The organism is Robertmurraya kyonggiensis (assembly GCF_005116465.1).
GTDB lineage: Bacteria > Bacillota > Bacilli > Bacillales > Cytobacillaceae > Robertmurraya > Robertmurraya kyonggiensis.
The window spans coordinates 1,958,014-2,073,356 of sequence record NZ_SWBM01000001.1 but is presented as its reverse complement, the minus strand read 5'-3'; the positions used below and the strand labels follow the sequence as shown (position 1 = coordinate 2,073,356).

The following is a 115,343-nucleotide window of genomic DNA, read 5'->3' as shown; positions in this document are numbered from 1 at the left end:
GAAATAAGCGTTAAGTAAAGTAATGATTTGCATCAGGTCGAAAACGTGTCTCTACCCTGAACAGTATAAACTACTTCAATATTATAACGCTAAATATACATTAATTGTATCAGTGAAGGAATCAACTTGACAAGAAACTTACTGGTTGAATTGGATTATTCATGTAAATTGGCATAGTCTGGGAATTTATAGGTCTTTCCAATTTGGATCTTTTCAGCTGATATGCCTTTGTTTAGACTGTTGAAATCATGAATCACTTCTTGGATAGAAACAGGAATAGCCGCATCTAGCTGTGATTCAATGATAGAAAGTACCGTGTCTCCACTATTAACCTCTTTTTCAAAATAATCCATTTCAGCGGTTGCAACTTCTTGTTCTGTATTCTCCACTTGTGCTGCAGTAGTCGTTTCAATTGTAATTGGTAGAGTTCCTTTACTTAGATCATAGTAAATGATAAACAAGATTAGGGCAATGATTCCTAGTCCGAATAATCGTTTCATGGATACTACTCCTTAATTGGGATTTTTCCATTCATATGCTTGTCTAACTAAAAATAGAACCATTGATAGATAAAAAAGTGTATGATTGAATTGTTATTTTTATTTTTGAAAAAAGTTTTTTGTAAATGTATTGTAAATATCGTCAATATTTCATTTACAATGAATCTCCAGTTCCTCATAATAATAGAGGTTTTACAGAATGGTTTGATGGAGCATCGGAAATTAGGAGTTGAAAAATTTGGGGATAAATGTTCAGCAAATGCTTTTTGAGTTTCTAGGTGGACTGGGTTTCTTTCTATTCGGGATAAAATATATGGGAGAAGGACTTCAGAGAACTGCTGGTGATAAGCTAAGGGATATTCTTAACCGTTTTACAACTAACCCCTTTATTGGCGTGTTAGCAGGAATTATTGTAACAGGGTTAATTCAGAGTAGTTCTGGTACAACCGTGATTATTGTTGGGTTAGTCAGTGCAGGTTACATGACATTACGACAGGCAATTGGGGTAATAATGGGTGCGAACATTGGAACAACTGTGACCGCCTTTATCATTGGGATCAATATCGAAGAATATGCATTACCGCTTGTCGCTATCGGTTCAATCATTCTATTCTTTTTTAAGAATAAGAGAATCCACAGCCTAGGACAAATTCTATTTGGATTTGGTGGGCTTTTCTTTGGTCTGGAGCTTATAAGTAAGGGCCTAAGACCACTTGGAAATCTAGAAACATTTCATGAATTCACCATAAATATGAGTGATAATCCTATTTTAGGCGTATTGATTGGAACGGTATTTACGATCATCGTTCAAAGCTCGAGCGCTACCGTTGGTATTTTACAGGGTCTCTTTGCGGAAGGGTTATTAGATATCCACGCAGTGTTACCCATTTTGTTTGGAGATAACATCGGGACGACGATTACAGCGGTGCTAGCATCTATTGGTGCATCTATTGCGGCTAAAAGAGCTGCTGCTACACATGTGTTGTTCAATCTAATCGGTACCACGATATTTATGATATTTTTGAAACCATTTACGATGTTTATCACGTATGTACAAAATACCTTAAATCTGAATCCAGAAATGACTATCGCTGTGGCGCACGGTACTTTTAACGTTACAAATACGATTATTCAATTTCCGTTTATTGCATTATTGGCCATGCTAGTAACAAAATTGATTCCGGGTGAGGATACTTTCTTAGAGTTTAAAGCAAGACATCTGGAGCCAGTTTTTATTGAACAATCTCCTTCCCTTGCGCTCGGACAAGCTAAGGAAGAGGTTTTACGAATGGGGCAGTTTGCCATTTTAGGGCTATCCGAAGCTAACTATTATCTTCGTACCAAGGCACAAAAGCATGCAGATTCAGCTATTAAGCTTGAAGAAGCGATCAACAATTTAGATAGGAAAATAACGAACTATTTGATTGAATTATCGTCTAGCTCATTGTCGGAAAATGAATCTACGGAACATTCTATTTTAGTTAATACAATTAGGGATATTGAACGGGTCGGAGACCACTTTGAAAATATTCTGGAGCTGGTAGATTATCAACTAGCGAATAGGGTAGGAATAACTGAGTCAGCGATGGAAGAACTTGAGGAGATGTTTGAGTTAACGATTATGACAGTTAAAGATGCTGTTAATGCACTGGACCATAACGATAAAGAATTGGCTCGGAATGTGATGAAAAAAGAAGAGCTTATAGATAAAATGGAACGTAAATTACGTAAGCAGCATATTCTGCGCTTGAGTGCTGGTGAATGCAGTGCGCAAAGTGGGATTGTTTTTGTAGATATCATAAGTAATCTTGAGAGAATTAGTGATCATGCTGTGAATATCGCTGAAGCGGTTTTAGGGGAAAGACAATAAGGGCAATTCGAGACTCGCCATTTGGCGGGTTTTTAATAATGGTTTTTTCTGCTGGAGTATGATTACATAGTTTATAAGCATAACTAAGGAAAAGGAGGTCGTTTTATGGAAATCGTCTATTGGGTCATCATAATAGCACTTTTTGTTATTTCGTTCGTTGGATTAATTTACCCAATCATCCCGAGTGTCGTGTTTTTGCTCGGTGGCTTTTTATTGTATGGTATTTTCTTTAGCTTTGAACCATTCAATTGGTTTTTCTGGCTTGTACAAGGGTTACTGATTGTCTTATTGTTTGGAGCAGACTTTGTTACGAATATGATCGGAGTAAAAAAATATGGTGGCACAAAAGCAGGAGTGTGGGGAAGTACGATTGGCCTTTTAGTTGGCCCATTTGTCATCCCTTTCTTAGGTATTATCATTGGCCCATTCCTTGGAGCAATTTTAGCCGAGGTAATCGTAAATAAAAAAGACTTTAAGAGTGCGGTATCCATTGGTTTTGGTTCGGTCATCGGTTTTGTAAGTAGTGTGATTACGAAAGGCGTAATTCAAGCCTTACAGATTATCTATTTTTTTATTGTAATTTGACGGGCTATAAAAAAATAAAAGCTGTTCCAAATGGAGTAAGATGACATCCATTGGAACAGCTGCTTTCATTAATTTATCCCGCATATTTCATAAGGACAGTTTTGACAATCGACAGTGTCCTTTAGATAGCTAATATTTTTGACGACCAATCGTTGTTGATTATAAGCAATAACATCCTTTTCTCGCAGCTCTTTTAACATACGTTGTATGACTTCACGTGTTCCGTAAGTGAAATTCGCGAGCTCTTGGTGGGTCAGCGGAAGATCAATTAATATTCCTTCATCAGTCATAATTCCATAACTATTGCATAATCGTATTATGATGGAATAAAGTCCGCCTTTTTTTCCATTCATCATTAAATCCTGGCATTTCATTTGCGCTTTTAAATATCGCGTACTTAGCCAAGATGATAAAGCGTTTTGAGCTACCGGATCCTTTTGAACAAATCGTTCAAAATCAGTTCGTTTGATCATCAACATTTCACAATCTGAAAGTGTTTTTGCGTAAAAGTGGTATTTAGGCTGTTGTTTATAGAGTTGATATTCAATCAGTAGCTCTTCTCCGGAAAGGATTTTGAGAATGAACTCCTTTCCTTTTACATGAACACGTCCGAGCGAGACACTTCCACGCAATAGGATGAACATGTAGTCGACAGAATCACTTTCATTAAAAAGTATCGTTCCAGCTTTATATTTTTGAATTGTTTCTTTATCAACAAACTCTTGTATGAGTAAACTGTACAAAGATAGGGATAGCTCATTCATAAATACCACTCCTAATGAATTACGTATTTTTTTAAAACAGATTGTGATATTCTTCACTTACTTAAAATATCGCAACTATCGGCTCGACTGTCAATATCACCTAGTCCTTGAAAACCTCTATTGATACGGTATTTAATGCCTTAATCGTTGCTATATATGGGTTAGTAGATTCATGACAAATTATCGAACTTTATGCTGAAATTAAAAAGGAATTTGGCTTTAGGTGTGGAATACTAAATAAGTGGAATGGTTATTATAGTTATGGTTACGAAAAGACAAATTATTTGAAACAATAATTCAGTTTTGGTAATCTTAACTTAATCACATTAGAAACATTTTTAATTCATAATGAGTCTAAGAATGCTTCTAAAAAACTATAGGATACATAGGGAGGAAATGAATCATGGCTTTTGAATTACCACAATTACCTTACGCTTATGACGCATTAGAACCGCATATCGACAAAGAAACAATGAATATTCACCACACAAAACACCACAACACTTATGTGACTAATTTAAATGCTGCATTAGAAGGTAACGTTGAACTTCTTTCTAAATCAGTTGAAGAAGTTGTTGCTAATTTAGATGCTGTTCCAGAAGCTGCACGTACTGCTGTACGTAACAATGGTGGTGGACATGCTAACCATTCTTTATTCTGGACAATCCTTTCTCCAAATGGTGGCGGAGCTCCTACTGGAGAATTAGCTGACGCAATTAACAGCAAATTTGGAAGCTTAGATAACTTCAAAGCTGAATTCACAAAGGCTGCTACAACACGCTTTGGTTCTGGTTGGGCTTGGCTAGTAGTTAACAATGGTGAATTAGAAGTAACTAGCACTCCAAACCAAGACTCTCCATTAATGGAAGGTAAGACTCCAGTTCTTGGACTTGATGTTTGGGAGCATGCTTACTACCTAAATTATCAAAACCGTCGCCCAGACTACATCGGTGCTTTCTGGAATGTAGTAAATTGGGATGAAGTTGCTAAACTTTACAGTGCTGCAAAATAAGAAGATTTTTAAAAGCAGAGGGATTTATCCCTTTGCTTTTTTTATGTTTTCTTTCAAAATACTTTGGACGTTAAAAAAATCCACAAAACAATTAAAAGTGAATAACGAACTTGTTTTTGTTAGAAACTACCCCTAGATATAAAGGGGAGTTTTTTTATGCGTAAAATGCTTGGAGATGTAGAATTAACTAAAGATTTGACACTGTTACTGATCATTGGTGGTTTGTATTCGTTAAGTGTTGCGTTATCAAATACATTCGTAAATATTTATTTATGGAAGCAATCAGGTGAGTTTTCAGATTTGGGAATGTATAACTTAGCTGTCGTCATTATGCAACCGATTACCTTTATCCTAGCAGGTAGGTGGGCCAAAAAAATTGACAGAGTGATTGTATTTAGAATCGGTGTCATTTTTTTAGCCCTATTTTATTTGACAGTCCTTTTAATAGGAACGAGTGCTTCAAAATTTTTACTTCTTCTTGGTGGATTATTAGGAATCGGTTATGGATTCTACTGGCTTGCTTACAATGTGTTAACCTTCGAAATCACTGAACCAGAATCGAGAGATTTTTTTAACGGTTTTTTAGGAATCTTGTCCTCCGTTGGTGGGATGATAGGACCGATTGCTGCTGGATTTATCATTGCGAAAATGAATAAAATGGTGGGATATTCAATTGTCTTTGGTATTTCTCTTGTCTTATTTTCTCTTGCTGTATTTTTAAGCTTTTTTATCAAAAGAAGGCCAGCGAAGGGGAAATATTATTTTGTTCGTATCCTCAAAGAACGAAAAGAAAATCGAAACTGGAGTCTGATTACGAACGCTAATTTTTTCCAAGGGTTTCGTGAAGGTACCTTTGCCTTCATCATTTCTGTGTTTGTATTTATTTCGACAGGAAGTGAGCTCTCTCTGGGAACCTTTGGGTTAATTAATTCCGGAATATCTTTTATTGCATACTATGTGGTTTCAAAGATGGTCAAAAAAGACATGCGAAAAAAAGCGATTCTCATTGGCGGAATCATTCTATACTTATCGATATTCGTAATTGTCTTTGAACCAACTTACATGAAGCTACTTATTTACGCTGGAATTATTGCAGTTGCCTACCCCTTATTACTTGTCCCGTATATATCCATGACCTATGACGTCATCGGAAGTGGCTGGAAAGCTGCTGAAATGAGAATTGAGTATATTGTTGTAAGGGAAATATATTTAAACGCAGGAAGAGCTGCCTCCATAATTTTGTTCCTCATTGGCATAGCTTTTTTTGACCCAGAGAAAATCACCCCAATCATTTTACTAATTCTCGGTGCTGGACATACGTTGATTTACTTCTTTGTTCGAAAAATAGAATTCTCCCAATGAATGGAAAGGTTTTGCTGCCTTTCCTTTTCCTTTGGAAAAATCTTTTTGTTGTGTCACAATAGAAATTTAGGGACGTTTGCTATAAAATAAATAGTATTGTAAGAAAGCATCTGGGAAGTGGGTAAAAACATTGGTTAATAAGAGTGAAAAAAAGAAAAAGAGAATAATACCTGTTCGTTTAAATTTATTATTTTTTATTGTGTTTTTTCTTTTTTCTGTTTTAATCCTCCGTCTTGGGGTTGTACAAATTGTGTACGGAGATGATTATAAGCGAGAAATTGAAAGAACGGAGGATATCACGGTAAATAATCCTGTTCCAAGAGGGAAAATGTATGACCGTAATGGAAAGGTTATCGTTGATAATACACCGAAAAATGCGATTACATATACCAATTTTGGTGCTAGTCAGGATGAAATGCTGGATGTTGCGAAAAAATTAGCGAAACTAATCGAGTTGAAGCCAGATAAAGTTCAAGAACGGGACAAGAAGGACTATTGGATTCTTTTAAACCCTGAACGTGCCACAAAGAAGGTATCGGAAAAAGAGAAAGAAAAGCTAAAAGAAGAATTAGAAACAAAAGAATATGATAAAAAGATTTATAACCTGCAGCTAGAACGTATTACCGAAAAGGAATTAAGTGAACTAACTGCAGACGACTTAGAAATTCTAGCTATTTATCGTGCTTTTAATAGCGGCTATGCTTTAACCCCGCAAATTGTGAAAAATGAAGATGTTACGCAAAAAGAATTCGCGCTCGTTAGTGAAAATCTACAATATCTTCCTGGGGTTGATACTACAACCGATTGGGAGAGATCTTATGCATTTGGCAGTACATTGAAGACTGTTCTCGGAAAAGTAACAGATTCGGATGAAGGGATTCCGAAAGAACAACTCGATTACTATATGGCACGCGGGTATAACCGTAATGATCGTGTTGGAAAAAGTTATATCGAGAAGCAATATGAAGAGGTTCTTCATGGACAAAAAGCAAAAGTGAAGAATGTTACCGACAAGTCAGGAAAAGTAGTTGAAACAGAAGTTATCTCTGAAGGTGAAAGAGGAAAAGACCTCGTTCTAACTATTGATATGGATCTACAGCTTGAGGTTGAAAAAGTTGTTGAAGAGGAATTAAGAAATGCAAAATCATCTGGTAGAACAAGTTTATTGGATCGAGCATTTGTTGTCATGATGGACCCGAATTCGGGGGATGTCTTAACAATGGCTGGTAAACAGTTAGTGAAAGATAGTGAAACTGGAAAAACCGAAATGCAGGATTTTGCACTTGGAAATATTTCAACCTCTTATAACGTTGGATCAACGGTAAAAGGTGCAACTATTTTAACTGGTTATCAAACGGGTGTAATCAAGCCAGGAACTGTCTTTTACGACGAACCGTTACACATTGCGGGTTCCAAGGAAATAAGTTCTTGGAAAAACTTTGGAAATACAAGCGATATCCGTGCTCTTCGTGTTTCATCGAACGTTTACATGTTTAAAACGGCCATTGCAATCGGGGAAGGACATTATCGACCTAATAAAGCTTTACCAATTAACACAAAGGCTTTCGATACGATTCGGCAATCTTTTGCTCAATTTGGTTTAGGTTCCTCTACGGGTATTGACCTGCCAAATGAGTCGACTGGATACGTAGGACCGGAAAAAACGCCAGCCCAATTACTCTTCTTATCAATTGGTCAGTATGATACGTATACCCCAATGCAATTGGCTCAGTATGTATCGACTATTGCCAACGGTGGATATCGTATTCAGCCACGTATGGTAAAGGAAATCCATTCTCCATTGGAAGAAACGAATGAATTAGGACCTATAATCAAAGAAATTCAGCCGAAAGTATTAAACCGTATTAATCTTGAAGAAGGTTGGATGGAAAATATTCATGAAGGTTTCCGTCAAGTAGTACAGAACCCTGAAGGCACAGCTTACAGTAAATTCCGAGGTGCCGATTATTTAGCAGCTGGAAAATCAGGAACTGCACAAGGATTCTACGATGGACCTTTACGAAAGAATTTCAAGAATCCAGTAGAAGTAATGAATTTAAGCTTTATTGGCTATGCACCACATGATAATCCAGAAGTTGCTATCGCAGTTGTTGTACCATGGGCCTATGAAGGACATAGTGGACACACAGCCAACTACAATATAGCAAGAAGAGCTCTTGATGCTTATTTTGATTTGAAAAAGTCAAGAGAAGAAAGCAAATTAGCAAGTCCTTCAACTACGGATAATGGGGCAGCTGAAGGAACAGAAACAGGACAAGAAGAACAACAAGAACAACAAGAACAAACAGAAGAATAAAGAAAATAAAAAAGTCGTCTTTCAAAATTGAAAGTCGGCTTTTTTATTTTCTATTTAGGGACATATTAATAAATGTGTAGCCATTGAAATTAGCAAGGAAGTTGATCATTTCAATATTCGACGAATTTTATTCTTATTCGATGCATATTTACAAAACCTTTACAATTCATTAAAACGCTATTTACAGAGAAGCTTTATTATAAATCTTGTAGGACAAAACAACCACTCTTAGGGGGAAAAAGAAAAATGAAAAGTCTTAAGAAACTAGGTTTATTTTTTATCCTAGCAGCTCTAATGGTATTCGCTGCTGCTTGCGGTAACGATACTGAAGAGAATGAAGAAACAACAGATGGTGGAAATGGAAACACTGAAGAAGCAGCAGAATTAGAAGGCAGTGTAGTTATTGACGGATCAGGTACTGTATATCCATTCATGGCTAAAATGGCTGAAAACTATATGACAAACGCTCAAGAAAATGTTTCTGTTGAAGTTGGTCGTGCTGGTACTTCTGCAGGATTCAAAAAATTCTTAGTTGAAGAAGGCGGAACAGATTTCAATGACGCTTCTCGCTCAATTAAAGATGAAGAAAAGGCTTCTGCTGACGAATTAGGAATCGAAGTTCAAGAATTAAAAGTTGCATTAGATGGTTTAACATTTGTCATTAACCCAGAAAACGATTGGGCTAAAGAATTAACTGCTGAAGAAGTTAAAAACATCTTCTTAGACAGCAAAGGTCTTAAAAATTGGTCTGATGTTCGTCCTGAGTTTCCAAATGAGCCTATCACAAAATTAGGACCAAATGAAAACCACGGAACATATGAATTCTTCTGGGAAAACATTCTTGAAGAGCAAGATTTAGATGCTGATATCAACCTTCAACAAGAGTATTCAATCTTAGTTGACTTAGTATCAAAAGATAAAAATGCTATCGCATTCTTTGGATATGGATACTATGACAGTAACAAAGACAAGCTTGCAGCTGTAAGTGTTGACTTCGGAAATGGTCCAGTTGCTCCAGCTTTAGATACAATCGGTGAAAGTGAAGAATTCGGTTATAGCCCATTCACACGTCCAGTATTTACTTACCTTAATGTAAATATGGCGAAGGAGAAACCACAAGTTTTAGATTACGCTAAGTATGTAATTGAAAATGCTCAAGACGTAGCAGCTGAAACTGGATTTGCTCCTTTAACAGATGAAGAAATTCAAGCTTCACTTGATGCTTTAAACGGATTAAAATAATTGAATTTAGAAGATGAGAAGGGGTGAAACTCTTCTCGTCTTCTTACGCATTTATAAAAGTAGGCTCTTTTCTCCAAAAAAATTTCGCCAACTGAGCTGCGAAAATTTAATGCTGAGAAAAGAGCCCTGTATGCTTTGGTGTTATAGAAAGAATATTGCGATAAATATCATAAAAATAAGAAATACTTCTTCTCATTAAAAAGGGTCAGTTTCTGGAAGGAGAAAATGATTTTGGATAAAACAATTAGCAAAGATAGAGAAAAAAACGTTAGCATCAGAAAAATGATCGAAGAAAATAAACAATCTGTTTCTTTTTCAAATATTGTAGAAACACTTATTCCCAAAATATTATTGATTATTGCTGTTATCTCCATTCTAACGACAGCGGGTATTTTAATCACATTACTTGCTGAGACAATTGAGTTTTTTAAAGATGTACCTTTTATTGAATTTTTCACAGGGACGGTTCTAAAACCACTTGGGGAAAATGCTCAATTTGGTGTGTTGCCTCTTCTTATGGGGACATTCATGTCTTCAATTATAGCGATGATTGTTGCTATTCCAATTGGATTAATGACGGCGATTTATTTAAGTGAATATGCGTCGGAGAAGGTAAGAAGAATAGTTAAACCGATATTAGAAATACTTGCAGGTATTCCGACGATTGTTTATGGATTTTTTGCTTTAACTTTCGTTACTCCGATTTTAAGAGCAATAATTCCAGAATTAGATCCAACGAATATTCTTAGCCCCGGGATCGTGATGGGGATCATGATCATTCCGATGGTGGCATCTTTATCAGAAGATGCTCTTAGTGCTGTTCCAAATGCGATGAGAGAAGGAGCATTGGGACTCGGAGCGACAAAATTAGAAGTAACATGGAAGGTTGTTGTACCTGCAGCTATTTCTGGTATCGTTGCTTCCTTTGTACTTGGAATTTCACGGGCTATTGGTGAAACGATGATTGTTACTATTGCAAGTGGAAGCTCGAAAAACTTTACCTTTGATCTTACGCAATCGATGCAAACAATGACAGCCTATATCGTAGAAGTTACTGGTGGAGATGCTCCAGCTGGTTCCACTCTATACTACAGTCTCTATGCTGTAGCGATGACATTGTTTGTGTTTACTCTCATTATGAATTTAATTGCCCAGTATATTTCTCGTAAATTTAGGGAGGAGTACTAATTATGAAATACATTGATGCGGAACAAGTACAGAAAAAATTAGGCTCCCGATTAGTCCTAAATAACTTAGCAAAAAGATTGTTTTTTCTTGCTACATTAGTTGGTCTGGTAGTCCTTGTTATTCTCATTTATCGCGTTGTTACGGACAGTATAGGTTGGATTGATTTCGATTTTCTTACGAGTAAGTTGTCAACAGATGCAGAAAGAGCAGGAATTATGGGGGCCATTTCGGGTACTTTTTGGTTAATGCTCGTTGTTGCTCCAATAACCTTTATATTAGGTGTAGGAACTGCCATTTATTTAGAAGAGTATGCAAAGAAGGGCCGTTTCCAAGCTTTCATACAAATCAATATTTCTAATCTTGCTGGGGTACCTTCTATTGTTTTTGGTCTACTCGGATTGACGGTATTTGTCAGAGGTTTAGGGATGGGTGCAGTGGTATTGGCAGGTGGATTGACAATGGCACTCCTTGTGTTACCTGTCGTTGTTGTAAGTGCACAAGAGGCGATTCGTGCAGTACCACAATTCCTGAGAGATGCTTCTTATGGTATGGGGGCAACAAAATGGCAAACAATTAAAAATGTTGTCTTGCCTGCTGCTTTACCAGGTATTTTAACAGGAGTTATATTAGCTCTTTCACGTGCGATTGGAGAAACTGCACCATTAGTAGTGTTAGGAATACCAGCTTTATTGCTTCCATTACCAGATGGAATCTTCGATAAATTTACGGTTATGCCACTACAAATTTATTACTGGACAATCGACGCGGCACTCGTTGCTGAATACGCAAATCTTGCAGCAGCAACAATTGTTGTACTATTAGTACTTTTATTCTTGATGAATTCAGTTGCAATCATTATTCGAAATAAGTTTCAAAAGAGATATTAATGGAGGAATGAACAAATGACTGTGATTACACCTAATAAAAATAGTTTCGTAAGTGATGTATCGGGAACTTCATCAGTTCATAATCAATCTGATAAAAATACAGTTTTTCAGACGAAGGATTTAAACCTTTGGTACGGAGAAGATCAAGCTTTAAAGAGCATCAATCTTGAAATTTATGAAAATGAAGTTACTGCGATTATCGGACCTTCGGGCTGTGGTAAATCAACGTTTATTAAAACTTTAAATCGAATGGTTGAACTGATTCCAGTCGTCAAGGTTTCAGGTGAAATTTTGTATCGAGAAAAAAATATTTTAGAGAAATCCTACAAGGTTGAAAACTTAAGAACTCATGTAGGAATGGTGTTCCAAAAGCCGAATCCATTCCCAAAATCTATTTACGATAATATTGCCTATGGACCAAGAATTCATGGCATACGAAATAAAAAAATCCTGGATGAAATTGTGGAAAAGAGTCTACGAGGAGCAGCTATTTGGGATGAAGTAAAAGACAGACTTCATGAAAATGCCTATGGTCTTTCTGGTGGTCAGCAACAAAGAATTTGTCTTGCACGCTGCTTAGCGATTGAGCCGGATGTCATTTTAATGGATGAGCCAACATCGGCCCTTGATCCAATTTCAACATTGAAAATTGAAGAGCTTGTACAAGAGCTTAAAAAGGATTACAGTATCATTATCGTAACCCATAATATGCAACAGGCTGCTCGTATTTCAGATAAAACAGCCTTTTTCTTAAACGGAGAAGTGGTTGAATTCGACAATACGAATAAAATTTTCTCAAATCCTTCTGATAAGCGTACAGAGGATTATATTACAGGTCGTTTCGGATAATAATTTTAAATTGAATGGGAGATGTAACTATTGGTGGTACGTGAAAAATTTCAGCTAGACTTAGATGATCTACAATCCAAGCTGATAGAGCTTGGTCGTTTAGCAGATGTTGCACTTGGAAAATCCATAGAGGCGTTAGAAACAAAAAATATTGAGTTAGCGTTAGAAATTATGGATGGTGACACAGCGGTTGATGTCTTATATGAAGAAATTAACGACTTTGCGATCCTTCTCATTGCCAAGCAAGCACCTGTAGCAATTGATTTACGAAGAATCATTGTTGCTATTAAGATTGCCACTGATATTGAACGTATTGCTGATTTTGCCGTTAACGTTGCAAAATCGACCATTAGAATTGGCAAAGAAGAGCATGTAAAGCCAATCGTTCATGTAAAAGAAATGTATCAAATTACGTCTGAGATGCTACAAGAGTCTTTACGTGCGTTTCGTGAGGAAGACGTTGTCATTGCCAAAAATGTAGCAGCAATGGACGATAAAGTGGATGATTTATATGGTGAAACGATTCGTGAATTATTAGAAATCAACAGAAATCAACCAGATAGAATGGATCAGATCGTACAGCTATCATTTGTTTCTCGTTACTTAGAAAGAGCGGCTGACCATGTAACGAATATTGCCGAGAGCATCTTCTACCTTGTCAAAGGAAAACATTATGATTTAAATGACTAATAATAGAAAAGAGGAAGTCTCAATTGACTTCCTCTTTTCATTAGCTTTTAGTTATTATTTTTGCAATCTCTTCATGGTTCATCTCGCTATTCAGTTCGAATGTCCCGACCTGAACTTTGGTATGGTAGCCATTTTCAATAAGAAATTGCTCGAATTCTTTTTCATTATCTAAGACATTTGCTTGTTTTAATTTAGATGAAATCTCCCCGGTACTCATCCCGCTCGTTATCTCTAGAGCAAAATGGACAACCTTTACTTCTTCCTTTTCAGGAGCCTTTGTTTCTACTTTTTGTTCCTCGGTTTTTTCTGGAACTTCTTTCGTTTGAGCGGCTGAAAGCTTAGCGTAATCTTCTTTTGTAACAACAACATATCCTTCATCTTTAAGTACTTCTTTTGCTTTCTTCAGGCTTAAATCCGTTTCCTTTCCAAACCCACTAATAAAGATCAATAGTGCAGCGAATAGAATACCAATAGAAAATGAGCGTACACTTCTTTTATTCATAGCGTTCACCTGAAGTAAACTCGGTTATGATTGCTTGAACTTCGTCTGGTGATAACGAAGATTGTTTGGCGATCTGTTCAATCGTTAAGCCTTGCTTCGCTAATGACCATACTTGGTTTTTCAAAATCGCATGAATTTCCTTTTTATTTGAAGGGCTGAAGACAGGTGCTGTTTTAAACTCACTATCATCCATTAATAGCTCCTCCTCTAAAATCTTAATTTTTCTTTTTAATTGGTACATGTCCTGAATTTGCTGCATCGAAAATTGATCAAGTTCATTTTTTAATTCTTTGTATGGATCCTTTAGAAAAAAGGATAAGATCAACAGTAAAATGGCTAATACAATTAAGCCTGGAATTACATAGTCCATATTTTTTCACCTCTGTTTTTTTGCGAACCTTGTCGATACATGTTAGTATCATACGAAGAATATTTTATCATAAAACGACTTTTGACAAAGAATTTTATAAAAACAGGGACATTTGTGTCAGATGTTGCGCAATCGTTTAAAAACCTACTAGCATTTCCACTAAAAAGATGGTATTATAGAAAAGTCGTATGTGAAATAACAGTTAGATAGTAGTTTGGAGGGAAATTCATGCGTGTAAACATTACTTTAGCTTGCACAGAATGTGGAGAGCGTAACTATATTTCTAAGAAAAACAAACGCAACAATCCAGATCGTCTTGAGCTAAAAAAATATTGCCCAAGAGACAAAAAGAGTACTACACACCGCGAAACAAAGTAAACAGTGGGAATTTATTTCCTACTGTTTTTTTATGTAAAAAATAAGGTTGTACTTATAAAATGGGGGCATCCATATGAAAGAGAAAAAGCAGATACGTAAACAAATGCAGCAGCATTTAGCCGATTTCACGAAACCGGTTTATGAGCATAGTTCTTATCAAATTGCTCAGCGTTTATTCGCTGAATCTTTTTGGAAAGAAGCTAATACAATAAGTATCACAATATCGAGGATGCCTGAGGTCGATACATATCAAATCATTAGAAGGGCATGGGAAGAGAAAAAAACAGTTGTGGTACCGAAATGTTATCCAGCAGATAGAACGATGGTATTTAGAGCTTTAATGGCCTTTAATGAGCTAGAAAGTGTTTTTTATGGGCTATATGAGCCAATTGAAGAAATAACCGTCGCTGTGGAAAAAAAGGATATCGATTTAATGATAGTGCCAGGGCTTGCTTTTACAAAACGTGGGGAAAGACTAGGATTTGGTGGTGGGTATTATGACCGTTACTTGGAAGGGTATGGAGGGAAAAAAATCGCACTTGCCTTTCAACAACAAATCGTTCCATCACTTCCGGTAGAACGTCATGATATACTGCTCCAGAATATTATTACGGAGGAGGAGACCCTCGAAATAAATGGATAACTACATATATCTTCTCATTATCGTGATCACAGTAGTATTAGGCTATTCCTTTCGGTTTTTGACGATATCAGGGAGTATTGCTGCGGCAATGGTTGGAATACTAACTATGTTGGGTCTACATATCCAAGGCTTATTTTTACTAGGCGTTTTTTTTGTCACATCAAGCTGTTGGTCGAAGTATAAGAGAATGCAAAAGAATAAAGTGGAAGAAAGGCATGCGAAGGGTTCTCAAAGAGATTGGCAACAAGTGTTCGCGAACGGAGGGGGCGCTGCAGTCGTAAGTCTGCTTTACTACTTTTCCCCTGAACCAGTTTGGATTTACCTTTTCTCTATTTTTATCGCGAGTTCCAACTCGGATACATGGGCATCGGAAATTGGCACACTCAGCAAGAAAGCACCCATTAGTATTCGTACCCTTTCAATTGCTGAAAATGGTACATCAGGTGCTATAAGTATGTTAGGAACGTTCGCGGGAGTATCTGGTGCGCTCCTTATTGCGCTTCTAGCATTTTTCCTTTTTGAGCTCAGCTATGACTTGGCATTTCTAATTTTTATTTTCGGGTTTCTAGGGAATATCGTCGATACGTTTTTGGGTGCCTTTTTTCAAGCTTCTTATCAATGTACCCAGTGTCATTCAGAAACAGAGAAAACTGTTCACTGTGGTCATAAAACGAAAAAGACTAGAGGTTTCTCGTTCTTAAATAATGACTTCGTAAACTTTTTATCAAGTTTTATAGCAGCACTTGTAGGATTTGCTGTTTATACTTTACTATATGTGTAATTTGAAGGAGGAGATTCAATGAGTGATCGTGTCAATCGGGTGGTATTAGTCGGGACAGGTGCTGTCGGTTCAAGCTATGCTTTTGCATTATTAAATCAAGGAGTAACCGAAGAGCTTGTCTTAGTGGATTTAAATAAAGAGAAATCTGAAGGGGATGCGATGGATCTAAACCATGGTATTCCATTCGCGCCTTCTCCTACAAAAATCTGGTTCGGAGATTATTCAGATTGCAAAGATGCTGACTTGGTTGTCATCTGTGCTGGAGCTAATCAAAAGCCAGGAGAAACGAGATTGGACCTTGTCGAGAAAAACACTCGAATCTTTAAAGGAATAGTTGATGAAATCGTCGCTAGCGGATTTGAGGGGATATTTCTTGTCGCTACAAACCCAGTTGATATTTTAACTTATGTTGTGTGGAAGTTTTCAGGATTCCCGAAAGAGCGGGTTATCGGTTCAGGTACCATTTTAGATACGGCACGATTTAGATTTTTACTCGGTGAATATTTTGATATTGATACGCGCAATGTCCATGCTTATATTATTGGTGAGCATGGAGATACAGAGCTTCCTGTTTGGAGTCGCGCGGACGTGGCTGGGATAACTGTCGCCGAATGGCTTGAACAAAATGAGCAATATAAGCAAGAAGACTTGGACCAATTGTTCTTGAATGTCCGTGATGCGGCTTATCAAATTATTGAACGAAAAGGTGCAACCTATTATGGAATTGCGATGGGCTTAGTGAGACTGACGAAGGCGATTCTACAAAATGAGAATGCTGTTTTAACCGTTTCCGCATACTTAAATGGGGAATATGGACATGAAGATGTCTATATTGGTGTACCTGCTGTTGTTAATCGCAAAGGAATACGCGAAGTAGTTGAATTGAAGCTTGATGATGAAGAAAAAGCGAAGTTCAATCATTCGGTGAATGTTTTAAAAAGTACAATGGAGCCTGTGTTGGAGAAAGATTAGACGGTTGTCATATTTTTTCGGATAAAAAATGGAAAACATCTCAAACTATGGTTAAATAGGAGGGATGAAAAATGAGTCGGTTACTTTCTGTTATACTGCTTGCGCTAGGGGGCTATTGGATTCTCCAAAATCGCTTCCGAGTTTTAAATGCCATTTTAGGAATGAGGTTCCTAAGGAGATTTTTTGTATCTTCTTTTTTGAGCATTCCATTTGTGCAAAATAAGTTGATGAAGCTTGTTTTTTCAGGAGGACCAAGGAGTCAGAGTCAATATTAATTCAGTGCGGTAGTTAAATAAGCCAACAATGAAAGATCGCTATATGTGATCTTTTGTTGTTGGCTTTTGTTTTAGTAGAATGGGGGAGCGGCATGTTCGTATGCCGAGTTCATAAAGACATGAATGATAAGTAGCAAAGGAATAGTGTCCGCATGCCGGGTTCATGAAGACACTAATGATAAGTAGCGAAGAGATAGTGTCCACGTGCCGAGTTCATAAAGACACTAATGATAAGTAGTGAAGGGATAGTGTCCGCATGAAAGGTTCATAAAGACACTAATGATAAGTAGTAAAAGGATAGTGTTCTCATGAACGCTCTTCACCATAAATGACCACCTCACGAAATGGAAATAGACGACTTATTTTATAAAAACATATAGCTAACTTTTTTCTATTCGAAAAAAGTTGTATATAATCATAGAGACAAGTGTTATTTGGAGAAATGAAAGTAGGGGAAATGTTGAATACTGAGGACTATGTGTTTTGGAAGTTAGCGAACTTTTTCATTTCCGAACTGGATTATCGATATATTACATTATCGCAAGATCAGAAGGAATTATGGCTAGAAAAAAGGGAAAATAAAGAAGCACAAATCATTCGTATGCTTAATTATAATATCGATTGGAGCAATTGGTTACAGAAGGATATTGAAAGAACCGTTATAAATGGAGAGAATATTCGCAAGCAGATGACAAGAGGCGAACTAAATGTTCTTAATATCTATGTCACTTCTAATCCTCCAGTGGATGATTATGAATTTCGAATTAACAAACCGTTTGTTGAGCCAACTCGAAAGAAGACCATTGTCACTTCCGTGCTACTTGAGCGAGCTCAAGTAAATGAAAGAATAGAACATTTAGTTAAATTTCTTGGAACGAGTATTAATGTTCAAGACTATGAAGAGGTTCAGGAAGAAGTCATTGAAAGCTTAAAGAGAGATACATTAGATCTAGCTGTTAACAAGGTAAAAAAAGAAAGAGCGTTATTTGCTCAAGGTAAGCCTCTGTTCACATACGTTTTTATAGCAATTCAGGCTGTAATGTTTCTCCTGCTTGAACTATTCGGGGGAAGTACGACAACAAGTACACTTATCCAATTTGGAGCGAAGGTTAATCCGCTTATCCTTGAAGGTGAGTGGTGGCGATTTTTGACACCAATCTTTTTACATATTGGATTTCTCCATTTAGTGATGAATACAATTGGATTGTATTATATTGGGACCACTGTCGAAAGAATTTTTGGGAGAGTAAGGTTTCTTATCATTTATTTGATTGCAGGCTTCGGAGGATCTGTTGCTAGCTTTATCATGAGTCCCCACCTGTCAGCAGGAGCAAGTGGAGCTATCTTTGGTTGTTTTGGGGCCCTGCTTTATTTCGGGTTAATCCACCCAAAACTATTTTTTCGAACAATGGGATTAAATCTTTTTATGGTTCTAGCCATAAATCTAGCTTTTGGATTTACGGTTTCTAATGTCGATAATGCTGGACATATCGGTGGATTGATTGGCGGATTTTTAGCTGGAGGAATTGTTCACTTTCCACAAAAGAAAAAGTTACTTATGCAGATTGGCTTTTTACTCCTAACCTTGCTTCTATCAATTGGATTACTGCAATATGGTTTTACTCATCCGACAAAAGTGATGGGTGAAGTTGGTGTATGGGAAACGGCTCAAGGATATATTGAAGATGAGGATTATGAAAAGGCATATGATTTATTAGCGGAGTTCACCCAAGAGGAAAATGCATCCGAAGAGATTTATTTCCTTTTATCCTATTCTGAAATCAAATTAAATCATTTGGATGAAGCGGAAAAAACATTATTGAAGGTACTAGAGTTAGATCCAAAATTCCATGAGGCCCATTATAATTTGGCCCTCGTTTATCTTGAGCTACAGGATTATGAAAATGCTAAAATTCACGCTGAAAAGGCAGTAGAAATTAATCCAACTAACAATGATTATGTTGATTTACTAAATCAATTTTAACCATGAAGAGATGGCCTTGTCTGTTTAAGACGAGCCATCTCTTTTTCGAGCAGTAAGTATGTTTTTTTTTTCCAATGTCTAAGATGATGAGGAATGTAGGAAATATCATTTGAGGTGGACTATGGAGGAAAAAATAAAAAAGCCTGTACACGAACACATAGAAGAAAACGTAGATTACTTGAAGGATGCATTAGGTGTAGGAAAAAGCTTTGATGTACTTCAGCTAAATGTAGAATATGCAGAAAGAAAAATGGCTTTTTACTTTATTGATGGCTTTGTGAAGGACGACATTTTACACTTGTTAATGAAGTTTCTTGCCAAACTAAAGCCAGAAGAATTAGAGCCTGATGCTTTACATAGGCTTTTGAAAACAGATATTCCATATGTTGAAGTGGAGACTGTAGATGACTTAGATAAAGTAGTGGATATGGTGTTAGCTGGTCCGACGGCTCTAGTAGTCGATGGAATCGATAAGATCATTATGATTGATGCTCGAACATATCCAGCTAGAGGGCCAGAAGAACCTGATACGGAACGAGTTGTACGTGGTTCAAGGGATGGATTTGTCGAAACTCTTGTTTTTAATACAGCGTTAACGAGACGGAGAGTAAGGGACCGAACCCTACGAATGGAATATTTACAGGTGGGTAGACGGTCGAAAACGGACATTGTTGTTAGTTATATTGAAGATATTGCAGAAGCTAAAATGGTAGAGGAAGTAAAAGAGGCTATTTCAAAAATTGATACGGATGGCGTACCAATGGCTGAAAAAACGATCGAGGAGTATATTTCAGGTCGTCATTGGAATCCTTTTCCGGTTGTGCGATACACGGAGCGACCAGATACGGCAGCAAGTCATCTATATGAGGGGCATGTCTGTATTTTAGTGGATGGTTCACCTAGTGCGATTATTACCCCAGTCACCTATTGGCACCACATGCAGCATGCAGAGGAATATCGGAACAAGCCAGTCGTTGGCTCTTATTTGCGATTTGTTCGATTTGTAGCAGTCTGGGCATCGATATTTCTATTGCCTTTATGGTATTTGTTTGTCATGGATCCGCACTTGCTTCCGGACAATATGTCATTTTTAGGTCCAAATGAGGACGGAAGAATTCCCTTATTGCTCCAATTTTTATTCGTAGAAATTGGAATTGATATGCTGAGGATGGCTGCTATCCATACTCCTTCAGCCTTAGCAACAGCCTTGGGCTTGATTGCTGCTCTTATGATTGGACAAGTGGCAGTCGAGGTTGGTTTATTGACGAACGAAGTTATTTTGTATTTGTCGATAGCCGCTCTCGGAACATTTGCGACCCCAAGCTATGAGATGAGTCTTGCCAATCGGCTTGTGCGAATTGTATTGCTCTTATTAACTGCGGCATTTCACGCATATGGACTCGTCATTGGGATAACGTTGATTATTATTATGCTTGCCCGTATGCAGTCATTTGGTGTCCCATATTTGTGGCCATTTATTCCATTTAATTTCAGAGCAATCGTGGATGTTTTATTTCGAGCTCCCATGCCTCTTAAAAATCGAAGACCGAGGTTTTTACATCCGAAAGACCCAGATCGCTAGAGTTTTCTAATGAATTTTGTTGAGGACCTCATAATTTTGAATTATACTTGATTCGATGAAGAAATAATTTAAACATAATGAGGTCTTGTATGAAAAGCATATATGATATACAGCAATTTCTAAAAGGGTTTGGAACGATTATTTATATTGGCGATCGAGTCGCAACGCTCGAGCTTATGGAAGAAGAATTAAAAGATTTATACAAGGCTCAGCTTATTGAAACGAAAGACTTTCAGACAGCCATCCTGATCTTAAGACATGAAATTCAAATGTTGAAGGATAAGAAAGAGAGCTGAATTTAGTAACGACCTATCTCTTAACGTGCTACATTAATTAAAAGCGCTTACTTAAGATGAAGTAGATAAATTAAAAGTAAATGGAATTGAGGAGAATTACTATGACAGAGAAATGGGTAGTAGGAGTAGATCTTGGGGGAACAACAACGAAAATCGCTTTTTTAAATACAGCTGGAGACATTCTGCACAAATGGGAAATCCCAACTGATAATCGTGAAGAAGGAAAATATATCACTATTAATATTGGAGAAGCAATCGAACAAAAATTACAAGAACTTGGTCAATCAAAAGAGAATTTACTTGGGATTGGTATGGGTGCACCAGGTCCAGTCGATTATGCCTCTGGAATCATCTATAACGTAGTGAACTTAGCTTGGAAGGATAACTATCCATTAAAGGCCAAACTAGAACAAGTCACTTCGTTACCAGTGTATATTGATAATGATGCAAACTGTGCTGCTCTTGGTGAAATGTGGAGAGGTGCAGGAGAAGGTGCGAAGGATCTTATTTGTGTAACGCTTGGAACAGGCGTTGGCGGTGGAGTTATTGCAAATGGCAAAATCGTTCAAGGTATAAGTGGAGCAGCAGGGGAAATTGGGCATATTACTGTAATTCCTGATGGTGGTGCTCCTTGTAACTGTGGCAAAACAGGTTGCCTAGAGACAGTTGCTTCAGCTACTGGAATTGTTCGAGTTGCAACAGAGAAATTAAACAGTGAGATCGAATACCAAGGAAAGCTTAGGGACGTCTTTCAAAATAAAGGAAAAGTTGAGGCAAAAGACGTGTTCGATTGTGCGCGTGAAGGGGATTCTCTTAGCTTAGCCGTTATTGATGAAGTAGCCTTTCATTTAGGGCTCGTTCTCGCGAATTTGGGTAATACACTAAATCCTGAGAAAATTGTTTTAGGTGGCGGTGTGTCAAAAGCTAGAGCAATACTTTTAGACAAGTTTCAAGCTAATTTTGACAAATTTGCTTTTTCGCGTGTGAAAGACTCGACAAAAATCTCGATTGCTATACTAGGAAATGATGCCGGTGTTATTGGTGCTGCCTGTCTAGTGATGAATGAAAACTAAATCAGTTTAAAATAAATGCTTATCCCACAGTCGTTGATTGTTCTCTATTTATGGAGTGCAATTCTCTACTGTGGGATTTTTAATGTTTCCAAAGTGGAAATTATCACCAAAAATTGGACAATCTTGAAACCTTTTCTTTCTTCGATCGTCTTATACATGTGTAGGAAAGAAAATTAACATTACGTAATTTTGTAAATAATCATTTAATTTTGGTTTGATCTTTTGTAAAAAAAGTTTTAAGATAATCCTTGATTCTTTTAGATATACTAAAAAATGTAAAAAATATAGAACGTGTCCAAGCAACAAGGGGGGAAGTAGATGCGTAAATTTGTACCTTCAGCCATGTCATTTACAGCAGTGGCCATAGTGCTTCTTTGGCTTAAAACGTATATTGTCTATAAAACTAGTTTTGAAATAAATATTGAAAATTGGAAGCAGGAATTGATTTTATTTATAAATCCTTTAAGCTTTCTGATGTTTGTATTAGGGATTAGCTTACTTTTGAAAGAAAAAAACCGAAAACGTTATGTTGTCATAACGAGCCTTATCATTTCCATTGTTTTATTTGCAAACGTAGTATTTTATCGCTTTTTCAATGACTTCTTAACGGTTCCTGTTTTACTTCAAACAAGTAATATGTCTGACTTAGGAAGCAGTGCAGGTGAATTAATGCACCTTAAGGATTTAGTTTATTTTCTTGATTTCTTTCTCTTACTGGTCATTTTAAAATTCAAACCGATATTTGTGGTCGCTCCAAATTATGGGAAGGTTGGAAAAAGAATATATTTTCTTGTGGCCGTTGGTGTTTCCTTTTTGAATCTAGGTTTGGCCGAGACAGAAAGACCGCAATTATTGACTCGTACCTTTGATAGAGAGATGCTTGTAAAGAATATAGGTACATACAGTTATCACATTTATGATATTTTTCTTCAATCAAAATCCTCTGCTCAGAGAGCGTTAGCGGATGGAAGTGAGTTAGTCGACATAGGGAACTATATTCGAGTGAATTATAAAGAACCGAATGATGAGATGTTTGGAGCAGCTAAAGGGAAAAATATTATTTTGGCTTCCATGGAGTCGACGCAAAACTTTGTCATTAATAATACAGTCAATGGGGAAGAGATTACTCCTTTTTTGAATGAATTCATAAAGGACAGCTATTATTTTGATAACTTCTATCATCAAACCGGGCAAGGTAAGACTTCAGATTCAGAATTTTTAGTGGATAACTCATTATATCCTCTCGGAAGAGGCGCGGTATTTTTCACTCATTCGCGCAATGAGTTTAGGGCGACCCCTGAGATATTAAGCGAGAACGGATATTATACAGCCTCTCTTCATGCCAATAATAAAAGTTTTTGGAATCGTGACATTATGTATCAAGCTCTTGGTTATGAGCGGTTTTATGAGCTTGGTGATTATGAAGTGACTAAAGAAAATTCAGTGGGATGGGGCCTGAAGGATGCTGAATTCTTTCAGCAATCGATACAGCATTTAAAAGGAATGCCAGAGCCTTATTATGCGAAGTTTATCACTTTAACGAATCATTTTCCATTTGATTTGAATGAGGAAGATAAGATGATTGAACCTTATACATCAAATTCCAACACATTAAACGATTATTTTCCGACGGTTAGGTATCAAGACGAGGCTCTAAAGCAATTCATTCAAAGTCTTAAAGATGAAGGGCTATATGAGAACTCCGTGATTATTTTATACGGCGACCATTATGGAATTTCGGAAAACCATAATAAAGCGCTGGGGGAATATTTGGGGGAAGAGGTTACGCCTTTTGTCAGCACACAACTCCAAAGAGTTCCGTTAATTATTCATATTCCGGGTCAGAAAGGAAAGACGATTTCCACTGTTTCGGGGCAAATCGATTTAAAACCTACCATTCTTCATTTGTTAGGCATCGATACGAAAAGGGATATCAATTTCGGTACAGATTTATTTTCTAAGAATAAGCTCGAATTTACTGTGTTAAGAGATGGAAGCTTTATCACGAAGGATTACATTTATACACGGGATACTTGCTATGAGAAAGCAACAGGAGAGGTCACGGACGGCAGCGGCTGTGAGCCATATATCGAAAAAGCCAAATTTGAACTGGAATACTCGGACAAGATTGTATACGGTGATTTGCTCCGTTTCTACGAAAATATGAGAAATGGAGAAGCCATAACGAATTTAGAATTAAAGAATTAGATGGAAAACCTGCTTATATTGCAGGTTTTTTGTTGCTTACTTTATTGTCATCTTTTTGATACTTTCTCATAGTATGTATCGTATTAGGCTTCTACCTAGTTTTCGTTATTCATCGAAAAGAATTGATGGATAAATGAAAGTAAGGAGGCAAAAAGCATGCAGGTACGAACTCGTTCAGGAGATACGCTATGGTACTACAGTCAATTATTTCAGATTCCTTTTCATTTGCTCATTGATTCAAATCCAGAATTCAATCCGAATCAGTTAGCAGTCGGGCAGACTGTTCAGATTCCCGGTTTCACGACTCAAACATACACCGTAAAAGATGGAGATACATTTTGGCGGCTAGCAACAAGAAGAAATTTAACTGTAGATGCCCTTTTACTCTTGAACCAAAATCAAAATCCAACGCAATTAGTTATTGGTCAATCGGTTATTTTGCCACAAAGAGTGATTACACCAGTTATGAATAGGCAAACCCTGTACGATATTTCCACATTGACGAATGATTTGAATGTATTGAGGCAAGTGTATCCTTTTATCCGAATTGAAACGGTCGGTCAAAGTGTGTTAGGAAAGCCGATTCAAGAAATAAGGATAGGAAGGGGAGCAAAAAAAGTCCATCTCAATGCTTCTTTTCATGCGAACGAATGGATTACTTCAGCTATTTTAATGGCATGTCTAAATACTTTTCTCTTATCACTTACCAATGGAAACTCGATACGGGAACTATCGCCTTTACCTTTATACGAAGCAGCGGAGCTTTCCATCGTTCCAATGGTAGATCCGGATGGGGTCGATCTAGTACTAAAGGGTCCTCCTTCAAATATGCGCGAAGAGATTATTCGAATCAACAAAGGTAGTGCGAATTTTACCGGCTGGAAAGCGAATATCCGGGGAGTGGATTTGAATAATCAATTTCCAGCTAAATGGGAGCTCGAGAAGGAACGAACAAAGGAAAAAGCTCCAGCACCTCGTGATTATCCTGGTGAATCTCCATTATCTGAGCCAGAGACCATCGCTATGGCCAGATTGGCACAAGAGCGACAGTTTGACCGGCTCCTTGCAATTCATACCCAAGGGGAAGAATTCTATTGGGGATATGAAGGAATGGAGCCAAGCGAATCGAGCCTTCTTGCACAGGAATTTGAACGAATAAGTGGATATAAATCTGTGCGCTATATTGATAGCTATGCCGGCTATAAAGATTGGTTTATCCAAGAATTTCGCAGACCTGGATTTACGATTGAACTTGGGTTAGGCACGAATCCATTGCCACTCTCCCAATTTGATGAAATATATGAAGAATTTTTAGGGATATTTTTGGCATCAATATATATATAAGGAATTACTTTTTGAAAAAGCCGTTCTTGTGGCTTGTTTTTTTTTTTGCAATATAGGTCTCTTGGTTCATTTATTTCCGGGGTAATCTTGTTAATATACTTCTAAAGTAACAAAAAAGACATTTTTGAAATATTTTTGAAACATTTCTGTAAAATTGTCGTATTATTAGTATAGATGCTTTATGGACGGAGGTGGATGAGTGAGAGGGAGCAAAAAAAATGTAGTACGGGATGAAATGGCTAAATTCTTGTTTTTAGGTATTTTTACCCTATTATTGATATTGGCAGGTTGTCAAAAAGACGATAAGAATAAAAAAGATGAAACGAAAACTCCTGACTCGTCCCCAAAACAAGAGATAAGTGTAGAGAAGGAAGAGGAAGTTATAGCTACAGATAAGATCGTACCTATACAATTGGAAGACGGTGTTTTTCAAACCATTAGTGGTTGGGAAGATAATGAGAGCATTTTATACATATTAGAGGGCAGTGAGAGGTCCGATGTATATTCACATAATATACAAAATGGGGCAGATAAATTACTTTTTGAAAGTGTTTCTCCGATTGTGTCCGTTATGATAAGTCCATCAAAAGAATACTTCATCGTCCATGCAGCTACTTCCACGAATGAAGCTTTACTAACTGTTCTTAAATTAAATGGAGAACCTGTAATGGAAAAGAGCATTCCTTCTACAGAACTAAGTATCGAATGGAATTCGTTTGACGATTCTTCTGTTCTAATTACGTCTTTTACAGAGGATTGGGATTTTTCCGTTTGGGAAATGGATTTGAACCAATCATCCATGACCGAAGTGGCTATGCCACAACCTTTTGGATATTGGCTATCAAAAGAAGAACTTTTATATTTAGACTGGAATATCGAGGAACCTTCTCTGTATGCAAATGCAAAGAAATTTGATTTGGAAACAGGAGAGAGTCATGATTATTTAGGCAATATTTTTCAGGTGGATTCGTTTGGAAAGGTTTCTGTGTCGATAGGAGCTAATGAGGCAGATGAGAAAGTCGCCCTCTACACTTTTTATCAAGATACAGCTGAGATTTTTTCATTTGAAACTCCTCATCTATCGAGATATTCCGATTGGTTAGTTCCGTATTACGACTACAATGGAAAAACGAATACCTTTTTGACGTATCAGCCGCTGTATTCGACAGAGGCTGATGTTTACCAAGATGGCTTTCAATTGGTTTCTTATCAATTGGATAGCGGAGAAAATGAGGTTCTATTTGAAGGAATGGAGAATACGCCATTAAGCTGTTCTCCAGATGGACAAAAATGTTTAAGTGGCTATTACTTGGAGAAATTGATTGACCTAGATTCGAAAAAAATAACAACTCTTGTAAATGAAAAAAAGGACTGAGATTTCAGTCCTTTTTCACTTACATTTTAGTGTAAAGCAGGGTATCCGCTGTTAATTACAGTCATAACAGTAAACCATCCAAAAACAAGAAATGAACCTCCGCCAAACAGTATGCCAAGGACATTTTTGTTTTTTAATGCTGAAAATGTACCGTATCCAGCGAATAAGGTTACTAAAGCAAAAATGATTACTAATCCCATTTTATAGCCCCCTTTATGTCATAATCATCGGTTAATTTCGCATTCAGGCTTAACACCCGTATGTATGATTGATCAATAATGATTGCATTCGTTACTATTTTAAAGCTTTTCTGAATGTTTGTCGAGGTCTAAAAATGACACTTCTATGTCAATGAGCTTCTTAAGATATTAGAATTGTGATAAGGCATACATTTTGTGTAATATAGAATTAGTATTTCTTTTTTAGGAGGTGGGCATTCATGAACTGGGAACAAATCCCTTTAGGCCCGTTACAAACAAATTGTTACATAGTTGCAGATGATAAGAAAAATTGCTTGATCGTTGATCCAGGTGAGGAAGGCAAAAAATTGATTAATCGTCTTGAGCAAAGAAAACTTAAGCCACAGGCCGTCCTTTTGACGCATGCCCATTTTGATCATATTGGTGCAGTAGATGATATTCGAAATAAATACAACATCCCTGTTTATATTCATATAAATGAAAAGAATTGGTTGATGGATCCTTCACTTAATGGTTCACAATTCTTTATGATGGGACAAATTAAAGCGAAGCAAGCAGATCAATTGATCACTTCTGAGGGTGAAATGACAATAGGTGATTTTACTTTTGTAGTATTTGAAACACCTGGGCATTCACCAGGTAGTGTTTCTTTCTATTTTAAAAATGATGGATTTGTCGTTGCGGGTGATGCATTATTTCAAGGAAGTATTGGTAGAACGGATCTGCCTGGCGGAAATCATGATGTTTTGATCAACAGCATTCATAAAAAGTTGTTAGTTCTTCCAGAGGAAACGATTGTGTTATCTGGCCATGGAGACACAACCACGATTGAAAATGAGATGGATTCGAATCCGTTTTTGAATGGTTTTTAAAGGATACAAATAGAAAAGCCCTTCTCAAAAGAGAAGGGCTTTTCTGGGGGATGTTCTATTCATTCAATGGGAGGGGATAAGTTTTAGCTACTACTTTTAGGATAGTACAAAGTTTCCACTATGTCAACAGTGGAAACTAGAAAAGGAGAATTTATGAAAGCATATTTAAAGGAGAAAATCCTTTCTCAGCCTAGTAAAATGATTACTTATGCGACCTATATTAGCGAAGCTCTGTACCATCCAAAATGGGGCTATTATATAAAACAAGAGGAAAAAGTAGGAAGAGGCGGAGATTTTATTACGACAAGTAATATATCCGATATTTATGGTCGCATAATGGCCAAGTGGTTTTTGAATTTAATGAAAGAACACGACTTGCCAACAAAAGTTTGCGAAATTGGTGCGGGGAATGGTCGTTTTGCTGCAGCTTTCCTTGATGAATGGTCTAGAATTACAGGCGAGCCATTGCAATATTTTATCGTCGATGAAAGTCCATATCATCGAGAATTGCAGAAAGAAATACTTCCAATCGGCGAGCAAGTTTTTCAGGTTGAGAACCTTGAAGAGCTGAAACCTTTTATAGGCGTCGTCTTTTCCAATGAGTTGTTTGATGCACTTCCAGTTCATGTCGTGAATAAAAAGGACGGAACGATGATGGAGGTCATGGTTTCTGTAGAAAACGATCAGTTTGTAGAGAAACCTGTATTGTTGGAAAATAGTATGATTAAGCAGTTTTTGAAAGAAAGCAATCTAACCTTAGTCGACAATCAACGTATTGAGATCCCGTTAGCGATGGGAGAACTAGTTCAACGAATTTCGCAAATGTTAGAACGAGGATTCGTGATAACAGTAGATTATGGATATACAGATGAAGAGTGGATGGAGCCCATTCATCGAGATGGAAGCTTAAGAGGTTACTCGAAGCACGAACAAGTACATAATGTGTTACTGAATCCTGGTGAGATGGATATTACCAGCCATATACATTTTGACGGTTTGATTCGTTCAGGAGAAAAAGAAGGCTTACGATTTGTGAGCAAGCAACGACAAGATGAATTTTTCCTATCGATTGGACTATTACAGGAATTAGAGGACCATTATGACCCGAATCCTTTTTCCAAAGTGGGGCGTAGAAATCGCGCGATTAGAAGTCTGATTCTCCCTTCAGGAATGAGCTCGATGTTCCAAGTACTTATTCAGAAAAAAGGTATATAAAAAAGCGATGGAGTCCATCGCTTTTTTATATTAAGTATAGATAAGTTCTTATTAATGTCCTACTCCTGGAGTCATAAGGAATGTCGTATAGTATGTAAAACCTATGAAGAAGACAGTTAAATATGCTCCAAAAACATAAATATACATACGTTCAGTTAGCTTTAAGTAGCTAAGCAATACAAAAAATCCTGTTTGACCAAAGAAAACTAGAGACATCGCGTACATATCGCCTAGGTAGAACATTACAGCGAAAATACCAGTCCAGAATCCCATTACTCTGTACATACGATCCATATGTTTTCCCTCCTTTTTCCTGCGAGTCCATCACTTTCATATTATAAAGTAAACGGCAACAAAAAGTAAATAATAGTTTGAATTTCTACTTTGCAACTAATGCGTGATAAGAACAAGAACTGCATCCATCAAGCATATTTTCTTTTTCAACTAATTCAACCTTATCAAATAATGATTCAAACATTCCTTTTAAAAATTCATAATGAGTCGTACAAACTGTTTCTGTATGTTCATGTGCCAACTCTTTGAATGGGCAATTAAATATTTGAAAATAAATCTTTGAATGGTCTCCGTTTGTTTCAAATTCAGGATAAAAGCCTGCCATTGTCGCAGCATTTTTTAGAATAGTTAGTTTCTGATCAAAAGATAGATCCTCATGACTTTGATTTCTGGATATTTCTTGATTGATTAATTCAGCCCCGAATTTCTTTCCAGTTGTAAATAATGCTTGTTTGCCTTCATCACCTAAAGAAATAAATGTCTCAATGGCAATTTTGGAAAGCAATTGATAATCTCTGAACGGAAAATTTAATTGAATGACGTCATCGGAAAGTCGATACAGCCTGCTCGGTCTTCCGCCTTTGCCTGTTTTCTTTGTTTCAGAAATAAGCATATTGACATCTTCAAGCTTGGTTAGGTGTAATCTCGCTACGTTTGGATGGATCTCAAAGTGATCAGCAATCTCTTGAACGGTTACATCGTGATGTCTTTTAGTAATGTACTGATAAATATAGTAACGGGTTGGATCAGATAGTACGTTCGTTATTTTTAATGTCTTCTCCATTTTATTCACCTCAGGGCCGCATAATTTTATTCCATTATAATACAGGGGATAGAGGTTAACACTGTAATCACTATAAGTTTAGAAAATGTTCACATTTAAATGGCGAATTATTGAACATACTTAGGTTTTGAAGGTATTCAGAGGTTATGATAGGAAAAATGTGGGCAAATTTTGAACATTATTTGTCCAAGAAGGAAAAGAGGAAATTCTGTCGAAATAAATAAGTTAGAGAAAAGAAAAGGTGGTGTTACTATTTTTGAAATCAATCGAAGTCATAGCCGACCGAATTGTGAAAGATGCCATTCGAAATAATGCCTCAGATATCCACATTGTTCCTCGCAAAAAAGATACCCTCATCCAATTTTTACTATCTTACATTCTTTTTTTTATAAGTTAGTTCAGTGTAATCTCTTTCAAATTAATTTTATCTCAACTGTGTTGTTGAGTAGTAAATCTGTATAAAGTGAATAAAAATATTTATGATAAAAATATCTTATTAGGACGGTGGAAGGTTTGGAACAGAGAACGATAAAGGCAACAATAAATCTCAGTTGTGATGTAATTATAAATGATTTAATAAAGTCACTTGCAGAAAGTGAGTGTAGTTCAAGTCTATCTGATGAAGAAACGGCAAGAAAAATTCTATTTGCATTTTTGAATCCTAAAATTGAAAGCTTCAATGAAGAAGATGACATGTTAACTGGGCAGTGGGATACGGTCTGTGACTTTAAAGGAAGGTTAAATAACTTTATAATTTCTCATGAGTGAAACGAGGTGTAATTCTGCCTCGTTTTTTCATTTTTTTAATATTATAAAAAATAGTAATATGTTACAATTGTACTAGCAAAATGAATAAAGGGGATATCAATTTGACTAGTATTAAAATAAAAAAAATGATCGCTCATTATATAGATTTAGATCAATCAAAACCAACATTGGTGGATAGAATTATTGATATAGATAAAGAAGATTCAACGGTTATAGATTTTTTTTCAAAACATATAGAAAAAGCACTTACTACAAAACAAATAAAAACATGCATATTCCAAACAGAAAAAGCAACTGTGCTTACTGATTGTTTAGACATTTGTAAAGACTTGGAAGACAATGATTGTTTCATAGGTGCAACTGGTGATATGACAGCGCGTTTGTTCAATTTTATGAAATCTTCAACGAGTAAGAGTTCAGGTACAATGATTTATATGATTTACTTGAATGAAAACAATGGACGAAATTACCTAGGGATTCTCAAAATGGACCCTAATAAAGGTATTGAATTTGACCCGTCAAAATATTCATTTAAAGTTAGAGAGAATATGCTGCCAACTGTAAAGGAAAAACTACATAAGACAGCATTTGTCAAACTTGATGAGAATGTGTTCAGTGAAGAGTCTCATTTATTTGTATTAGATAAGCAGCAGGGTGGGGATGGAGTCTCTAAATTCTTTATGTCTAACTTTTTAGAAGCTGAAGAAGTTCTTAACCATAAAAAGATGACTAAATTAATTGATGAAACACTTATGGATTATGCCGTAGAAAACAAAATTGCTGAAAATATTAATCCTTTAGATTTTAAACAGCAAGTCGACAAATTATTATCAAGCGGTAAAAGTTTTGATTTCGATAATGATGTGGATAGCTTTTTGAAGTCTTATGTTCCTGGCGACGGAGATCGGGAGAATTTGATTGAAGAAATGAAACAATCAATTCGTGGTAAAAATGAAGATTCTTACTTCCAATTCACGGTCGTAAAGCCTTCAACTATTGCGTATGTCAGTAACGTTGAAAAGAGCATTCGGATCCAATTCCCTTTATCATTGAAAGACAAAAATGTGTTTATCGAAACCTTTATAGACGATGATGGCAAGAAAGTGACCAAAATACTAATAAAAGGAGAGGAAATGCATGAATCATTTAAATAAGTTCATGAGAAGCTGTGAGTAGTTTATTTGAAGAATTCTCATCCCTCCTTGTAGAGTTAAACGGAACTTTTATCAAGACATCATTGGAGGAGCAGTTTGATATACTATTTGTTACGTATGAAGGAAAGGCAGAAGACATTTTGCCCTTTTTTGCAAAAAAAGAAAACCAATTATTGATTAAGGGAACGGAAATAAGTTTTAAGTTTGTTATTGATGGCTCTTCATCGTTTTATGACGAAGATTTCATCAAAACCAGTCGTTATATTCAAAATGAACAAGATATTTTATTAACTGTCTCAGTTAACAAAAAAATCAGTTTCCCGCTAAATAATAATGAACTATTGTTTTTTGACATGGAAGCTTTTTTGTCCCATTTTAAAATTGAGAACGACAAATTCATTTCAACTCTTAAAGCGGTTGACTATGAAAAAACTATACATATATATCTTCCGATAGATCAGTTATTTCAAAATCATTTCGTGAAGGTTATTCCTATTAGCGACTTTGGAAATTATAATATTCAGACATTAGAAAATAAACAACTTCAAGAAATTTTACACATAAAAGAAACCAGAGAAGAATTAACAAGAGTTGAATCATGGTTTCCTTTGCCGCAAATTTTTTCAATTGAGACGAATCAGAAAATGGTAAACAAGCGACTTAATCAGAATTTATTCTTTGTCAGTTTGATGCATATTGCTAATAAGTATAAACAAAATGTCTTTACGATCAGGGGACAAAAAAACTTAGAATTAACTTATGACGAAACGTTTATTCCAGAAAACGCTTCTATACTCTATTCTATTTTTAAATTTTCATTTGGGGAAGAGCAAACACAAGATAAGTTAGAAATTACAAGAAATATTATCACCATATACTTGCATCAAGAAACGATAAGTCAATTAGATGAGCAATTGGATAAAATGAAGCAAACCATTGAAAGACATTTTTCTATGTATGTCCAAGACAAGATAAAAAAATTCTTTGACGACACAAAGGATGTAATTGATTTAGCACATAAATATGCTTTAGAAGCAAGAGAAGCGGCGGATAAAATAGCAACCAATATAAGCACTTCCATTGTAGCTCTTATTACAGCAGTGTTCTCTGGAATTGTCATTATGGCTAGAGGTAATTTTTTGTTCTTGGTTGTAGCGTTAGTATTACATATCCTATATTTTATATTATCCTATTCATTTAACCGTCACTTTGCTGTAAAAAAGAAAAAGGACATTCATTATATTTATGATTTAACGAGTGAAAACTTCTCAAATATTGCTCCTGATGAAAAAGAAGAAATTAAAAAGAAGTATGTAACACCTGCGATACAATCAATTGAAACAAACTTAAAAAAATACACTTGGCTAACCGTTGCGCTGATTGTATTTATGCTAGCCTTGATTACAGGCACTTATTTTACACAAGATTTATTGACTAATCTTAATAATCAAACCGAACAGAATGTTCCGATGGAGCAAGAGGAAACAGATAAGAATCAAGAACCTGGGGGAAATAACCTAGAAAAGCAAGAGGGTGATAACGGAAAAGTTGAAAAAGAAACAGCACCTAAAGTAGACAATGAAACACAAAATAAAACAAACAATAAGTCATAAGTAACAAAAAATCACTGACTGTAATTTTTTATTTTGTCGAAAAAAATGATTTAGCTTAAAAAGCACTTCGCTTTCTTGACACAGAAATGGTATTAGTACAAACAATAAAGTTGAACTTTATATTTACGCATATTAATGTGAAATGATTTACGTACATATCAAAGCATAAATTTTTAGAGAAAAGACAGTTGGAGATTGGCACATAAGCAATCAGCAGTTGTGTCCAATGTTCTAAAAGTCTTGAAAAGGAATATATTCAAAATGATTGTTTAGGTCTTTTGAATGAAGCACTTATTACTTCTTAAGAGAAACATAGGCAGTAAAGTGAATGATTGAAACGTTGCAAAAATAAAGGAAAACTAATACAGTCAAGTTAAGTCAGTCTCGATTGAGGCTGCTTTTTTGAAAAAAGGAGAATAGCTCTATGAATAATTTACTTTATTTTCCTTATATATCAATCGAAAAATCGCCATGGTTGTATAAATCATTATTGTATTGGGATTCAATATCGGTTATCACACCGTTGGAATATTTCGACCATCCAAGTCGATTTGAGAACTACATGAATCCATTGATAAAAGAAGAAATGGTTAAATTAGTTTTTCCTCATGAATACATATATAGAAATTCAAACGAGTTCTCAAGAAAATTTGTTAACCATATAAGAGAGAATTATTTTGAACTATGCAAGGGCAAACGAATTGGGGTTGTCAAAGATAAACGCTTGGTTCCTCAAGAGGTAACTAAAATTCATATGGATAAACTAGAATATTCGATTGGTGAATTTCTTATTGAACATGGTATGGCATATCGAAACGGAAGTTGGTTGTGTGTAAAGAGACCAATAGCAAGAGATTTTATGCATTATTTGGCATTATTAATTGGGAATATTGGAGGCTTTTCTCCAACTACTGATTCAGTAAGACACATAAGTCAACAGGTATATAAAATTAGAATGCCCTCTCCATCTAGAGATGACTTTAGAGGGGGGTATGAACGTTTTCAGACAGCTAATCAAACATTTCAAGTGTTAGACGGTATTTTTTCTATCCCTAAGGAAATTACTGATATTTACGATATTATCGACTTTAAACAGAAAAACTATGACTTATTATCGAATTTCCAAAGGTTAATTGGTCAAACAGTTTCGGATATTGAAACTTTTCCGATCGAGCAACATAAGTCTCGTTTACAATATCACATAAATCATCTTGAAGAAGAGAAACAAAGGCTCAATGAGAAAATGAAAGAGAAATGGAAGATAACAGATTTCACTTCTTTAGCCTGGACTGCACCTCAAGCCTACATTCTAGCTAATAATTATGAAATTTTAAGCAAACAACAAACGATTCTTTACACAACAACATTACTTAGAGGAGTATATGATATTTATACTTCCAGGAGAAGGAGGATTAGAGAACTAAACCATAACCCGTTAGCTTATGTTTTAGAAGCTCAAAGAACTTTCAATTAATTAGTGAATTCCATGTTAAGAAGAGGAATTTTGTAGGGCATTAAAGAATGTGAAAACGGTCATCCATTTTAAACATACTAGAACGGATGTGTAAATTGGTAGATGGTATCCTACATGTCGGAGTAATAATAAATTATTTTCTCATACCCTATATGTAGTTGATTTCCATTCTAGTCATAGCTTTCAGCGTGTGGAGACGAGTTGCTTCTTTCGATTAGGGGAATTGAAATGTTCTAAGTTTTGCAGAGAATATAGTTTTAGTCAAAATCCCCATATACATGGAATACAGAGGTTGGACTAGTCCCTGTGGATCCCGTCCTTGTAGATGGTCCAAACTTAAGAAGATGAACTAAAAGCTTAATACTTTATTACAGAAGAAAGGCTATACCTTCAAATCTCTGTAAAGATAATCCTTATATAATAAGATCAAAATAGATATTTAAAAGTTTGACTATGAAAAAACCAATTTAATAAAATTTGAATCTATTTTATCAATACTTTAAGATTATTGAACTAGTTTAAGTGAATTCACCAATAGAAATTTTCTAGTCAAATATTTTAATAACTTTAAAAAAATACTAGGAAATGTAGTGATGTGTTTCAAATAGTATGCTTTTAGAAACACATCACTGCAAAGAAAAGAATTTTGAAAATTATATGTCTAAGAAGGAAAAGGAGGAAATCTGTCGAAATAAATGAGTTAGAGAAAAGAAAAGGTGGTGTTACTATTTTTGAAATCAATCGAAGTCATAGCCGATCGAATTGTAAAAGATGCCATTCGAAATAATGCCTCAGACATCCACATTGTTCCTCGCAAAAAAGATACCCTCATCCAATTTCGAATGGGAAACAGACTACTCCCTAGATTCCATTTCCCAAAAGAAGATTGCGACAGATTAATCTCACACTTCAAATTCACTGCATCCATGGATATCGGAGAAAAAAGACGTCCTCAGAGCGGAGCCTTTTCCATTCCATATAAAGGTTTTGACGTTGGACTTCGTTTATCGACTTTGCCTGCAAATCAAAAAGAAAGCCTCGTCATTCGTATCCTCCCTCAGCAAGAGCAAATTCCTTTTTATAAAATTTCCCTTTTCCCAGAAATCACGACAAAATTATTAGCTCTGCTTAATCATGCCCACGGCTTAATTATCCTCACAGGTCCAACCGGCTCGGGGAAATCTACGACTTTATATTCCTTACTAAACGAAGTTTCCCATATTTTTGACCGCAATGTCATTACCCTTGAGGACCCAATTGAAAAGGAGCATGAATCTATTTTGCAGGTGCAGGTGAATGAAAAAGCAGGGGTGACATATGCGACTGGATTAAAGGCCATATTACGTCACGATCCAGACATAATTATGGTGGGAGAAATACGTGATAGCGAAACGGCCAAGATAGCTGTTCGTGCTTCTTTAACAGGACACCTTGTGTTAAGCACGATGCATACTCGGGATGCAAAGGGAGCAATTTATCGATTATTGGAGTTTGGGGTCAATAAATTAGAGGTTGAACAAACGCTTGTGGCAGTTGCTGCGCAAAGATTAGTGGAATTAGAATGTCCTTTTTGCGAAGGTACCTGCCCTCCTTATTGCTTTACCAATCATCGCTTAAAAAGAGCTAGTGTGTTTGAGTTATTAACGGGAAGAGCATTAACCAGTGTTATGCATAATGAAGAGGCGTATCCGTATAAGACGTTAAAGGATGTTATCATGAAAGGCATCGCATTAGGCTACATTAAGGAATCTGAATATGAGCGGTGGGTTTACGAAGATGAAAAGACATAGATGGTCGTTAAAGGATCAAGCTGATTTCCTTAAAAAAACGGGTGAGCTATTAGCAAGGGGCTATCCCCTTGCTGACGCAATTCAATCGTTAACCTATCAAATGAAAAAAGTACATCAAGAGGAAGTTGCACAATTTTTGAGTGATTTAAAAGAAGGTCACCCATTACACAAAATTTTATTGGATTTGCGGTTTCACAAAACATTGGTCGGCTTTGTTTACTTTGCCGAACAGCATGGCTCTTTATCAGACGCTTTTCGTGACGGTAGTGCGATGATGTTACGAAGAAATTCCGATACGGAAAAATTGAAAAAACTCCTCATTTACCCTATAGTTTTGATCTTCATGACATTTTTCTTGTTTTTGTTTGTGGAGAAAATTCTCCTGCCTCAATATACATCCCTGTTTCAATCGATGAATTTGAAACCTAATCTATTTATGAAGGTAGTTTATTTTACAGGAGATATTTTCCCTCTCGTTGTGTGTGTCACTTTGCTTACTCTATTTCTATCCCTCAATTATTACTTCTTTAAGTTTAAAAAGTTTTCTCCTATTAAACAGAAGACGCTTCTATCCTCAACTCCGTTCTTAGGTTCGTTCTATCGCCTTTTTACAACCCATTATTTTTCCATTCAACTTAGCTATTTATTAGGCGGAGGCTTGTCAATTTTAGAGTCTCTAAAGCTATTTGAGGAACATGTTAAGCATTCATTTGATCGCCAGTTAGGGAAAGAAATGCAGGAGCAGCTTTCAACTGGAAACTCTTTCGAAGATATTTTGCAGCAGTATTCATTTTTCGAAAAGGAGCTATCCTTTATCGTCAAGCATGGCCAAGAAAACGGCAAGCTTGAGCAGGAGCTTCTCTTCTATAGTAAGTACTGCATGTCCACACTCGAGCTAAAGACCGATAAATGCTTTAAAATTATCCAACCCATCCTGTATTCCTTTATTGGAATCATCATCGTATCGATGTATTTAGCGATATTGCTACCAATGTTTCAATTATTAGATGGATTTTAGAAAGGGGCTATTAAAATGAAAAATAAAAGAAGTACGACACTTTCACAATGGCTGAAACAACATAAAGAATCTGGATTCACCTTAATCGAAATGCTGATTGTCCTTCTCGTTATTTCTGTGCTGCTTATTATTACGATACCGAATGTGACGAAGCATAACTCTACAATCAACACTAAAGGATGTCAGGCGTTTGTAAAAATGGTTGAGGCGCAGGTGCAGGCATTTCAAATGGATAATCAGAAAATGCCTAGTGGACTCGCAGATCTGCAAACAGCAGGGTATTTAAATAATGAGCAAGATAGTTGTCCAAATGGAGATAAAATTGAAATCGGTTCTGATGGTGAAGTTACTTTGCCCAATAGTGAAGCCGATGCCACAGAAGAATGAACAGGGTTTTACCCTCCTTGAATCCTTGTTTGTCTTAAGTATTTTTCTCCTGATCATGTCTCTTTCAGTCCTCTTGTTGCGACCTCACAATCAACAGCTTGAAGAACAGCTCTTTTTTTCGCAATTGAAGTCGGATCTCTTGTATGCCCAGCAATATGTACTAACGAGTCAGAAATATGTGAATGTGAATTTTATTAGTTCAGATCATTATTACTATGTTTCAAAGCAAAATGGGGAGACGCTGCTGAAAAGAGAGTACTCTAACAAGATTACCGTTTCAGAAGGTTCACAAAAGCTACACTTCCGCTTTCATTCCAATGGAAGCATTAGCAGTATTGGTTCGATTTTTATCTATATTGGAGAAGAAAAATTTCAAATGACCTTTCAGCTAGGAAGGGGAAGGTTTTATGTTAAGGAATTGTAGAGGTTTTTTCTTGGTAGAACTTCTTCTTTCATTGTCCATTTGGATGGTTATGACAGTTAGTCTTCTTCCTCTCTATATACATGTCAGTAAGCAGTCACTAGATATTCAGCAGGAGGTACAGGCAACACATTTACTTTACGAAGTACTTCAAAGATATGTATTAGAGGCTGTAGCTGAAGACAATTCAATTACAAGAGAAAAATTTGTATTTGCCGTTATTTGGGAGAAAGAGAGTGATGGGGAGCCAAAAAGGGTGTGTGTGAATTATGAAGATGCCTTTCAACGAGCGCAACAAAAATGCGAAAGGGTTAAATGACCATGGTTTTACCATGCTTGAAATGTTGTTTGCTTTCTCAGTTTTTTGCATTATATCAACGTTTTTGCCAATCATGTTTCAAATTATCTTTAATTCTCATTCGGTTGAGTCGAGGATACAGAATATGGAGTGGGAGCTTTTTGTGAATCTATTGAAAAAAGAAGTCCAGACGGGTGAGGGTGTTGAGGTTGTGAAAGGTCAATTGAGAATAATAAATGGGGAGGATGTGAGCACTTATCAAAAGTATCAAAACATACTTCGTAAACAAGTAAATGGAACAGGCCATGAGGTTGTTCTACAGAATGTACAATCTGTTTCTTTTGCTAGAAATGCTCAATCCGTCACGATTGTAGTGGAGACGAGCTTTAATCAGACAAAAGAGGCTACTATTTTTTCCTTCATTACAAAGGGGGAATGAGTATGAATGAAAAAGGATTTATGTTTCCTGTTACCCTCTGCATTTTGCTTCTGTTTACGATTTTTCTATCTGTCCAATTAAATCAATACGTTATCGAAAAAAGATCTCTTATTGAAATTGAGCACTTTGAAAGAAATCAATATTACTTTTTACAATCCTTGCAGCAAGTAGAAAAACAATTGCAGGAAGGTAGTTCTGAAACATTGGGAAGCTTTACCTATGAAAAAGGTTTGGTGACTTATAGTATCACTTCTGGAGGTTCTAATCTCCTGCAAATTACCCTACGCTCTAAGTTTGATACAACTGAAGAGGCAATGGGGATTGGTTATTATAATAAAGAATTAAAAAAGCTAACTAAATGGCTAGAGAGAAATTAGGATTAGAAATAAGGTATGAGGATATACTGCATACTGAAAGAGACAATTAGCAGAAGGCAGGTATATCTAATGAAAACGAATGATTATGTTAAGTATTTAACACAGACCGTTGTGAAATATATCGATCAGCCAAAGGATGTTCGCGTGAAAATGAAGCAGGAGCGAAAAGAAGAAAAAGCGAGCTTCCTATTCCGCTGGTTCGGCATTCTTCCTTATGCGTTTATGGGAAGTCTAAAAAGGAAAGGTAAGTAGGAATGATTCTACTTACCGTTACACAGCTTGTTCAGTTAAATAAAAAAGTCCGCCATTGACAATTGTAATCTTTACTTTTGGTTCATATTGTTCTTGAAGGGCTTTTTTTTCGTTCTCGTAGCTTTCGCCTTTTTCTTCTGCTTCCTCGTAAAAATGCTCTAGCAATTGAAGGTCTTTTTGCCAACGTTCTCTAGCTTCTATTGCCCAAGTGTGATCCTCTACTTCAATTTCATTCCGCAGCTGATTTTCAATTCTCATCACTCCACTCTTAGGCATGATGAGGGGAGACAAGGTAAATGAATAATCAGGTATTTTTGGCGTGAGCTGAAGTTCAAGGAGTCTTTCATGAAAATTCTCTACGACCTGCCCATTGATCAGCTGTAGACCGATGGATTTAAAGACATCACGTTTACGGTCACATTGATAGGAGATTTTCAAATTCATTCCTAGCCAAGGTCTTAAAGCTGCTTGTTGTCCGTAACTAAGTGATTGTTTTTCATATAAGCGAATGTAACCAGCCAAATTTTTAGTTGACTCAAAGATTTGGTGAAGGCGTGGGGAGCCGAAATGGATTACTTCACCTTTTATATCTTCAGGAGAAGCATTTTGATCGGTGATAAAAGTTAATTTCATTGGATTGGGAATGCCGCCAGTTTTCTCTAAATAATGCCAGTAAAAAGGTCTATTCATTAATTCTTTATCGAGCTCAATCGTCAGTTGAACTGTCATATAGCCTTTTTCGTTTTCAACAATCTCACAGCCGTTTGCTTGAAAGTAGTTTTCAAGAAATTGATGAATTTCCTGCTGCTGCACTAGATTCACTCTCCTTAATTTCTTCAGCTAATTGGATCATGGAGTTTAAGTTGTCCATTTTAATTCTCATTTCACCTTCAGAAGTGGAATGCCCGAATATATCGACTAGATAGTCTTCGAAATTACCAAATTCAAGCTTTGTGAGAATATCGTCTAAGTCTCCAATGACTTTTTCAAACAAGGCAATTTTTTCATGAAGAAGCTTGAGTACATGCTCTTCCACTGTATCCTTAGTGGCGAAGTTATAAATGTGAACGTCTTGTTCTTGCCCAAGACGGTGGACTCGACCAATTCGTTGCTCAAGCCGCATTGGATTCCAAGGTAAATCGAAATTGATAATATGGTGGCAAAATTGAAGATTAATTCCTTCCCCGCCTGCTTCTGTTGCAATTAACACTTGGGCATGTTTTTGGAAAAGCTCTCTCATCCAATCCTTCTTTCCTCGTTTGAACCCACCACGAAAAGGAACAGACGTTATCCCATTCTGTTTTAAAAACCACTGCAGGTATAGCTGTGTTGCTCTGTATTCGGTAAAAATAATCACTTTATCGTTAATTTTTTTAATCAATTCAAGCGCCTTTTCTGCTTTCGAATTCATTTGGACAGCTTGAACTTTTTCAATGAGACTTTCGATTTGTGCTTGGAAATAAGGGCTCGGCTCTTCCTTCTTATTTAACATGTTCTTTAATGTAATGAATACAGCTTCCCGGCTGCTACAGGCTTCGCGCTGGAGGGTCATGACAGAGAATGCGCTTGTCGCCATCCAATTGTCTTCGCTGCGTAGCTCAGAGACTGCATCATACAGAGCTTTCTCTCCAGCTGAAAATTGAATCGGGATGGTTTCAACATGCCGCTCCGTCCACTCAATGCCCGTATCAGCACGACGGTTCCTAATCATGACTTTGTTAACAAGTTCTTTTAAATGTTGATCATCATTCAAGGAACGAGAATCCCTCTTGTATTTTTCGTAAAAGACCGTTTCGTTGCCAAGGTGGCCAGGCTTTAAGAGAGAAACAAGATTAAAGATTTCGCTAATCCGATTTTGAATAGGTGTGGCGGTTAGCAATAAACAAAACTTCTTCTTTAGGCTTTGAACAAATTCATAGTTTTTTGTTTTATTGTTTTTGAGTTTATGTGCTTCATCGATAATGATGAGATCATAATCGAGTCCAAAAATAATGTCTCGATGAGGATTACGTTTAGCTGTGTCAATAGAAGACACGACAACATCGCATTGCTCCCACACATAGCTCTTTTTTTGAGCAACAGCAGGTATATAAAACTTGCTCGTAAGTTCACTTGCCCATTGGGAAACGAGGGAAGCTGGAACGAGAATTAGAACCTTCTTTACCAAACCACGAATCATATATTCTTTCAAAATGAGTCCAGCCTCGATCGTTTTTCCAAGTCCAACTTCATCGGCTAAAATCGCTTTCCCATTCATATTTTCTATTACTTGCTTTGCCACTTCGATTTGATGAGGAAGTGGGGTTAAATTAGGCAAGTGCTTTGGAGCTTGTAATCCTTCGAAGTCTTCAATGACAGTATGCTTTTCGACCTCGATGGCAAGCTTATATAGGTCCCAATTCCCCCAAGGCCCATCATCCTCGATTTTTTGGAAGAATCCGTCTAGCCAAGAGGAATCAAACTCGATCTCTACTGCCATAAAAACAGCTCCTTTTTGTGAAAAATAAGCGCCCACATCCAAATGCTCTATAAAAATGTATTGCCCTGATAATATGTAAATGGTAGGATGTATTTGAAAGTTAAAAATTTTATAATATAACATGTAAATACGAATGAAATGATTGGTTTGTTTTAAAATTAATCGTTATATTACGAATGAAATAATAGCTTTAGTTTATCGTTATTCGTATTTTTAAAGAGATGATTGCCAAATATATATACTGTATTGGTTAGTATGACCAATTTGGTAAATTTTATGAATCGCGGATGAGAGCAAGGGGAGAGACTACATTTTGTAGCGCCGAAGGAGCAAGCAAGAAATTGTGAATCTCTCAGGCAAAAGTACACTTGTTTGACGCAGCTCTGGAGAGTGCTTCTTGATGGAAGCCACCAAAGGGGAAAGCCTAAATTATTGAGGTGAGCAGTTGTTAGACCGTGAGCCGAATTTAGCTAGGTAAACTTTCAGGTGCCAGGACAGAGACCTTCCTTTTTTTGAAAAGGGGGTACTCTGTCCTTTTTGTTTTTCTATGAAATGAAAATCTTCGCTATTTAGCGGATTAGATATTCAAATAATCTGGAGAAAGGGGAACATGAAATGTCGCAATTAAAGCGCACGCCACTATTTGATATTTACAAAAATTATGGGGGAAAAACCATTGATTTTGGTGGCTGGGATCTCCCAGTTCAGTTTTCAAGTATTAAAGAGGAGCATGAGGCAGTTCGTACAAAAGCAGGTCTGTTTGATGTCTCTCATATGGGAGAAATCGAAGTAAAAGGGCCAAATAGTCTTCCCTATCTTCAGAAAATGATGACAAATGACGTCTCTAAAGTAAGTACAAATGGCGCTCAATATACAGCCATGTGTTACGAAAATGGAGGAACAGTAGAGGACTTACTCGTCTACAAACGTGCTGATGAAGACTACCTTTTAGTCGTAAACGCGGCAAATATTGAGAAAGATTATGCATGGCTTGAAAAGCATCTTGAAGATGGTGTAACCATTCATAATATTTCTGGAAATGTTGCTCAGCTTGCTTTACAAGGTCCTCTTGCAGAATCTGTTTTACAAAAACTAACAGCCACTGAGCTTGATAAAATTGGTTTCTTTAAGTTTCAACAAGATGTAGTAGTTGCTGGTAAAAATGCACTTGTTTCGAGAACTGGGTATACAGGTGAAGATGGTTTTGAAATTTACTGTGCTAGTGAAGATGCCATTCACATTTGGAACAGTATTCTAGAGATAGGAAAAGAAGATGGTGTTATTCCTTGTGGATTAGGTGCTCGTGACACCTTGCGCTTTGAAGCAACTCTAGCCTTATATGGACAAGAACTATCTCCGGAGATTTCTCCTTTAGAAGCGGGCATTGGTTTTGCTGTTAAGCTGAATAAAGAGGCAAATTTCATTGGCAAAGAAGCATTGGTCAAGCAAAAAGAGAATGGTGTTCCTCGAAAATTGGTAGGCATTGAAATGATTGAACGCGGCATTCCAAGACATGGTTATGCTGTTTACAGCGGTGACAAGCAAATTGGTGAAGTAACCACTGGTACACAATCACCTACTTTAAAGACTAACATCGGTCTTGCGTTACTCGATCGAGCCTATAGTGCATTGGAAACTGAAGTAGAAGTAGAGATTCGAGGTAAGAAAGTAAAAGCGAAAATAATTCCTACCCCATTTTATAAAAGAGCGAAGTAAGAGAGGAGAATCAACAATGAAACATCGATACTTACCGATGACAGAAGCAGACCAAAACGCGATGTTAGATACGATTGGCGTATCTAATGTACAAGAGCTATTCAATGATATTCCAGAGAGTGTTCAATTTAAAGGTGAATATAAGATTAAAGCGGCAAAATCTGAAACAGCTTTATTGAAGGAATTAACTCGTTTAGCTGGTAAAAATGCTGATTTGAGAGCAAATACTTCATTCCTTGGGGCTGGAGTTTATGACCACTATATGCCTGTTATTGTTGACCATGTTCTATCTCGTTCAGAATTTTATACAGCTTACACGCCTTATCAGCCAGAAATTTCACAAGGGGAGCTTCAGGCGATCTTTGAATTTCAAACGATGATCTGTGAACTAACTGGTATGGATGTAGCAAACTCTTCCATGTATGACGGTGGTACAGCGCTTGCGGAGGCAGCAATGTTAAGTGCTGGACAAACGAAGAAAAAGCGAGTGTTGATTTCAAGTGCTGTACATCCTGAATCAAAAGAAGTAGTGAAAACATATGCGAAGGGGCAATACATTGAAGTTGTAGAAATCCCTCAACTGGATGGTGTAACAGACTTGGCTGCTCTTCAAGAATTAATGGATGATTCGATTGCAGCAGTGATCGTTCAATATCCAAACTTTTTTGGAAGAGTGGAACCGTTAAAGGAATTAGAAGAAATCATTCATAGTCAAAAGGCGATGTTTGTTGTTTCAAGTAATCCTCTTGCTCTAGGTGCACTAACACCACCAGGAGAATTTGGTGCGGATATTGTTGTCGGTGATGCTCAACCATTTGGTATTCCAACAGCGTTCGGTGGTCCACACTGTGGTTATTTTGCAGTAACAGAGAAGTTAATGAGGAAGGTGCCAGGTCGTTTAGTTGGTCAAACGACAGATGACCAAGGCAGAAGAGGATTCGTTCTTACCCTTCAAGCGCGTGAACAGCATATTCGTCGAGATAAAGCGACTTCTAATATTTGTTCTAACCAGGCTTTGAATGCACTAGCTGCTTCCGTGGCAATGACAGCCCTTGGTAAAAAGGGTGTCAAAGAGATGGCTTTGCAAAATATTCAAAGAGCTCACTATGCGAAAAAAGTGCTTAAGGAAAAAGGCTTAGAGCTTGTATTTGAAGGACCATCTTTCAACGAGTTTGTCATTAAATTAGCGAAACCGGTTAAGGAAGTGAACCAAGCTCTTTTACAAAAAGGAATTATCGGTGGTTACGATTTGGGCCGAGATTATCCAGAACTTTCTCATCATATGTTAGTTGCTGTAACAGAATTAAGAACCAAAGAAGAAATTGACACATTTGCACAAGAATTGGGGGATTATCATGCATAAAGAAGATCAAGCGCTGATTTTTGAACTAAGTACACCTGGTAGAATCGGCTATAGCCTCCCTGAAATGGATATTCCAGAAATAGACGTGAATGAGCTTTTTCCTGAAGGTTATTTACGTGAAGAAAAGGCTGAGTTACCGGAAGTAGCGGAGCTCGATATTATGCGTCACTATACAGCCCTTTCAAAACGTAATCATGGCGTTGATTCTGGGTTTTATCCATTAGGTTCTTGTACGATGAAATATAATCCGAAAATTAACGAGAATGTCGCCCGTTTTAATGGGTTTGCTCATATTCATCCATTGCAGGATGAAAGCTCAGTACAAGGTGCATTAGAGTTAATGTACGACCTGCAAGAGCATTTAATTGAAATCACAGGTATGGACGAAGTAACGTTGCAGCCAGCAGCTGGTGCTCATGGCGAATGGACGGGTCTAATGATGATTCGTGCTTACCATGAAGCTAACGGTGATGCAAAAAGAACGAAGGTTATTGTCCCTGACTCTGCTCACGGAACAAACCCTGCTTCGGCCACAGTAGCTGGATTTGAAACAATCACGGTTAAATCGAACGAACAAGGTCTTGTCGATTTAGAGGATTTAAGAAGTGTAGTGGGTGAGGATACTGCGGCATTAATGCTTACAAATCCGAACACACTTGGCTTATTTGAAGAAAATATTTTAGAAATGGCAGAAATCGTTCATAGTGCAGGTGGTAAGCTGTACTACGATGGAGCGAATTTAAATGCTGTTCTTTCAAAAGCTAGACCTGGAGATATGGGCTTTGACGTGGTACATTTAAATCTTCATAAGACCTTTACAGGCCCTCATGGTGGCGGTGGACCAGGTTCAGGTCCAGTCGGCGTGAAGGAAGATTTAATTCCATTTTTACCAAAACCGATTGTGACGAAAAAAGGCGAAGAGTACGTACTAGATTATGACCGTCCGCAATCAATTGGCCGTGTGAAGCCTTATTACGGAAACTTCGGTATCAATGTCCGTGCTTATACGTATATTCGCACAATGGGTCCAGATGGCTTGAAAGCTGTTACGGAAAATGCTGTACTGAATGCAAACTATATGATGAGAAGATTAGCGGAGTATTTTGATCTTCCGTTTGATAAGCATTGTAAGCATGAATTTGTGTTAAGTGGAAAGCGTCAAAAGAAACTTGGCGTCAGAACGCTTGATATCGCGAAACGTCTATTAGACTTTGGTTATCATCCACCAACTATCTACTTCCCGCTAAATGTGGAAGAGTGTATTATGATTGAACCAACTGAAACGGAATCTAAGGAAACATTGGATGCTTTCATCGATGCGATGATTCAAATTGCGAAGGAAGCAGAAGAGAATCCGGAAATCGTTCAGGAAGCACCACATACAACGGTTGTTGGTCGACTTGATGAAACTACAGCGGCAAGAAAGCCGATTTTACGATATAAGCAGAATTAAAAAGTTAAGGGATAGATGAACAGGACTTCTCCTGTAGCATCTATCCTTTTTTTAGGTAAAAAAAGTACACCACTTCATAGAAGTGATGTACGAACATTTTTTATTTCTTTGATTTAATTTTTCCAGACCATTTCTTGAACCCGCCGTTAAGCTGATAAAGGTCTTTGCAGCCCTTACGATATAAGCTCTGAGCAGCTCGTCCACTACGTAGACCATTTTGACAATAGAGATAAACTGGCTTATCTGGACGAATTTCTTTCATTCTGATTTTAAATTGGGAAAGTGGAATGTTTCTTGCTCCCAAAATATGTCCTGCATCGAATTCATTCGGCTCGCGAACATCGATTAATTGAGCCTTTCGATATCCAGCACGGAATTCTTCTTCAGTTAATGTTTTAACGATTTTTCTTTGATAAAGCCACATAATTAGACTGTATAAAAGAAAGGCAACTACTACTATTAGTAAAATATAAAGTGAATTCATGTCCGTTTCTCCTTCCAAAAAGCTTACGCCACATAATATTATATAGGGATTTCTGCATGTTAGTAAAGGATAATCAAAAAGTTCTAGATTTTCTTTTTTTATGTGTCTAGTATCTGATCAAAAATATCAGTTGAGTTATTATGATCTTATAACTTCAAACGCTTTAGTTGTTGTATAAATAGATAGAGGCATTAGAACAATCAACGTGATGAAAATGACTATGATATCTGTGATGACGGTAATTGGTATAAACGTGGTATAGATAAATTTAAGAATTTGAAAATATATGACGAAAAATATAACCGACATGAAATAAAATATGACCCTTTTCATCATGATTCTTCCCTCCGAAAAGAAAGCTTCTTCAAAAACACTATAAATTGATTATAGTTCAAATCAACTATAAGGAATAGTTGGAAAAACCTCTTTCTTTAATTTTGGAGCGGCATTTGTTATGCTATTATTCAGTGTCCGGGTAAAGGCATGAAATTTATGGACAAAAGAGGGTTACATATGGAGAAGGAAATTTGGGGTTTTATTGATTCAGGAGACAAGTCTCCGTCATTCAATATGGCTTTGGATGAAGCCTTGCTTGATTGGCATAGTGCTGGAAAAATTCCGCCGGTCATTCGTTTTTATGGTTGGAATCCAGCGACGTTGTCGATCGGTTATTTTCAAAAAGTCGAAAAAGAAATAAATATGGAAGCCGTTAAGGAGCATGGACTTGGATTTGTGCGCCGACCAACTGGAGGCAGAGGTGTTCTTCATGATCAGGAGCTTACCTATAGTGTCATTGTTTCTGAAGAGCATCCTGAAATGCCTAAAACGGTGACAGAAGCTTACCGTGTTATTTCGGAAGGAATCTTGAAGGGGTTTCATCAGTTAGGTTTGGAGGCATACTTTGCTGTGCCGAAAACAGCTGAAGAAAGAGAGTCGTTAAAGAATCCCCGTTCTGCTGTTTGCTTTGACGCTCCAAGCTGGTATGAGCTAGTCGTTGAGGGAAGAAAAGTAGCGGGAAGTGCTCAAACTCGACAAAAGGGAGTTATTCTTCAACATGGTTCGATTTTGCTTGATCTAGATGAAGATAAGCTATTTAGTTTATTTAACTACCCAAATGATAGAGTTAAAGAAAGAATGCAGAAAGCTTTTAAAAGTAAAGCTGTTGCCATAAATGATATAAGTCCTAGAAAAATTTCTTTAGAAGAAGCGAAGGTTGCCTTCAAAAAAGGGTTTGAGGAAGGGCTAAATATTGAATTAAAACCATTTGAGTTATCAGAAGAACAATTGGAATATGTTCTACAATTAGCGAAAGATAGATATGAAAGCGATGAGTGGAACTACAAGAGATAAACGGTGATGGTCGTTTCAAGGTCAGAGATTTTGAAACGACATCGTCGTTTTTTTCTTTTTTGAGGTAGATAAAAGAATAAGGATTTCGATATGGAACTTTCGTACCATGACGATTAAAGTGCAAGTTGCGAAATTTGCTAAAATTTATCAAATTATGCTGAAAACTAGCCATGATCTCCTTTTTTCTCCGTTTTATAGTTTTTTTTATGTTTGACAAAATTTTATTTTTTTGCTCATGACACAATATGTAGTATGTAGAAAAATATTTAAGATACTATATATTGATTTTGTGATTTCGAAGTGATACATTAAGAGTAATTTATTGGACAGCTAGATTTGAGCATATGGTTTCTATTATTTTTCAATAGATTTAAAGAAGTACATTTAAAGGAGTTGTGTGTATGTCTGTTGCGTTAGGACAAAAATTGAATATTGATGTGGAGCGCTTGAACAAGGATATCCGATTATTTCCTCAAGTTCATCCAATCACCCCAGATATGAAAATCACTCACAAAGGTGTTTCACGGTTGGTTATGTTGGACCGATACACGTTTAAGGACACTGAGAAACTTACTCTAACTAATGGTGATTTTGTTGTTCTTACCATTAAAGAGGATCCGAAGTTCCCTGCTAGAGGACTAGGACAAATTCTCCAAATTGATTGGGAAGAGAAAAGAGCTCAAGTTCTTGTTGATGAAGAATTTCGCGGTGTATTGGACGATCCTGAAGAGTCAAGCACAGGGGTAATAAATCGTTCACTAGATGTTATTGAAAAGCCACTTGAACTGTTTTATGAGCAAATTGCGAAACGCAACGCAACAGGCTTAGCGTCAGTTGAAACAACTGAGGAAAAAAGACAAGAATGGTTTGAAAAATTCTATCATGAGCTTGTAAGTATGAACTTTGTTCCTGCGGGAAGAGTTCTATACGGAGCTGGTGCTGATACAGATGTTACTTACTTTAACTGTTATGTAATGCCTTATGTTCAAGACTCTCGTGAAGGAATTTCTGAGCACCGCAAGCAGGTCATGGAAATCATGAGCCGCGGTGGTGGGGTTGGAACAAACGGTTCGACACTAAGACCACGTAATGCCCTTGCAAGAGGTGTAAACGGAAAATCATCTGGTTCTGTATCTTGGTTAGATGATATTGCGAAGCTTACACATTTGGTTGAGCAAGGTGGATCCCGTTAAGACCATGGCGGGAGAAAAATCTCGCGAATTGCTGGAACACCCTTAGAGCCTTTTTAACTACAACGTGACTGGTGACGGTGAGCGTGAATGTTTGAAAATAAAAAGGATTGGGCAATCAGCAGCCAAGTATCTTTGGAAACGAAGATAAAGGTTCAACGACTATTGAAACTTCCTAAAGCTTTAAAGTGATGGAAGAAGTAAACCATAGAAAACGGTGACGTTTTTATGGGGCGCGAGACAAGGAATACAATCCCTTGATGATATAGTCTGACCTTGCATGAGAGTGCAAGAGTGTGGCAGAAATGTCCACACCCCTCGGGAGTTGAGGAGTAACAAATAGCGTGGCGCACAAATGATAATGTTGGCGGATTAAAAAAGTGAATTCTAGATTGTTTTTTGGTAAAATAGGGATGAGAACATAAGTTCTCCTATGAGGGGTTGATAATATGGCTCTTACCAAAAATCTTCTTTTCCAAAAGTACGTTATTGAAAATCAAACTATAAGTGATATTGCCAAGGAAACAGGCTACCCAAAAAATAGGGTAAAAAGTGTTCTTAGAAGATTTGGCATTAGAAAAACGAAAATGAAATTGGGAAATGAACTGTATGATGATAGAGAATGGCTGTATGAACAATATGTTGTTCTAAATAAAGGTTATACAGTCATAGCAGATGAATTAGGTGTAAGTTATACAGTCGTTCGGGATCGTATTCTTTTCTTTGGTTGGAAGATCAGAGGTCATAAAGATATTGATAAAGGAAGTGCAAGGCGAGGGAAAAAACACACTGAGTCTGCTCTAAAAAAAATTCGATTATCTAGAATTAAGAAGAGTAGGGAACTGGAGTGTTTACACTGTTCAAGAATTTTTGAGAGACAGAATTCATCAATACTCAGGAGCAGTAAGAACTTTTGCACTGCAGTATGCTTTAGACAATATCTTAAGACAAATAGAATAGAAACTGTAGATATCACCGACTCAGCTGAATATAAAGAGTGGAGAAAAAAAGTTTATATTCGAGACGGTTATCGCTGTAAAATGCCTGGATGTAACTCTAATTCAAGAGACATTGCTGCCCATCATATTTATCCTAAGAAAAAATTTCCCAATAAAAAGTTTGATCTTCAAAATGGTATTACGCTTTGTAGAAAGTGTCATGAAGACACTTATGGAAAAGAAGAACAGTTTATAGATGCACTAGTCCGCGTCATTCAGAAAATGAATGACTAGAAAATCGGGTGAATTGCGGGGAACTCCTTAGAGGAAAGCAAGCTACAACGTGACCGGAAACGGTGAGCGTGAATGCTTTAAAAATTGCTTTCATTGGACAATCTGCAGCCAAGCGTCATTGGGCAAAGGTAATGGCGAAGGTTCAACGACTAGAGAGTGAGTCCCAACAATAAACTCTCATTAGCGCCCGGCCCCTAACAGATATGCTGAGGGTGATGATATAGTCTAGTCCGATTGCATAATGCAATGTAATATCCTGAAAAGGACGGTAAATACGTGGCATCCTGACATCATTGAATTCATTATTTCTAAAATGCAAAATCCGAGAATTCTTCGTTTCTTGCTTGAAACAACAAATGATGAAACGATTAAAAGATATGCAAAAGATAAATTGAAATTTACTCCACTTACCGAGCAGGAAAAAGCAATGTATCAGGGAATCTTAAACTACCGAAGCATTCCTGGACAAGGTGGATTCAGCGACGGGATTATGGCTGAAGCAGAAGAAAAACTTCAGACTGGTGGAAATTACTCAGTTCATAATTCAGAGTTCTTAACAGGTGCAAACATTTCTGTATGTTTAACTAAAGAATTCATGGAAGCTGTTGAAAATGACGCAGAATATGAACTTCGTTTCCCAGATGTTGAGGGATATAATCCTCAAGAAATGAAGATTTACAACGAAGAATGGCATAATGTTGGAGACGTTCGCGAATGGGAAAAGATGGGCAACAAAGTTCGTGTTTATCGCAAAATTAAAGCGAAGGAACTATGGAACCTTATCAACATTTGCGCAACTTATTCAGCAGAGCCAGGAATCTTCTTTATCGATAATGCTAACGATATGACAAATGCGGTAAGCTATGGTCAAAAAGTTGTGGCGACAAACCCATGTGGCGAGCAGCCTCTTGCACCATTTTCTGTCTGTAATTTAGCGGCGGTTAACCTAGCTGAAATGGCAGATAAAGAAACCAAAACTGTGAACTTTGAAAAGTTAAAGCAAACAGTAGAAGTTGGAGTACGTATGCAAGATAACGTAATTAATGCCACTCCATACTTCCTTGAAGAGAATAAAAAGCAAGCACTAGGTGAGCGTCGTGTTGGTCTAGGTGTTATGGGATTACACGATTTACTAATCTATTGTGAAACAGAGTACGGTTCTGAAAAAGGAAACGAACTAGTCGATAAAGTGTTTGAGACGATTGCAACGACTTCTTACCGAACTTCTGTTGAATTAGCTCAAGAAAAGGGAAGCTTCCCGTTCTTAGTTGGTGAGACTGAAGAAGATACAAATCGTTTACGTAAGGCATTCACTGAAACAGGCTTCATGAAAAAAATGCCTGAAGACATTCGTGAATCGATTTTAGAACATGGTATTCGTAACTCGCACTTACTAACTGTTGCTCCGACTGGATCCACTGGGACGATGGTTGGGGTATCAACTGGACTTGAGCCTTACTTCTCCTTCTCTTACTTCAGAAGTGGACGTTTAGGGAAGTTTATCGAAGTAAAAGCTGATATCGTGCAAGAATACCTAGAACAGCATCCAGAAGCAGATGAGAACAACCTGCCAAGCTGGTTTGTCACTGCAATGGAGCTTGCTCCTGAGGCACATGCTGATGTTCAATGTGTCATCCAACGTTGGATTGATAGCTCCATCAGTAAAACGGTTAATGCGCCTAAAGGTTACACTGTTGAACAAGTAGAAAAAGTTTATGAAAGATTATATCGTGGTGGAGCAAAAGGCGGTACAGTCTATGTAGATGGTTCTCGTGATGCGCAAGTATTAACCTTGACAGCAGATGAAAATAGCTTTGAGGAAACACCAAAACAAAAAGAAACTCCGAAACAGCATGTTGTACTCGTAGACACGATTAGTGAAATACGTTCAACAAACGTGACATTTGGCTCTGAAGTTGGAAATACTTGCCCAGTTTGTCGTAAAGGAAAAGTAGAAGAACTCGGCGGATGTAATACATGTACAAACTGTAACACGCAATTAAAATGCGGTTTATAAAAAGACACGAAAAACACCTCTATGGATTTGATTATCTATAGGGGTGTTTTTTTATGTCCAAATGAACGAGCATCTAAATTGCAGTAATCTTTGTTTGAAAAATGCCCATAATCTTGAATAAAAATAGAAAATAATAGAAAATGAAATACAAGCTCTAAATTTTGCTGCTAATGTCTTCCTAGTAAAAGTAGATTATAAGCATTAATACAAAATAAAAAATCCCTGAATACAACTTGATGTAGGAGTGTAATAGATGAAAGATATATCAATTTTAATTGCTGATGATGAGGAGGAGATCGCTGATCTTGTTGCAATCCATTTAGAAAAAGAAGGTTTCGATGTCTTTAAAGTACATAACGGGCAAGATGCACTACAGGTGATCCAGACTAGAACAATTGATTTGCTCATTTTGGATATTATGATGCCGAAAATGGATGGATATGAAGTGACCCGTCAGATTCGTGAACATCATAATATGCCGATCATTTTTTTGAGTGCGAAAACTTCTGACTTTGATAAGGTACAGGGATTAGTGATTGGAGCGGATGATTATATAACGAAACCATTTACCCCAATTGAACTGGTGGCGCGTGTGAATGCTCAATTACGCCGTTTTATGAAGTTTAATCAACCTAAACTAGATGTTAATACAGTGAAATTAGAATTTGGTGAAATCGTGATTTCTCCTGAACAACGTACAGTTTTCCTCCATGGTGAAGCTATCGAATTAACGCCGAAAGAGTTTGATATTTTGTGTTTATTAGCCAGTCATCCAAAGAAAGTTTATAGTGTAGAAAATATTTTTCAAAAAGTGTGGGGTGATGCATACTTCGAAGGCGGGAATACGGTCATGGTGCATATTCGAACCCTAAGGAAAAAACTTGGAGAAGATAAGAGAAAAAACAAGTTAATCAAAACTGTTTGGGGAGTGGGGTATACATTCAATGGCTAAATTTATACGTAATTTTCGTTTCAAAATAATCGTATTATTTGGTTTAAGTATGCTTCTGTCTGGCATTACAACTTACTTACTCTATAAAGGCCTACAGCTTTATTATCATACGATGGTTCTTCGTGGTGACCCATTGGCCCAACTTCGTCAATTCATAGATAGTGTTGGAGACTTTAACTTCTTTTTTATACTATTTATCTCACTTGCTTTCTTGTTTTTTTATTTACTGACTAATCCCTATTCTGCCTATTTCAATGAAATATCAAACGGAATTCATTATCTCGCTCGTGGAGACTTTAAACATCGGGTTTCTATCCAATCAAATGATGAATTTGGAGATATTGCAAAAGAAATTAATCTAGCAAGTGAAAAATTAGAAGAAGCCATACAAAGAGGAGACTTTTCAGAAAATAGTAAAGAACAGTTAATTGTAAATTTGGCTCATGATTTGCGTACGCCTCTAACTTCTGTTTTAGGTTATTTAGATTTAATCCTTAAGGATGAGAAGTTAACCAAAGAACAAGTCAGACATTTTTTAACGATTGCCTTTACGAAATCTCAGCGATTAGAACGACTGATTGATGAATTATTCGAAATAACGCGAATGAACTATGGCATGCTACCAATAGATAAAAAGCAAATTGATTTATCTGACCTTCTTAATCAATTAAAGGAAGAATTATATCCTATCTTCGAAAAAAATCATTTGACAGCTCGAATGAATATTCCTTCCCATTTACCGATTTTGGGTGACGGTGAGCTATTAGCTCGTGTGTTTGAAAATCTTTTAACCAATGCAAATCGCTATGGATATGATGGCCAGTTTGTAGATATTAACGGATTCGTGGATGAAGGGGAAGTAGTTGTTCAGGTAGTTAATTATGGAGATAGTATTCCAGAGGATGAACTTCCGTATCTTTTTGATATGTTTTATACCGGTGACAAAGCACGAACTCATCAAGAAGATAGCACTGGACTTGGTTTATTCATTGCAAAGAATATTGTAGAGCAACATAATGGAACGATTACTGCCGAAAGCAGTCTAATAAGGACTGTATTTGAAGTTCGTTTACCGCAGGAAATTGTCCACGCTTAAAAATTTCATTAAGGATTTAAGAAAAATTTAAACTTTACCCTACTCTTTTTTTAAAAAGTTTTTCCTATTCTAGTATCTATCAGAAAAAGGAGGAACTTGAAATGAAGAAGTGGGGATTTTTATTGTTTTTATTTATATGTCTGAGTTTTGTATTCGTTAATAAAGGCTCTTTTTTTCAAGATAATGAAGAGATTCAAAACTATGAAAAAAACTATAATGCCCATTTAGATAATAACGAGTCCGCTGAAGGTTTCCAAAAGTTAGAGATTACAAAAGAACAGGTCTATCACGGGAATTTACTTTTGGTTAATAAAGAGTATCCAGTTCATGAAGAGAGTATAAAATCAGATATCATCAATTTATTTAGGCATAATGAATTGACACAGGGGTACGGATTGCTAGATAGCGAAATTAAATTATCAGAGGAAGTTGCGCGTGAATTTTCAGAGATGATTATTGCTGCAGAAAAAGAAGGCGTTCGTAATTTTACCATTACTAGTGGCTTTCGAGACTTTAATGAGCAGAGTGTGCTTTATCAGGAAATGGGCTCTGACTACGCTTTGCCTGCAGGTTATAGCGAACACAATTTGGGTTTAGCACTTGATGTAGGATCAACCAAAATGAAGATGGAGATAGCGCCTGAAGGAAAGTGGATTGAAGAAAATGCATGGAAATATGGCTTTATTTTACGATATCCAAAGGATAAAACGGCCATCACTGGAATTCAGTATGAACCATGGCATATTCGCTATGTTGGATTGCCACATAGTGTCATTATAGAGGAAAAGAATTTTGCCTTGGAAGAATATCTAGAATTCCTAAAAGAACAAAAATCTATTACAGCCACTATACAGGGTGAAAAATTTGAGATCTCTTATTACCCTGTAACCGAAGAAACGACCATTCAAGTGCCTTCCAATCTTCGTTGGGAGATATCAGGTAACAATGTGGAAGGTGTAATCGTGACAGTGGTTCTCTGAATAATGGAGGTGAGGATAGCGCCATGAAAAAAACGAATATAATGAACAGAAGTATTGTACTAGCACTCTTTATCTTTTATATGTATGGAATTGTTAGAATTATATTATTTAAGTTCCGTTGGAGAGATACGGACTTTCTTATGCATCAACTTGAGAGGAATTTTTGGAACCCCGATATTCTCATAAACCATTTACAAAGAGGTAATTTTATCCCGTTTAAAACAATATTCATTAATATTAATAATCTATCGGGTTGGCATGATTTAAGTAATTTGCTAGGGAATATCGTTGCACTCATCCCATTTGGAATTTTTCTTGTACTTTTGTCTAAAAACAAAGGAACTAAATTCAAAGGCGTATTAGCTTTCTCTTTGAGTTTAAGTTTATGCTTGGAAAGCTTACAGGTTGTTTTTACTATCGGAAGTTTTGATGTCGATGACCTAATACTAAACACCGCTGGTGGACTGCTTGGCTATTGTGCGATCAAACTTTATGACAAGTCTAGAGTAAATATGCGAAGCATAGACCAAAAAAGAGATGTTGTTCAGAAATAAGAAATTAAAAAGGATTGTTCATTTTAAAGCGATAATATATTTTTATTTGTGTTTTTTATTGTCTCCCGTACTATTTGAACACATTGCTGATTAAAAATGTAACAATGGCAATTTATAATTTTCTCTAGCTCCTCGCCATTGCAAACAAAACCACATCTAGGGAGTGGCGACGATGTACATCGACGGTGTGTTCTCTGGCGGAGGGATAAAAGGATTTGCTCTTGTAGGTGCTTACCAGGCGATCGAGGACAGGGGAATACGGTTTAAGCGAGTAGCCGGGACGAGTGCTGGTTCGATTGTAGCCGCCTTGATAGCAGCAAACTATTCGAGTCGAGAAATCTACACTCTTATTGATGAATTAACCCTTGAAGATTTACTTGACCAACGAAAAACAATTCTCCCTACCTCTGTCACGAAATGGTTACTTCTCTACTGGCGCATGGGTCTTTATAAAGGACATAAATTAGAAGAATGGGTCGCTTCGAAGTTAGCAATGCGTGGGATTCAAACCTTTGGAGACTTACCTCCGCAAACTTTAAGAGTAATTGCTTCAGACTTAACGAATGGCCGTTTAGTTGTTCTTCCGGATGACCTTCCGAACTATGGGATCGATCCAAGTAAATTTCCCATTTCAAAAGCGATAAGAATGAGCTGTAGTCTTCCTTATTTTTTTGAACCTGTCAAAATAAAAAGCGAAAGAACCGCAAGTGTGATTGTAGATGGAGGGGTACTAAGCAATTTTCCAATGTGGTTATTTGATAAGGAGAATGTCAAAAAGGTTCGGCCAGTACTGGGTATAAAGCTCAGTTCTCAAGCAAATGAACATCATAAAAACCAAATCAATAATGCCATTAATCTATTTGAAGCGATTTTTGACACCATGAAAGATGCCCATGACTCACGCTACATCTCCCGTAAGCATGAAAAAAATATTATTTTTATTCCAATGGAGGGTGTGTTAACAACCGACTTCCAACTATCGGAAGACGAGAAGCAGGAATTATTTGATTTGGGATATACTAGAGCAAAAAAGTTTTTAGAAAAGTGGACTTATTAAATGGTTGTTTTCGTATATGTTTTTTGAAATAGAAAAGAATTCGTGTAGGTATGAGAATTCATAGGCGGAGAATTTCCTGTTAAAGTATATAGATGGAGCTTAAGAAGCAGATATTAGCGGAGATATTCCGATTAGTTGCTTGAAATAAGACAAAATCCCAAGATTTAGATACTGTAAGCGGAAAAACTCCGCCAATTTCTAGGGAAATATGGGCATATTCCGATATAAAAGGAATTTTTGCGGTTATTTTTCAAACACAGTATAGTCAACGCGGTTTATTCTTTGCTAATTTAATGTGATTGCTGTTCTTGGTTCCCCAGAACCCGTAATTAAAAAACGAGCCCTTCATTAAAAAGAGGCCCGTTTTTTCTTTTTCCCTTTTTTTCCTTCAATCACTGTTAGGTGAGCAGCGGATTTTGCTTTATTTTTTCCTTTTTTCAGTGTACTGACACTTCCGTTCATTGTTTTAACAGAGGGCTTTCGGGCATCTTTTTGGTGAAATCGTTTCTTTGATTTTTTTGCTGCCTTTCTAAAAGCACTCTGCTCACGCTTTTGAGGGGTAGCACCATTAAAGCGACGAACCAAAAAGAAAATAGCGAATCCGATAACTAGGAAAACGAGGACACTTTGGAAAAAGGCAGAGGGATTGGATATCAAGCGACTTGCAACACCGATTATTGCTAGTATTATCATCCCAATAACAAAATAAAAAGATGTTCGATTTTTCAAGAAAGCCACCTCCCTATAAGCATGATAAGCAATATTTCCTGTTTTTAAACTAACGAACAATGGGAATATTATTATTATTTTATGCATTCTTACTGTATATTGACGCATTATTTAAACAATTATTAAACCAAATAAAAAAGCTACTTTGTTAATTTAATTCTACTAGAAAGTCGAGAAAACCTCTATAATGTCGTGATTATTTTTTACAACATAAGTATGAGATGGAAATGAAAAGGAATCTTATTGCTAGGACATAATACTAGTGGAGGTGTTTTAAAATGGCAGAAAAAGAAAAATTAGAACAAAATCAGAAAGAGAAACCACTTTCGTTTATGGCGATGGTCATTTTGACAGGATTAATTGGAGGGATTTTCTGGAGTGGCCTTGGGTACATGGCCTATTTATTTAATTTTACAGACGTTCATCCCAACGTTATCCTAGAACCTTGGGCTCTCGGGGCTTGGAAAAAACAATGGCTCGGAACGGTGATTTCAATTGTCTTAATGGGGGTACTATCCATTGGTGTTGCGTTGGTTTACTATGCAGTACTGAAAAAAATGAAAAGCATCTTCATTGGGATTGGATTTGGAATAGGGATATTTCTTCTCGTCTTTTTAGTCCTTAATCCGATTTTTCCAGGGATAAAACCATTTCGAGAATTAAGCTTGAATACGATTATTACATCGGTTTGCCTGTATGCATTATATGGTGCTTTTGTTGGTTATTCGATCTCATATGAGTATCAAGAGCAGGAATATCGTGAAAATCAAGAAGTAAGAGAAAAAGAAGTAACATCGTAACGGATGAAATAATAGTCGCTGAAAAAAACAGTATGGTAAAATACTCTTAGGTTGTTTTTTCTCACTATTCTTAATAAAAGTAAATCTAGCTTGTGAGATTAGTGAAAATGTAGAAGGGGAGAGGAATTAATGGATAAATTACAAAAAGTAAGAGAAAGCTTAGGCAAATTAGGAATCGACGGATTACTTATTACAAGCAGTTATAACCGTCGTTACATCTCCAATTTTACAGGATCAAGCGGTGTTGTGTTAGTTGGATTAGATGGAGCGAAGTTCATTACTGATTTTCGTTATGTTGAACAAGCCTCAAAGCAATGCGTAGGTTTTGATATTGTAAAACATACTGGCACGATTCCAGAAGAGGTTGCAGAACAAGTAAAAGCAATGGGAATTAAGAAATTGGGATTTGAACAGGACCATGTTACATTCTCAAGCTTTAAGTCTTATGAACAAGCGATTCAATCTGAACTAGTACCAGTTTCGGGCCTAGTTGAAAAAATTCGCTTGATTAAGACCGATGCAGAGATTAAGATATTAAAGGAAGCAGCAGATATTGCTGATGCTGCATATAAGCATATTTTAGATTTCATTCGACCTGGAATTTCTGAGCTTGATGTTTCGAATGAATTAGAGTTCTTTATGAGAAAAGCTGGCGCTACGTCTTCTTCCTTTGATATTATCGTTGCCTCAGGTCAACGTTCTGCTCTACCACATGGAGTGGCATCTGATAAAATCATTGAAAAAGGTGATTTCATCACATTAGATTATGGCGCTTACTATAATGGTTACATTTCTGATATTACGCGGACGCTGGCAGTCGGTGAGCCAGATCCAAAATTGAAAGAAATTTATCAAATCGTCTATGAAGCTCAATTACGTGGTGTTGAGGGAATCAAACCTGGAATGAGCGGAAAAGAAGCGGATGCGTTAACAAGAGACTATATTTCTGAAAAGGGCTACGGGGAATATTTTGGTCATTCTACTGGACATGGAATTGGTTTAGAAGTTCATGAAGGCCCTGCATTATCCTTCAGATCTGAGCTTATATTGGAGCCGGGAATGGTCGTAACTGTAGAACCAGGAATATACATACCAGGACTTGGTGGCGTTCGTATTGAAGATGATACTGTAATAACAAAGGATGGGAATGAGACGCTAACTCATTCTACAAAAGAACTCATTATCTTATAATTTAGTTTCGTAGGAGGATTTTACGCATGATTTCTGTTAACGATTTCCGTACAGGATTAACAATTGAGGTAGACGGAGGGCTTTGGCGTGTAATGGATTTCCAACATGTTAAGCCAGGAAAAGGAGCAGCGTTCGTACGCTCTAAGCTTCGTAACCTACGTACAGGTGCTGTACAAGAAAAAACTTTCCGTGCTGGTGAAAAAGTAGCGAAAGCACAAATTGATAACCGCAGAATGCAGTACCTTTATGCAAACGGCGACCAACACGTATTCATGGACAACGAGTCTTATGATCAAATCGAATTACCAGCAACTGCGATTGAGTATGAATTAAAATACTTAAAAGAAAATATGGAAGTTCAGATCATGATGTTCCACGGTGAAACACTTGGTATTGAATTACCAAACACTGTTGAACTTGAAGTAACTGAAACTGAACCAGGAATCAAAGGTGATACAGCGTCAGGTGGTACAAAACCTGCTACACTTGAAACTGGTTTAATCGTTCAAGTTCCATTCTTCGTAAACCAAGGTGATCGTCTAATCATCAACACAACTGAAGGTTCATACGTATCACGTGCATAATATAAAAGGCTCTTTTCGCAAAGATTTTTGCTCCTAGAAATAAATTGGTTATATGGATAGCAATTTTTCTTCTTAAAAACATTCAAAGTCAGCGAAAAGTGCCGTGCAAAAATAATATGAAGCACTAAACCAAGTAAGAGGTGTAAATGTCGGCTTTTGGACATTTACGAAAAAACAACAAGTTTTTTTCGTCAGAAAATAAACAATCAATACCAAGACAGCGTAAAAAAATCCCAAATGGAAATCACTCCATTTGGGATTTTTTTATTCTTCTTCTACCTCTCTACCGGTTGCTCCTACAGAGATATCTGTATCGTTTTTATTATTGTATTCTGGATCAGACTTCATTTCCGTTCGGTTATCTCTAGCCCCACCTAGATATTGTTGCTTTAAGTCCCTTTGTTCCTTCAAAAATTTATCCCGATTTGGATTAACCACGACTCCACCAGCTCCTTTCCTCTCTAGTGTTTGCAAGATTAATCTCCTTATGTATTCATTCAATTCCATATAAAAAGCAACAGCCGTAGACTGTTGCTTGAAAAATTCCTATTAGATAAAGCCGTTGCTGCCGTCGAATTAATATGGAGTTTCAAAACCTGTTCCACCAGGTGGGCATCCGCAATCAGGTTTTCAAGCGTCCTTACACATTGTGAAGGCATGTTGTCTTTCCTCATCATATAGGATTCCCTATTACTCACTATAGGTTGAAACTACATATCCAAACGAACAACCCAGCCTCTGTACTAGTATTTTATAATGTCGGGACAGCCTTCTTCAAGAGGAAATGAATGGAACATTTTTTACATGGTTGTTGTTGAAAAAACAGCAGTTACGACTGCTTCTATATCCTCTTTTCCAGGCTGAATCTCAGTCGAAGCACTCAAGACCATTTGCGTTTTTTGCAAAGGAATTGGTGTTTCAAGGAATCTTCTTTCTTCTACAACGGATTTAGGAGTCGGTATTAAGGTTAAGTTAAAGGCGTTTGCGATTGTTTTTGCTTTTTGAAGGGCATCTTCAACAGCTATAGTTAAAGCTCTTTGGTAAAGATTTGAAGAGTTCAAGATTTGAAAGGAGATATTGGATACACGATTCGCCCCATGTTCAACGGCAGTATCTACAACCAGCCCAACCTTATCTATATCTAAGACTGTAACTTGTAGCATATGGTCTACACGATATCCTCTAAAGACTTGTTTGCCATCCACAAAATCATACATTGGAAAGATCGTAAAGTTATCCGTTTGAATGTTTTCAGCGAGTATTCCAATAGCTTTCAAAACTTTCGTAATATCAGATATCTTTTGCGCATTCTCTGATTGAGCTGTTCTTAATTCGGTGTGTTCTGATTCAACTCCGATAAGTACTTGTGCCGTATCGGGCTGAATTGAAATCCGTCCTTCCCCAGTAACCTTTATTTCACTTTTTCCACGTGTTGTCTCAGGAGGCTTTCGGTAAATCGGCTGATAATAATACAAATTTCTCCCTCCAATTTTTAAACATTTTTAACATTCTATTCGGTGTTTGAATTTTTTGCCTAAAAATCTTTTATTAATAAAAAAGGTGATTCTTTTTAACATAGTCATAATGTGTCCAAGCAGGCATACATTTTTAATAGGTTGTTCTCACAATTGATAGAGATTATTCCAGGAGGCGTACAATGTGGAGCAAGTATTGAAGATGTTGCCAAGAAGAGTGGTAGAACAATTGGAACAGCTCCCTCCTCTACTATTAAATGAAGTAGAAGAAATTAGAATCCGTATTCATAGACCGATTGAAGTGGCCGTGAAAGGTGCTCCACGGTTCTTACCGTATATCGTGAAGGAAGATGATGCGATTCATTTATTGAATAAAATCAGCCACTTCTCGATCTACACTTTGGAGGAGGAATTAAGAAGAGGATATGTCACGATTTCTGGGGGACATCGAATTGGACTAGCGGGAAAAGTGATCCTTGAACAAGGTGCCGTTAAGGCAATTAGGGATGTTTCTTCCTTTAATATCCGAATTGCAAGGGAAAAGATTGGGATAGCCGAACAGCTTACCCCCTATATATATGAAAATGGTTGGCTTCATACGATGATCATTGGTCCTCCGCAAACAGGGAAAACAACGCTTTTACGAGATTTCGCTCGGATTATTTCAGGTGGAAATCCTACATTTTTACCTGAAAAAGTTGGGATCGTCGATGAACGATCTGAAATAGCGGGAAGTGTACATGGAATTCCGCAGCTTACCTTTGGCCCCAGAATCGATGTATTAGATGCATGTCCGAAAGCAGAAGGAATGATGATGATGATTCGTTCTATGAGTCCGGATGTCCTTGTTGTTGACGAAATTGGAAGGAAAGAAGATTGTGATGCGATTTTGGAGGCGATTCATGCCGGAATCAAATTATTTATGACAACCCATGGAAATTCGCTTGATGAGGTGAGTAATCGTCCAATTTTAAAACCATTAATTGAGATGGGAATTTTTCAAAGATTTATTGAGCTTAGTCGTCTTGAAGGACCAGGGACTGTTACATCGATCAAGGATGGAAATGGTACTGATATTGTTGAAAAAGTGAGTGTGACTTAAATGATAAAGATTATCGGGGCGATACTGATTATTCTTGCCACAACTTGGACGGGCTTTGAAGCTGCTAGGCATTTTAATGAGAGGCCCAGACAGCTACGTCTACTAAAATCCGCTCTTCAGTCTTTAGAAGCAGAGATTATGTACGGACATACTCCATTACACGAAGCATCAAGAAGATTAGCTGCCCAAATGACAAAGCCATTATCTACATTTTTTGAATCATTTGCGAAAAAATTGACGTATAGTGAAACAACTGTTAGGGATGCGTGGGAGGGAAGTTTGAACGAAGTTTGGAAGCAAACGGCCTTAAAACATGGGGAATTTGAAATTATGAAGCAATTTGGAGAAACCCTTGGGAGACATGACCGAGTATCCCAGCAAAAACAAATTCAATTAACGCTAACTCATCTGGAACGGGAAGAAGCAGATGCATTTGATAGGCAAGCAAAATATGAAAAACTCGTAAAAAGCTTAGGGTTTTTATCAGGACTATTGGTAGTCATTTTATTGATGTAATTTTCGTTGGGACGGTTGTACATCTTCCAAGCATTTTGCAGTGTACTTTACTGGGACCTTATTTGTACTTAGGGAGGAAAAGACATGGGTTTAGAAGTAGATATCATCTTTAAAATTGCTGGAGTAGGGATTGTCGTAGCGTTCTTGCACACAATACTTGACCAAGTTGGAAAAAAGGAATATGCCCAGTGGGTTACACTGTTTGGATTTATCTATATCTTATTTATGGTTGCATCCATTGTCGATGACTTGTTTCAAAAAATTAAATCCGTGTTTCTTTTTCAAGGGTAAAGGAGGGCTTAGCGATTGAAATCATCCAAATCGTAGGAGTAGCTCTTATCTCTACATTCTTAGCATTGATTGTCAAAGAACAAAAGCCCAATTTTGCCTTTCTACTTATTGTTTTTGTAGGCTGTACGATCTTCTTATTTTTAATTGACCAAATCTATGCGATCATCCATATGCTCGAAGTGATTGCAGTCAATGCTAAGGTGAACATCATATATGTGGAAACGATCTTGAAAATTATAGGCATTGCTTACATTGCTGAATTCGCTGCTCAAATTACAAAGGATGCTGGCCAAGGTGCGATTGCTTCAAAGATTGAATTGGCAGGGAAAATTTTAATACTAGCGATGGCGATTCCAATATTGTCCGTTCTAATTGAAACGATCATACAACTAATACCAAACTAATTTCTAACTAATCTCCCTAAATGAAGGTGAAAAAAATGAAGCAATGGATTCAGCTCATCTCCACTATCATATTCGCCATACTTTTGTTTTTTAGCATAAATGGACAAGCCTCTGCAGAGGAAAATGACAGCACCGTGCTCGATCCGCAGGCGCTCGTCGATCAGCAAATAGAGGCCCTTAATTTAGATGAATTAACTGGATTTTGGGAAGAGATTAAGGATGAATATGGCGGGTTTCTACCCGAAAGCCAAAAGGGAAGCCTTTACGAATTTATCAAAGGAGATAAAGAGTTTTCACTAAAAGAGTGGTCATCTGGACTACTAAAATATATTTTCCATGAATTTCTCGTCAATGGAAAATTACTTGGAACATTAATCATGCTTACAATCTTCTCGATGTTCCTGCAATTGCTTCAGAACTCCTTTGAAAATACGACCGTTAGCAAAGTCGCTTATTCGATTGTCTTCATGGTGCTCATCATCATTGCACTGAACAGCTTTCATGTCGCGATAGAATATACAACTCAGGCGATACACTCGATGACCTCATTTATCATTGCCCTTATCCCACTGCTTCTTGCGTTAATCGCAAGCTCGGGAGGAATCTTTTCAGCAGCATTTTTTCATCCGGTCATACTATTTCTTATGAATATTAGCGGGACCTTTATTCAATTTGTTGTACTACCATTTCTCTTCCTGTCTGTCTTGTTGAATATCGTAAGTACATTAACGGACCATTACAAAGTAACTCAATTAGCGACCCTTTTACGAAATTGGAGTATTGGTTTGCTGGGACTTTTCTTAACTGTTTTTCTTGGAGTTATTTCTGTTCAGGGAGCATCTGCGGCAGTCACAGATGGAGTCACGATTAGAACGGCAAAATTTATTACGGGAAATTTTATCCCAGTCATTGGGAGGATGTTCACTGACGCAACAGATACAGTGATCAGTGCATCCGTTTTGTTAAAAAATACAGTTGGGATAGCTGGAGTCGCGATTCTTCTACTCATTGTCGCTTTTCCAGCAATCAAAATACTTATGATTTCCTTCATCTATAAATTTGCCGCAGCAATCTTGCAGCCTCTTGGTGGAGGGCCGGTTATCAAATGCTTAGATATTATTAGCACTGGTGTTATTTATGTATTTGCAGCTTTAGGAATTGTTTCCCTGATGTTCTTTTTAAGCTTAACGGTCATTATTGCTGCCGGCAATTTAACGATGATGGTTCGATAAAGGGGGAAGGATTAATGGAATTTATTACCGAGTGGATCACGAATATTATTCTATTTGTTCTTATTGCCACGGTTATCGATCTTCTCCTCCCGAATACAAGCATGCAGAAATACACAAAAATGGTGGCAGGTCTTTTGTTGATTGTGATTATTCTATCGCCAATATTGAAGCTCTTTTCCGATGATTTCGAAACGGCGATAGCTTCCATCCCATCGATGAATACCAATATGGATGAAAAAAATATGGAAAATTTAATAGATTTGCAGAAAAAAGAAATACAAGCCTCCACTGATGCATATATTTTAGAAGAAACGGCTGTCCAACTAAAAGCGGGCGTAGAGGAGGAGTTGATGGAGCAATACGGATTAGAGATTTCAAACATTGAACTTTTAGTAGATGAGAATGGTCAGCAAGATTTTCCAGGGAACCTCCAAACAGTCATTGTTCACCTAAAGGAACCCGATGGTGAGCCTCAAGCGGTTGAAGTAGTAAAACAAGTAGAGATCAATACAACAGAACCTCTTCCATCCAATGAAGGCACGCAGGACAGCTATAGAATTGCATCTCTTCTTTCAGAAAAATGGGATGTTGAAAAAGAAAATATAAAAGTCGTAGTAGAAGGGGGGAGCAGTTAAGCGATGGAGCAAGAGAAGGGGCCGTTATCATGGCTAAAAAAGCTGTTCTCAAAAGAGGGAAAATCCGAGAAAAAGTATCAATATTTGATCGTTGTCCTATTGTTTGGAGCTGCGATTATGGTGGTCAGTAATACGCTATTTAGTGGAGACAATAATCAATCAAGCATTCCTGTGGTTGGAAGTTCAGAAGGGGTTCCTTCTGAAGTAGAAACGTTGGGCCAAACAAAAGCAGCTGGAAACGATATGATCGCAGATTATGAACAGCGATATGAAACCCAATTGAAAGAAGCGTTAGAAGGAATTACTGGCGTTAGTGATGTGATGGTCGCCGTTAATGTAGATGCAACAGAAATGAAAGTATTGGAAAAAAATACGGTTACGCGTTCTCAAACCACTGGTGAAAAGGATCGAGAAGGTGGAGAGAGAACGGTAGAAGACCAATCACAGGATAGTCAAACCGTGATTGTCCGAAATGGAGAAAAAGAGGTTCCGATTGTACTAGAAACGAAGAAACCTGAAATTAGAGGTGTTCTTGTGGTAGCAAAAGGAGCAGATAATATACAAGTAAAGAAATGGATCATTGAATCTGTTACAAAGCTGCTTGATGTCCCAGTCCATCGTGTTTCCGTTATGCCAAAGAAATGATTTAGATTTTATCAATAAATAGTAGTCAATTAAGAAGGGGGATTCCATAAATGTTACTTAAAAAGCAAACGGTTTGGTTATTAACAATGTTAAGTTTAGTAGTGGTACTATCAGTTTATTACATGACATCACCTGATCAGCAAAAAAATGAACTAGCGACTCAAGAGCAAGAAAAGGCAACTAATTCTGGACAAGAAGAAGTGACAACTGAGACAGAGGGAGAAGTTTTATCAAGTGTTGCAAGTGACGAGGTGTTTGAAGGCTTGCGCTTACAGTTAGATGAAGAACGAAGTAAAATGAAAGAGGATTTAAGAGATATCATGGCTTCAACGGATCTTCCAGCAGACCAGCGTAGCAAAGCATATGACCAAATCGAAGAATTAGACCAAGTCGCTCAAAAAGAGGCGGTCTTAGAAACATTGATAATTGCCATGGGATATGATGATGCACTTGTACGTGCTGATGGAGAAAAGGTGCGAATCACTGTTAAATCAAATGAACCGTCTGCATCAGCTGCAAATGACATCATTCAAGTAGTCAAGGACGAACTAGGACAAATGCAAGCAGTAGCAGTTGAATTTCAGCCCGACAAATAAGTAAATGAAAAGAACGGGAGAGCAGATGCTTTCCCGTTACTTTTGTATGTCCATTAAATTTTCGATGGATTGATGTGCTTCGGTAGCAGACTGGAGAAGTACTTCATGCTGAGAGGTTTGTAAGCCGACGGTTGATGCTAATTCTTGTAAGACAGCACTAGACTGCTCAATAACAGAACTGAAATCATTAACTGATTCTTCTATGGATCTTGATGAATGAAGGATGTTTTTTGTTAAAGTTTCGTATTTAGATATATCTTCTTTTAACTGTTGGAAGGTTACTTGGATTTTTGAAAAAGCATCATGTGAATCAACAGCCAGTTGTAAGTTATCGGTGATTTTCTTTCCAGTGACTGAAACAGTATCCATTGCTCCATATGTTCTACTGCTAACATTTGCGAGATTGTCAGAAATTTGTGATGCCGTTTTTCGAGTGACATCAGCTAGCTTTCGGACCTCTTCTGCCACGACTGCAAAGCCTTTTCCAGAATCTCCAGCTCGAGCAGCCTCAATGGAAGCATTTAGGGCGAGGAGATTTGTTTGTTCGGCAATTTCTTGAATTACTTTTGTAAACGAAGAAGTCTCTTTTACTAGATTAGAAAGGGTTGTCATCTGAAAATTCATTTTTTCCATATCAGTGAATGAAATGGAGAGTTCTTCCTTTAGTTTAGTAATAAGAAGTTCACCATTATTTGTAACTTGTTCTGCCTCGATGGCATCTTGGTGGAGCTTGTTCACAAGACTATCGGTGTCTCGAATCAATTGATTGGAGTTTTCTAACGCTTTCGTAATTCCGACAATTGAGTCAGATTGAGTTTGAATACCAGCTGCAATTTCCCCAATAGAATCATTCATTTCTTGAGCAGCCTCATAGTTTTCATGACTTTTATTTCTAACAAAGTGGATTAGGTCAGAAAGGTTTATTGTATTATCTTTTACAGTCATTCTAATTTTGCGATCGTTCAACAACAATTCTTCCGTTTGTTGCTGGGCAGCAACAATATTTTTAGATAGTTTTTTGGATATTGCCAATTGAAAACCTAGTAAAATAGATACTAAAAGATAGAGTAAATAAACAGTTGCATAATTCTTTGTTTCTAGTGGTAAAGTACTATTGTTTTGCCAAATGAACGCCGTATTTGCAATAAAGCCGAAAATGGCTCCTGTCCACAAAACTTTTTTATCCATATAAATGGCTGCCATTGCAAGAATGAAATACAGTAAGACAAATGCGGCAGGCGATACACTGTTTGCCATAATGACATACATGACGATGGTGACTAGAACAACAGCAAGATAGGGGATAAACGAAACAAGTTTTCGGGTGTAATGAAGAAAGGCAATGAGGGCTACACCCAGGCCTCCGCCAATAACAATCGATAGGATAAGGGCTAAATCTTTTTTCATCACAATATCCACAACTGTTGCAAGGATTACACATACTAATGTTGCTTTTACAACCAAGGAATTCTTTCTGGTCATATCTTCCTGTTTTATCTCGGTAATCGTTTTCAAAAATATCCCTCCTTTTTACCTATATCATTATTTTTCGCTATAATATTACAAAAATCCTTTTAAAATTCTGAAAATATAATCTGCTATAATGGAAGATAGTGAAAGAAATGAACTTTTCGTTTCGAATTATTCATTTAAAAGGATATGGATAGAATTATGGTAGAGCTTTTTTGGGGCTCTGTTAGTGTTCATTGTTAATTTTCGACAGGTGTATCCAATTAACCGGAGACATTCCGTCTATTTTGAAATATTAATGGTTATTAGGTGAAATAGGCGGAAATTTTCCGCTAGAAACCCTAAAAAGCCTTAAAATCATGAAAAATGTTTAGCTTAACCGAAAAAATTCCGCTTATACTTATAAAGAAATAGAAGTACTTTCTTGATTTAGCCGGAATTTTTTCTCCTATTTTCAATGTAATAAAAATGAATTCAACACCCACTTTTAACAGTATTCTTATTAAAAAAAAGTGCTTAGAAATAGAGTCGAAGAAATAATTGTTGCTGTGTCTCTTTATATTTCAAGCTGATTATCACAGGAAAAGGACATACAAAAAATCAATTAGGATTGAACTTTCATAAGGTCTTATCGTATAGTATTAGTATCTAGTGCTAAATTTCCGTAAATTAAGGAGTGTCATACATGTTAAAAGTACAAGAAATTCGTGAATTAATTAAACTTGTTGATCAATCAAATTTAGATGAGTTTGTGTATGAAGTTGATGATTGTAAAATTAAAATGAAAAAGAATCAGGCAGGAGTAGTTACCGTATCTAGTCAACCGGCAGTTGCACCAGTTGTTGTAGAAGCACCGAAGCCACAAGCAGGGGCACCAGCGGCACCAGCGGCTGTTCAACAAGACGCACCAAAGGAAGAAGCAGCACCTGAACCTATCGTAAATGAAAATTTACATCAAGTTACATCTCCAATGGTTGGAACTTTTTATGCGTCTCCATCACCAGATCAAGATGCTTATGTAAAAGTAGGCGATAAAGTATCGAATGATTCCATTGTTTGTATTGTAGAGGCAATGAAATTATTTAACGAAATCGAAGCTGAAGTAAGTGGAGAAATTGTGGAAATCCTTGTTAAGGACGGCCAACTGGTTGAATACGGTCAGCCATTATTTTTAGTAAAGCTTCAATAAGGAGATGCCAAAAATGATTAAAAAATTACTTATTGCCAACAGAGGAGAAATCGCTGTTCGGATTATTCGCGCTTGCCGTGATTTAGGAATTGAATCAGTAGCTGTCTACTCAGAAGCTGATAAAGAAGCATTACATGTGCAGCTTGCAGATGAGGCTTATTGTATTGGACCAACTTCATCAAAGGACAGTTATTTAAACTTTACAAATATCATTAGTGTAGCAAAGCTAACAGGTTGTGATGCTATTCACCCTGGCTATGGATTTTTAGCTGAAAATGCAGACTTCGCAGATCTTTGCCGCGAATGTAATATTATCTTCGTTGGTCCTTCACCAGAAGCGATTACGAAGATGGGGACAAAGGACATTGCCCGTGAAACAATGAAAGAAGCGGGTGTACCAATTGTTCCAGGTTCACAAGGAATCATTAAGGACGAGCCTCAAGCGATTGAACTGGCAAATCAAATTGGATACCCTGTCATCATTAAAGCTACAGCTGGTGGCGGTGGTAAAGGGATCCGCGTTGCTAAAAATGAAACTGAGTTGCTAAAAGGGATTAACATTACTCAGCAGGAAGCCTTAACAGCTTTCGGGAACCCTGGCGTATACATTGAAAAATTCATTGAAGATTTCCGTCATGTTGAAATTCAAGTTTTAGCAGATGGTTTTGGAAATGTTGTTCATTTAGGTGAGCGTGATTGCTCTATCCAAAGAAGATTACAAAAGCTTCTTGAAGAAACGCCGTCACCTGCTTTAGATAGCGAAATTCGTGAAGAAATGGGTTCAGCGGCTGTAAAAGCAGCAAAAGCAGTTGATTATACGGGCGCTGGTACGATAGAATTTATATATGATTACCGTAATCGCAAATTTTACTTCATGGAAATGAATACTCGAATTCAGGTTGAGCACCCCGTAACCGAAATGGTAACAGGAGTCGATTTAATTAAGGAACAAATTAAAGTGGCTTCTGGAGAGGCGCTACCTTTCAGCCAAGAAGAAGTACAGTTTAATGGTTGGGCAATGGAGTGTCGTATCAATGCTGAAAACCCAGAGAAGAATTTTATGCCTTCACCTGGTAAAATTAATATGTATCTTCCGCCAGGTGGCCTTGGAGTTAGAATTGATTCTGCGGCATACCCAGGCTACTCGATTCCTCCTTACTATGATTCTATGATTGCAAAAGTGATCACATATGGAAGCACGAGAGAAGAAGCGATTTCGAGAATGAAAAGAGCCTTAAGTGAATTTGTAGTAGAAGGAATCCATACGACGATTCCATTCCATTTAAAATTACTTTCCCATGAAAAATTCGTGGAAGGTGATTTTAATACGAAGTTTTTAGAAATGTATGAGGTAATGAAATCTGAGTAATTCAGGAGGTAGATAGATATGAGTGAAAATAACATTCTTGAAATGAGTCAAGGCACGACTGGACTTGGAAAAGTTGAAATTGCTCCTGAGGTAATTGAAGTCATTGCTGGTATTGCTGCAACAGAGGTTGAGGGCGTATCACAAATGCGTGGCAACTTCGCTACGGGTGTAGTTGAAAGATTAGGGAAGAAGAATCATGGAAAAGGCGTAAAGGTAGAGTTAACGGAAGACGGTATTAAAGTTGATGTCTACTGCTTTATGAAATTCGGTGTTTCGATTCCGACTATCGCTAATAAAGTACAGGATAACATTCGCCAAGCCTTACTCAATATGACGGCGCTAGAAGTTGAAGAAGTGAACGTTCATATTGTCGGAATTCAGTTCGAAAATCAAAAACAAGAAGTTGTTGAAACTGAACAAGAAATGTAAGTTAGAAAAGCCAGAGACAGTAAAACGTCTTTGGTTTTTTTCTCTTTTTGGAGCAAAAATTATATAGAGTGATGTCCACATTGTGTCAAATTGTAGTATTACAGAACGAAAAATAAGGAAATAGTGAGACTGTACACTCATAATTCCTTTAACATTGTCTTTTTGTTATGCTATTATTTTTAATGACCTATTGAAAAGCGTTATGGCTTGATTAGCGGCGTATGGATGGACATAAGAAATACAGAATCCTGCACGCCATCCAAGCTAAGCTAGAAATTCAAATAACAAAGAAGATTATAACAATCCTAAAAGGAGCATTTAATAGATGATGAAAAGAAGAACAGCTAGAGAAAAGGCCTTACAGGCATTATTCCAAATTGACGTGAGTGAAGTAGATCCGAAAGAAGCGATTGAGCACGTTCTAGAAGGCGCACCTAATGATCAATATTTATACAAATTAGTTCTAGGTGTTGTTGAAAATTTGGCTGCAATCGACGAACAAATCCAAGAAAATCTTGAAAATTGGACAATCGATCGCTTAGCAACCGTTGATCGAAATCTACTTCGAATTTCTGCTTATGAGCTTCTATATTGTAAAGATGAAGTGCCGACGAAAGTTGCCATTGATGAGGCGATTGAAATTGCGAAAATCTATGGTGACGACAAATCAAGTAAATTCGTAAATGGAATCCTTTCTAAAGTAGTGAAGTGACCGAATAAGAAAAGCTTTTAATAAGCTTCAAGAGTATCCTACTTAGTTTTAAGAAATGAGCCTTAACTAAAGGAGTTTTTTATATGAAGGAGCAACGTTATCTCACGGTTACGGCCCTAACAAAATATATTAAGAGAAAATTTGATGCCGACCCGCACCTTCAGGACGTACTTGTTAAGGGAGAAATATCAAATTTCAAACAGCATTCTAGTGGGCATATGTATTTCACCTTAAAGGATGAGAAGGCAAGAATCTTAGCTGTTATGTTCTCTGGAAGTGCTCGTTCGATGAAATTCAGCCCTGAAAATGGGATGAAAGTTCTCATTACGGGGAGTATAACGCTCTATGAGCAAAGTGGCCAATATCAGATTTATGTAAAGAGCATGCAGCCAGATGGAATAGGGGATTTATATTTAGCCTATGAACAGTTGAAGGAAAAGCTAGAAAAAGAAGGGCTTTTCTCCACTGCTCATAAAAAAATATTGCCCAAATACCCAAAAACGATTGGGGTTATTACTTCACCCACTGGTGCAGCAGTCCGCGATATTATTACAACAATTAAAAGAAGATATCCGATCGCCCATATTCTTATCCTTCCTGCACTTGTTCAGGGAGACAATGCGAAACATTCGGTTGTAAAAGCAATTGAGAAAGCAAATGAAATGGCTGAAATTGATACGTTGATTGTTGGTCGTGGTGGCGGTTCAATTGAGGAGCTTTGGGCATTTAACGAGGAAATTGTCGCTCGAGCGATATACGCTTCAAAAATTCCAATAATATCAGCTGTTGGACATGAAACGGACTTTACGATTGCTGATTTTGTTGCGGATATGCGAGCTCCAACGCCGACAGGGGCTGCGGAAATGGCTGTTCCTCATATTGATGAGCTCATGGAAAGAGTGCTGACAAGACAAACGAGATTACTTAGAGTCATGAAAGAAAGAATTCAATTTGATAGACAACGTCTTAATCGCATAGAGAAATCCTATGCCTTTCGATATCCACGTAGAGTGTATGAGCAAAAGATGGAGCAAGTGGATAAAACGACCGAGCGCCTAATACGTGGAGCAGAGAAAGTCTTTTTAGGTAAAAAAGAAACGTTTACAAACTTACATAGACGAATTGAGAGAAATAGTCCGAATGAATTGTTAAAACAAGCACTTTTACAACATGAACGACTAGCCAAGCAAATGAATCGAGCGATGACAGGAATTTTTTCTGAAAAACAAAAGGATTTTCGTCAAATGATTGTCACTCTTGAGGCTCTAAGCCCATTAAAGATCATGGATCGTGGGTATAGTCTGGTTTATAACGAGGAAGACAAGCTTGTTAAGAGCATCGAGCAAATATCTACAGATGATCCGATTAAGGTTCGTATGTCGGACGGTTCGCTGCTTTGTAAAGTAGTGGAGGTTCAAGGGGAGGAGAATAAGTGATGGCAGATAAAGTATCTTTTGAAGAGGCAATGAAGAAACTTGAAGATATCGTGGAACGTCTTGAAGAAGGAGATGTCCCTCTTGAGGAAGCGATCTCCATTTATCGTCAAGGAATGGAACTCTCTAAGTTGTGTCACGACAAGCTAAAAGACGTTGAAGAGCAACTAACCCAGATTTTAACGGAAGATGGAAAAAAAGAAGACTTTTCCATTCAAGAGGAGGAATAATGTGGAACAGTCTCTCTTGAATTCCTTTTCCGAAAAGTATAAGGAATTACTTGAACAGCAACTAAGGACAAGCGTTAATGAGATGAATGCGCCATCGATCATTAAAGAAGCGATGCTCTATTCCCTTGAAGCAGGTGGTAAAAGAATTCGACCTCTTTTACTATTTGCAACTGTAGATGCGTTTGGGGAACAAGCAGAAAAGGGACTTATGACGGCGGCAGCTGTAGAAATGATTCATACATATTCTTTAATTCACGATGATTTGCCAAGTATGGATAATGATGATCTCAGAAGAGGCAGACCAACCAATCATAAGGTTTATGGTGACGCCTTTGCGATTTTAGCAGGTGATGCCCTCTTAACATATGGGTTCCAATTAATTACGGATTCAAAGAATGTGGATGCGGAAACGAAAATCCGTTTAATCCGTGAACTAGCGATTGCCGCAGGTGCTGAAGGAATGGTTGGTGGCCAGGTTGCAGATATGAATGGAGAAAATCAAGTTCTTTCTTTAGAGGAACTCGAATACATTCATAATCATAAAACAGGAAAACTCTTAGCTTTTTGTGCTGTTGCTGGAGCGATTTTATCAGGAGCAAGCGATGAGGTTATCGAGAAATTTAGAGCGTTTGCCCTCCATCTTGGACTTGCCTTCCAAATTCGTGATGATATTCTTGATTTAGAAGGACAAGAGGAAAAGTTAGGGAAGCCAGTTGGAAGCGATGAGCATAATCACAAGAGTACTTATCCGGCTTTGTTGACAATGGATGGAGCAAAACATACATTAGAAAAAGAGATTGAAGCAGCCAAGGCAATGTTAAAAGCAACAGGAGTTAATACGAGACTGTTAGAGGAACTAACGGATCTTGTAGCAACTCGAGACCACTGAAACTAGGCATCATTGAGAAAAGGCTATATATATGTTATAATACAGATTGATTTTCGTTACATAAATTTATGTATATAAGAACAAATCAACTCTGACGTGGTGTCAGTTCGACCGTTATCACATTAGTGTTAGCGGTTCTTTTTTCAGTAATAGCATTGAAACCGAATTAGAAATGAAAGCGAGTGATCCATTATGGATCTATTATCAATAAAAGACCCAGCCTTTTTAAAGAAGATGTCCAATGAGGAATTGGAAGTGCTTAGTCAAGATATCCGCGAATTTTTGATCGCAAAGCTTTCCAAAACGGGTGGACATATTGGGCCTAATTTAGGTGTGGTTGAATTAACGATTGCTCTTCATAAATGCTTTGATAGTCCTAAGGATAAAATTTTATGGGATGTTGGGCATCAATCTTATGTTCATAAGATTCTTACTGGAAGAGCTAATCAATTTGATACGTTACGACAATATAAAGGTCTTTGTGGTTTTCCGAAAATGGTTGAAAGCGAGCATGATGTTTGGGAAACGGGGCATAGCTCTACTTCTCTATCTGCTGCGATGGGAATGGCGATTGCACGCGATTTGAAAAAGGAAAAATCCTTTGTCATTCCTGTTATTGGTGATGGAGCATTAACAGGTGGAATGGCTCTTGAGGCGCTAAATCATATTGGTCATGAAAAGAAAAATATGATCGTTGTATTAAATGACAATGAAATGTCAATTGCACCAAATGTAGGTGCTCTTCATAACGTTTTAGGTCGTTTAAGAACAGCAGGGAAGTATCAATGGGCAAAAGATGAATTGGAGCTTCTTCTCAAAAAAATTCCAGCTGTTGGTGGAAAAATCGCTTCTACGGCTGAAAGAATTAAGGATAGCTTAAAATATTTACTTGTTTCAGGAGTGTTCTTCGAAGAGTTAGGATTTACGTATTTGGGACCAATTGATGGTCACGACTATGAAGCATTATTTGAAAATCTAGCTTATGCAAAGAAAACAGAAGGACCTGTCTTGCTTCATGTCATTACGAAAAAAGGAAAAGGCTATGAGCCAGCTGAAAATGATAAGGTTGGTACTTGGCATGGAACTGGTGCTTATAAAATTGAAACAGGTGATTTTATCAAGCCTGCTGATGCGCCACCTGCATGGAGCAAATTAGTCAGTGAAACGGTACGAAGAATTGCTCGCGAAGATGACCGCATAGTAGCGATTACTCCGGCAATGCCAGTTGGATCAAAGCTCGAAGGCTTTGCGAGTGAATTCCCAGATCGTATGTATGACGTTGGAATTGCTGAACAGCATGCAGCGACAGTTGCGGCAGGATTAGCGACACAGAAGATGAAGCCGTTTTTAGCGATTTATTCGACTTTCCTTCAACGTGCATATGATCAAGTCGTTCATGATATTTGTCGTCAAAATTTAAATGTGTTCTTTGGTATTGACCGAGCAGGGCTTGTTGGTGCCGACGGCGAAACGCATCAAGGTGTATTCGATATTGCCTTTTTAAGACATATCCCGAATCTCGTGCTGATGATGCCGAAGGATGAAAATGAAGGGCAGCACATGGTCAACACAGCGATTAAATACGATGATGGCCCAATTGCGATGAGATTTCCTCGCGGTAATGGTCTTGGCGTTCCTATGGATAATGAGCTTAAAGAAATTCCAATCGGGACTTGGGAAGTGCTTAAGGAAGGAACGGACGGTGTTATTCTAACGTTTGGAACCACTATTCCGATGGCGTTGAAGGCTACAGAAATTCTTGAAAAACAAGGCATTTCAATCAAAGTAGTTAATGCTCGTTTTATTAAGCCTTTGGATGAAAAAATGCTTCTTGAGTTGTTTGAACTGAACATCCCAATCCTGACGTTAGAAGAAGCGGTTCTTCAAGGTGGATTTGGTAGTTCTGTATTAGAATTCGCTGCTGATCAAGGTTTCCATCTTGTTCGAATTGACCGCATGGGAATTCCGGATAAATTTATCGAACACGGCAGTGTCAATGAATTGTTAGAGGAAATTGGTTTGACAACAGATGATGTCGTGAAAAAGCTACAATCTCTAGCTAGAAAAAAACAAAAAAGGGCTTAAACGATGAAAACAAAAAAGGAACGGATCGATGTTTTGCTAGTTGAAAGAGGCTTAGCTGAAACTCGTGAAAAGGCAAAGAGAGCCGTTATGGCTGGTCTTGTATATTGCAATGAAGAACGGGTAGACAAGCCAGGTGAGAAAATTAGTGTTGAGAGTCCTCTTGTAATAAAGGGCAATGTCCTTCCATATGTAAGTCGGGGTGGATTAAAGCTTGAAAAGGCCCTAAAGGTATTTGATGTTGAGGTAAAAGATAAAGTGTTAATCGATATTGGTGCATCCACAGGAGGATTTACCGATTGTGCTCTCCAAAATGGCGCGAAAATGTCGTATGCCCTTGATGTAGGTTACAATCAGTTAGCATGGAAACTAAGACAGGATGAGCGGGTTGTGGTGATGGAAAGAACGAATTTTCGTTATGTCACACCTGCTGACCTAGTTGGTGAAATGCCGAATTTCGCATCGATCGATGTCTCCTTTATTTCACTCAAATTGATTTTACCAGTGTTAAAAACATTGCTCGTAACAGGCAGTGATGTTGTTGCATTAGTGAAGCCACAATTCGAGGCAGGACGGGAACAGGTTGGAAAAAAGGGGATTGTGAGAGATCCGAAGGTGCATGAATCTGTTGTAGATAAAATGATCGAATTTGCATTAAACGAAGGCTATGATGTGAAAAATTTATCATTCTCTCCGATTACCGGTGGCGATGGTAATATCGAATTTCTACTGCATCTTCAATGGAATGGGGCAAAGGAAAAAGGAGAATTGGATTTACCAACGCCTCCTTCGCAAATAGTGGCAAACGCCCATCAACAACTAAAGAGTAAACAGAGTGAAGAATAAAATTGAGCAGTCCGATTGGGCTGCTTTTTATCCTTCTAATTCACAATGTAGTGCAATTCAACAAACTGATTAAACGTCCTTGTCCCTTTTAATGTAAGGTCGATTTGATAATCACCAGCTTTAAATAACGGAATTCCTTCACCGATAATTTGCGGAGCAACTGTTATGATCATTTCATCGACTAATTTTTTCTTTATGAAGGAATGCAATAACTCGCCTCCACCGACAATCCATATGTTTTTTCCTTCTTGAGCCCTAAGTGTATTCGTAAATTGAACGACATCTTCGTTTACAAACCTTACATCTTCAGTATCTTCGGTGGCTGATTGTGTAAAAACATAGCATGCTTTGTTTTTATATGGAAATTCTTCGAGGTCATGCTTCAAAAGCCAATCATACGTTTTCTTCCCCATTACAACTGTGTCTACTGTTTCATAAAACTCAGAATAGCCGTTGTCTCCTTTCCCTTCCACTTTAAAAAGCCAATCAAGAGAATCGTCTTTTGTGGCAATATATCCGTCTAAACTCGACGCTATGAATAATACGACATTTCGATTGTGTTTCATGTTTTTCTCCTTTATAATAGAATATACGTTCGTATTAAGTATATCATAACCTTTCAATTTTATTTGTGTTCTAAATCTTTTTTAAGCAAATATAGAGGATTTTGTCAGGAATTGCCGAATAAATATACGAAAAAGTATACATTCTTACGAAATTCCGCTAACATATTAGGGAATACATAACAGCAAAGAGTAGGATTGTATAATACTTGAGGTGATGGTATGAATAAAGGTCAAAGACATATTAAAATACGTGAAATTATTACGAATAATGATATTGAAACGCAGGATGATTTAGTTGATCAACTGAAAAGCGCTGGATTTAACGTGACACAGGCAACTGTTTCAAGAGATATTAAGGAACTTCACTTAGTTAAAGTACCTCTCATGGATGGACGCTACAAATATAGCCTCCCAGCTGACCAACGTTTTAACCCGTTACAGAAGCTTAAAAGAAATCTAATGGATGCATTTGTCAGAATTGATCATGCAGGTCATTTGTTAGTCATGAAGACTCTTCCGGGAAATGCTATGGCCATCGGTGCTCTCATTGATAATCTTGATTGGGAAGAAATTCTTGGGACCATCTGTGGTGACGATACGATTTTGATTATTTGTAAATCAGAAGCCGAGACAGAAGGAATACAGGCTCGTTTTCTTGAAATGTTATAAATCTCGAGGTGACATTCATGCTTAGTGAATTATCCATCAAAAATTTTGCGATAATTGAAGAACTCTCCATTTCCTTTGAAAAAGGGTTGACCGTACTTTCTGGGGAAACGGGTGCAGGGAAATCGATTATCATTGATGCGATTCATTTAATAGTTGGTGGAAGAGGCTCGTCTGAATTTGTCCGCCATGGGAAAGATAAAACAGAAATCGAAGGACTATTTCAAATCGATAGTGACAACCATCCTTTATTCGCAAGGGCAGAGGAATTTGGTATCGATGTTGAAGAAGGAATGATTGTTTTACGACGGGAGATTTCCAAAAGTGGAAAAAGCGTATGTAGGATCAATGGGAAGCTTGTGACCATTTCTACTCTTAGAGAAATTGGAAGCACACTTGTGGATATTCATGGACAACATGAGCATCAAGAATTGATGGATGAAACTAAGCATCTATCTTTGCTTGACCAATTTGGTGGAGAAGAGATTGAACTTGTCTCACAGGAATACATAAGCATTTATCAATCGTATGTAGAAACATTAAAAAGACTTAAAGACTTAAGTGAAAATGAACAACAAATGGCGCATCGTTTGGATTTGCTTTCTTTTCAGCTAGATGAAATTCAAAATGCTAATCTAAAGTTAAATGAAGATGAAGAGCTCATCGAAGAAAAGAGAAGATTGAGTAATTACGAAAAACTTCATGAAGCCATCAATCTAAGTTATTCTGCCCTTCAAGGAGATAATAAAGGGCTTGATTGGCTAGGACTTGCTATGAGCCATTTAGAGGATGCAGCCTCCATTGACACAGAATATAAGGAAACAGCTGAAACGGTGTCCAATAGCTTTTATCAGCTTGAAGATGTTATGAGAAGCTTACGTAATGAGCTTGATTCCTTAGAGTTTGATCCTGAGAGGTTAAGCAATATTGAAGAACGATTGAATGAAATCAATCAATTAAAGCGTAAATACGGAAAAACCATTGAAGAAATTTTAGAATATGGGGCAAAAATTGAAGAGGAATTAGAAACCTTACAAAATAAAGAAACCCATATTGAAAAATTACAGAAAGAACTTTCAATCATTAAGAAGGATCTTGCAGTCGAGGCACGTGAATTAAGCAACATCAGACAGAAATATGCCGGAGAATTAACGGATCTTATTCATAAGGAACTTAAAGAGCTCTATATGGAAAAGACCGTGTTTGAGGTTCGATTCAAAAGTGATTACGAAAATTTTACTCCAGTTGGTTCAGATAAAGTTGAATTTTATTTATCCACGAATCCAGGAGAACCGTTAAAGCAACTTTCGAAAACGGCTTCTGGAGGAGAGCTTTCAAGAATCATGCTTGCATTAAAGAGTATCTTCTCCAAGCATCAAGGTGTTACGTCGATTATTTTTGATGAAGTGGATACTGGTGTGAGTGGAAGAGTTGCACAAGCCATCGCTGAAAAAATTTATCATGTCTCTGTTGATTCGCAAGTTCTTTGTATTTCTCATTTGCCACAGGTTGCAGCAATGGCGGATACCCATCTTTATATTGCAAAAAATATCTTGGATGGTAGAACAAGAACATCTGTGAAAAAACTGGAAGAAAATGAAAAAATCAGTGAAATTGGACGAATGATTTCGGGTGTTGAAATTACGGATTTAACAAAAGAACATGCCAAGGAACTGCTCCAATTAGCGAAAGAAATTAAAATAATTTGAAAAGCTACCCAGATTGGGTAGCTTTTTTATATGTCTTCTGGTTATAAATGAGTCTGAAGCAGGCAAAATTAATGATGTAGCCATTAAAGAGTGAGTGTGTGGACTAGAAGCGAGGAGAGTGAAGATGTTGAGTTTTGAACTTCTTAGAAAAATAATTGGTGGAATTCTCCTTGTTTCAATCGTTGCAATTGGATTTTCCAAACCAGTTCAACAATATATTCAATTACCGAAAGAAATTACTTTATTTGAAGGACAAGAGTTTTCTTTTCAAAAATCACAGCCTGTCTCGGCAGAGGTAAAAGATGATCATCTTAGTGTGTCGGTTGATGATGTGGACAATACCGTTTCCTTAAATGCGAAAAAGTATGGAAAAAATGAGATGCTCTTAGAGTTAGCTGGATTTCCGATTAAAAAGGTTGATGTAAATGTTTTAAAGGATTTTAAAGTAATCCCAGGTGGACAATCAATTGGTGTAAAGCTAAATACTGTAGGGGTGCTTGTGGTCGGGCACCATCAAGTAAATACGCAAGAAGGAAAGCAGTCGCCTGGAGAAGCGGCAGGAATCAAAGTTGGAGACATTATTACAAAGATTAACGGAAAACAAATTGAAAAAATGTCAGATGTAGCTCCATTTGTGCAAGAAGCAGGAGAATCCGGTAAACCACTTAAGCTTGAAATTAGCCGTGAGAGTGGTAAAATATCAACAGAGTTAAAACCTCAGAAAGAAAAAGGGGAAGAAAAATATAAGCTCGGTCTCTATATTCGAGATTCAGCTGCGGGAATTGGGACGATGACGTTTTATCATCCTCAATCAAAACGCTATGGGGCTTTAGGCCATGTCATTTCAGATATGGACACGAAAAAGCCAATTGTTGTAGAAGATGGACAAATTGTCCGCTCTACTGTTACGTCTATTGAAAAAGGAAGCAATGGGGATCCCGGTGAGAAACTGGCTAGGTTCTCTTCAGATAAAGAAGTAATTGGTGACATCACACGGAACAGCCCTTTTGGGATTTTCGGTACGCTTAATCGGGAAATTGAAAATGGAGTTATGGATAAAGCTTTACCAATTGCTTTATCCCATCAAGTAAAAGAAGGTCCTGCTCAAATACTGACAGTAGTTGATAATGATGAAGTAAAGCCATTTGATATAGAAATTGTCAGTACGATTCCACAAAAGTTTCCGGCAACTAAAGGCATGGTCATTAAGGTAACGGACAAGGAGCTCCTTGAAAAAACAGGAGGGATTGTTCAAGGGATGTCAGGTAGTCCGATTATTCAGGACGGAAAGGTTGTTGGAGCGGTCACTCACGTATTTGTTAATGATCCGACTTCAGGATACGGAGTCCACATTGAATGGATGTTAAACGAGGCAGGAATCGATATTTATGAAAAAGAAGAACAAAAAGCGAGTTAATTAAAAGCTGGTCAGAGAAGATAGGCGGGAATTTTTCCGCCTTTTTCTTCCGTTAAAAATAAAGATTTTTCGACAAAATGATGTGAAAGAAAAAATCAACTGACGAAACAAGTCGAAAATACAAGAAAACGGGAGAAAATTAAAGATTTTAATCAATTTCGTAGAAAAAATTAAAAAATGAAGAGGATTTTTATTGGCTTTGTCGAATTGAATAATTAGAATAGAAATATAGACATTTCAATAAGAGACGAGAAACTCAAAAGGTCGAGGAGGAAACTGTACGTGAAGAAAATAAAAGTTTGTATCGTAGATGACAATCGAGAACTAGTGGGTCTGTTAGAGGATTATGTATCTTCGCAAGAAGATATGGAAGTTGTGGGTGTTGCCCACAATGGTCAGGAATGCCTCGAGGTTTTGGCTGAAACTGACCCTGATGTTCTTGTTTTAGATATTATCATGCCTCATTTAGATGGATTAGCGGTTCTAGAACGAGTGCGGGAATTGAAAAAGAATTCTCTACCTAGTGTGATTATGCTTACAGCTTTCGGACAAGAGGATGTAACAAAGAAAGCAGTTGAGCTAGGAGCTTCTTATTTTATTTTGAAGCCATTTGACTTAGAGCATTTAGGAAATCATATCCGTCAAGTTAGCGGTAGACCAAGTCCTGTAATGAGAAAACCGATGTTAACAAATGCGTCAAGATTGGTTGTAGAAGAAAAACCAAAGAACCTTGATGCAAGCATTACAAGCATTATTCACGAAATTGGTGTACCAGCACATATCAAAGGTTATTTATATTTACGTGAAGCGATTTCTATGGTGTATAAAGATATTGAATTATTGGGTTCAATTACAAAAGTGCTTTATCCAGATATTGCGAAAAAGTACAATACAACAGCGAGCCGCGTTGAACGCGCCATCCGCCATGCAATTGAAGTAGCATGGAGCCGTGGGAACATTGATTCTATTTCGTCTTTATTTGGGTATACAGTATCTATGTCTAAGGCGAAACCAACAAACTCAGAGTTTATCGCAATGGTTGCAGATAAATTGCGCTTGGAGCATAAGGCTTCTTGAAAGGAATAGGAATATAGGTATTAGGCGCCGAAATGGCGTCTTTTATTTTGTTGAGTTATTTAAAAAATCCTAAACATTACTTAAATATTGGTTCTAAAGAAATAGGTTTGAGAAAAGAGAACTATTTTTTCATACAATTTCTACAATTATTGATTTATACTGAAGTTAGAACTTTTATTTTTGAAAGGTACTTTCAAATGGAAAAATTTAAAAATGAATATATCTTGATCGAAGAAGAACATCATTCTATTTGTGTAACCGTTTTTAAGAGAGGTTTTTTACTAAGGCATTTTCTTGAAATCATTCGTGAGATTCCAACAATTAAGATTACTCAAGACAAAAATCTTCAAGAAGCGCTCGTTTTAGCATCAAATGTCAGAGTTGAAATTGGTGAAAACTTACCTCTTATTTGTTTATCCGTTTCAGAAGATAAAATGGAAGCTTCCATCGTATTGAATTGTACCCAGGCGGATTTGGACGATAGAAGAGAATTTTATGTCGGAGAAATTCTGAAAACAATACATGATAACAAAGTAACTGAAGGGATTCTAGTTGATAGGTTACAAGACGGACTTCGTCCTCAGCAGGAAATACTTATCGCTCGCGGAGTTCAACCAATTGATGGGAAGGACGCCCAGATTCGTTATTTCTCTCTATCTGAAAGAAAACCTACGATTCGTCAGGACGGTACAGCGGATTATTATGATATGAACTTTATCGATGAAGTGAAAAAGGGGGATTGGCTCGGCGAAAAAATCCCAGCTACAAATGGGACTTCTGGTCGAACAATAACTGGTGAGATGGTTGTGCCTAAAAAGGGACGAGATCTCAAACTCCTGTACGACCGAAAGTCCGTTGTCGAAGAGGTAGAAGACGGCGGTAAAATTGTTCTAAGGGCCATGATTGATGGGGTCGTTTCATTTGAGCAAGGAAAAATTTCCGTTGGTGATCATCTGAGAATCGATGGAGATGTAGGGATCGAAACAGGGAATATTATTTTTGACGGAAGTGTGACCATTCGAGGAATAGTCCAACCGGGATTTTCAGTCGCAGCCACTAAAGATATCTCGATTCTTGGTGAGATGGGACTTAGCGGGATTAAATCAATTACATCGCAAAATGGTGATATTTTTATTAAAGGTGGCATTTTTGGACAGGGTGCATCGAAGGTTAAGGCTGGTAAAAATATTTTCCTCAAGCATGCCAATGACAGTCATCTTGTTGCGAAAGAGGACATTCATATTGGATATTATGCGATTGGAAGTTCCATAAATGCACGCCATATTCTTACTGAAGAAAGACACGGGAAAATAATTGGTGGGAAGCTTGAAGCGAAGGGGAAGGTTGTAGCTGCTATTATTGGAAATAGTATGGAAAGAAAAACATTTATACATATTGAAGGATTCAACCGTTCCATTTTAACAGAACAGCTGGAAGAAATGCTTCAAGAGTACAAAAAGGAATTAACTGCTTTTGAAACATTAAAAAAACGAATCGATGCCTTTGAAAACTCTTCAAGAAGAAAAGAAGAAGACAGTCAGCTACAAATAATGCAGGATGAATTCGATCAAAGATTGTCTAGCCTTTCGAAGCTTGATGACAAATGTAAATATGTTGCAAATCTCCTTGAAATAAAAGGAGAAGGAGAGGTTACCATTAAAAAGGTTGCCTATCCTGGAACATTTTTGGAAATCAAAAACGCAGGTAAAAAAATTGCATCCTCCGTCATGGGTACTTTTTATGTGACAGGGAGTATAATGCAGTACGAATAAAAAAGTTCGGGCGATGCTCTGAGACTTGAAGGAGGTAATTTGATTGACACTCATTTTTGCACACCGCGGATATTCTGCTAAATACCCAGAAAACACGATGAAGGCCTTTAAGGAAGCAGAGAAGGCTGGTGCTGATGGGATTGAACTAGATGTCCAATTTACCAAGGATGGCAAAATTGTTGTTATTCATGATGATAAAGTCGATCGGACTACAAATGGAACTGGGTTTGTAAAGGATTATACGTTTGACGAATTACGTAAACTTGATGCCGGTTACCAGCATAAGATCTTATTAAAAAAAGAGCCAATTCCATCCATAAAGGAAGTTCTTGAGTGGCTCAAAACAAACCAGCTTCAATGCAATATTGAAATTAAAAGTAGTCTGGAATCGTATATGAAAATTGAGGCACCTCTAATAGGGCTTATTCGAGAATATGGGCTGTCAGAAAGAATCATTATCTCGTCTTTTAATCATTATAGTATTGTATACTGCCATAGAATCGCTCCAGAAATCGAAATAGCGCCTCTTTATGCTGAAGGACTATTTATGCCTTGGATCTATTCTGAGTCGATTAAGGCAAAGGGGATGCATCCGAATCACAAGGTTGCACCGAATGAGATCATTAAAGCAGCAGAAGAATATGGGATTCAAGTAAGACCGTATACAGTCAATAAAGAGAAAGATATGCGGAGACTATTTGAAATAGGCTGTTCTGCATTTATTACAGACGATCCAGTAAAAGCGCTAAAAATGCGCAAACAATATTAAAAAAATGCTTGGTGAAATCATTCTCACCAAGCATTTATGCTTTAAATCGACCTTGTACTTTGTTTTTCTTTCGATCACGATGTAAGATGAATCCTCCAATGAAGGCTAATCCTGCCACAAAAAGAAGCAATCCTACTAGAAATTGTAGCCATAGAAAAGAAGCTGTGAAAGGACCATTCGTAATTCCGAATACCATATCCCTCATTAATTTCACTCCATAAGCTGCAAAAGCTCCAGGTATGACCAATATTAATAACGCAAAGATTCGTATCATAAATATCCTCTTTCCTTATTCTTCCCCTATATTATAGCATGCCTTTTCCTACATAAATAGGCGAAAACTTTCCAAAGAAAAATTGTCAAAGTGAAAATTAAACACTACAATAAGAATGTATGCAAAAATATTCAAGGTAGAGTGAATCATCTACCATGAAAAATTTTTCTTACTAAATAGATTCTGCAATGTACATAGAGCTTTAAAATTTTTTAGCACTTCCCATATGGAACTGATTAAACTAAAGGCGGTAGAGGCATCATGCAAACGGTGATGATTGTTGGCGCAGGGACCGGTGGTCTGGCCATTCTTAAAATTTTAAAAGAAACAGCCGTCTTAGATGTTAAAGTTGTCATCGATGTTGATGAAAATGCTCCAGGGATGCAATTTGCAAAAGAACACGGTATTTCAATAGATACTGACTGGACAGCGCATTTACATGATCCTATTGATATTATTATCGAGGTAACTGGGAAAGACGAAGTATTTAAAGGGATTCTTGAAAAAAGAAATCGAAATACGGTATTGATTCCTGGTAGTGTAGCTTACCTTATCGCAAAGCTAATTGAGGAAAAGGAAGAGCTTATTACCAGACTGGAAAATGAAACATATAAACATGATTTGATTTTTAATGCAACAGATGACGGCATGCTTGTTGTTGATAAGAATACTCGGATCATTTTGATAAACAAAAGTGCAGCAAAGATGATTGGGGTAAAGAAGAGTGACGTTATTGGTCAAAATGTTTTAGATGTTATTCCGACAAGTCGTTTGCCAATGATAATACGAACGGGTCGTCCGGAGTCGAACCAGGAGCAAGTCCTTGCAAATGGATTGAAAATTATTACAACCCGTATACCTATGATTGATGAAAACCATCAGTTAATCGGTGCCTTTGCTGTGTTTAAGGATATCACCGAGGTTGTTAATCTAGCGGAAGAATTAACGAACCAAAAAGAAATCCAAACAATGCTTGAGGCTGTTATTCAGTCAAGTGAGGAAGCCATTTCTGTAGTTGATGAATATGGAAAAGGGATTATTATCAATCCCGCCTATACACGAATTACGGGTTTAAGTGAAGACGAGGTAATCGGTCAGCCGGCAACAGCGGATATCTCAGAAGGCGACGAGAGTATGCATATGCAGGTGTTAAAGACAAGGAAGCCTGTCCGTGGAGTTGCCATGCGATTAGGTCCTCATAAGCGTGAAGTAATTGTGAATGTAGCTCCTGTAATTGTTGATGGGAAGCTAAAGGGCAGTGTTGGCGTCATACATGATATGTCTGAAATAAAGAACTTAAATCGAGAATTAAATCGAGCAAGGCAGATTATTCGTACTCTTGAGGCTAAGTATTCCTTTGAAGATATTATTGGTGACTCAACCGAATTTCAATTAGCGATAGAACAAGCAAAGCTTGGAGCGAAGACACCAGCGACAGTTCTTCTTCGTGGTGAGTCAGGTACGGGTAAGGAGTTGTTTGCCCATGCAATACATAATGCAAGTGATCGAAAGTACAATAAATTCGTTCGAGTAAACTGTGCGGCTCTTTCAGAATCTTTGTTAGAGAGTGAACTTTTTGGATATGAGGAAGGTGCTTTCTCAGGAGCAAAGAGAGGCGGGAAACGAGGGCTTTTTGAAGAAGCCAATAATGGTAGTATTTTTTTGGATGAGATTGGTGAATTATCAGCTAATACACAAGCGAAACTATTAAGAGTCCTACAAGAAAATGAAATTACCCGAGTTGGCGGAACAAAACCGATTTCCATCAATGTAAGAGTCATCGCAGCTACAAATGTTAATATTGAAAAAGGGATCATAAACGGTACATTCCGTGAGGATTTATATTATCGCCTCAATCGAATGCCGATTCATATTCCGCCATTAAGAGATAGAAAAGAGGATATTCCTTCCTTGTGCAATCGACTTTTACAAAAGATAAACCAGGATTATGGTCGTAATGTTGAAGGAATTACACCTGCTGCTATGAAGCTTTTGCTTCAATATAATTGGCCGGGGAATGTGCGGGAACTAGATAATATTCTTGGACGAGCCGTCATTTTTATGAACTATCATGAAAATGAAATCGACGTCCATCATATTCCTGAACTAAAAATGAGCCAAGAAACAAAAGTGGAGCCATCTTTTTCGCCGATTTCTAACGGTGAATCCTTGAATAGCTTATTGGAGCAGTATGAAAGGAATATTATTATCGATACGTTGGCAAAAATGAAAGGGAATAAAACGGAAACAGCAAAAGCCTTAGGACTTTCGCTACGAAATTTATATTACAAGCTTGAAAAATTAGATATTGCAAATGATAGCACGCAAAATTTTTCATAACCATGCAATAAAATTCATGGATAAATTCGTTATTAAAACGCTTTCTTCAAAATTTGAGTTGGCACGAAACTTGCAAAAAAATATTTGGGATGCAAAAAGTGTATTCGACCGTAAAGAGAGAATATGAGACATAGCCGAAGGGGGTTGGATACAAAATGAAGTTGGAATCGTTAATTGATAAAGCAGCCCAATTTGATGAAGTAACAGTCGCAATTGCAGCTGCCGAGGATGAAGATGTTCTTGAAGCTGTGCAGGCAGCAATAAGCCGAGAGCTTGCTCGCTTCTTATTGTTTGGGAACAAAGAAAAGATTGAGGAAATGATTGAGGTAAAATTTCCGAATATCGTAGGTAATGAGAGGATAAAGATCGTTCACACGCCCACGAATCAATTAGCTACTGAAAGGGCAGTGAAAGCTGTTTCTTTAAATGAAGCTAATGTATTAATGAAGGGGAATGTTCCGACTGCCACGTTGTTAAAGGCAGTATTGAATAAAGATTTTGGTTTAAGAACAGGAAACGTTCTTTCTCATGTAGCCGTTTTCGAAGTTCCGGACTTTGACCGCTTTATTTTTGTAACTGATGCCGCGATGAATATCGCTCCGGACCTAGGGCAGAAGGTCCAGATTATTCATAATTCTGTACAAATCGCTCGCAGAATAGGTATCGAACGGCCACTAGTTGCCCCGATTGCCGCTGTAGAGGTTGTTAATGCAAATATGCCAGCAACAACAGATGCTGCATTACTTACGCAGATGAATAGAAGAGGTCAAATTAAAGATTGTTTAATCGATGGACCTCTTGCATTGGACAATGCGATTTCGATTTCTGCCGCAGAGCATAAAGGAATCGATAGTGAAGTAGCTGGGCGGGCAGATATTTTATTTGTCCCAACAATTGAAGTGGGCAATGCCCTTTATAAATCCTTAACCTACTTTGCCAAAGCAAAAGTTGGGGCAGTTATAGCAGGTGCAACAGCGCCAATTGTATTAACATCCCGATCAGATTCTGCTGAGAGCAAGCTTTATTCACTAGCTGTAGCTATTTGTTCAGCAAACCATGAAATAAGATAAGTACTATAAACCTAAAAAATATTACTAAGTTTGAGGAGAGATACAACATGGAAATTTTCAAATACATGGAAACTTACGATTACGAGCAGTTAGTATTTTGCCAGGATAAACAATCTGGACTAAAAGCCATTATTGCCATTCATGATACAACATTAGGACCTGCTTTAGGTGGGACAAGAATGTGGACATATGAATCAGAAGAAGCTGCAATCGAAGATGCTCTTCGTCTAGCAAAGGGTATGACGTATAAAAACGCAGCTGCTGGATTGAACTTAGGTGGAGGTAAAACGGTTATCATTGGAGATCCTCGTACTGATAAGAGTGAAGAACTATTCCGTGCTTTCGGTCGTTATATCCAAGGATTAAATGGTCGCTATATCACTGCTGAGGATGTAGGCACAACGGTTGCAGACATGGATTTAATTCATGAGGAAACAGATTATGTAACTGGAATTTCTCCAGCATTCGGTTCTTCAGGAAATCCTTCTCCAGTAACAGCTTACGGTGTTTACCGCGGGATGAAGGCAGCTGCGAAGGAAGCATTTGGCAATGATTCTCTTGAAGGTAAAGTAATTGCAGTTCAAGGTGTTGGGAATGTAGCATACAATTTATGCCGTCATCTTCATGAAGAAGGCGCACAACTAATTGTAACGGATATTAATAAAGAAGCAGTCCAAAGAGCTGTTGAAGAGTTCGGCGCAAAAGCAGTTGAGCCGAATGAAATTTACAGTGTTGATTGTGATATCTATGCTCCTTGCGCATTAGGCGCTACTATCAATGACGATACAATTCCGCAAATCAAAGCGAAGGTTATTGCTGGAGCAGCTAATAATCAGTTAAAGGATACTCGTCATGGTGACATCATTCATGAAATGGGCATTATTTATGCTCCTGACTATGTCATTAATGCTGGTGGAGTTATTAACGTAGCTGATGAACTTTATGGATATAATCGTGACCGCGCGATGAAGAGAGTAGAAACCATTTATCAAAACATCGAAAAGGTTATTGATATTTCTAAGCGTGATGGTATTCCTACTTATAAAGCAGCAGACAGAATGGCAGAAGAACGAATTGAAAAAATGCGTAACTCACGTAGTCAATTCCTTCAAAATGGTCACCATATTTTAAGCAGAAGATAACAAGACAAGGAAAAAGGCTGAATCGAGATTTTGGTATTCAGCTTTTTTTCCATGCACACGGTGTATAGATGTATTGTATCTAATTGGAGGTTTACGTTGTGTCGGATTTAACCAATCGAATTCTCGTCATAAATCCTGGTTCTACTTCAACGAAAATTGGCGTTTTCGATAATGAAGTACCTATTTTTGAAAAAACAATTCGTCATGAACAAGGTGTTATTAGTCAATTCAACAATATCATTGAGCAATATGAATTCCGTAAGAAAGTGATATTAGAATCGTTAGACGTCGAGGGGATCAATATATCGAAGTTAAAGGCTGTTTGTGGACGTGGGGGATTACTTCGCCCGATAGAAGGTGGAACCTACCGGGTCAATGAAGAAATGTTGACCGATTTACGAGCGGGGTATGCAGGAGAGCATGCTTCCAACTTGGGTGGCATTATTGCCAATGAAATTGCCTCTGGATTGAATATTCCAGCGTATATTGTCGATCCTGTAGTTGTAGACGAACTAGACCCGCTAGCGCGAATTTCAGGCTTTGCTTTAATCGAAAGAAAAAGTATTTTTCATGCCTTAAATCAAAAGGCTGTGGCGAGAAGGGTCGCAAAAGAATTAGGAAAAAAATATGAAGAACTTAACTTAATCGTCGCTCATATGGGTGGTGGGATCACCGTTGGCGTTCACAGGCAAGGAAGAGTTGTTGATGTGAATAACGGACTTCACGGAGATGGACCTTTCAGTCCTGAGCGTGCTGGTACTGTTCCAGCTGGTGATTTAGTTGCCCTTTGTTATTCTGGAGAGTACTACTATGACGAAGTTATGAAGAAACTCGTTGGCCAAGGTGGGTTAGTTGGCTATTTAAACACGAATGATGCGATTACAGTTGAAAAAATGATTGAAAATGGCGATGAAAAAGCGAGCCTGGTTTATACGGCTATGGCTTATCAAGTAGCAAAAGAGATTGGCTCAGCAAGTGTCGTTCTTTCAGGCAAAGTGGATGCCATTGTTTTAACAGGTGGCTTAGCATACGGTAAAGAGTTTGTACGTTCGATTAGTGATCAAGTCAATTGGATTGCTGATGTCATCGTTCAACCTGGAGAGAATGAACTTCAAGCATTAGCAGAAGGAGCTCTTCGAGTGTTACGAGGGGAAGAACAAGAAAAACAATATCCGAATCCGATTAAAAAAAGCGAGACGGTTCTAAAAGGGAGGTAATGAAATGGCAGAGGAATATGATTTAGTGATATTAGGTGGAGGTACTGGCGGATATGTAGCAGCCATCCGTGCTTCCCAACTGGGGTTAAAAACAGCCATTGTTGAAAAATCAAAGCTTGGTGGAACATGTTTACATAAAGGATGTATTCCAAGTAAGGCATTACTTAGAAGTGCTGAAGTTTTTGCAACTGCCAAGCGAAGTGAAGAGTTCGGTGTCGTAACTGGAGATGTTACGTTGAATTTTGGCAAGGTTCAGGAAAGAAAAAATAGCATTATTGAACAGCTACACAAAGGTGTTCAACATTTGATGAAGCAGGGGAAAATTGATGTTTATGAAGGGATTGGAAGAATTTTAGGTCCATCAATTTTTTCTCCAATGCCTGGCACCATTTCCGTCGAACAAAAGAACGGCGAAGATAATGCGATGCTTATTCCGAAGAATGTTATTGTTGCAACAGGCTCTAGACCACGATCTCTTCCAGGTTTAGAAATTGACGGTGATGTTGTTATGACTTCTGATGAAGCATTGCAAATGGAATCTCTTCCAAAATCAATCATTATCGTTGGTGGAGGAGTTATTGGAATCGAATGGGCATCCATGCTTGCAGATTTCGGTGTAGAAGTATCGGTTATCGAGTATGCAGACCGTATCATTCCGACAGAGGATAAGGAAATTTCTAAAGAAATGCAGCGTTTATTCAAGAAACGTAGAATTAACGTTGTTACAAGTGCAAAGGTGTTACCTGAAACACTTCAAAAAGGCGATGGTGTCACAATTTCTGCTGAGGTGAAAGGTGAAGTTAAAGCTTTTCAAGCAGAAAAAATGCTTGTATCTGTTGGTCGTATGGCCAATGTTGAAGGAATTGGAATTGAAAACACTGAGATTCAAATCGATAAAGGTGTCATCGTAACAAATGAATTTTATCAAACAAAAGAATCTCATATTTATGCGATTGGTGATTGTATCGGTGGATTACAGCTAGCTCATGTCGCTTCTCATGAAGGAATTGTCGCAGTTGAACATATTGCTGGAGAAAAGCCAGAACCGATTGATTATCGCTTGATTTCTAAATGTATTTACAGTTCACCAGAAGTAGCGAGTGTAGGCTATAACGAGGATGAAGCGAAAGAAAAAGGCTTTAATGTGAAGGTTGGAAAATTCTCATTCCGCGCCATCGGAAAAGCTCTTGTTTTTGGCGAATCAGATGGTTTTGTAAAAATGATCGCAGATCAAGATACGAATGATATTTTAGGTGTTCATATGATTGGTCCACATGTGACTGATATGATTTCTGAAGCTGGGTTGGCGCAAGTGTTGGATGCAACACCGTGGGAGGTTGCACACACGATTCATCCACATCCGACTCTTTCTGAAGCAATTGGTGAAGCTGCTTTAGCTGTAGATGGTAAAGCAATCCATGGATAATTAATATTACAATTTTCTCGGGAGGGAATTAAATTGGTTGAAAATCGTCATAGTGCTCTCGGTTTAAGTGATGAGCAAGTGTTAAGTATGTATGAAACGATGCTTCTGGCAAGACGCATCGATGAACGGATGTGGCTTCTGAACCGTGCGGGGAAGATTCCATTCGTTATCTCCTGTCAAGGTCAAGAGGCAGCTCAAGTAGGTGCTGCTTTCGCATTGGATAAGGAAAAAGACTATGTTTTACCATATTACCGCGATATGGGTGTTGTTTTAACATTTGGGATGACTGCAAAGGATTTAATGCTTTCAGGTTTTGCAAAGGCTGAGGATCCGAATTCAGGTGGCCGCCAAATGCCAGGACATTTCGGACAAAAGAAAAACCGTATTGTCACAGGTTCTTCTCCAGTAACAACGCAGGTTCCTCATGCTGTTGGTGTTGCTTTAGCAGGAAAAATGGAAGGCAAGGACCTTGTGACATTTGTGACCTTTGGAGAAGGTTCATCGAACCAAGGAGATTTCCACGAAGGTGCAAACTTTGCTGGTGTTCATAAGCTTCCGGTTATTTTTATGTGTGAGAATAACAAATACGCAATCTCTGTTCCAATTGAAAAACAATTAGCTTGTGAGAAAGTATCCGATCGGGCGATTGGTTATGGTATGCCAGGTATTACAGTAGATGGAAACGATCCACTAGAGGTATATCAAGCAGTGAAAGAGGCAGCTGATCGTGGTCGTCGTGGAGAAGGTCCAACTTTAGTTGAGACAGTTTCTTATCGATTAACACCACATTCCTCTGATGATGATGATCGTAGCTATCGTGCTCCAGATGAAGTAGCTGAAGCGAAAACGAAGGATCCGATTATCACTTTCGGTGCGTATTTAAAAGAGACAGGTGTCATGGATGATGCAAAGGAAAAAGAAATCAATGATGCTGTCATGAAAATTGTGAACGAGGCAACAGATTACGCGGAAAATGCTCCATATGCAGAAGCAGAATATGCAATGAAGCATGTGTACTCAGAGTAAGGGGGAATGTGAAATGGCAGTCATTTCTTATATAGATGCAGTAACAATGGCAATTCGGGAGGAAATGGAAAGAGATCCGAAGGTGTTCGTTCTAGGGGAAGATGTAGGAAAAAAAGGTGGCGTTTTTAAAGCGACACAAGGGTTATATGAACAATTTGGTGAAGATCGTGTAATGGATACGCCATTAGCTGAATCTGCAATCGCAGGTGTCGGTATTGGGGCGGCAATGTACGGCATGCGTCCAATTGCAGAAATGCAATTTGCTGATTTTATTATGCCTGCTGTGAACCAAATTATTTCTGAGGCTGCTAAAATTCGCTACCGTTCTAACAACGATTGGAATTGTCCAATTGTCATCCGTGCTCCTTATGGTGGTGGTGTTCACGGGGCGTTGTATCATTCACAATCAGTTGAATCTGTATTTGCGAATCAACCAGGTCTTAAAATTGTTATGCCTTCTACTCCTTATGATGTAAAAGGATTATTAAAGGCAGCAATTCGTGATGAGGATCCAGTTCTATTTTTCGAGCATAAAAGAGCTTATCGCCTAATCAAGGGTGAAGTGCCGGTTGATGATTATGTTCTTCCAATCGGAAAAGCAGATGTCAAGCGTGAGGGTGATGATATCACCGTTATCACATATGGCCTATGTGTGCATTTTGCTCTACAAGCAGCCGAGCGACTTGCAAGTGATGGAATCTCTGCCCATATTTTAGATTTAAGAACAATCTATCCGCTTGATAAGGAAGCGATTATCGAAGCGGCCCGTAAGACAGGTAAAGTATTACTTGTTACGGAGGATAACAAAGAAGGTAGCATTATCAGCGAAGTATCAGCGATTATAGCAGAAAATTGCCTATTCGATTTAGATGCTCCGATTAAGCGATTAGCAGGCCCGGATGTACCGGCAATGCCTTATGCACCAACAATGGAAAAATTCTTTATGGTGAATCCTGATAAAGTTGAAAAGGCCATGAGAGAGTTGGCTGAATTTTAAATAGCAATGTTCGAGGATGAAGGAGGTTATTCGAATTGGCAATTGAACAAATTAAGATGCCTCAATTAGGGGAAAGTGTAACAGAGGGAACGATTAGTAAATGGCTCGTTTCTGTCGGAGATAAAGTGAATAAGTATGATCCACTGGCAGAAGTGATGACAGATAAGGTTAATGCAGAAGTACCATCTTCTTTTTCTGGAGTAATTAAGGAATTAATCGCTGGAGAGGGAGACACTTTGGCTGTTGGTGAAATCATTTGTACAATTGAGGCTGAAGGTGGCGCAACGGAAACGGTAGAACAAGCTGCTGCTATACCTGAAGAAACAACTGCGATTACACCTGAGCAAGATGTGAGCAATAAGGCTCGCTATTCACCAGCTGTCCTGAAACTTTCACAGGAGCATGGGATTGACTTAAATCTCGTGGAAGGAACTGGTGCTGGTGGTCGAATTACGAGAAAAGATATATTGAAAGTGGTGGAGTCAGGTCAAATTCCAAAGGCTACTGAAGTCCCAGCTCAGCCTAGCAAGGTTGAAACGGCAGTTCCTTCTGCACCTGTGGATTCTGCAAAGCCAGCTCCAGCACCAAGCATTCCTGTTGCAACAGGAGATGTTGAAATTCCAGTAACTGGTGTACGTAAAGCAATTGCGACGAATATGCTTCGCAGCAAGCATGAAATTCCTCATGCATGGACAATGATCGAGGTTGATGTTACAAACCTTGTAGACTACCGTAACGCGCTTAAAAATGAATTTAAGGCTAAGGAAGGCTTCAATTTAACATTCTTCGCCTTCTTTGTAAAAGCTGTAGCGCAAGCGTTAAAAGAATTCCCTCAAATGAATTCGATGTGGGCAGGGGATAAAATTGTTCAGAAGAAAGATATTAATATTTCCATCGCGGTAGCAACAGAGGATGCATTGTTTGTTCCAGTTATTAAAGCTGCTGATGAAAAGACAATTAAAGGAATTGCCCGAGAAATTACGGAGTACGCTGCAAAGGTTCGCAGTGGTAAATTAACTGGTGAAGATATGCAAGGTGGAACATTCACGGTTAACAACACAGGCTCTTTTGGTTCCGTTCAATCGATGGGAATCATCAACTATCCGCAGGCAGCAATTTTACAAGTAGAGTCCATTGTAAAACGACCTGTCGTGATCAATGGCATGATTGCAGTTCGAGATATGGTGAACCTATGTTTATCTCTTGACCATCGTGTTCTAGACGGACTTGTGTGTGGACGATTCCTTCAAAGAGTAAAAGAGATTCTAGAAAACACTAGTAAAGAAAGTACTTCTATTTATTAAGATGAAAGTCGCTGTAGCAACAGCGGCTTTTTTCGATCCTTCTGTTCATTGCGTGATTGGTAGCCGTGTACTACAATAGAATTATCTAAGAATAGTTTGAATTTTATCAATATTAAAATGTTGTGGGAGGAGAGACTTGTATGGGGATGAAGGAAATGCGAGAGCAGTCTTTTCCTAGTGCTAGCTTAGAGGATTGGAAGGCGAAAAGTGAAGAGTCTCTAAAAGGAAGAAAGATTGAAACCCTAGCTAAAGATACATATGAAGGGATTAAATTGAAACCGCTTTATACGCGACAAAACCAAACTGTGGCGAGTCCATTTCCTGCTCAAGGCGATTTCAGAAGAGGTGTAAATGCTCTTGGTTATGTAAGTCAGGAATGGAAAGTTGCACAAAAAATCCATGTAGATGAATTAAAAGTGTCGCTCCAAAAGGCAATGGAGAAAGGACAAACGGCTATCTCTTTTGAGGTAAATGACGCCATTTTAACTCAGCTAGAGGATTTAGAAGAATTTCACGGGCAATACCCTTATAGTCTCAATGGTAAAGGGTATCATGGGCAGCTACTAGATGCGGTCAGTAGATTCGCCTCTGCTGTGGAGGGAACCGGTTTTATTGCACAGGACCCGATTGCCATTTTAGCTGAAAATGGAGCAGCCGAAGGTAACGTGATCGAGTCATACAAAGAACTATACGAATCTATTTCTAGCGCAGCACAGACCTTGCCCAATGTGCGGACCATTTTAGTAGATACGACACCATATCACAATGGAGGAGCAAATGCCGTTCAGGAACTTGCGATTGCGATCAGTACAGGTGTGATGCATATCGAGGAGTTATCATCTTGTGGTCTTGGGTTAGACAAAACATTATCAAAACTAGTTTTTCAGTTTTCGATCGGCGCAAACTTTTTCATGGAAGTGGCGAAGCTAAGGGCGGCTAGAGTTCTTTGGAGTAAAGTGGCAGAAACGTATGGGTCAGTCAATCAAGGAATGGTGATTTCAGCAACAACCTCAAGCTATACAAAAACTATTTTTGATCCATATGTAAATATGCTTCGAGCAGGAAATGAAGCCTTTGCAGCAGTTCTTGGAGGCGTGCAATATTTACATGTTAGTCCTTTCAATGAACCTGAGGGTGTAGTAACAGAATTTTCGGGGCGAATCGCACGTAATACCCAATTGATTCTAAGAGAAGAAGCTCATTTAACAAAGACGATTGACCCGGCTGGTGGTTCATGGTATATCGAGCATTTGACGAATGAGCTTACAGACAAAGCATGGCAGTTATTCATCGAAATCGATGAAAAGGGCGGTATCTTAGAAGGATTAAAACAGGGATGGATTCAGTCGGAGATTGCGAGTGTTCGTGAAAAACGCATAAATGCTGTTGCTACTAGAAAGCAGACGATCGTAGGGACGAATAAGTACGTTGATTTAAATGGAGACTCACTAAATATCCAAGAAGAGAAAAGTGAGAAGACAACCGGATTTATTAAACCAATTCCTCATGGAAGATTAGCGCAAAATTTTGAGTGCTTACGCCAAAAAGCTAGTCTATTAAAGAAAAAAGGTAACTCACCAGTGCTTGGGCTAATCACCTTAGGAGATCTAAAGTCACATAAAATGCGGATGGATTTTGTACAGGGATTTCTTTCACCTGGGGGGATTGAATCAAAAGTGAGTGGAGACATCATAAGGGCTGAAGATGCTTTTGAATTCATCAAGGAAACAAGTCTCCGACACTATGTCATTTGTGGTACGAATGAACAATATGAGGAGTTTGCATTAGCGGTAGTGGAACAACTTAAGGAAACATACCCTAATGTTCAGCTTTATTTGGCGGGTATCCCAGAAGAAAAAAGCAGATGGGAGCAAGCTGGCATCAAAGATTTTATCCACGCGAAAAGCAATTGCTATGAAACTCTTTCTTCTTTACTCGACGACATGGAGGTGGGAGCCAATGAGTAAGCCGAACTTTAAAAGCATTCCACTATTTTCAGAGAACCGTCCTTCAAAAGAAGAGTGGAAAAAGAAAGCGGAACAGGAATTTGGTCAATCAATTGATGAACTATTATTTGCTACCAATGAAAATATCTTTATTAAGCCTCTCTATACTGAAGAGGATCGCGCTGATTTAGAGCAGCTAGACCATTTGCCAGGACTCCCTCCGTATACAAGGGGACCTTACCCAACGATGTACGTGAATCGTCCGTGGACGGTTCGGCAGTATGCTGGCTTTTCTACTGCCGAAGAGAGCAATGCTTTTTACAGGAGAAATTTAGCTATGGGGCAAAAGGGACTTTCTGTTGCCTTTGATTTAGCAACCCATCGTGGCTATGATTCTGATCATCCTCGTGTAGTGAGTGACGTAGGGAAAGCAGGGGTAGCGATTGATTCGGTCCTCGACATGAAGACATTGTTTGATGGAATTCCTCTAGACCAAATGTCTGTGTCGATGACGATGAATGGAGCAGTATTGCCGATCATGGCCTTTTATATTGTGACAGCAGAAGAGCAGGGAGTTACCCAGGATAAACTGTCTGGAACCATTCAAAATGATATTTTAAAAGAATATATGGTGAGAAATACATATATTTATCCACCTGAAATGTCGATGAAGGTTATCGCCGACATATTTGAATACACATCAAAATTTATGCCAAAGTTTAATAGTATTAGTATTTCTGGCTATCATATGCAAGAGGCTGGAGCACCAGCTGATATTGAATTAGCTTATACGCTCGCTGATGGATTAGAGTATGTGCGAACAGGCTTGAAAGCAGGAATTCCAATTGATTCCTTTGCGCCACGTCTATCATTCTTTTGGGCAATCGGAATGAATTATTTCATGGAAGTTGCAAAAATGAGAGCGGCACGCTTAATTTGGGCAAAAATGATGCAAAACTTTGATCCGAAAAATCCGAAGTCACTGGCTTTACGTACTCATTCGCAAACATCCGGTTGGAGTTTAACAGAGCAGGATCCTTTTAATAATGTCACGAGGACATTAATTGAAGCACACGCTGCTGCGATGGGCCATACACAGTCACTTCACACAAATGCGCTCGATGAAGCGATCGCATTACCAACTGATTTTTCGGCAAGAATTGCACGTAATACTCAACTATTTTTACAAGAGGAGACGGGAATTACGGATGTTATTGACCCTTGGGGTGGCTCCTATTATGTGGAAGCACTAACAGACCAGCTTGTCAGGCGTGCCTGGGAGCATATTGAGGAAATCGAGAATTTAGGTGGTATGGCGAAGGCGATTGAGACGGGGCTTCCAAAAATGAAAATTGAAGAGGCTGCAGCAAAGCGGCAAGCTCAAATCGACTCTGGAAAAGAAGCAATTATTGGGGTCAATAAATATCGTCTAGATAAGGAAGAGCCGATTGAAATTCTCGACATTGATAATACAGCCGTTCGTTTAAAACAAATTGAAAAGCTTGAACAATTGAAGAAAGATCGTGATGAATCTAAGGTCCAGGAAGCATTGGCGGCTATTACGCTTGTGGCTGAAACAGGTGAAGGGAATTTACTGCAATTGGCTGTCGAGGCAGCCAGAGTACGTGCTACCTTAGGAGAGATCTCGTATGCAATAGAAAAAGTAGCCAATCGTCATAAGGCTGTTATTAGGTCCATTTCAGGTGTATATAGCGCAGCTTTTTCAAATGAAGAAGAAATTGCAGAAATTCAGCGAATGACAGAAGAATTTTTAGAAAATGAAGGTCGGAGACCAAGAATATTAATCGCGAAAATGGGTCAGGATGGTCATGACCGAGGAGCAAAGGTCATTTCAACTGCATTCGCCGATTTAGGCTTTGATGTAGATATTGGTCCACTGTTCCAAACCCCAGAAGAGACAGCTCTACAAGCTGTGGAAAATGATGTTCATGTAATTGGTATGAGTTCACTTGCCGCTGGTCACAAGACGCTGCTCCCTCAATTAATCGAGGAGTTAAAAAAGCTAGGTCGCGAAGATATTCTTGTAGTTGTTGGTGGTGTTATTCCAGCTCAGGATTATGAATTTCTTTATGCCAATGGGGCAGCCGCTATTTTTGGACCTGGAACATTAATTCCCGTTGCAGCGCAAAAGGTCGTTCGAGCTATATACGAAAGACTTGGCTATGAGGAAGTGTCAAGCTAAATGACAAATGATAAGAAGCCAGAATGGGCAGATCCTGAACATCCTGAAAAGTTTTCAACGGTTGTACGAAAAGGGGTTGAAGGTGTACAGACGGATGAATTTTTTCAAAAGCCTGTTCGTTTTCAAAAAAAGAATGCTAGTGGACCATCTGTTGAAGAGCTTTTTTCAGGTGTCTTAAGTGGAGAACGCAAATCTTTAGCAAGAGCGATTACCTTGATTGAGAGCAATGCAGAGCATCATTTCAAACAAGCGCAGGAGCTTTTGCACTTGCTCCTTCCTCATTCAGGGAAAGCTCTTAGGATCGGGATAACAGGAGTACCAGGTGCAGGGAAAAGCACCTTTATTGAAGCATTTGGAAGTTATCTTTGTAGTTTGGGAATGAAGGTCGCTGTTCTTGCAGTCGACCCGAGCTCTAAAATTAGTGGAGGAAGTATTCTTGGAGATAAAACGCGGATGGAGCAGCTAGCGCGAAATCCAAGAGCTTTTATTCGTCCCTCTCCTTCAAGCGGAAAATTAGGTGGAGTTCATCGGAAAACGCGAGAAACGATGCTCATTTGTGAGGCTGCTGGTTTTGATGTGATTTTAATCGAAACGGTAGGCGTCGGACAAAGTGAAGTCATTGTTCGTGAAATGGTAGATTTCTTTATGCTTCTTGTATTAACGGGAGCTGGGGATGAGCTTCAAGGCATGAAAAAGGGGATTATGGAGCTAGCTGATGGAATTTGTATCAACAAAGCGGACGGGGATAATAAAAGAAACGCTGAAAAAACAATGAAAGAATATAATCAAATTCTGCATTTTTTACAGCCAGCAACAAAGGGTTGGGGAACCAAAGCGTATACGTGCTCTGCCCTTTACGAAGAAGGGATTAAGAACGTTTGGAACACGGTCAAAGACTTTGAGGAAACAACAAAAAAGTCGGGCGTATTTGCTGAGCGACGTCGAGCTCAAACAAAGGAATGGCTGAGAGCAATGATTATCGATCAGTTACAAACAGACTTTTTCTATCATCCAGTTGTGAAGGATTTACTTCCGAAATTCGAAAATGAAGCGATTGCAGGTAGTACAACTGTTACCGCTGCGGTCGCAAGTCTTTTTGAGAAATATTTTGAAGCGAAAAATTGAAAGACCCCTTCCTCAAAAAATTCAAATTGATTTTGAGGAAGGGGTCTTCTCATCGATAGTAACAAAAAAAGAGCCACCATTTTTCCATGGCGGCCAATTAGGGGTAATTATGGGATAGATGTTGCTTATAGTCTATATACCCATTTCTAGAATGCCTAAACCTTGTTTTTTCGAATATTTTTATTTGTAAAGGATGTACGTATATTGGTATCATGTAGAGGAGAAAAGTACTTACTTACATGAAAATAAGGGAGCGATATAGATGAACATGGATTTTAATTTATTCATGAATGATGTTGTTCGTCAAGCGAGACAAGAAATTGTTACTGCGGGTTACAAAGAATTGGCAACTCCAGAGCAAGTCGACGAAGCATTACAACAAGAAGGGACAACACTTGTAATGGTTAATTCAGTTTGTGGATGTGCAGGTGGCATTGCTCGTCCAGCGGCTATGCATTCCCTACATTATGATAAGAGACCGGATCAATTAGTAACTGTATTTGCTGGTCAAGATAAGGAAGCGACTGAAAAAGCACGTTCTTACTTTACTGGTTATCCGCCATCCTCACCATCTTTCGCATTATTAAAGGATGGAAAACTTGTCACTATGATTGAACGTCATGAAATTGAAGGTCATGGACCTATGGAAGTTGTGCAAAAACTACAAGACGCCTTCGAACAGTATTGTGAAGAAGTATAATGTCTAAACTTTGAAACCTCGGTTAAAATATCCGAGGTTTTTTTGATATTAAGAATAGGTTATTCCAAATACTAATCGTATGTAGTAAAATTCACAATGTAGTAAGTATATTTGTATTTTGAGCATTCGAATTGAGAAGTACATCAAAACAATTTCGGGGGAAATTATGAAATTTAGTATAGGCTATCGTACGATTAAAACTGCTTTAGGAACAACCCTTTCCATTTTTCTTGCTCAAACAATTGGGCTTACTAATTTTGCCTCTGCAGGAATTTTAACGATCCTTTGCATAAAACCGACGAAGGTAAAATCGGTAAAAGCATCGACAGATAGAGTCCTTGCTTGTCTAATCGCGATGTTTTTTTCGACTTTATTTTTTGAGGGAATTACATATCATCCGCTTACGATTGGGTTAATGCTGTTATTTTTTATCCCAACGGCGGTGTTTTTTAAGGTACAAGAAGGAATTGTGTCTAGTAGTGTTATCATTTTTCATATTTATAATGCGAGGAATGTCACTTTTGATTTGCTTTTGAATGAGATTGGGATTGTTCTTATCGGGGTAGGAATGGCCCTTGTGATGAACTTGTATATGCCCAGTGCTGAGAAAAAATTACTCGAGTATCAGGATGAACTAGAACAGAACTTCAGTAAAATTATGTTGGAAATTGTCCACTACCTAAGAACGAATGATAATCGTTGGGATGGAAGAGAGCTAACAACGACTGCAAGTTTGATAGATGAAGCAAAAGCACTAGCGTTTCGTGATGTGGAAAACCATTTTCGCCGGAATGAAAATCTCTACTATCATTACTTTAAGATGAGGGAAAAGCAGTTTGAGATCATCGAACGGATTCTAGTTCTCATTGCAGCTCTCCCGATAACAGTTGTTCAAGGAAAAATGATTGCCGATTTCTTAGAGGAGCTTTCCGGTTATATTTGTCCTGGTGAGGTCCCTCAGAACTTTCTTGAAAAGCTATTAGACATGAGGGAACAATTTCAAAAAATGGAGCTCCCGAAAACGCGCGAGGAATTTGAAGTTCGTGCAACACTCCTTCAGATCACAAAAGAAATTGAACAATATTTAATGCTTAAAAACTTTTTCAAATCGCTAAAAAGAGAAAAGAAAAAGTATCGAAAAGGTAGCGTGGAATTGAATTAGATTAACAATGTGAAACTGTCCTGAGGAAGGGGGAAGATACCTTTTCTCAGGACTTATTTGTCTTTTACTGTATTTAATTTTTTGTGGAGCGATGTTCATGAGGACAATTTCGGGTTATATTGTTAAATTCTGTCACTCAACTGGAAGATGCATGCCAAAAAAGATGGTGTATCGTTGAATTCTGTCACTCAACTGGAAGATGCATGCCAAAAAAGATGGTGTATCGTTGAATTCTGTCACTCAACTGGAAGATGCATGCCAAAAAAGATGGTGTATCGTTGAATTCTGTCACTCAACCAGAAGTTGCATGCCAAAAAAGATGGTGTATCGTTGAATTCTGTCACTCAACCAGCAAATACATGCCAAAAAAGATGGTGTATCGTTGAATTCTGTCACTCAACCAGCAAATACATGCCAAAAAAGATGGTATATCGTTGAATTCTGTCACTCAACCAGCAAATGCATGCCAAAAATGTTGGTGTATCGTTGAATTCTGTCACTCAACTGGAAGATGCATGCCAAAAAAGATGGTGTATCGTTGAATTCTGTCACTCAACTGGAAGATGCATGCCAAAAAAGATGGTGTATCGTTGAATTCTGTCACTCAACTGGAAGATGCATGCCAAAGAAGATGGTGTATCGTTAAATTCTGTCACTCAACCAGAAGATGCATCCCAATATAATAGTGTTCGGTTAAATCCTGTCAATCAACGCCAACTAGATTTCTTAAACATCTCTTTAGTCAATCTTCTTCTAAAAAATCAAATGTCACTCAGGCTCCTTTTCTATCATAATAAAAGGGGATGGTTGCTTTTTTCTCAGCTAGCTCATTCGCTGATACCCATGCCTCAATAGTATATTCTCCTGCTTCAAGGTACTGCAATGCTTCGGTTATATCCAAATCAAACTCTAATCTTTCCCCAGCTTTTATGACCACTTCCTTGATTACCGCCAAAAAGCTTTTATCTGCAGAATAAGTGTAGGCAATCGTTCCATCTGGCTTTTTGATATAGTAGTCATAATTCTGAGAAGAACCAAAGGTTAATGTCTCATCTTTTGCCGTTCCATTTTCTATAATTAACTTATATTGATGGTTGCTTCCTGCCTCGATAGATACCTTCAGTTCTCCTTCAGCGTTCACCTCGTCCGGGTTGTCTCCACCCGTTGTTCCACAGCCTGCTAAAATAGAGAAAAATAAGGCTATTGCCAGTGTTGCAAAGTTCTTTCGTTTCATCCGCATTTTGTTCACACCTCTTTTGGTTATTCACTAAATTAGACTTCCTCTTTCTGAAAAAAGTTACTACAAAAAAAGATTAGAGGATATCTCCCCTAATCTCTTAGAAAAACATTGATACCCCAACTAACAGTGTTGAAGCTAGTATGGCGAAAATCATTAAATAGACGACTACTTTTCTTGTCTTTTTATTATTCACTATTTTCCCTCCCCTAAAAGGACATCCCTTTCTTTCATTTTACTAGGAAGTTGGAAAATGAACAACCGCTCGAAATTTGGCAGGAAAAACAAATATATTATCGAATATTTAAAAGATACAGATATATTGAACAGGCGGAGGGGCGAGGATGATAAAGAAAGTGGATCATATTGGGATTGCAGTGAGATCACTTGAAGAGGCATTACCTTTTTACACGGAGATTCTTGGGCTTGAAGTACAAGCGATAGAAGAGGTTGAAAGTGAGAGAGTTAAGGTAGCTTTTATTAAAATCGGAGAGACGAAACTAGAGTTACTAGAACCAACTGGACCAGATAGTTCAATAGCTCTGCATATAGAAAAACGTGGTGAAGGTATTCATCATGTAGCGTTAGGTGTTGATTCGATCGATGAAAGGATTAAGGAAATGCAGGAAAAAGGCATTCAAATGTTACAGGATAAAGCGAAATCAGGTGCGGGGGGAGCGCTTGTAGCATTTATGCATCCAAAATCAACTGGTCGAGTTCTATATGAATTTTGTGAAAAAAGGGATAAGGGAGAGTAGCACGATGGACATCTATGAAAAAATTAATGAGTTGTATGATCGTAGAAGAGCTGTCGAATTAGGTGGTGGAGATGAAAGAATTGAAAAACAGCATGAAAAAGGTAAATTAACGGCAAGAGAACGGATTGAATTGCTTGTTGATGAAGGTACTTTTGTTGAGTTAAATCCTTTCATTGAACATCGTTCCCGAGATTTTGGATTGGAAAATCAAAAAGGGCCTGGTGATGGAGTTGTTACGGGCTATGGAAAAGTGAACGGTCGTCCGATTTACTTATTTTCTCAGGATTTTACGGTATTTGGTGGAGCACTTGGGGAAATGCATGCTAATAAAATCGCAAATGTGATGGATTTAGCTGCAAAAAATGGAGCACCTTTTGTAGGCTTAAATGATTCTGGTGGAGCAAGAATTCAAGAAGGCGTTGTTTCCCTAGATGGGTATGGGAAAATCTTTTACCGAAATTCGATTTATTCTGGAGTAATCCCGCAAATATCGGTTATCCTAGGGCCGTGTGCGGGAGGAGCTGTGTATTCACCAGCGATTACGGATTTTGTGTTCATGGTGGAAAAAACGAGTCAAATGTTCATTACAGGGCCAAAGGTTATCGAGACGGTGACGGGCGAGAAAATTTCTCCAGAAGATCTAGGGGGAGCCAAAGTCCATAACTCGATTAGTGGAAATGCCCATTTTCGTAGCGAAACTGAGCAAGAAATAATCGAAAAGGTAAGAGTATTATTAAGCTATTTACCTCAAAATAGTGAGGAAAAAGCCCCGATGTTATCAACTGAGGAAGCGGATGATTTTCGCCCTGACCTAACGGACGTGATTCCTTTTGATGCGATTCGTCCTTATGATGTAAGGGTTGTAATTGATCAGGTTGTTGACTCTGGATCTTTTTTTGAAGTTCATCAGGATTTTGCCAAAAATATTGTGGTGGGCCTTGCAAGGATTAAGGGAGAAGTTGTTGGTTTAGTTTGTAATCAACCGAAATTTATGGCAGGTGGTCTCGATATCGATTCCTCTGATAAGGCTGCTCGCTTCATTCGTTTTTGTGATAGCTTTAATATCCCGATTATAACGTTTGAAGATGTGACGGGATTTTTCCCTGGTGTTAAGCAGGAACATGGAGGAATCATTCGTCATGGAGCGAAAATTTTGTATGCGTATTCAGAAGCAACCGTTCCGAAACTGACGGTTATTTTACGAAAAGCTTATGGTGGTGCGTATGTAGCCTTGAATAGCAAATCAATTGGAGCCGATTTAGTCTATGCTTGGCCAAATGCGGAAATCGCCGTTATGGGTCCACAAGGTGCGGCGAATATTATTTTTGCAAAGGAAATCCAAAATAGTGAAAATCCTGAGCAGACAAGGGCACAAAAAATTGAAGAATACCGAGATAAGTTTGCTAATCCGTACGTGGCAGCAAGCATGGGGATGGTTGATGATGTTATTGACCCAAGAGAAACGAGGATTAAGCTAATTCAAGCATTAGAGATGTTGAGAAATAAAAAAGAATTCCGTCCATATAAGAAGCATGGGAATATTCCATTATAGGAGCGAGGAAGAAATGTTTGCCGATTCTCTGTTAAAAAAGATATACTGAAATAAGATGAAATTTGGAAGGAGATACATAAATGATTAATCAAGAAAGATTATTAAATGAATTTTTGGAGTTAGTGCAAATTGACTCTGAAACAAAATATGAAACTGAAATTGCGAAAGTATTGAAGCAAAAATTCTCTGATCTAGGCGTAGAGGTTTTTGAGGATGATACAACAGCTCAAACAGGTCATGGAGCAGGAAACTTAGTTTGTACGTTACCCGGCACTAAAGAGGGAGTCGATACAATCTATTTCACTTCCCATATGGATACGGTAGTACCAGGAAAAGGTGTGAAGCCATCCATTAAGGACGGTTATGTTGTAACGGATGGTACAACGATTCTTGGTGCAGATGATAAGACTGGACTTGCAGTTATGCTTGAAGTTATTCGCGTTTTAAAAGAGCAAAATATTGCTCACGGAACAATCCAATTCATTATTACAGTTGGTGAAGAATCCGGTTTAGTGGGAGCAAAGGTTTTAGACTCCTCATTAGTAAAAGCAAAATTCGGTTATGCACTTGATAGTGATGGAAAAGTAGGAAACATCATCGTTGCAGCTCCTACACAGGCAAAGGTGAGAGCCACTATTTTAGGAAAGACAGCTCATGCCGGCGTTGCTCCTGAAAAAGGGATTTCTGCGATTACAATGGCAGCAAAAGCAGTGGCGAAAATGCCTTTAGGCCGTATTGATGAAGAAACTACAGCAAATATTGGTGCATTTAAAGGTGAAGGTCCTACAAATATCGTTTGTGACCGCGTAGAAATCTTAGCAGAAGCACGTTCTTTAATTCCTGAAAAAATGGAAGCGCAAGTTCAAAAGATGAAAGATGCTTTTGAATCCGTTGCAGCTGAAATGGGTGGGAAAGCAGAAGTTGAAGTAGAGGTAATGTATCCTGGCTTCAAATATGGCGAAGGTGACCATGTAGTTGAAGTGGCACGTCGTGCAGCTACAAAAATTGGTCGTAGTGCTGAGCTATTGAAGAGCGGTGGCGGAAGTGACGCAAACGTAATTGCTGGCTTTGGAATTCCGACTGTCAATCTAGCGGTTGGTTATGAAGAAATCCATACAACAAATGAGCGTATGCCTATTGAAGAGCTTAACAAGCTTGCGGAAATGGTCATTGCCATCATTGGAGAAGTTACGGAAGCTTAAAATATATTTTAGAGAACCAGTCTTCTGGTTCTCTAATTTTCGTTTTTTCATAATTTTTCGTAGACAAGAAACCTCATCGATTAGTACTATAGAAATAGGTGGTAAGGAGGGGTAGATCATGCAAGATTCAAATAAACTAGTGGTTTTTACAGTAGGAAATGAAGAATATGCCATCCCGATCGAAAATGTTATTTCTATTGAGAAATTAGAAGGGATTACGCCAATTCCTCATTTACCAACGTATGTGAAAGGAATTATGAAGGTCCGTGGAGAATTAATCCCGGCCCTTGATACAGAAAGTATTCTCTATAATAGGGAAATGGAATCTAGTGATTCTGTTCGTGTAATTGTTTTAAATACGGATGAAATCTCATTAGGTGTGTTGGTTAAAGAAGCGAAAGAAATCCTTGATATCCCAGCGGAAGTCATCAAACAAGTCGGACTGGTAGCTTATCAAAAGACAAGCTATTTTACAGGAGTAGCGAATTTAGATGGTCGTCTAATCACAATTATTTCTCCAACGGTGTTAGTTAAAACACTAGAAGGAATACGAGAAATACAAGAATATATGGAAAATCAATTGCAAAAGTAGCCAATTTTGGCTACTTTTTTTGATCTACGTTTATACTGACAGCAAAGTCCGATGGTAATAGTGAGGAGTATTTTGGGTAAAGACTGATAGATTTGTCATAAATCATTTCTCGGTAATGAGGTATTTTTTTATCTGTAGTAATGAGTTTTCAACAAAAAGTAATTATTAAGTAATAAAAATTTATTGTAAAACGATAAAAAATGTGGTAAATTTCAGATTGATAATAAATAAGTGATATGCCTATTAAAAAGATATCGAAAGGTGAAGAACAATGAAAATTCCTTTTTTCAACACCAACCAATTGGAAGAATCTTTCCACTATCCGGAAGATAATACACCGGAACACGTTGCTATCATTATGGACGGAAACGGACGCTGGGCAGAGAACCAGGGTCTGCCAAGAGCTGCTGGCCATCAAGAAGGAGTATCTACGATTGTGAAAATTGTTAAAACAGCCATCAAATCAAAGGTGAAGGTACTGACACTTTATGCGTTTTCTACGGAAAACTGGAAACGTCCAAGGCATGAAATTGATTTTATTTTGAAACTTCCCAAGGAGTTTCTGTCTATATATTTACCAGAACTTATCGCTCAAAATGTACGTATTGACGCTATCGGTGATATGAATGCTCTACCATTCTTTACAAGGGAAGCCATTCAGCATGCGATTGAGCGTACGGGGGATAATGACGGTCTACAGCTGAATTTTGCTCTCAACTATGGAAGTAGACATGAGATTCTAAATGCCATGAAAACGATGATCGGTGACATAAATAAGGGGAAATTGTCTTTGGATGAACTGAACGAACAGCAATTTTCAGGATACCTATATACAGCTGGTGTGAAAGATCCTGATCTCCTTATTCGCACTGGAGGGGAAAAACGCCTGAGTAATTTCTTGCTTTGGCAGCTTGCTTACACAGAGTTCTGGTTTACTGATGTGCTATGGCCGGATTTTTCTGAAAAAGAATTCCTGCATGCGTTGGAAAAATACAGGCAACGAGAACGAAGATATGGTGGAATATTAAAATGAATGGAGGAGCTCAAGATAAGAGCTCCTCAAATAAGATAACTTTCTACCCTACAGTTTTATTTCCTGAAGTTCTGAGCCAATGCACAAGAAAGGTTCCGAAGAAGATAGTGATAAGTATACTAAAGAATAAGACGTTCCCCATATGAAAGCCAAAACCTGAAGCGATCATTTTGATCCCAATTACACCAATGAGTAGAAAAGCGGTTGTTTCCAATTCAGGCACTTTATCAATTAAAGCTAGAAATAATTTAGCAACGCCACGCATCATTAAAATCCCTAGAATTCCTCCAAGAAGTAGGACCCACTCCTGATTAGAAACGCCAAAAGCGGCAAGGACACTATCAAAGCTAAAGGTAATGTCCACTAATTCTACTGTTAAAACTGTTCTCCAAAATCCCATCTTTTTTGCCGAAATCTCATCATCATCTTCTTTTTTCTGAAAAAGGTTCTGTAATACAAGCAATAGTAAATAGTGTCCGCAGACAATTTTAATCCATCCGATATGGATTAGGGAGACGCCTAGTCCGATCACGAGGAATCGGAAAAAATAAGCGCCGATAATTCCGTAAAAGAGTGCTTTCTTTCGCTGTTCCTCCGGCAAATGCTTCACCATCATGGCTAACACGAGGGCGTTGTCAGCGGATAATAAGCCTTCAATAATGACAAGAGTCCCAATGATTCCCCAGTTAGCCGGATTAAACAGTACTTGTTCTAATGCGTCTAAAGAAAAAAACGTACCAAAATGATTGAGTGTTTCTTGAAGGAACTCCATAAACATTAATTACTCCTTTTCATTAGTTCTAATTGAGCCAAATTGAATGTCTGTCCAACCTGTACTATAAATTTATGACAGGTATTTGGATATATGAGCTTATTCGAACAATGTTTTACTAGCAGATTTAGCTGTACTTTTTGTGATAAAATGAACGTATCATTCTTAACTCTGGAAGTGCTAATTTTATGAAAGACATGTACCCTAAAAACGGTCGAGTGATTTTACATGTGGATATGAATAGCTTCTATGCTTCTGTAGAAATGGCTTACGACCCTTCCTTAAAAGGAAAGCCGCTTGCGATTGCCGGCAATCCTGAGGAAAGAAGGGGCATTATTGTGACGTGCAGCTATGAGGCGAGAAAGTTCGGTGTAAAAACAACCATGCCTTTGTGGGAAGCCAAAAAGCTTTGCCCGAATCTAATTGTGAAAAAACCAGATTTTGAACGCTATAGAGCCGCGTCAATGGGCATGTTTGAGTTATTGAATCAATTTTCCAAGTTAGTGGAACCTGTATCGATTGACGAAGGATATGTGGATATTACGGATAGCCATGAATTAGGCTCTCCACTTGAAATAGCTGAGCAAATTCAAAAGCAGCTCATTCGTCAACTTGATTTACCATGCAGCATAGGGATTGCTCCGAATAAATTTCTTGCGAAAATGGCCTCCGATATGAAAAAACCTCTAGGGATTACTGTTTTAAGAAAAAGAGATATTCCGACTGTGCTATGGCCGATGGAAGCAGGAGAAATGCACGGAGTGGGAAAGAAAACAGCTGAAAAGCTGAAAAACATTGGTGTCCATACGATTGCTGATCTAGCGAAGGCAAATGAAATCCAGCTGAAATCACTGCTCGGAATCAATGGGATTAGGCTCAAAGAAAGAGCGAATGGAGTTGATAATCGACTAGTCGACCCTGACGCGATTTCTGAATTCAAAAGCATTGGCAATTCAACGACACTTCCGAAAGATATATCCAATCAGCAGGAGTTATTTAAGGTACTTGACCGATTAGCTGAGAAAGTATCGGTTCGTTTAAAACGAAAAAAAGTTATGGCAACGACATTAAGTATTACGATTCGATATAAAGATCGGCATACAATTACGAGAAGTAAAAAACTTTTGAATCCCGTTTCTACCCAAGATGAAATTTTGAAAATGGCGAAACAGATTTTTGTCAGCCACTGGACAGGGCACCCGGTTCGACTCCTTGGGATTACCGGAACGGATTTAGTTGAAAATGATCAAGCGGTGAAACAACTTGACCTTTTTTCCTATGAAAAGGATGCGAAAAAGGAACCCCTTATCAATACGGTGTCAAAGCTTAAAGAAAAATTCGGCGCCCATATTATCGAACAGGCGAGCAATCTTTCGAATGACAAAAAACAGCAAATTGGAACTGAGACAAGCTTTAACAAGGATTTTTTACAAGTAGAAAAAATGAAAAAGCAGGATGATTGACAGTTTTGAGTGTGTAAATTGTAATAGGTTGAATTTTGACAACATATTCTGCTAAAGAGATTTCCTTTTTTGAAAAAGGAGTGAGCCTATGAGCTTTGGCAGTATTTTAATAATTTCATTAACCACACTTGCTTTTTATGGGATGATGGAATTCATCACCTATTTGCTCTTAATTAGCAATATCGAGAGGATTCGAAAACGGAAAAAAGGTCTTCTTTTCAATTACGCCAATATGAGATTAGGGGATAAATTTTATCATGTAAAATAAAGCTCCCACTGGGCGCTTATTTTTTTGATATACGAGCAAGGATTTTTTTTGCTTTATGTGTACAATTTTTTGCATCTTTGTTGATTTCTTGCTAAAGTAAAGTGGATTCATGTTTCAATCGTAATCAAGGTAAGAAGGGAAGTAGCGAAATGACAAAACAACAATTTGGTGTGATTGGACTTGCGGTAATGGGTAAAAACCTTGCCATGAATATTGAAAGCAGAGGCTATTCTGTTTCTGTATACAATCGCTCTCGAGAAAAAACAGACGAAATGCTTAAGGAAGTTGAAGGCAGAAATTTTGTCGGTACATATACAATGGAAGAGTTTGTCGAGTCTTTAGAAAAGCCTCGCAAAATCATGCTTATGGTAAAAGCAGGCGGACCAACTGATGCAACTATTGAACAGTTAAAGCCCCTTTTAGATAAAGGCGATATCGTTATTGACGGAGGAAATACATTCTTTGTTGATACGCAAAGACGTAATAAAGAACTAAGTGAGTTAGGTATTCACTTTATTGGAACTGGAGTTTCTGGTGGTGAAGAGGGTGCATTAAAAGGCCCTTCTATTATGCCTGGTGGACAAAAAGAAGCGTATGAATTAGTTGCGCCTATTTTCCAAGATATTTCTGCGAAAGTAAATGATGAGCCTTGTACAACTTACATCGGTCCTGATGGGGCTGGTCATTACGTAAAAATGGTTCATAACGGTATCGAATATGGCGATATGCAGCTTATCTCTGAATCCTACTTTTTACTGAAAAATGTATTAGGTCTATCTGCAGATGAGCTTCATGAAGTATTTGCAGACTGGAACAAGGGTGAGCTTGATAGCTATCTAATTGAAATTACAGCTGATATTTTCAAGAAAAAGGATGCTGACACTGGTAAGCCAATGGTTGATGTTATTCTTGACACAGCTGGTCAAAAGGGAACAGGTAAATGGACGAGCCAAAGTGCACTTGACCTAGGTGTTCCACTACCGATTATTACAGAGTCCGTATTCGCTCGTTTTATCTCAGCGATGAAGGAAGAGCGTGTGGCAGCAAGCAAGGTATTAAACGGCCCTGCTATTCAGCCTTTCGCTGGCGATCGCAAAGCGTTCATTGAGTCAGTTCGTAAAGCTCTATATATGAGCAAAATCGTTTCTTATGCTCAAGGCTTCGCACAAATGCGTGCAGCTTCTGATGAGTATGGTTGGGATTTACAATACGGCGATATCGCAATGATTTTCCGTGGTGGCTGTATTATCCGTGCACAATTCTTACAGAAGATTAAAGATGCTTATGATAGAGATGCAGGTCTGAAGAACCTTCTACTTGACCCTTACTTCAAGGATATTGTGGAAAATTATCAAACTGCATTGCGTGAGATTATTGGAAA

Annotated in this window: 112 protein-coding genes, 1 other RNA gene, 2 pseudogenes and 1 riboswitch (1 of these 116 running past the window's edge); of the genes and pseudogenes, 95 read left to right on the top strand and 20 right to left on the bottom strand. The window is 37.8% G+C overall.

Annotated features, from left to right (window positions below; all coding sequences use genetic code 11):
• Positions 1–155: 155 nt before the first annotated feature.
• Entirely contained in the window at positions 156–500 is a 345-nt protein-coding gene (yqfZ, locus tag FA727_RS10440; protein WP_136830821.1) for a protein YqfZ, read from the bottom strand.
• A 259-nt stretch (positions 501–759) separates the two neighbouring features.
• Between yqfZ and FA727_RS10435 the strand changes: the two genes are divergently transcribed.
• Both FA727_RS10435 and FA727_RS10430 read left to right on the top strand, forming a co-directional pair.
• Positions 760–2,370, top strand: coding sequence for a Na/Pi cotransporter family protein (locus FA727_RS10435; protein WP_136831064.1), 1,611 nt, complete (start codon positions 760–762; stop codon positions 2,368–2,370).
• A gap of 105 nt (positions 2,371–2,475) precedes the next feature.
• Positions 2,476–2,955 (top strand): DUF456 domain-containing protein, encoded by a 480-nt coding sequence (locus tag FA727_RS10430; RefSeq protein ID WP_136830820.1) that lies wholly within the window; start codon positions 2,476–2,478, stop codon positions 2,953–2,955.
• A 68-nt stretch (positions 2,956–3,023) separates the two neighbouring features.
• Here the strand turns inward: FA727_RS10430 and FA727_RS10425 are convergent, their stop codons facing one another.
• Positions 3,024–3,719, bottom strand: coding sequence for a Crp/Fnr family transcriptional regulator (locus FA727_RS10425; protein WP_136830819.1), 696 nt, complete (start codon positions 3,717–3,719; stop codon positions 3,024–3,026).
• 403 nt (positions 3,720–4,122) lie between these two features.
• Between FA727_RS10425 and sodA the strand changes: the two genes are divergently transcribed.
• From sodA to phoU, 8 genes are all read left to right on the top strand, one after another.
• Positions 4,123–4,731 (top strand): superoxide dismutase SodA, encoded by a 609-nt coding sequence (gene sodA / locus FA727_RS10420; protein WP_136830818.1) that lies wholly within the window; start codon positions 4,123–4,125, stop codon positions 4,729–4,731.
• Positions 4,732–4,887: 156 nt separating this feature from the next.
• Positions 4,888–6,093 (top strand): MFS transporter, encoded by a 1,206-nt coding sequence (locus FA727_RS10415; protein WP_136830817.1) that lies wholly within the window; start codon positions 4,888–4,890, stop codon positions 6,091–6,093.
• A 130-nt stretch (positions 6,094–6,223) separates the two neighbouring features.
• Positions 6,224–8,410, top strand: coding sequence for a peptidoglycan D,D-transpeptidase FtsI family protein (locus tag FA727_RS10410; RefSeq protein ID WP_136830816.1), 2,187 nt, complete (start codon positions 6,224–6,226; stop codon positions 8,408–8,410).
• 246 nt (positions 8,411–8,656) lie between these two features.
• Positions 8,657–9,652, top strand: a complete 996-nt coding sequence (locus tag FA727_RS10405; RefSeq protein WP_136830815.1) for a PstS family phosphate ABC transporter substrate-binding protein — start codon at positions 8,657–8,659, stop codon at positions 9,650–9,652.
• A gap of 282 nt (positions 9,653–9,934) precedes the next feature.
• Complete coding sequence (gene pstC / locus FA727_RS10400; protein WP_246041816.1) at positions 9,935–10,840, top strand: phosphate ABC transporter permease subunit PstC; 906 nt, start codon at positions 9,935–9,937, stop codon at positions 10,838–10,840.
• Between the two features lie 2 nt (positions 10,841–10,842).
• Positions 10,843–11,727: a phosphate ABC transporter permease PstA gene (gene pstA / locus FA727_RS10395; protein WP_136830813.1), complete on the top strand. Its 885-nt coding sequence runs from the start codon at positions 10,843–10,845 to the stop codon at positions 11,725–11,727.
• Positions 11,728–11,742: 15 nt separating this feature from the next.
• On the top strand, positions 11,743–12,576 hold the full coding sequence (pstB, locus tag FA727_RS10390; protein ID WP_136830812.1) for a phosphate ABC transporter ATP-binding protein PstB: 834 nt from the start codon (positions 11,743–11,745) through the stop codon (positions 12,574–12,576).
• 30 nt (positions 12,577–12,606) lie between these two features.
• Positions 12,607–13,266 carry a phosphate signaling complex protein PhoU gene (gene phoU / locus FA727_RS10385; RefSeq protein WP_136830811.1) on the top strand — a complete coding sequence of 220 codons (660 nt, stop codon included), beginning with the start codon at positions 12,607–12,609 and terminating at the stop codon, positions 13,264–13,266.
• A 40-nt stretch (positions 13,267–13,306) separates the two neighbouring features.
• Here phoU and FA727_RS10380 read toward each other — a convergent pair whose 3' ends face one another.
• Together FA727_RS10380 and FA727_RS10375 are read right to left on the bottom strand one after the other, a co-directional pair.
• Positions 13,307–13,768: an endolytic transglycosylase MltG gene (locus tag FA727_RS10380; RefSeq protein WP_136830810.1), complete on the bottom strand. Its 462-nt coding sequence runs from the start codon at positions 13,766–13,768 to the stop codon at positions 13,307–13,309.
• Entirely contained in the window at positions 13,761–14,138 is a 378-nt protein-coding gene (locus FA727_RS10375; RefSeq protein ID WP_136830809.1) for a hypothetical protein, read from the bottom strand. The genes FA727_RS10380 and FA727_RS10375 overlap by 8 nt, the downstream gene beginning before the upstream one ends.
• Positions 14,139–14,366: 228 nt before the next feature.
• On the opposite strand from FA727_RS10375, the gene rpmG reads away from it, so the two are divergent.
• The 12 genes from rpmG to FA727_RS10315 all read left to right on the top strand — a co-directional run bounded on the left by rpmG (position 14,367) and on the right by FA727_RS10315 (position 27,049).
• Positions 14,367–14,516 (top strand): 50S ribosomal protein L33, encoded by a 150-nt coding sequence (rpmG, locus tag FA727_RS10370; protein ID WP_019154508.1) that lies wholly within the window; start codon positions 14,367–14,369, stop codon positions 14,514–14,516.
• Between the two features lie 73 nt (positions 14,517–14,589).
• Positions 14,590–15,159: a 5-formyltetrahydrofolate cyclo-ligase gene (locus tag FA727_RS10365; protein WP_136830808.1), complete on the top strand. Its 570-nt coding sequence runs from the start codon at positions 14,590–14,592 to the stop codon at positions 15,157–15,159.
• Positions 15,152–15,940: a DUF92 domain-containing protein gene (locus FA727_RS10360; protein ID WP_136830807.1), complete on the top strand. Its 789-nt coding sequence runs from the start codon at positions 15,152–15,154 to the stop codon at positions 15,938–15,940. Before FA727_RS10365 ends, FA727_RS10360 begins: the two co-directional genes overlap by 8 nt.
• Positions 15,941–15,958: 18 nt before the next feature.
• The gene (locus tag FA727_RS10355) at positions 15,959–16,912 is read left to right on the top strand and encodes an L-lactate dehydrogenase (protein ID WP_136830806.1); all 954 of its coding nucleotides are present in this window, start codon (positions 15,959–15,961) and stop codon (positions 16,910–16,912) included.
• Between the two features lie 71 nt (positions 16,913–16,983).
• Complete coding sequence (gene yqgO / locus FA727_RS25475; RefSeq protein WP_136830805.1) at positions 16,984–17,187, top strand: protein YqgO; 204 nt, start codon at positions 16,984–16,986, stop codon at positions 17,185–17,187.
• A 442-nt stretch (positions 17,188–17,629) separates the two neighbouring features.
• Positions 17,630–19,171, top strand: coding sequence for a rhomboid family intramembrane serine protease (locus FA727_RS10345; protein ID WP_246041770.1), 1,542 nt, complete (start codon positions 17,630–17,632; stop codon positions 19,169–19,171).
• A gap of 121 nt (positions 19,172–19,292) precedes the next feature.
• Complete coding sequence (locus tag FA727_RS10340; protein ID WP_136830803.1) at positions 19,293–20,753, top strand: spore germination protein; 1,461 nt, start codon at positions 19,293–19,295, stop codon at positions 20,751–20,753.
• 89 nt (positions 20,754–20,842) lie between these two features.
• Entirely contained in the window at positions 20,843–21,049 is a 207-nt protein-coding gene (locus tag FA727_RS10335) for a YqgQ family protein (RefSeq protein WP_136830802.1), read from the top strand.
• Between the two features lie 101 nt (positions 21,050–21,150).
• Positions 21,151–22,122 (top strand): ROK family glucokinase, encoded by a 972-nt coding sequence (locus FA727_RS10330; protein WP_136830801.1) that lies wholly within the window; start codon positions 21,151–21,153, stop codon positions 22,120–22,122.
• Positions 22,123–22,440: 318 nt separating this feature from the next.
• Positions 22,441–24,330, top strand: coding sequence for an LTA synthase family protein (locus FA727_RS10325; RefSeq protein ID WP_136830800.1), 1,890 nt, complete (start codon positions 22,441–22,443; stop codon positions 24,328–24,330).
• 156 nt (positions 24,331–24,486) lie between these two features.
• Positions 24,487–25,674: a M14 family metallopeptidase gene (locus tag FA727_RS10320; RefSeq protein ID WP_136830799.1), complete on the top strand. Its 1,188-nt coding sequence runs from the start codon at positions 24,487–24,489 to the stop codon at positions 25,672–25,674.
• A gap of 199 nt (positions 25,675–25,873) precedes the next feature.
• A complete protein-coding gene (locus FA727_RS10315) occupies positions 25,874–27,049 on the top strand; it encodes a YqgU-like beta propeller domain-containing protein (RefSeq protein ID WP_136830798.1) in 1,176 nt (391 codons plus the stop codon).
• 26 nt (positions 27,050–27,075) lie between these two features.
• Here the strand turns inward: FA727_RS10315 and FA727_RS10310 are convergent, their stop codons facing one another.
• Positions 27,076–27,249 (bottom strand): DUF2759 domain-containing protein, encoded by a 174-nt coding sequence (locus tag FA727_RS10310; RefSeq protein WP_126407022.1) that lies wholly within the window; start codon positions 27,247–27,249, stop codon positions 27,076–27,078.
• Positions 27,250–27,488: 239 nt separating this feature from the next.
• Here FA727_RS10310 and FA727_RS10305 point away from each other — a divergent pair, with 239 nt between their 5' ends.
• Together FA727_RS10305 and FA727_RS10300 are read left to right on the top strand one after the other, a co-directional pair.
• The gene (locus FA727_RS10305; protein WP_136830797.1) at positions 27,489–28,121 is read left to right on the top strand and encodes an MBL fold metallo-hydrolase; all 633 of its coding nucleotides are present in this window, start codon (positions 27,489–27,491) and stop codon (positions 28,119–28,121) included.
• 153 nt (positions 28,122–28,274) lie between these two features.
• Positions 28,275–29,336: a class I SAM-dependent methyltransferase gene (locus FA727_RS10300; protein ID WP_136830796.1), complete on the top strand. Its 1,062-nt coding sequence runs from the start codon at positions 28,275–28,277 to the stop codon at positions 29,334–29,336.
• Between the two features lie 51 nt (positions 29,337–29,387).
• On the opposite strand, the gene FA727_RS10295 is transcribed toward FA727_RS10300, so the two are convergent.
• A complete protein-coding gene (locus tag FA727_RS10295; protein ID WP_136830795.1) occupies positions 29,388–29,630 on the bottom strand; it encodes a DUF2626 domain-containing protein in 243 nt (80 codons plus the stop codon).
• 85 nt (positions 29,631–29,715) lie between these two features.
• Positions 29,716–30,414, bottom strand: coding sequence for a helix-turn-helix transcriptional regulator (locus FA727_RS10290; RefSeq protein WP_136830794.1), 699 nt, complete (start codon positions 30,412–30,414; stop codon positions 29,716–29,718).
• Between the two features lie 513 nt (positions 30,415–30,927).
• Between FA727_RS10290 and FA727_RS10285 the strand changes: the two genes are divergently transcribed.
• From FA727_RS10285 to FA727_RS10230, 12 genes are all read left to right on the top strand, one after another.
• On the top strand, positions 30,928–31,182 hold the full coding sequence (locus tag FA727_RS10285) for a hypothetical protein (RefSeq protein ID WP_136830793.1): 255 nt from the start codon (positions 30,928–30,930) through the stop codon (positions 31,180–31,182).
• 80 nt (positions 31,183–31,262) lie between these two features.
• Positions 31,263–32,336, top strand: a complete 1,074-nt coding sequence (locus tag FA727_RS10280) for a nucleoid-associated protein (RefSeq protein WP_136830792.1) — start codon at positions 31,263–31,265, stop codon at positions 32,334–32,336.
• Between the two features lie 14 nt (positions 32,337–32,350).
• A complete protein-coding gene (locus tag FA727_RS10275; RefSeq protein WP_136830791.1) occupies positions 32,351–33,949 on the top strand; it encodes a 6TM ABC transporter family protein in 1,599 nt (532 codons plus the stop codon).
• A 424-nt stretch (positions 33,950–34,373) separates the two neighbouring features.
• Complete coding sequence (locus tag FA727_RS10270) at positions 34,374–35,423, top strand: hypothetical protein (protein WP_136830790.1); 1,050 nt, start codon at positions 34,374–34,376, stop codon at positions 35,421–35,423.
• 731 nt (positions 35,424–36,154) lie between these two features.
• Positions 36,155–37,213: a competence type IV pilus ATPase ComGA gene (gene comGA / locus FA727_RS10265; protein WP_136830789.1), complete on the top strand. Its 1,059-nt coding sequence runs from the start codon at positions 36,155–36,157 to the stop codon at positions 37,211–37,213.
• Complete coding sequence (comGB, locus tag FA727_RS10260) at positions 37,200–38,231, top strand: competence type IV pilus assembly protein ComGB (RefSeq protein WP_136830788.1); 1,032 nt, start codon at positions 37,200–37,202, stop codon at positions 38,229–38,231. Before comGA ends, comGB begins: the two co-directional genes overlap by 14 nt.
• Before the next feature lie 15 nt (positions 38,232–38,246).
• Positions 38,247–38,618, top strand: coding sequence for a competence type IV pilus major pilin ComGC (comGC, locus tag FA727_RS10255; RefSeq protein WP_136830787.1), 372 nt, complete (start codon positions 38,247–38,249; stop codon positions 38,616–38,618).
• On the top strand, positions 38,569–39,042 hold the full coding sequence (gene comGD / locus FA727_RS10250; protein WP_246041769.1) for a competence type IV pilus minor pilin ComGD: 474 nt from the start codon (positions 38,569–38,571) through the stop codon (positions 39,040–39,042). The genes comGC and comGD overlap by 50 nt, the downstream gene beginning before the upstream one ends.
• Complete coding sequence (gene comGE, locus FA727_RS10245; RefSeq protein ID WP_136830785.1) at positions 39,026–39,358, top strand: competence type IV pilus minor pilin ComGE; 333 nt, start codon at positions 39,026–39,028, stop codon at positions 39,356–39,358. Before comGD ends, comGE begins: the two co-directional genes overlap by 17 nt.
• Positions 39,309–39,776, top strand: coding sequence for a competence type IV pilus minor pilin ComGF (gene comGF, locus FA727_RS24750; RefSeq protein ID WP_306461663.1), 468 nt, complete (start codon positions 39,309–39,311; stop codon positions 39,774–39,776). Before comGE ends, comGF begins: the two co-directional genes overlap by 50 nt.
• A gap of 2 nt (positions 39,777–39,778) precedes the next feature.
• Positions 39,779–40,153 (top strand): competence type IV pilus minor pilin ComGG, encoded by a 375-nt coding sequence (comGG, locus tag FA727_RS10235; RefSeq protein ID WP_158318832.1) that lies wholly within the window; start codon positions 39,779–39,781, stop codon positions 40,151–40,153.
• A 69-nt stretch (positions 40,154–40,222) separates the two neighbouring features.
• Positions 40,223–40,405, top strand: a complete 183-nt coding sequence (locus tag FA727_RS10230) for a YqzE family protein (protein WP_136830783.1) — start codon at positions 40,223–40,225, stop codon at positions 40,403–40,405.
• 18 nt (positions 40,406–40,423) lie between these two features.
• On the opposite strand, the gene FA727_RS10225 is transcribed toward FA727_RS10230, so the two are convergent.
• Positions 40,424–41,218 carry a YqhG family protein gene (locus FA727_RS10225; protein ID WP_136830782.1) on the bottom strand — a complete coding sequence of 265 codons (795 nt, stop codon included), beginning with the start codon at positions 41,216–41,218 and terminating at the stop codon, positions 40,424–40,426.
• A complete protein-coding gene (locus FA727_RS10220) occupies positions 41,187–42,884 on the bottom strand; it encodes a DEAD/DEAH box helicase (protein WP_136830781.1) in 1,698 nt (565 codons plus the stop codon). Before FA727_RS10220 ends, FA727_RS10225 begins: the two co-directional genes overlap by 32 nt.
• Before the next feature lie 287 nt (positions 42,885–43,171).
• A riboswitch (glycine riboswitch) is annotated at positions 43,172–43,262 on the top strand.
• 237 nt (positions 43,263–43,499) lie between these two features.
• Between FA727_RS10220 and gcvT the strand changes: the two genes are divergently transcribed.
• Genes gcvT through gcvPB form a run of 3 tightly spaced genes read left to right on the top strand, consistent with a single transcriptional unit; the run spans position 43,500 to position 47,416 of the window.
• Positions 43,500–44,600: a glycine cleavage system aminomethyltransferase GcvT gene (gene gcvT, locus FA727_RS10215; protein ID WP_136830780.1), complete on the top strand. Its 1,101-nt coding sequence runs from the start codon at positions 43,500–43,502 to the stop codon at positions 44,598–44,600.
• Between the two features lie 16 nt (positions 44,601–44,616).
• Positions 44,617–45,963, top strand: coding sequence for an aminomethyl-transferring glycine dehydrogenase subunit GcvPA (gcvPA, locus tag FA727_RS10210; protein WP_136830779.1), 1,347 nt, complete (start codon positions 44,617–44,619; stop codon positions 45,961–45,963).
• Positions 45,956–47,416 (top strand): aminomethyl-transferring glycine dehydrogenase subunit GcvPB, encoded by a 1,461-nt coding sequence (gene gcvPB / locus FA727_RS10205; protein ID WP_136830778.1) that lies wholly within the window; start codon positions 45,956–45,958, stop codon positions 47,414–47,416. The genes gcvPA and gcvPB overlap by 8 nt, the downstream gene beginning before the upstream one ends.
• Positions 47,417–47,516: 100 nt before the next feature.
• On the opposite strand, the gene FA727_RS10200 is transcribed toward gcvPB, so the two are convergent.
• Positions 47,517–47,900, bottom strand: a complete 384-nt coding sequence (locus FA727_RS10200) for a rhodanese-like domain-containing protein (protein WP_136830777.1) — start codon at positions 47,898–47,900, stop codon at positions 47,517–47,519.
• Positions 47,901–48,413: 513 nt separating this feature from the next.
• Here FA727_RS10200 and FA727_RS10195 point away from each other — a divergent pair.
• From FA727_RS10195 to FA727_RS10155, 9 genes and pseudogenes are all read left to right on the top strand, one after another.
• Complete coding sequence (locus FA727_RS10195) at positions 48,414–49,250, top strand: lipoate--protein ligase family protein (RefSeq protein ID WP_136830776.1); 837 nt, start codon at positions 48,414–48,416, stop codon at positions 49,248–49,250.
• A gap of 401 nt (positions 49,251–49,651) precedes the next feature.
• A pseudogene (locus FA727_RS10190) lies at positions 49,652–50,440 on the top strand (ribonucleotide reductase barrel domain-containing protein); the annotation flags it as partial.
• A gap of 449 nt (positions 50,441–50,889) precedes the next feature.
• Positions 50,890–51,672, top strand: coding sequence for an HNH endonuclease signature motif containing protein (locus FA727_RS10185; RefSeq protein WP_136830774.1), 783 nt, complete (start codon positions 50,890–50,892; stop codon positions 51,670–51,672).
• A 277-nt stretch (positions 51,673–51,949) separates the two neighbouring features.
• Positions 51,950–53,689 (top strand): annotated as a pseudogene (locus FA727_RS10180) (vitamin B12-dependent ribonucleotide reductase); the annotation flags it as partial.
• A gap of 253 nt (positions 53,690–53,942) precedes the next feature.
• On the top strand, positions 53,943–54,641 hold the full coding sequence (locus tag FA727_RS10175; protein ID WP_136830772.1) for a response regulator transcription factor: 699 nt from the start codon (positions 53,943–53,945) through the stop codon (positions 54,639–54,641).
• Positions 54,634–55,737, top strand: a complete 1,104-nt coding sequence (vanS, locus tag FA727_RS10170; RefSeq protein ID WP_136830771.1) for a vancomycin resistance histidine kinase VanS — start codon at positions 54,634–54,636, stop codon at positions 55,735–55,737. Before FA727_RS10175 ends, vanS begins: the two co-directional genes overlap by 8 nt.
• Positions 55,738–55,838: 101 nt before the next feature.
• Entirely contained in the window at positions 55,839–56,717 is an 879-nt protein-coding gene (gene vanY, locus FA727_RS10165) for a VanY-A/VanY-F/VanY-M family D-Ala-D-Ala carboxypeptidase (protein ID WP_136830770.1), read from the top strand.
• A 23-nt stretch (positions 56,718–56,740) separates the two neighbouring features.
• Entirely contained in the window at positions 56,741–57,271 is a 531-nt protein-coding gene (locus FA727_RS10160; RefSeq protein WP_136830769.1) for a VanZ family protein, read from the top strand.
• Between the two features lie 172 nt (positions 57,272–57,443).
• Positions 57,444–58,328 carry a patatin-like phospholipase family protein gene (locus tag FA727_RS10155; RefSeq protein WP_136830768.1) on the top strand — a complete coding sequence of 295 codons (885 nt, stop codon included), beginning with the start codon at positions 57,444–57,446 and terminating at the stop codon, positions 58,326–58,328.
• 348 nt (positions 58,329–58,676) lie between these two features.
• Here FA727_RS10155 and FA727_RS10150 read toward each other — a convergent pair whose 3' ends face one another.
• Positions 58,677–59,066, bottom strand: a complete 390-nt coding sequence (locus FA727_RS10150; protein WP_281280884.1) for an SA1362 family protein — start codon at positions 59,064–59,066, stop codon at positions 58,677–58,679.
• Positions 59,067–59,335: 269 nt separating this feature from the next.
• Here FA727_RS10150 and FA727_RS10145 point away from each other — a divergent pair, with 269 nt between their 5' ends.
• The 3 genes from FA727_RS10145 (at position 59,336) to efp (ending at position 61,632) form a co-directional block, all read left to right on the top strand.
• Positions 59,336–59,857, top strand: a complete 522-nt coding sequence (locus tag FA727_RS10145; RefSeq protein ID WP_136830766.1) for a YqhR family membrane protein — start codon at positions 59,336–59,338, stop codon at positions 59,855–59,857.
• A 129-nt stretch (positions 59,858–59,986) separates the two neighbouring features.
• On the top strand, positions 59,987–61,048 hold the full coding sequence (locus FA727_RS10140; RefSeq protein WP_136830765.1) for a M24 family metallopeptidase: 1,062 nt from the start codon (positions 59,987–59,989) through the stop codon (positions 61,046–61,048).
• Positions 61,049–61,074: 26 nt separating this feature from the next.
• Positions 61,075–61,632, top strand: coding sequence for an elongation factor P (efp, locus tag FA727_RS10135; protein ID WP_136830764.1), 558 nt, complete (start codon positions 61,075–61,077; stop codon positions 61,630–61,632).
• Positions 61,633–61,896: 264 nt separating this feature from the next.
• Here efp and FA727_RS10130 read toward each other — a convergent pair whose 3' ends face one another.
• The 3 genes from FA727_RS10130 to FA727_RS10120 all read right to left on the bottom strand — a co-directional run bounded on the left by FA727_RS10130 (position 61,897) and on the right by FA727_RS10120 (position 63,107).
• A complete protein-coding gene (locus FA727_RS10130) occupies positions 61,897–62,106 on the bottom strand; it encodes a hypothetical protein (protein WP_136830763.1) in 210 nt (69 codons plus the stop codon).
• A gap of 78 nt (positions 62,107–62,184) precedes the next feature.
• A non-coding RNA gene (ssrS, locus tag FA727_RS10125) (6S RNA) lies at positions 62,185–62,373 on the bottom strand.
• A gap of 59 nt (positions 62,374–62,432) precedes the next feature.
• The gene (locus FA727_RS10120) at positions 62,433–63,107 is read right to left on the bottom strand and encodes an SIMPL domain-containing protein (protein WP_158318831.1); all 675 of its coding nucleotides are present in this window, start codon (positions 63,105–63,107) and stop codon (positions 62,433–62,435) included.
• Positions 63,108–63,291: 184 nt separating this feature from the next.
• Here FA727_RS10120 and spoIIIAA point away from each other — a divergent pair, with 184 nt between their 5' ends.
• The 8 genes from spoIIIAA to FA727_RS10080 all read left to right on the top strand — a co-directional run bounded on the left by spoIIIAA (position 63,292) and on the right by FA727_RS10080 (position 68,528).
• A complete protein-coding gene (gene spoIIIAA / locus FA727_RS10115; protein WP_136830761.1) occupies positions 63,292–64,209 on the top strand; it encodes a stage III sporulation protein AA in 918 nt (305 codons plus the stop codon).
• On the top strand, positions 64,210–64,725 hold the full coding sequence (gene spoIIIAB, locus FA727_RS10110) for a stage III sporulation protein SpoIIIAB (RefSeq protein WP_136830760.1): 516 nt from the start codon (positions 64,210–64,212) through the stop codon (positions 64,723–64,725). It begins immediately after the preceding gene.
• A gap of 84 nt (positions 64,726–64,809) precedes the next feature.
• Positions 64,810–65,016 carry a stage III sporulation protein AC gene (gene spoIIIAC / locus FA727_RS10105; protein ID WP_009794945.1) on the top strand — a complete coding sequence of 69 codons (207 nt, stop codon included), beginning with the start codon at positions 64,810–64,812 and terminating at the stop codon, positions 65,014–65,016.
• A complete protein-coding gene (spoIIIAD, locus tag FA727_RS10100; RefSeq protein ID WP_246041814.1) occupies positions 64,992–65,420 on the top strand; it encodes a stage III sporulation protein AD in 429 nt (142 codons plus the stop codon). Before spoIIIAC ends, spoIIIAD begins: the two co-directional genes overlap by 25 nt.
• Before the next feature lie 35 nt (positions 65,421–65,455).
• The gene (gene spoIIIAE / locus FA727_RS10095; RefSeq protein ID WP_136830758.1) at positions 65,456–66,652 is read left to right on the top strand and encodes a stage III sporulation protein AE; all 1,197 of its coding nucleotides are present in this window, start codon (positions 65,456–65,458) and stop codon (positions 66,650–66,652) included.
• Between the two features lie 14 nt (positions 66,653–66,666).
• Entirely contained in the window at positions 66,667–67,287 is a 621-nt protein-coding gene (gene spoIIIAF / locus FA727_RS10090; protein ID WP_136830757.1) for a stage III sporulation protein AF, read from the top strand.
• A gap of 3 nt (positions 67,288–67,290) precedes the next feature.
• On the top strand, positions 67,291–67,932 hold the full coding sequence (gene spoIIIAG / locus FA727_RS10085; RefSeq protein WP_136830756.1) for a stage III sporulation protein AG: 642 nt from the start codon (positions 67,291–67,293) through the stop codon (positions 67,930–67,932).
• A 50-nt stretch (positions 67,933–67,982) separates the two neighbouring features.
• Positions 67,983–68,528, top strand: coding sequence for a SpoIIIAH-like family protein (locus tag FA727_RS10080; protein WP_136830755.1), 546 nt, complete (start codon positions 67,983–67,985; stop codon positions 68,526–68,528).
• Between the two features lie 36 nt (positions 68,529–68,564).
• Here the strand turns inward: FA727_RS10080 and FA727_RS10075 are convergent, their stop codons facing one another.
• Entirely contained in the window at positions 68,565–70,043 is a 1,479-nt protein-coding gene (locus FA727_RS10075) for a methyl-accepting chemotaxis protein (protein ID WP_136830754.1), read from the bottom strand.
• Between the two features lie 640 nt (positions 70,044–70,683).
• Between FA727_RS10075 and accB the strand changes: the two genes are divergently transcribed.
• From accB to FA727_RS10030, 9 genes are all read left to right on the top strand, one after another.
• Complete coding sequence (gene accB, locus FA727_RS10070) at positions 70,684–71,187, top strand: acetyl-CoA carboxylase biotin carboxyl carrier protein (RefSeq protein WP_136830753.1); 504 nt, start codon at positions 70,684–70,686, stop codon at positions 71,185–71,187.
• A 13-nt stretch (positions 71,188–71,200) separates the two neighbouring features.
• Positions 71,201–72,556 (top strand): acetyl-CoA carboxylase biotin carboxylase subunit, encoded by a 1,356-nt coding sequence (gene accC, locus FA727_RS10065; protein ID WP_136830752.1) that lies wholly within the window; start codon positions 71,201–71,203, stop codon positions 72,554–72,556.
• A gap of 18 nt (positions 72,557–72,574) precedes the next feature.
• A complete protein-coding gene (locus tag FA727_RS10060) occupies positions 72,575–72,985 on the top strand; it encodes an Asp23/Gls24 family envelope stress response protein (protein ID WP_136830751.1) in 411 nt (136 codons plus the stop codon).
• A 328-nt stretch (positions 72,986–73,313) separates the two neighbouring features.
• Positions 73,314–73,697 carry a transcription antitermination factor NusB gene (nusB, locus tag FA727_RS10055; RefSeq protein ID WP_136831062.1) on the top strand — a complete coding sequence of 128 codons (384 nt, stop codon included), beginning with the start codon at positions 73,314–73,316 and terminating at the stop codon, positions 73,695–73,697.
• A gap of 83 nt (positions 73,698–73,780) precedes the next feature.
• Entirely contained in the window at positions 73,781–75,133 is a 1,353-nt protein-coding gene (gene xseA / locus FA727_RS10050) for an exodeoxyribonuclease VII large subunit (protein ID WP_136830750.1), read from the top strand.
• Positions 75,133–75,360, top strand: a complete 228-nt coding sequence (locus FA727_RS10045) for an exodeoxyribonuclease VII small subunit (protein WP_126406934.1) — start codon at positions 75,133–75,135, stop codon at positions 75,358–75,360. The genes xseA and FA727_RS10045 overlap by 1 nt, the downstream gene beginning before the upstream one ends.
• 1 nt (position 75,361) lies before the next feature.
• Entirely contained in the window at positions 75,362–76,249 is an 888-nt protein-coding gene (locus tag FA727_RS10040) for a polyprenyl synthetase family protein (protein WP_136830749.1), read from the top strand.
• A gap of 192 nt (positions 76,250–76,441) precedes the next feature.
• Positions 76,442–78,334: a 1-deoxy-D-xylulose-5-phosphate synthase gene (dxs, locus tag FA727_RS10035; protein WP_136830748.1), complete on the top strand. Its 1,893-nt coding sequence runs from the start codon at positions 76,442–76,444 to the stop codon at positions 78,332–78,334.
• Positions 78,335–78,337: 3 nt separating this feature from the next.
• Positions 78,338–79,177 carry a TlyA family RNA methyltransferase gene (locus FA727_RS10030; protein WP_136830747.1) on the top strand — a complete coding sequence of 280 codons (840 nt, stop codon included), beginning with the start codon at positions 78,338–78,340 and terminating at the stop codon, positions 79,175–79,177.
• 35 nt (positions 79,178–79,212) lie between these two features.
• Here FA727_RS10030 and FA727_RS10025 read toward each other — a convergent pair whose 3' ends face one another.
• Complete coding sequence (locus FA727_RS10025) at positions 79,213–79,743, bottom strand: dihydrofolate reductase family protein (RefSeq protein ID WP_136830746.1); 531 nt, start codon at positions 79,741–79,743, stop codon at positions 79,213–79,215.
• Between the two features lie 219 nt (positions 79,744–79,962).
• On the opposite strand from FA727_RS10025, the gene ahrC reads away from it, so the two are divergent.
• The 6 genes from ahrC (at position 79,963) to FA727_RS09995 (ending at position 87,153) form a co-directional block, all read left to right on the top strand.
• Positions 79,963–80,412: a transcriptional regulator AhrC/ArgR gene (gene ahrC / locus FA727_RS10020; RefSeq protein WP_126406926.1), complete on the top strand. Its 450-nt coding sequence runs from the start codon at positions 79,963–79,965 to the stop codon at positions 80,410–80,412.
• Positions 80,413–80,429: 17 nt separating this feature from the next.
• Positions 80,430–82,118 (top strand): DNA repair protein RecN, encoded by a 1,689-nt coding sequence (gene recN, locus FA727_RS10015; protein WP_136830745.1) that lies wholly within the window; start codon positions 80,430–80,432, stop codon positions 82,116–82,118.
• A gap of 124 nt (positions 82,119–82,242) precedes the next feature.
• Entirely contained in the window at positions 82,243–83,535 is a 1,293-nt protein-coding gene (gene spoIVB / locus FA727_RS10010; RefSeq protein WP_438646614.1) for a SpoIVB peptidase, read from the top strand.
• 282 nt (positions 83,536–83,817) lie between these two features.
• A complete protein-coding gene (gene spo0A / locus FA727_RS10005; protein ID WP_136830744.1) occupies positions 83,818–84,612 on the top strand; it encodes a sporulation transcription factor Spo0A in 795 nt (264 codons plus the stop codon).
• Between the two features lie 197 nt (positions 84,613–84,809).
• Positions 84,810–86,384 (top strand): FapA family protein, encoded by a 1,575-nt coding sequence (locus FA727_RS10000; RefSeq protein WP_136830743.1) that lies wholly within the window; start codon positions 84,810–84,812, stop codon positions 86,382–86,384.
• A 43-nt stretch (positions 86,385–86,427) separates the two neighbouring features.
• Positions 86,428–87,153 (top strand): glycerophosphodiester phosphodiesterase, encoded by a 726-nt coding sequence (locus FA727_RS09995; RefSeq protein WP_136830742.1) that lies wholly within the window; start codon positions 86,428–86,430, stop codon positions 87,151–87,153.
• A 34-nt stretch (positions 87,154–87,187) separates the two neighbouring features.
• Here FA727_RS09995 and FA727_RS09990 read toward each other — a convergent pair whose 3' ends face one another.
• Positions 87,188–87,427, bottom strand: coding sequence for a DUF2627 domain-containing protein (locus FA727_RS09990; protein ID WP_126406916.1), 240 nt, complete (start codon positions 87,425–87,427; stop codon positions 87,188–87,190).
• Between the two features lie 261 nt (positions 87,428–87,688).
• Between FA727_RS09990 and FA727_RS09985 the strand changes: the two genes are divergently transcribed.
• From FA727_RS09985 to FA727_RS09925, 13 genes are all read left to right on the top strand, one after another.
• The gene (locus tag FA727_RS09985; RefSeq protein WP_136830741.1) at positions 87,689–89,767 is read left to right on the top strand and encodes a sigma-54 interaction domain-containing protein; all 2,079 of its coding nucleotides are present in this window, start codon (positions 87,689–87,691) and stop codon (positions 89,765–89,767) included.
• 155 nt (positions 89,768–89,922) lie between these two features.
• The gene (gene yqiS / locus FA727_RS09980; RefSeq protein ID WP_136830740.1) at positions 89,923–90,837 is read left to right on the top strand and encodes a phosphate butyryltransferase; all 915 of its coding nucleotides are present in this window, start codon (positions 89,923–89,925) and stop codon (positions 90,835–90,837) included.
• A 47-nt stretch (positions 90,838–90,884) separates the two neighbouring features.
• Positions 90,885–91,979, top strand: coding sequence for a branched-chain amino acid dehydrogenase (gene bcd, locus FA727_RS09975; protein WP_136830739.1), 1,095 nt, complete (start codon positions 90,885–90,887; stop codon positions 91,977–91,979).
• A gap of 98 nt (positions 91,980–92,077) precedes the next feature.
• Positions 92,078–93,196 carry a butyrate kinase gene (gene buk, locus FA727_RS09970; protein ID WP_136830738.1) on the top strand — a complete coding sequence of 373 codons (1,119 nt, stop codon included), beginning with the start codon at positions 92,078–92,080 and terminating at the stop codon, positions 93,194–93,196.
• Positions 93,197–93,200: 4 nt separating this feature from the next.
• Positions 93,201–94,622: a dihydrolipoyl dehydrogenase gene (gene lpdA, locus FA727_RS09965; RefSeq protein ID WP_136830737.1), complete on the top strand. Its 1,422-nt coding sequence runs from the start codon at positions 93,201–93,203 to the stop codon at positions 94,620–94,622.
• An 87-nt stretch (positions 94,623–94,709) separates the two neighbouring features.
• Positions 94,710–95,648 carry a thiamine pyrophosphate-dependent dehydrogenase E1 component subunit alpha gene (locus tag FA727_RS09960; protein WP_246041812.1) on the top strand — a complete coding sequence of 313 codons (939 nt, stop codon included), beginning with the start codon at positions 94,710–94,712 and terminating at the stop codon, positions 95,646–95,648.
• Between the two features lie 13 nt (positions 95,649–95,661).
• Positions 95,662–96,645, top strand: coding sequence for an alpha-ketoacid dehydrogenase subunit beta (locus FA727_RS09955; protein ID WP_136830735.1), 984 nt, complete (start codon positions 95,662–95,664; stop codon positions 96,643–96,645).
• Between the two features lie 35 nt (positions 96,646–96,680).
• A complete protein-coding gene (locus FA727_RS09950; protein ID WP_136830734.1) occupies positions 96,681–97,949 on the top strand; it encodes a dihydrolipoamide acetyltransferase family protein in 1,269 nt (422 codons plus the stop codon).
• Positions 97,950–98,089: 140 nt separating this feature from the next.
• Complete coding sequence (locus tag FA727_RS09945; protein ID WP_170209253.1) at positions 98,090–99,916, top strand: methylmalonyl-CoA mutase family protein; 1,827 nt, start codon at positions 98,090–98,092, stop codon at positions 99,914–99,916.
• Positions 99,909–102,098 carry a methylmalonyl-CoA mutase gene (scpA, locus tag FA727_RS09940; RefSeq protein WP_136830733.1) on the top strand — a complete coding sequence of 730 codons (2,190 nt, stop codon included), beginning with the start codon at positions 99,909–99,911 and terminating at the stop codon, positions 102,096–102,098. Before FA727_RS09945 ends, scpA begins: the two co-directional genes overlap by 8 nt.
• Positions 102,099–103,223 (top strand): methylmalonyl Co-A mutase-associated GTPase MeaB, encoded by a 1,125-nt coding sequence (gene meaB, locus FA727_RS09935; protein ID WP_136830732.1) that lies wholly within the window; start codon positions 102,099–102,101, stop codon positions 103,221–103,223.
• A 262-nt stretch (positions 103,224–103,485) separates the two neighbouring features.
• The gene (locus tag FA727_RS09930; RefSeq protein ID WP_136830731.1) at positions 103,486–103,923 is read left to right on the top strand and encodes a BrxA/BrxB family bacilliredoxin; all 438 of its coding nucleotides are present in this window, start codon (positions 103,486–103,488) and stop codon (positions 103,921–103,923) included.
• A 166-nt stretch (positions 103,924–104,089) separates the two neighbouring features.
• The gene (locus FA727_RS09925; protein ID WP_136830730.1) at positions 104,090–105,085 is read left to right on the top strand and encodes an aromatic acid exporter family protein; all 996 of its coding nucleotides are present in this window, start codon (positions 104,090–104,092) and stop codon (positions 105,083–105,085) included.
• A gap of 772 nt (positions 105,086–105,857) precedes the next feature.
• Here FA727_RS09925 and FA727_RS09920 read toward each other — a convergent pair.
• Both FA727_RS09920 and prli42 read right to left on the bottom strand, forming a co-directional pair.
• A complete protein-coding gene (locus FA727_RS09920) occupies positions 105,858–106,325 on the bottom strand; it encodes a BsuPI-related putative proteinase inhibitor (protein WP_136830729.1) in 468 nt (155 codons plus the stop codon).
• A 97-nt stretch (positions 106,326–106,422) separates the two neighbouring features.
• A complete protein-coding gene (gene prli42, locus FA727_RS24025) occupies positions 106,423–106,518 on the bottom strand; it encodes a stressosome-associated protein Prli42 (protein WP_158318830.1) in 96 nt (31 codons plus the stop codon).
• Between the two features lie 148 nt (positions 106,519–106,666).
• Between prli42 and mce the strand changes: the two genes are divergently transcribed.
• The 5 genes from mce (at position 106,667) to uppS (ending at position 111,459) form a co-directional block, all read left to right on the top strand.
• Positions 106,667–107,080: a methylmalonyl-CoA epimerase gene (gene mce / locus FA727_RS09915; RefSeq protein ID WP_136830728.1), complete on the top strand. Its 414-nt coding sequence runs from the start codon at positions 106,667–106,669 to the stop codon at positions 107,078–107,080.
• Between the two features lie 4 nt (positions 107,081–107,084).
• Complete coding sequence (locus FA727_RS09910; RefSeq protein WP_136830727.1) at positions 107,085–108,632, top strand: acyl-CoA carboxylase subunit beta; 1,548 nt, start codon at positions 107,085–107,087, stop codon at positions 108,630–108,632.
• Positions 108,633–108,712: 80 nt separating this feature from the next.
• Positions 108,713–109,834, top strand: a complete 1,122-nt coding sequence (locus tag FA727_RS09905) for a tripeptidase T (protein WP_136830726.1) — start codon at positions 108,713–108,715, stop codon at positions 109,832–109,834.
• Between the two features lie 118 nt (positions 109,835–109,952).
• On the top strand, positions 109,953–110,426 hold the full coding sequence (locus FA727_RS09900) for a chemotaxis protein CheW (RefSeq protein WP_136830725.1): 474 nt from the start codon (positions 109,953–109,955) through the stop codon (positions 110,424–110,426).
• Positions 110,427–110,697: 271 nt separating this feature from the next.
• A complete protein-coding gene (gene uppS, locus FA727_RS09895) occupies positions 110,698–111,459 on the top strand; it encodes an undecaprenyl pyrophosphate synthase (protein WP_136830724.1) in 762 nt (253 codons plus the stop codon).
• 43 nt (positions 111,460–111,502) lie between these two features.
• On the opposite strand, the gene FA727_RS09890 is transcribed toward uppS, so the two are convergent.
• On the bottom strand, positions 111,503–112,237 hold the full coding sequence (locus FA727_RS09890; protein WP_438646613.1) for a DUF475 domain-containing protein: 735 nt from the start codon (positions 112,235–112,237) through the stop codon (positions 111,503–111,505).
• A gap of 182 nt (positions 112,238–112,419) precedes the next feature.
• On the opposite strand from FA727_RS09890, the gene FA727_RS09885 reads away from it, so the two are divergent.
• The 3 genes from FA727_RS09885 to gnd form a co-directional block, all read left to right on the top strand.
• On the top strand, positions 112,420–113,694 hold the full coding sequence (locus FA727_RS09885) for a DNA polymerase IV (RefSeq protein ID WP_136830723.1): 1,275 nt from the start codon (positions 112,420–112,422) through the stop codon (positions 113,692–113,694).
• 88 nt (positions 113,695–113,782) lie between these two features.
• Positions 113,783–113,962, top strand: coding sequence for a hypothetical protein (locus tag FA727_RS09880; protein ID WP_136830722.1), 180 nt, complete (start codon positions 113,783–113,785; stop codon positions 113,960–113,962).
• Positions 113,963–114,111: 149 nt separating this feature from the next.
• A protein-coding gene (gene gnd, locus FA727_RS09875; RefSeq protein WP_136830721.1) for an NADP-dependent phosphogluconate dehydrogenase crosses the window boundary here: on the top strand, positions 114,112–115,343 show its 5' portion. It continues 181 nt past the right edge of the window; only the first 1,232 of its 1,413 coding nucleotides appear in the window; its start codon is at positions 114,112–114,114; its stop codon lies beyond the right edge, outside the window.

Bases quoted from the DNA above. Each gene is read 5' to 3' on its own strand.
- spoIIIAE (WP_136830758.1), top strand. From the start codon at position 65,456: ATGAAGCAATGGATTCAGCTCATCTCCACTATCATATTCGCCATACTT.
- gcvPB (WP_136830778.1), top strand. From the start codon at position 45,956: ATGCATAAAGAAGATCAAGCGCTGATTTTTGAACTAAGTACACCTGGT.
- FA727_RS09900 (WP_136830725.1), top strand. From the start codon at position 109,953: ATGCAAGATTCAAATAAACTAGTGGTTTTTACAGTAGGAAATGAAGAA.
- comGB (WP_136830788.1), top strand. From the start codon at position 37,200: ATGAAAAGACATAGATGGTCGTTAAAGGATCAAGCTGATTTCCTTAAA.
- accB (WP_136830753.1), top strand. From the start codon at position 70,684: ATGTTAAAAGTACAAGAAATTCGTGAATTAATTAAACTTGTTGATCAA.
- FA727_RS10360 (WP_136830807.1), top strand. From the start codon at position 15,152: ATGGATAACTACATATATCTTCTCATTATCGTGATCACAGTAGTATTA.
- accC (WP_136830752.1), top strand. From the start codon at position 71,201: ATGATTAAAAAATTACTTATTGCCAACAGAGGAGAAATCGCTGTTCGG.
- FA727_RS10380 (WP_136830810.1), bottom strand. From the start codon at position 13,768: ATGAATAAAAGAAGTGTACGCTCATTTTCTATTGGTATTCTATTCGCT.
- FA727_RS10305 (WP_136830797.1), top strand. From the start codon at position 27,489: ATGAACTGGGAACAAATCCCTTTAGGCCCGTTACAAACAAATTGTTAC.
- FA727_RS10425 (WP_136830819.1), bottom strand. From the start codon at position 3,719: ATGAATGAGCTATCCCTATCTTTGTACAGTTTACTCATACAAGAGTTT.
- FA727_RS09905 (WP_136830726.1), top strand. From the start codon at position 108,713: ATGATTAATCAAGAAAGATTATTAAATGAATTTTTGGAGTTAGTGCAA.
- yqfZ (WP_136830821.1), bottom strand. From the start codon at position 500: ATGAAACGATTATTCGGACTAGGAATCATTGCCCTAATCTTGTTTATC.
- FA727_RS10345 (WP_246041770.1), top strand. From the start codon at position 17,630: ATGAAAGTAGGGGAAATGTTGAATACTGAGGACTATGTGTTTTGGAAG.
- FA727_RS09880 (WP_136830722.1), top strand. From the start codon at position 113,783: ATGAGCTTTGGCAGTATTTTAATAATTTCATTAACCACACTTGCTTTT.
- gcvPA (WP_136830779.1), top strand. From the start codon at position 44,617: ATGAAACATCGATACTTACCGATGACAGAAGCAGACCAAAACGCGATG.
- dxs (WP_136830748.1), top strand. From the start codon at position 76,442: ATGGATCTATTATCAATAAAAGACCCAGCCTTTTTAAAGAAGATGTCC.
- bcd (WP_136830739.1), top strand. From the start codon at position 90,885: ATGGAAATTTTCAAATACATGGAAACTTACGATTACGAGCAGTTAGTA.
- gcvT (WP_136830780.1), top strand. From the start codon at position 43,500: ATGTCGCAATTAAAGCGCACGCCACTATTTGATATTTACAAAAATTAT.
- FA727_RS10280 (WP_136830792.1), top strand. From the start codon at position 31,263: ATGAATAAAGGGGATATCAATTTGACTAGTATTAAAATAAAAAAAATG.
- FA727_RS10195 (WP_136830776.1), top strand. From the start codon at position 48,414: ATGGAGAAGGAAATTTGGGGTTTTATTGATTCAGGAGACAAGTCTCCG.
- FA727_RS09890 (WP_438646613.1), bottom strand. From the start codon at position 112,237: ATGTTTATGGAGTTCCTTCAAGAAACACTCAATCATTTTGGTACGTTT.
- FA727_RS10045 (WP_126406934.1), top strand. From the start codon at position 75,133: ATGGCAGATAAAGTATCTTTTGAAGAGGCAATGAAGAAACTTGAAGAT.
- scpA (WP_136830733.1), top strand. From the start codon at position 99,909: ATGAGTAAGCCGAACTTTAAAAGCATTCCACTATTTTCAGAGAACCGT.
- FA727_RS10220 (WP_136830781.1), bottom strand. From the start codon at position 42,884: ATGGCAGTAGAGATCGAGTTTGATTCCTCTTGGCTAGACGGATTCTTC.
- FA727_RS10355 (WP_136830806.1), top strand. From the start codon at position 15,959: ATGAGTGATCGTGTCAATCGGGTGGTATTAGTCGGGACAGGTGCTGTC.
- FA727_RS09885 (WP_136830723.1), top strand. From the start codon at position 112,420: ATGAAAGACATGTACCCTAAAAACGGTCGAGTGATTTTACATGTGGAT.
- pstC (WP_246041816.1), top strand. From the start codon at position 9,935: ATGATCGAAGAAAATAAACAATCTGTTTCTTTTTCAAATATTGTAGAA.
- FA727_RS10000 (WP_136830743.1), top strand. From the start codon at position 84,810: ATGGAAAAATTTAAAAATGAATATATCTTGATCGAAGAAGAACATCAT.
- FA727_RS10140 (WP_136830765.1), top strand. From the start codon at position 59,987: ATGGATAAATTACAAAAAGTAAGAGAAAGCTTAGGCAAATTAGGAATC.
- mce (WP_136830728.1), top strand. From the start codon at position 106,667: ATGATAAAGAAAGTGGATCATATTGGGATTGCAGTGAGATCACTTGAA.
- xseA (WP_136830750.1), top strand. From the start codon at position 73,781: ATGAAGGAGCAACGTTATCTCACGGTTACGGCCCTAACAAAATATATT.
- FA727_RS10270 (WP_136830790.1), top strand. From the start codon at position 34,374: ATGAATAATTTACTTTATTTTCCTTATATATCAATCGAAAAATCGCCA.
- spoIIIAF (WP_136830757.1), top strand. From the start codon at position 66,667: ATGGAATTTATTACCGAGTGGATCACGAATATTATTCTATTTGTTCTT.
- spoIIIAB (WP_136830760.1), top strand. From the start codon at position 64,210: ATGATAAAGATTATCGGGGCGATACTGATTATTCTTGCCACAACTTGG.
- efp (WP_136830764.1), top strand. From the start codon at position 61,075: ATGATTTCTGTTAACGATTTCCGTACAGGATTAACAATTGAGGTAGAC.
- lpdA (WP_136830737.1), top strand. From the start codon at position 93,201: ATGGCAGAGGAATATGATTTAGTGATATTAGGTGGAGGTACTGGCGGA.
- FA727_RS09955 (WP_136830735.1), top strand. From the start codon at position 95,662: ATGGCAGTCATTTCTTATATAGATGCAGTAACAATGGCAATTCGGGAG.
- FA727_RS10175 (WP_136830772.1), top strand. From the start codon at position 53,943: ATGAAAGATATATCAATTTTAATTGCTGATGATGAGGAGGAGATCGCT.
- FA727_RS09920 (WP_136830729.1), bottom strand. From the start codon at position 106,325: ATGCGGATGAAACGAAAGAACTTTGCAACACTGGCAATAGCCTTATTT.
- FA727_RS10330 (WP_136830801.1), top strand. From the start codon at position 21,151: ATGACAGAGAAATGGGTAGTAGGAGTAGATCTTGGGGGAACAACAACG.
- comGF (WP_306461663.1), top strand. From the start codon at position 39,309: ATGAAGATGCCTTTCAACGAGCGCAACAAAAATGCGAAAGGGTTAAAT.
- FA727_RS10025 (WP_136830746.1), bottom strand. From the start codon at position 79,743: ATGAAACACAATCGAAATGTCGTATTATTCATAGCGTCGAGTTTAGAC.
- FA727_RS09990 (WP_126406916.1), bottom strand. From the start codon at position 87,427: ATGATACGAATCTTTGCGTTATTAATATTGGTCATACCTGGAGCTTTT.
- FA727_RS10335 (WP_136830802.1), top strand. From the start codon at position 20,843: ATGAAAAGCATATATGATATACAGCAATTTCTAAAAGGGTTTGGAACG.
- comGD (WP_246041769.1), top strand. From the start codon at position 38,569: ATGGTGAAGTTACTTTGCCCAATAGTGAAGCCGATGCCACAGAAGAAT.
- nusB (WP_136831062.1), top strand. From the start codon at position 73,314: ATGAAAAGAAGAACAGCTAGAGAAAAGGCCTTACAGGCATTATTCCAA.
- comGG (WP_158318832.1), top strand. From the start codon at position 39,779: ATGAATGAAAAAGGATTTATGTTTCCTGTTACCCTCTGCATTTTGCTT.
- FA727_RS09910 (WP_136830727.1), top strand. From the start codon at position 107,085: ATGGACATCTATGAAAAAATTAATGAGTTGTATGATCGTAGAAGAGCT.
- FA727_RS10375 (WP_136830809.1), bottom strand. From the start codon at position 14,138: ATGGACTATGTAATTCCAGGCTTAATTGTATTAGCCATTTTACTGTTG.
- FA727_RS10200 (WP_136830777.1), bottom strand. From the start codon at position 47,900: ATGAATTCACTTTATATTTTACTAATAGTAGTAGTTGCCTTTCTTTTA.
- spoIVB (WP_438646614.1), top strand. From the start codon at position 82,243: ATGTTGAGTTTTGAACTTCTTAGAAAAATAATTGGTGGAATTCTCCTT.
- FA727_RS10230 (WP_136830783.1), top strand. From the start codon at position 40,223: ATGAAAACGAATGATTATGTTAAGTATTTAACACAGACCGTTGTGAAA.
- FA727_RS10430 (WP_136830820.1), top strand. From the start codon at position 2,476: ATGGAAATCGTCTATTGGGTCATCATAATAGCACTTTTTGTTATTTCG.
- FA727_RS10185 (WP_136830774.1), top strand. From the start codon at position 50,890: ATGGCTCTTACCAAAAATCTTCTTTTCCAAAAGTACGTTATTGAAAAT.
- sodA (WP_136830818.1), top strand. From the start codon at position 4,123: ATGGCTTTTGAATTACCACAATTACCTTACGCTTATGACGCATTAGAA.
- FA727_RS10365 (WP_136830808.1), top strand. From the start codon at position 14,590: ATGAAAGAGAAAAAGCAGATACGTAAACAAATGCAGCAGCATTTAGCC.
- FA727_RS10310 (WP_126407022.1), bottom strand. From the start codon at position 27,249: ATGGGATTAGTAATCATTTTTGCTTTAGTAACCTTATTCGCTGGATAC.
- FA727_RS10340 (WP_136830803.1), top strand. From the start codon at position 19,293: ATGGAGGAAAAAATAAAAAAGCCTGTACACGAACACATAGAAGAAAAC.
- FA727_RS09930 (WP_136830731.1), top strand. From the start codon at position 103,486: ATGAACATGGATTTTAATTTATTCATGAATGATGTTGTTCGTCAAGCG.
- comGC (WP_136830787.1), top strand. From the start codon at position 38,247: ATGAAAAATAAAAGAAGTACGACACTTTCACAATGGCTGAAACAACAT.
- FA727_RS09945 (WP_170209253.1), top strand. From the start codon at position 98,090: ATGGGGATGAAGGAAATGCGAGAGCAGTCTTTTCCTAGTGCTAGCTTA.
- vanS (WP_136830771.1), top strand. From the start codon at position 54,634: ATGGCTAAATTTATACGTAATTTTCGTTTCAAAATAATCGTATTATTT.
- FA727_RS10080 (WP_136830755.1), top strand. From the start codon at position 67,983: ATGTTACTTAAAAAGCAAACGGTTTGGTTATTAACAATGTTAAGTTTA.
- FA727_RS10405 (WP_136830815.1), top strand. From the start codon at position 8,657: ATGAAAAGTCTTAAGAAACTAGGTTTATTTTTTATCCTAGCAGCTCTA.
- rpmG (WP_019154508.1), top strand. From the start codon at position 14,367: ATGCGTGTAAACATTACTTTAGCTTGCACAGAATGTGGAGAGCGTAAC.
- FA727_RS09925 (WP_136830730.1), top strand. From the start codon at position 104,090: ATGAAATTTAGTATAGGCTATCGTACGATTAAAACTGCTTTAGGAACA.
- spoIIIAG (WP_136830756.1), top strand. From the start codon at position 67,291: ATGGAGCAAGAGAAGGGGCCGTTATCATGGCTAAAAAAGCTGTTCTCA.
- comGE (WP_136830785.1), top strand. From the start codon at position 39,026: ATGTTAAGGAATTGTAGAGGTTTTTTCTTGGTAGAACTTCTTCTTTCA.
- FA727_RS10145 (WP_136830766.1), top strand. From the start codon at position 59,336: ATGGCAGAAAAAGAAAAATTAGAACAAAATCAGAAAGAGAAACCACTT.
- FA727_RS10160 (WP_136830769.1), top strand. From the start codon at position 56,741: ATGAAAAAAACGAATATAATGAACAGAAGTATTGTACTAGCACTCTTT.
- FA727_RS10320 (WP_136830799.1), top strand. From the start codon at position 24,487: ATGCAGGTACGAACTCGTTCAGGAGATACGCTATGGTACTACAGTCAA.
- pstB (WP_136830812.1), top strand. From the start codon at position 11,743: ATGACTGTGATTACACCTAATAAAAATAGTTTCGTAAGTGATGTATCG.
- vanY (WP_136830770.1), top strand. From the start codon at position 55,839: ATGAAGAAGTGGGGATTTTTATTGTTTTTATTTATATGTCTGAGTTTT.
- spoIIIAC (WP_009794945.1), top strand. From the start codon at position 64,810: ATGGGTTTAGAAGTAGATATCATCTTTAAAATTGCTGGAGTAGGGATT.
- FA727_RS09985 (WP_136830741.1), top strand. From the start codon at position 87,689: ATGCAAACGGTGATGATTGTTGGCGCAGGGACCGGTGGTCTGGCCATT.
- FA727_RS10060 (WP_136830751.1), top strand. From the start codon at position 72,575: ATGAGTGAAAATAACATTCTTGAAATGAGTCAAGGCACGACTGGACTT.
- FA727_RS10325 (WP_136830800.1), top strand. From the start codon at position 22,441: ATGCGTAAATTTGTACCTTCAGCCATGTCATTTACAGCAGTGGCCATA.
- FA727_RS10295 (WP_136830795.1), bottom strand. From the start codon at position 29,630: ATGGATCGTATGTACAGAGTAATGGGATTCTGGACTGGTATTTTCGCT.
- meaB (WP_136830732.1), top strand. From the start codon at position 102,099: ATGACAAATGATAAGAAGCCAGAATGGGCAGATCCTGAACATCCTGAA.
- ahrC (WP_126406926.1), top strand. From the start codon at position 79,963: ATGAATAAAGGTCAAAGACATATTAAAATACGTGAAATTATTACGAAT.
- recN (WP_136830745.1), top strand. From the start codon at position 80,430: ATGCTTAGTGAATTATCCATCAAAAATTTTGCGATAATTGAAGAACTC.
- uppS (WP_136830724.1), top strand. From the start codon at position 110,698: ATGAAAATTCCTTTTTTCAACACCAACCAATTGGAAGAATCTTTCCAC.
- yqiS (WP_136830740.1), top strand. From the start codon at position 89,923: ATGAAGTTGGAATCGTTAATTGATAAAGCAGCCCAATTTGATGAAGTA.
- FA727_RS10155 (WP_136830768.1), top strand. From the start codon at position 57,444: ATGTACATCGACGGTGTGTTCTCTGGCGGAGGGATAAAAGGATTTGCT.
- FA727_RS10030 (WP_136830747.1), top strand. From the start codon at position 78,338: ATGAAAACAAAAAAGGAACGGATCGATGTTTTGCTAGTTGAAAGAGGC.
- FA727_RS10290 (WP_136830794.1), bottom strand. From the start codon at position 30,414: ATGGAGAAGACATTAAAAATAACGAACGTACTATCTGATCCAACCCGT.
- FA727_RS10435 (WP_136831064.1), top strand. From the start codon at position 760: ATGCTTTTTGAGTTTCTAGGTGGACTGGGTTTCTTTCTATTCGGGATA.
- FA727_RS09960 (WP_246041812.1), top strand. From the start codon at position 94,710: ATGTATGAAACGATGCTTCTGGCAAGACGCATCGATGAACGGATGTGG.
- pstA (WP_136830813.1), top strand. From the start codon at position 10,843: ATGAAATACATTGATGCGGAACAAGTACAGAAAAAATTAGGCTCCCGA.
- yqgO (WP_136830805.1), top strand. From the start codon at position 16,984: ATGAGTCGGTTACTTTCTGTTATACTGCTTGCGCTAGGGGGCTATTGG.
- FA727_RS10415 (WP_136830817.1), top strand. From the start codon at position 4,888: ATGCGTAAAATGCTTGGAGATGTAGAATTAACTAAAGATTTGACACTG.
- FA727_RS10300 (WP_136830796.1), top strand. From the start codon at position 28,275: ATGAAAGCATATTTAAAGGAGAAAATCCTTTCTCAGCCTAGTAAAATG.